A 113,803-nucleotide genomic window follows, 5' to 3' on the forward strand; every position below is an offset into this window, starting at 1 on the left:
CGAGGGTCTGTAGTTATAGGCCGACCCCCTCCCCGCGGAGTCTGGCGCTGCAGCGACACCGTCGGCCGTCCCCTCCGCAGGACACCGAGGAGCCCCACGCAATGAACGCCCCCGTTGGACGCCCCACGCCGATCACCAACGCGACGCAGTTGCAGAAGCCGTCCGGGATGCCGGTCCACAAGTACGGCGCGTACGAGGCCGTCGACATCCCCGACCGCACGTGGCCGGACCGGCGGATCACCAAAGCGCCCCGCTGGCTGTCCACCGACCTGCGCGACGGCAACCAGGCCCTGATCGACCCGATGTCCCCCGCCCGCAAGCGCGAGATGTTCGACCTGCTGGTGCGCATGGGCTACAAGGAGATCGAGGTCGGCTTCCCCTCGTCCGGCGAGACCGACTTCAACTTCGTACGCTCCATCATCGAAGAGGGCGCGATCCCCGAGGACGTGACGATCTCCGTCCTCACCCAGGCGCGCGAAGAGCTGATCGAGCGCACCGTGGAGTCGCTGGTCGGCGCCCGCCGCGCGACCGTGCACCTGTACAACGCCACCGCGCCGACCTTCCGCCGTGTCGTCTTCCGCGGCTCCAAGGAGCAGGTCAAGCAGATCGCCGTGGACGGCACGCGGCTGGTCATGGAGTACGCCGACAAGCTGCTGGGCCCGGAGACGGTCTTCGGCTACCAGTACAGCCCGGAGATCTTCACCGACACCGAGCTGGACTTCGCCCTGGAGGTCTGCGAGGCCGTCTGCGACGTGTGGCAGCCGGAGGAGGGCCGGGAGATCATCCTCAACCTGCCCGCCACCGTGGAGCGTTCGACCCCGTCCACGCACGCGGACCGCTTCGAGTGGATGTCCCGCAACCTGTCCCGGCGCGAGTACGTCTGCCTGTCCGTGCACCCGCACAACGACCGGGGCACCGCCGTCGCCGCCGCCGAGCTGGCGATCATGGCGGGCGCCGACCGCATCGAGGGCTGCCTGTTCGGGCAGGGCGAGCGCACCGGCAACGTCGACCTGGTCACCCTGGGCATGAACCTCTTCTCCCAGGGCGTCGACCCGCAGATCGACTTCTCGCAGATCGACGACATCCGCCGCACCAGCGAGTACTGCAACCAGATGGAGGTCCACCCGCGCCACCCCTACGCGGGCGACCTGGTCTACACCGCCTTCTCCGGTTCCCACCAGGACGCCATCAAGAAGGGCTTCGACGCGATGGAGGCGGAGGCGGCCGCCGCCGGCAAGACGGTCGACGAGATCGAGTGGGCCGTGCCGTACCTGCCGATCGACCCGAAGGACGTGGGGCGTTCGTACGAGGCGGTCATCCGGGTCAACTCGCAGTCCGGGAAGGGCGGTATCGCGTACGTCCTGAAGAACGACCACAAGCTGGACCTGCCGCGCCGCATGCAGATCGAGTTCTCCCGGATCATCCAGGCCAAGACGGACGCCGAGGGCGGCGAGGTCACGCCGAAGGCGATCTGGTCGGTCTTCCAGGACGAGTACCTGCCCAACCCGGAGAACGCGTGGGGCCGCGTCCAGCTGCGCTCCGGCCAGACCACCACCGACACGGACGGCCGGGACACGCTGACCGTCGAGGCGGTCGTGGACGGCGTCGACACCGTGCTGACCGGCACCGGCAACGGCCCGATCTCGGCCTTCTTCGAGGCGCTGGGCGCGGTCGGCGTGGACGCCAGGCTGCTGGACTACCAGGAGCACACGATGAGCGAGGGCGCGAGCGCCCAGGCCGCCTCGTACATCGAGTGCGCGATCGACGGCAAGGTGCTGTGGGGCATCGGCATCGACGCCAACACCACGCGCGCCTCGCTGAAGGCGGTCGTGTCGGCGGTGAACAGGGCCGCGCGCTAAGGGAGTTCCGGATCCCCGAATCCTCCGGGGGGCCGCTCCTGACCTCACGTTCTGCCCGGCCCCGCCCACCCGGACCGGTGGGCGGGGCCGTCACTTGTCGTGGCGGGGTACTGACGTGGCATCACTGATGTGGCTAACATCACGTCAAAGCGGCAGTGTTGCCGGATACGGAGGTGCGACGTGCTGCCAGTCCGAGGGCGGAAACAATACGTATGGGGCATTCGCACCGCTTGGAGCACCGTCGGCGACGGTGACTTCTTCTGCCCCGGCTGCGGCGGCGACCGCAACTACCGGCGCCGCACGGGCCGCAGGCGCCTCACCGTCCTCGGCGTCCCGCTGCTGCCGCGCGGCTACGAGGGCCCGGTCGTCGAATGTGCCGCCTGCCGCCACCACTTCAGCACCGACGCGCTCGGCCACCCCACCTCCGCCCGCCTCTCCGCGATGCTGCGCGACGCCGTCCACACCGTCGCCCTCGCCGTACTCACCGCGGGCGGCGCGTCCTCCCGCACGGCCAGGGTGACCGCCGTCGCCGCGGTGCGCGCGGCCGGCTTCGACGACTGCACCGAGGACCAGCTCACCACCCTCATCGACGCGCTCGCCGCCGACACCGGACGTCTTCCCGGGGCGTACGAGGGGACCGGCGAGCCCTGCGGCGCCGCGCTCGCCATCGAACTGCACGAGGCGCTCGGACCGCTGGCCCCGCACCTCGCGCCCGGTGGCCGCGAATCGATTCTGCTCCAGGGCGCCAGGATCGCCCTCGCCGACGGCCCGTACAGCCCGGCCGAGCACGAGGTGCTGACGATCGTGGGCGGTGCGCTGCTGATCCGCCCCGAGGACACGGTCCGGCTGCTCGCGACCGCCCGCACGCCGTCCTGAACCGTCCGCCGTTCACCGCTGCCCTGCCGCCCCCGGGGCGAGGCGGCCCGCGTACCGCCCCGGCGGCAGCGCTGTCCTCGTCCGGACGCGCGACGCATAGGCGCCATCCCGCGACGGGTCTGCCGGTGAGGGCCGGAGACCCGCCCGGGAGAGGAGGCCCGCGAAGGGGCCGGTACGCCACGTCCAGGGCCGGCGCGGCCAGGACCGGCCCGCTGGTACGCCGGCGAGGGGAGCGGGCCGTCCCCGGGCCGTGGTCGCGTTCCGGGCCGTCGCTGTCGCCGTCGCGGTGTCGCCGAGACGCTTGCCCTGAGCCCGCTCGCCGCGAAGACCCGCGTCGGCCGGATCGCGGGCAAGGCCGGGGCCCGGCCTCGGGCCCCGGCCCGTCGTCGCGTACGAGCCGGGCCGGGTCCGCCCGGCTCAGTCCTGAGCCGGGGCCTCGCTCGCCCGCAGCATCGCCTCGCGTTCGACGATCTTCACGCGCTCGCGTCCCTCGGCGGCGCCCAGCGCGCGCTCGGCGCTGTCGAGGTGGTGCCAGCCCTCCCACGTCGTGTACGCCACGCCCTTGGCCGCGAGGAAGTCCACCACGGCGTCCTCGGCGGGCGCGGCGGGCGCGGGCAGGCGGCCCGCGCCGTGATCCGCCAGCAGGTTGGCGACGGTCTCGTTGGCGTCGCCCTTGGTGTGGCCGATGAGGCCGACGGGACCGCGCTTGATCCACCCCGTGACGTACGTCGACGCAAGGTGCTCGCCCGCCTCGATGACGCGGCCGCCCTCGTGCGGGACGGTGCCGGTGGTGAAGTCGAAGGGCAGCTTGGGCAGCTCGTCGGAGAGGTACCCGACGGCCCGGTAGACGGCCTGCACGTCCCACGTCTGCGTCTCGCCGGTTCCGGTGACGTTGCCCGTGCCGTCGAGCCGCGTCCGCTCGGTGCGGAGTCCGACGACCCTGCCGTCCTCGCCGACGACCTCGACGGGCGACTCGAAGAAGTGCAGGAAGAGCTTGTGGGGACGGTCGCCGACGTCCCGGATCGCCCAGTTCTCCAGCGTCTTGGCGACCATGTCCGCCTGCTTGTTGCCGCGGCGGGTGGCGATGCTGCCCTCGTCGTAGTCGATGTCCTCGGGGTTGACGACGACTTCGATGGTGGGGGAGTGGTCGAGCTCGCGCAGCTCCATCGGGCTGAACTTCGCCTGCGCGGGGCCGCGCCGCCCGAAGACGTGGATCTCGCGCGCCCTGTTGGCGGCGAGGCCGTCGTAGACGTTCGGCGGGATCTCGGTGGGCAGCAGCTCGTCGGCGGTCTTCGCGAGGATGCGGGCCACGTCGAGCGCGACGTTGCCGACGCCGAGGACGGCCACCTTCTCGGCCTCCAGCGGCCAGGTGCGCGGGACGTCCGGGTGGCCGTCGTACCAGGAGACGAAGTCGGCTGCCCCGTAGGAGCCGTCGAGTCCGATGCCGGGGATGTCCATCGCCCGGTCGGCGCTCGCGCCGGTGGAGAAGATCACCGCGTCGTAGAACGCGCGGAGGTCGTCCAGGCCGATGTCGGACGGGTAGTCGACGTTGCCGAAGAGGCGTATCTGCGGCTTGTCGAGGACCTGGTGCAGGGCGGTGATGATGCCCTTGATGCGGGGGTGGTCGGGCGCGACGCCGTAACGGATCAGGCCGAAGGGCGCGGGCATCCGCTCGAAGAGGTCGATGGAAACACCGGGCTCGGAGGCCGCCTCGGATTTCAGCAGGGCGTCGGCGGCGTAGATCCCGGCGGGGCCGGCACCGACGATCGCTATCCGCAGGGGGCGGGGCATGAGGGTTCCCTTCGAGCGGCGACAACTGGACAACTGTCTCAAGCGTCACCCTAGGCAAGAAATTACCTGCTCAGGTACCTGACCCCCGCCTATGACCTCATAAGTCGCACTTATGACTTCTCATAGGCACCCTTGATGGTGCGGAGTGCCGCATGTGTTGGCCATGGGTTAACTCCCTTGTGGTGCCAGCGGGTTGCAGAGCATGTCGTCCTGCCGATTTCGGATGCGTGGCCTCAAGGTGGAGGGAGAAAAGGGAAAAGGGTAAGAAAGAGGCGTGCATGGTGTCAAAGGGAATGGAAGAAGGCGATTTCGTCATCGATACGCGTACCGGGCGCGTGGGATGCGTCGGGGGGAGCGGGGGGCCGCGTCTTCGGCTCCGGCCCGTCGGCGGCGGACGGGAATGGGACTGCTCTCCCGGCGACGTGCGCCCCGCCACCATCGCCGAGACGATGCGCGCCAAGGTCGCGGCGGCCAATGCCCTCAGCCGGCGTGGGCGGTGACCGGAGGAGAAGCAGGCCTGTGACATACGCCATGCGCTGCGGGGCCCGGCGAGGCGAGTGCGGTCGCGAGGTGGGCGAGAATGGACGTATGAGCCTGTTCCGCGACGACGGCATCGTGCTGCGCACCCAGAAGCTGGGCGAGGCGGACCGGATCATCACGCTGCTCACCCGCGGTCACGGCCGCGTACGCGCCGTCGCGCGCGGGGTCCGGCGGACCAAGTCGAAATTCGGGGCTCGACTGGAGCCCTTCTCGCACGTCGACGTGCAGTTCTTCTCGCGCGGCAGCGAGCTGGTCGGGCGCGGGCTGCCGCTGTGCACGCAGGGCGAGACCATCGCCCCGTACGGCGGCGGCATCGTCACGGACTACGGCCGCTACACCGCCGGTACGGCGATGCTGGAGACCGCGGAGCGGTTCACCGACCACGAGGGCGAGCCCGCCGTGCAGCAGTACCTGCTGCTCGTCGGCGCCCTGCGCACCCTCGCCCGCGGCGAGCACGCCCCCCACCTCATCCTGGACGCCTTCCTGCTGCGCTCGCTGGCCGTCAACGGCTACGCGCCCAGCTTCACCGACTGCGCGCGCTGCGGCCTCGACGGGCCGAACCGGTTCTTCTCGGTGGCGGCGGGCGGCGTCGTGTGCGGCGACTGCCGGGTGCCCGGAAGCGTCGTACCCTCGGCGGAGGCCGTCGGTCTGCTCAGCGCGCTGCTCACGGGGGACTGGGAGACCGCGGACAGCTGTGAGGCCCGGCACGTCAGGGAAGGCAGTGGGCTGGTGTCGGCCTATCTGCACTGGCACTTGGAACGCGGACTGCGTTCGCTGCGGTACGTGGAGAAGTAGAGAAGTGAATCGAGGGAGAGAAAAACTCATGGCGCGACGCGGGATTCTCGGCCGTAACCGGCGCGAATACAAGACGCCGGAACCGCACCCGTCCGGCGCGCGGCCGCCGAAGATCCCCGGCGAGCTGGTTCCGGAGCACGTGGCGATCGTCATGGACGGCAACGGCCGCTGGGCGAAGGAGCGCGGACTGCCGCGCACCGAGGGCCACAAGGTCGGCGAGGGCGTCGTGCTCGACGTGCTCAAGGGCTGCCTGGAGATGGGCGTCAAGAACCTCTCCCTGTACGCCTTCTCCACCGAGAACTGGAAGCGCTCGCCCGAGGAGGTGCGCTTCCTGATGAACTTCAACCGGGACGTCATCCGCCGCCGCCGGGACGAGATGGACGAGCTCGGCATCCGCATCCGGTGGACCGGCCGCATGCCGAAGATGTGGAAGTCCGTCGTCCAGGAGCTCCAGGTCGCCCAGGAGCAGACCAAGGACAACGACGCCATGACGCTGTACTTCTGCGTCAACTACGGCGGGCGCGCGGAGATCGCGGACGCGGCGCAGGCCGTCGCGCGCGACGTCGCGGCGGGCAGGCTCGACCCGTCGAAGGTCAACGAGAAGACCCTCGCGAAGTACATGTACTACCCGGACATGCCGGACGTCGACCTCTTCGTGCGCCCCAGCGGCGAGCAGCGCACGTCCAACTACCTGATCTGGCAGAGCGCGTACGCCGAGATGGTCTTCCAGGACGTCCTGTGGCCGGACTTCGACCGCCGCGACCTGTGGCGCGCCTGTGTCGAGTACGCCTCCCGCGACCGCCGCTTCGGCGGCGCCGTCCCGAACGAGGAGCAGCTCGCCGCGGGCAGCATGTAGGCGGCGGCGAGGGGCCGGCGGCCGGCCGAAGGGCCGCCGCCGGGATCCCGCCCCGCGGCTCACCGGGGGCGGGACGCCGACCGGGCCGCGGAGGCCGCCGAGGCGGTCTGCCGGCCGGTGCGCGGCGGCATTCCGGCGGGCGCCCGGCGTCCGGACGCGCGACGGCGTCCGGCGCCCCGCCCCGTGTCCCTACGCCGCGCCCGCGCACTCCACGCACGTGCCGAAGATCTCCACGGTGTGGGCCACGTTCACGTAGCCGTGCTGGGCGGCGATGGCCTCGGCCCACTTCTCCACCGCGGGGCCCTCGACCTCGACGGCCTTGCCGCACATCCGGCACACCAGGTGGTGGTGGTGCTCGCCGCTGGAGCAGCGCCGGTACACCGCCTCGCCCTCACTGGTGCGCAGCACGTCCACCTCGCCGGCGTCGGCGAGGGACTGAAGGGTGCGGTAGACCGTCGTCAGCCCGACCGAGTCGCCCCGGTGCTTGAGCATGTCGTGAAGCTCCTGCGCGCTGCGGAACTCGTTCACCTCGTCGAGCGCGGCCGCTACGGCGGCCCGCTGCCGGGTGGACCGGCCGCGCACCGGGGATGGGGTTCCCGCAGTCGTCACAGGTGCCTCCTCTGGTCGCCCGTACGTATGCCGGGCCATTCTGCCAGGTCGCTGCCGACCGCCGGTCAGACCTTGACGTCGTCAGTGGGGCGCCGGGTGTCCGGCAGACCGCCGGCCTCCACGCTACAGCCGCCCGCCGGTCCGGCCTCCGCCTCGCCCAGGGCCCGGCGCCTCGCCAGGGGAGCGGCCAGCGCGGTCAGTACGAAGAAGGCGGCGATGGCCAGCAGCACGATCGTCGCGCCCGGCGGCACTTCGTACTCGTACGAGGTCACCGTGCCGGCCAGCGTCACGACCGTGCCGATGACCACGGACAGGACGAACGTGACCTTGAACGACCGGGTGATCTGCTGGGCCGCCGCCACCGGCACCACCATCAGCGCGCTGACCAGCAGCAGTCCGACGACGCGCATGGCGACGGTGACCGTGACGGCCGCGGTGACCGCGATCAGCAGATTCAGGGCGCGCACCGGCAGACCGGTCACCCGCGCGAACTCCTCGTCCTGGCTGACCGCGAAGAGATGACGCCGCAGCCCGACCGTGACCAGCATCACAAAGGCGGCGAGCAGACAGATCGCCACGACGTCCGCGTCCGAGACCGTCGACAGCGAGCCGAAGAGGTACGAGGTGAGGTTGGAGTTGGAGCCGCCCGGCGCGAGGTTGATCAGCAGGACGCCGCCCGCCATGCCGCCGTAGAAGAGCATGGCCAGCGCCATGTCGCCGCGCATGCGCCCGTACCAGCGGATCAGTTCCATCGCGACGGCGCCGGCGACCGAGACGAGCGCCGCCATCCACACCGGGTTGGCGCTCAGCAGGAAGCCGAGGCCGACGCCGGTCATCGCGACATGGCCGATGCCGTCGCCCATCAGGGCCTGGCGGCGCTGCACGAGGTAGATGCCGACGGCGGGGGCGGTGATGCCGACGAGGACGGCTGCGAGCAGCGCCCGCTGCATGAAGGCCGTTTCGAGGATTTCCATCAGTCAGGTCAGCAGTCCTGTGCGGACGGGCTCGGAAGCCGCGTGCGGGTGTACGTGGTCGTGGCCGGGCAGCGCGTGCTGGCCCAGGGACTCCGGGGGCGGCCCGTCGTGCGTGACGCAGCCGTCGCGCAGGACCACCGCGCGGTCGATCAGCGGCTCCAGGGCGCCGAGCTCGTGCAGGACGAGCAGCACGGTCGTACCGGCCGCCACCTGCTCGCGCAGGGTCGTCGCGAGGATCTCCTGGCTGTTCAGGTCCACGCCCGCCATCGGCTCGTCCATGATCAGCAGTTCCGGCTCGGCGGCGAGGGCCCGCGCGATGAGCACGCGCTGGTGCTGGCCGCCGGAGAGGGCGTTCACGGAGTCCTTGGCGCGGTCCGCGAGCCCGACGAGCTCGATGGCGCGGTGCACGGCGGCGCGGTCGGCCTTCGAGGGCCAGCGCAGCTTCGCGCGGGAGAGGCGGCCGGAGGAGACGACCTCGTACACGGTCGCGGGAACGCCGCTCGCGGCCGTGGTGCGCTGCGGTACGTACCCGACGCGCGCCCAGTCGCGGAAGCGGCGCAGCGGCGTACCGAAGAGGTCGACGGTGCCGCCGGTGAGCGGCACCTGGCCGATCACGGAACGCACCGCCGTCGACTTGCCGGAGCCGTTGGCGCCGAGCAGGGAGACGACCTCACCGCGGTGCACGGTGAGATCGACGCCGCGCAGCACGGGACGTGAGCCGAGTGTGGCCGTGGCGCCGCGCAGGGATATGACGGGCTGCTCTGGCTCTGGCTTCATGGCTCTCGCCTCCGATGCTGCAGGTGATGCCGGGGTGCCGGGTTGTACGGGGGAGGCCTGCCTCACTTCGCGCCGAGGGCCTTCTCCAGCGCGGCGAGGTTGGACTCCATGACCTCGATGTAGTCAGCGCCCTTGGACTTGTCCGTGATTCCCTCCAGCGGGTCCAGGACGTCGGTCTTGAGGCCGGCGTCGCCCGCGAGGGTCCTGGCGGTCTTGTCGCTGGCGAGCGTCTCGAAGAAGACCGTGGTGACCTTGTCCTCCTCGGCGATCTTCTGGAGGTCCTTCATGCGGGACAGGCTGGGCTCGGAGTCGGGGTCGAGGCCGCTGATGCCTTCCTGCTTGAGGTCGTAACGCTCGGCGAGGTAGCCGAAGGCGGCGTGGGTGGTGATGAAGGTCCTGGTGTCGGTGTTCTTCAGACTGCTCTCGAACTTCGCGTGCAGGCCGTCGAGCTTGCCGACCAGGGCGTCGGTGTTCTTCTTGTACGCGGCGGCGTTGTCGGGGTCGGCCTTCTCCAGGGCCTTGCCGACGCCCTTGGCGACCTCGGAGTACTTCACGGGGTCCAGCCAGACGTGGGGGTCGCCGGCGGCGCCTGCGTGGTCGTGCCCGTCTTCGTCCGCGTGCTCGTCCGCGTGCTCGTCGGCGTGCTCTTCGCCCTCGTGCTCGTCGTGGCCGGCCTCGGTGCCGTGCTCTTCGAGGTGGGTGAGGCCGGCGGCGTCGACGGTGTTCTTCGCACCGGACTGCGCGACGGCCTCGTCGACGGCGGGCTGGAGGCCCTTGAGGTAGAGGACGAAGTCCGCTTCGCCGAGCCCGGCGGTCTGCTTCGGGCTGAGCTCCAGGTCGTGCGGCTCGACGCCGGGCTTCGTCAGGGTCGATACGGCGACGTGCTCGCCGCCTATCTCCTCGGCCAGGTACTGCAGGGGGTAGAACGACGCCACCACGTCGAGCTTGCCGTTGCCGTCCTTGTCGGCGGCGCCGGAGGAGGAGGAGCAGGCGCTGACGGCCATCAGGCCGAGTGCGACGGCTCCGGCGGTCGCGGCGGTGGGTATGAGGCGTCGTCGTACGTTCATGACACCCATTTTCAACAAAAGTGGAAACGATTGTCAATAATGCCGGATGTGATCCGGGTCCGGCCCCCTCAACAGGGATACCGATTTGATCCGGAGGGTGTGAGCGCCGGTAACCTGAATCATTCGCGTTCGTCGTCGTAATGAAGAGAGCACCGTGGCCGCCGACAAGATCGACACCATCGTCAGCCTGAGCAAGCGCCGTGGCTTCGTCTACCCGTGCAGTGAGATCTATGGCGGCTCCAAGGCCGCCTGGGACTACGGACCGCTGGGTGTCGAACTCAAGGAGAACATCAAGCGCCAGTGGTGGCGCTCCATGGTCATCGCGCGCGAGGACGTGGTCGGTCTCGACTCCTCCGTGATTCTGGCCCCCGAGGTCTGGGAGGCGTCCGGCCACGTCGCGACGTTCTCCGACCCGCTCACCGAGTGCACCGCCTGTCACAAGCGCCACCGCGCGGACCACCTGATCGAGGCGTACGAGGCCAAGCACAACGGCCGCGCCCCCGAGAACGGCCTGGCCGACATCAACTGCCCCAACTGCGGCACCAAGGGCCAGTTCACCGAGCCCAAGCAGTTCTCCGGCATGCTGGAGACGCACCTCGGCCCGACCCAGGACACCGGTTCGCGCGCCTACCTGCGTCCCGAGACCGCGCAGGGCATCTTCACCAACTTCGCCCAGGTCCAGCAGACTTCGCGCAAGAAGCCGCCGTTCGGCATCGCGCAGATGGGCAAGTCCTTCCGCAACGAGATCACGCCGGGCAACTTCATCTTCCGCACGCGCGAGTTCGAGCAGATGGAGATGGAGTTCTTCGTCAAGCCGGGCGAGGACGAGCAGTGGCAGGAATACTGGATGGAGCAGCGCTGGAGCTGGTACCGCGAGCTTGGTCTCCGTGAGGAGAACATGCGCTGGTTCGAGCACCCGGCGGAGAAGCTCTCCCACTATTCGAAGCGCACCGCCGACATCGAGTACCGCTTCAACTTCGGCGGCAGCGAGTTCTCCGAGCTGGAGGGTGTGGCCAACCGCACCGACTTCGACCTCAAGGCCCACTCCAAGGCCTCGGGCCAGGACCTGTCGTTCTTCGACCAGGAGGCCGGCGAGCGCTGGACCCCGTACGTCATCGAGCCGGCGGCCGGCGTGAACCGCGCCATGCTCGCCTTCATGCTCGACGCGTACATCGAGGACGAGGCCCCGAACGCCAAGGGCGTCATGGAGAAGCGCACCGTGATGCGCCTCGACCCGCGCCTGGCGCCGGTCAAGGTGGCCGTGCTGCCGCTGTCGCGCAACCCGCAGCTGTCGCCCAAGGCCAAGGGCCTGGCGACCGACCTGCGCAAGAACTGGAACATCGAGTTCGACGACGCGGGCGCCATCGGCCGCCGCTACCGCCGTCAGGACGAGATCGGTACGCCGTTCTGCGTGACCGTCGACTTCGACACCCTCGACGACAACGCGGTGACGGTGCGCGAGCGCGACACGATGAAGCAGGAGCGCGTCTCGCTGGACCAGATCCAGTCCTACCTGGGCGGCCGTCTCCTCGGCTGCTGACCCGGGCGTACGCGTACGTACGTCTCCGAGACCCCGGCTGCGCACGGCGGAGCCGGGGTCTTCGCGTCCCCCGACCGGGCCGGGCGGCGGGAAATCCGGTGACCGGCGGCGCCGGGGCCCGGTACTCTCACAAGCATGTTCTTCCAGATCTACGAGTGAGCGCGCGGCGGACCCCGTCCGCCCCCCACCAGACGAATCCGCAGATCACTTCTCATCACTTCGGGAGAACCCCGTGGCAAAGAGCCGCAACAACCTTCTCGGCGTAGGCGGGCAGCGCAAGAGGATGTCCCGCGCCGAACTCGCGGACAACGGCCCCACGCGCAACGCCGACCGCAGGACGGCCGCCGAGCAGAAGGAGGAGCTGCTGCGCAAGATGCGCGAGCGCACCACCGGGGAGGACGGCGACGAGGCGGCCGCGGAGGGCACTCAGGACGCTCAGGACGCCCAGGACGCCCAGAGCTGACCTGCTTTCCGGCACAGGCACACCAGTGGGCCCGGACCGCACACCGCGGCCCGGGCCCGCTGCCGCGTCCGGGCCGTCCTCAGCGCGCCGCGCCCGCCGGGACCCGACCGGCCTCGGCCCCCTCCAGCCGGGCCGCCGTCCGCCGCGCCGACCCCAGCGCCCACGGCCCGCTGGTCAGCGCCCCCACCAGCAGTACGCACAGTCCGCAGCCGGTGAGGATCCACCAGGCCGGCCTGCTCGCCGCCACGAAGGTGTCGTCGTACGACCGTCCGTGCACCCCGGCCGCCAGTACCGCGCCGATCACGGCGACGCCCAGCGTCTGGCCGACCTGCCTGCTGGTCGAGGCGACCGCGGCGGCGACGCCCGCCTGGGCACGCGGCATGCCGGACACGGCGGTGTTGGTGATCGGCGCGTTCACCATGCCGAAGCCCAGGCCGAAGAGGACGTAACCGGTGAACAGCAGGGGCGTGGACGTCTCGGCCTCGAAGACCGCGAACAGCACCCCGCTCGCCGCCATCGCGACCCCGGCCACCAGGAGCGGCAGCCGTGGTCCGCGGCTGCCGACGAGCCTTCCCGAGAGCGGTGCGCAGACGAACGTCAGCGCGGCCATGGGGAGCATGTAGAGGCCGGCGTGCAGAGCGGAGAACCCACGTACGTCCTGGAGGTACAGGGTGTTCATGAAGAGGAAGCCGCCGAGCGCGGCGAACGCGCACACGGCGATCACCGTCGCACCGCTGAACGGCGCACTCCGGAAGAACCGCAGGTCGACCAGTGGTTCCGCCCGCCGAGGTTCGTACACGAGGAGCCCCACGAGGGACAGCGCGGCCGTTCCCGCGAACGTCAGGATGAGCGGTGACGTCCAGCCCGCCAGGGGCGCCTCGATGATCGCGTACGTGAGCGACCCGAGCAGCGCGACGATCAGCAGCTGTCCGACGGGATCGGGGCGGCGCGCCTTCGGGGCGCGCGACTCGGGTACGTACCGGACGGTCAGCAGCAGCGCGGCGAGTCCGACCGGCAGATTGACCCAGAAGATCGCCCGCCAGCCGACCGAGTCCACCAGCAGTCCGCCGACCAGCGGGCCCGCGGCCATCGAGATGCCCACCACCCCGCCCCACACCCCGATCGCACGGGCCCGCTCGCGCGGTTCGGTGAAGGTGTTGGTGATGATCGACATCGCGACGGGGTTGAGCATCGAGCCGCCGACCGCCTGCACCATGCGGAAGGCGACGAGCGATTCGAGGTTCGGCGCGAGGGAGCAGAGCAGCGACCCGAGCGTGAAGAGCACGAGCCCGGCCTTGAAGACCTTGCGCCGCCCGATCCGGTCGGCGGTGGAGCCGGCGAGCATCAGCAGTGAGGCGAGGACGAGCGTGTACGCGTCGACCGTCCACTGCATTCCGGCGACTGACGCGCCCAGTTCCTTCCGCATGGAAGGGAGGGCGACATTGAGCGCGGTGTTGTCGAGGCTGACGATCAGCAGGCTCATGCAGCAGATCGCCAGCACCAGCGACCGCCGCCGGTGGCTGAGCTCGGGCATGAGTCGATAGTACGGCTCACTAACGACTCTCGTCGTGCGGGACAATGGGGCCATGACGACCGCCCTCCCCCTGTCCCCCACGCTGTCCATCGGCCCGCACTCCGTGCAGCCGCCGGTGGTGCTCGCCCCCATGGCCGGCATCACCAACGCCCCTTTCCGCACCTTGTGCCGCGAGTTCTCCGGCGGCAAGGGGCTGTTCGTGAGCGAGATGATCACGACGAGGGCGCTGGTCGAGCGCAACGAGAAGACCATGCACCTGATCCACTTCGACGCGGCCGAGACACCTCGGTCCATTCAGCTGTACGGGGTGGACCCGGTCACCGTCGGCAAGGCGGTCCGCATGATCGTGGACGAGGACCTGGCCGATCACATCGATCTGAACTTCGGCTGCCCGGTGCCGAAGGTGACGCGCAAGGGCGGCGGCTCGGCGCTTCCGTACAAGCGGCCGCTGCTGCGGGCGATCCTGAACGAGGCCGTGTCCAACGCGGGCGAGCTGCCCGTGACGATGAAGATGCGCAAGGGCATCAACGACGACCACCTCACCTACCTCGACGCCGGGCGCATAGCGGTCGAGGAGGGCGTCACGGCGATCGCCCTGCACGGGAGGACCGCCGCCCAGCACTACGGCGGTACGGCCGACTGGGACGCCATCGCGCGCCTCAAGGAGCACGTGCCGGAGATCCCGGTGCTCGGGAACGGCGACATCTGGTCGGCGGACGACGCGCTGCGGATGATGCGCGAGACCGGCTGCGACGGCGTGGTCGTCGGGCGCGGTTGCCTGGGGCGGCCGTGGCTGTTCGGGGACCTGGTCGCCGGGTTCGAGGGCACGGGCGCGTACGCCGCTCCGACGCTGCGCGAGGTCGCCGCGGTGATGCGCAGGCACGCGGAACTGCTCGGGGAGTGGATCGGGGACGAGGCACGCGGGGTCATTGACTTCCGTAAGCATGTCGCCTGGTACCTCAAGGGCTTCTCGGTGGGTTCGGAGATGCGTAAGAAGCTTGCAATCTCCTCATCCCTGGATGAAATGGACGCTCACTTGAGCGAGCTCAATCTGGACCAGGCGTGGCCCGAAGGGGCGGACGGGCCGCGGGGCCGTTCGTCCGGCAATGGGCGTGTTGTCCTGCCCGATGGCTGGTTGAAGGACCCGTACGACTGCTCGGGCGTGAGCGTGGAGGCCGAGCTGGACACGTCCGGAGGCTGAGATTCGGGTCTCGTTCGGGTCTCATCTGTGACGTGATTCTCGCCACGCCTGATGTGCTCATTGCTCAGATGAGCACATCAGGTGGGGCTGCACCTCTCAAAAGGTGGCACTGGGTGCCACCTCTTTTTGTTTTGATCGATCAAATCACCCGTCACTCTGTGGTGCCGATGTGCGGGAAGTTCGATGCTCTCCGTGTTGATGTGTAAGACACTTGAATGAATGGGTTGGTCGCTCCGCAGGAGTTGACCACTTTCGATCTGCTGGCGGACGAGTGGTTAAGGCCGCATGACAGTCAGGTGGACGTACCCAGGCACCTTCGATCTGGGTATGTTCCTCGCCGTCAGGGCAGCCACCGCGTCCTCGAGGAGTCGAGACCCGTGTCGGAAAACAAAGAACCCCAGGTAGCCACCGAGCCCCAGGGGCAGAAGTTCGTTTATGACTTCACCGAGGGCAACAGGGACCTCAAGGACCTGCTGGGTGGCAAGGGCGCCAACCTCGCCGAGATGACCAACCTCGGGCTGCCGGTCCCGCCGGGCTTCACCATCACCACCGAGGCCTGCAAGGTCTACCTCGACAGCGGCGAGGCGCCGGACGCCCTGCGCGACGAGGTCAGCGCGCACCTCGAAGCCCTCGAGCGGAAGATGGGCAAGAAGCTCGGCCAGGCCGACAACCCGCTGCTCGTCTCCGTCCGCTCGGGCGCCAAGTTCTCCATGCCCGGCATGATGGACACCGTCCTGAACATCGGGCTCTCCGACAAGTCGGTCACCGGCCTCGCCAAGCAGGCCGGCGGCGACGAGCGCTTCGCGTGGGACTCGTACCGCCGTCTCATCCAGATGTTCGGCAAGACCGTCCTCGGCGTCGACGGCGAGCTCTTCGAGGAGGCGCTGGAGCAGGCCAAGCACGCCAGGAAGGTCACGGTCGACACCGACCTGGAGGCGGCCGACCTCAAGAAGCTGGTCCGCAAGTTCAAGAAGATCGTCTCCGACGAGGCCGGACGCGACTTCCCGCAGGACCCGCGTGAGCAGATGGACCTCGCCATAAACGCGGTCTTCGACTCGTGGAACACCGACCGTGCCAAGCTCTACCGCCGCCAGGAGCGCATCCCCGGCGACCTCGGCACGGCCGTCAACGTGTGCTCCATGGTCTTCGGCAACCTCGGCCCCGACTCCGGCACCGGCGTCGCCTTCACCCGCGACCCCGCCAGCGGCCACCAGGGCGTCTACGGCGACTACCTGCAGAACGCGCAGGGCGAGGACGTCGTCGCCGGCATCCGCAACACCGTGCCGCTCGCCGACCTCGAGCACATCGACAAGGCGTCGTACGACCAGCTCATGCGGATCATGGAGACGCTGGAGACCCACTACAAGGATCTCTGCGACATCGAGTTCACCATCGAGCGCGGCCAGCTGTGGATGCTCCAGACCCGTGTCGGCAAGCGCACCGCCGGCGCCGCCTTCCGCATCGCGACGCAGCTCGTCGACCAGGGCCTCATCGACGAGGCCGAGGCGCTCCAGCGCGTCAACGGCGCCCAGCTCGCACAGCTGATGTTCCCGCGCTTCGACGAGGAGGCGAAGACCGAGAAGCTCGGCCGCGGCATCGCCGCCTCCCCGGGCGCGGCGGTCGGCAAGGCGGTCTTCGACTCGTACACGGCCGTCAAGTGGTCGCGTTCCGGCGAGAAGGTCATCCTCATCCGCCGTGAGACGAACCCGGACGACCTCGACGGCATGATCGCCGCCGAGGGCATCCTGACCTCGCGCGGCGGCAAGACCTCGCACGCCGCCGTCGTCGCCCGCGGCATGGGCAAGACCTGTGTCTGCGGCGCGGAGGAGATCGAGGTCGACACCAAGCGCCGCCGGATGACGGCCCCGGGCGGGATCGTCGTCGAGGAGGGCGACGTCGTATCCATCGACGGCTCCACCGGCAAGGTGTACCTCGGTGAGGTGCCCGTCGTGCCGTCCCCGGTCGTCGAGTACTTCGAGGGCCGCATGCACGCGGGCGCCGACGACGCCGACGAACTGGTCGCCGCCGTGCACCGGATCATGGCGTACGCCGACCGGGTGCGCCGTCTGCGCGTGCGCGCCAACGCCGACAACGCCGAGGACGCCCTGCGCGCCCGCCGCTTCGGGGCCCAGGGCATCGGCCTGTGCCGCACCGAGCACATGTTCCTCGGTGAGCGCCGCGAGCTCGTCGAGCGGCTGATCCTGGCCGACACGGACGACGAGCGCGAGCAGGCGCTGGACGCGCTGCTGCCGCTCCAGAAGGCCGACTTCATCGAGCTGTTCGAGTCGATGGACGGTCTGCCCGTGACGGTGCGGCTGCTCGACCCGCCGCTGCACGAGTTCCTCCCCGACATCACCGAGCTGTCGGTGCGCGTCGCCCTCGCCGAGTCCCGCAAGGACGCGAACGAGAACGACCTGCGCCTGCTCCAGGCCGTGCACAAGCTGCACGAGCAGAACCCGATGCTGGGTCTGCGCGGTGTACGGCTGGGCCTGGTCATCCCGGGTCTGTTCGCGATGCAGGTCCGCGCCATCGCCGAGGCGGCCGCCCACCGCAAGAACGCCAAGGGCGACCCGCGCGCGGAGATCATGATTCCGCTCGTCGGCACGGTCCAGGAGCTGGAGATCGTCCGCGAGGAGGCCGACCAGGTCATCGCCGAGGTCGAGGCGGCCACCGGCACGAAGCTGAAGCTGACCATCGGCACGATGATCGAGCTCCCGCGCGCCGCGCTGACCGCCGGCCAGATCGCCGAGGCCGCGCAGTTCTTCTCCTTCGGTACGAACGACCTCACCCAGACCGTGTGGGGCTTCTCCCGCGACGACGTCGAGGCGAGCTTCTTCACGGCGTACCTGGAGAAGGGCATCTTCGGGGTCTCCCCGTTCGAGACGATCGACCGGGACGGCGTCGGCTCGCTGGTGCGGTCGGCCGTCGAGGCCGGACGCGCCACGCGCCCCGACCTGAAGCTCGGCGTCTGCGGCGAGCACGGCGGTGACCCGGAGTCGGTGCACTTCTTCCACGAGGTGGGGCTGGACTACGTGTCCTGCTCGCCCTTCCGGATCCCGGTGGCGCGCCTGGAGGCGGGCCGCGCGGCGGCCCAGTCCACGGGCAGCGACTCGCGCTAGCGGGACCACCGGAGCTCCCGTCGGTCCACCCCAACCCTCGAACGGACCGGCAACGGCTCCGGCGCAACAAAGAAGCGGCGGCACCTCGTGCGGAGGTGCCGCCGCTCTGTTGTGCCGACGACGGAAAGTTCAGGAAACAACAGAAAGCAACAGCAGGTGAATTCCGCCATTCTTCGCTGAAAGCAGGGCAGGATGCGGTCGCCGGATCCCCACCCGCCGACCGCATCCTGATACCCCGCCGGACAACGAACTGCTTCCTTCGCCGACCGCCGCCAGACCCGGCGAAGCCCCCCACGGCCTTCGCTGTGCCTTTCCGGTGACTCCGGTGTCGTGCCCGACGGGGAACAGCATTTCGTTCGGCGCGGGGGGCGCGCGATGCGTTTCAACTGTGGCTGAAAGGCCGTGGTGACGGCGTGTGATGGCATGCATACTCGACTGCGGGGGCGATTGCGGATGCAACAGATGGGGCTTCGGTGCTGCGTGTTCATTTCTCCGGTGTTGACTTGTCGAGGGTTCGGCTGTCCGACCGGCCGGACGCGTTATGGGAAACAGTCCTCAGTTTTCACAGATTAAGAGACCGGCGCGGTGCCAAGGTGTTCGGAGAATGGCGCAGGGAATCGCGGACTCGGTTGAATGGTGAAACACGGATGCTGGCCTCCGTGATACCGAACAGGGGTTATTTCCCGGATTTCCTGACACCCCGTGAGGGGGTGCGCGGCATGGACGCGGGACTCGAAGCGCTACGGGCCACCGCCTCCGACCGGCTGCGCGCCGAACTGGCCCTGCTGACCGCCTCGCACCGACCGGACCGTACGGCTCCGCCAGGCCGTGCGGCATCGGCACGGCACGGCGTCGCCCCGCTCGCCGGGCGCCGGGGCGACGCCCTCGGCCGGCTCGCCGGAGCCCTGCGCGGCTACCACCGCGCCGCCGTCGAGCCGTACTGGCCGCACATCCGGGCCCGTGTGGAAGCCGACCGGGCGGCCCGGGGCCGCGCGCTGCTCGACGGCGGCGCGGACGAGCTCCTCGCCTCGCTCCCACCGATGCTGCGCTGGCGTCCGCCGGTCCTGGAGGCCGACTATCCGGTCGACCGGGACCTGCATCTGCGGGGCCGGGGTCTGCTGCTCCAGCCCTCGTTCTTCTGCCGCGGCACCCCGGTCGTCTACCGCGACCCGAACCTGCCGCCCGTCCTGGTCTACCCGGTGACCCACGCCGAGGCCCCGGCCCCTTCGGACGACCCGGGCCCGCCCCTGGGCCGCCTGGTCGGCCAGACCCGCTCGGCGGTCCTCGCGGCCATCGGCGGCGGCTGTACGACGAGCGAGCTGGCCCGCAGGGCCGGGGTGTCGCTCGCCTCGGCGAGCCAGCACGCGTGCGTCCTGCGCGAGGCGGGCCTCGTCGTCACCCTGCGCCACGGGAACGCGGTCCTGCACACCCTGACGCCACTGGGCGCCGCCCTCCTGCGGGGCGGCGCCACGGCGGAAGCACTGCGGTGACACGGGGGCCGGCCGCACGGGGGCGGCCGGCCCGTCCGGGGCCGTCAGCTGCGGAAGGGGCCCGTCACCTCGTACGTGATGCCGCCCGAGGAGCTGCCGCTGGTGCCGCGCTGGCTGGAGAAGTACAGGCGCTTGCCGTCCGGTGAGAACGCCGGGCCCGTGATCTCCGAACCCGACTGCCCGTCGATCCGCAGGAAGGGCGCGACGACGTCGTCCGGGGTGATCACGCAGATCTCCATGGTGCCGCCGTCCTCCGCGACGAACAGGTCGCCGGAGGACGTGCCGGTGACGTTGTCGACGCCCGTCAGCGGGGCGGTGCCGCTCACCAGCGAGTCGTCGTAGGCGAGCTGGATGGTCTGCGCCGCCGCGTTGTACTGCCAGACGCGGTTGTCGCCCTTGGTGGTGAACCAGCAGGTGTCGTCGGCGTAGTAGCAGCCCTCGCCGCCCGTGAAGCGCTTGGCGCCCGAGACCTGGTTGCGGGTGGCGGTCGTGGCGCCGCTCGGGTCCGGGACGGTGGCCCAGGTGACCGGTCCGGACGTGCCCGAGCCCATCTTCAGGACTTCGAGCCTGCCTGCCGACAGGTCGCCCCAGGTGGTGGGCGTGAAGCGGTAGAAGCAGCCGTCGGTGACGTCCTCGGTGAGGTAGATCGTCCTGCGTACGGGGTCGGCCGCGGCGGCCTCGTGCTTGAAGCGGCCCATCGCGTCACGGCGCACGGCGGCCTTCACGCCCCACGGGTCGGTCTCGTAGACGTACCCGCGGTCGACCTCCTCGCAGGACAGCCAGGTGTTCCACGGGGTCGTGCCGCCCGCGCAGTTCTGGCGGGTGGAGGACAGGATGCGGTACGCGCCGGTGATCGCGCCCGTCGAGGAGAAGCGGACCGCGCCCGCGCCGCCGGAGGGGTTGATCTCGGAGTTGGAGACGTAGATCCAGCCGGTGCCGTCCGCGTAGCAGGCGCCGCCGTCCGGCGCGTTGTGCCAGGTGTACGCGGTGGAACCGACCTTCTGGCCGGAGCGGGCGATGACGCGGCTGGTGAAGCCGGACGGCAGGCGCAGGCCGTTGGCGTCGGGGGAGCGCAGCGCCCCGTAGGGGCCGGTGCCGGGCTGCGCGGGGTCGGCGTACGCGGCGCCGCGCCAGAGGGTGCCGCCGAAGGCGGCGACGGAGGTGCCGATGACAGCGCCGCGCAGGAAGCTACGACGTTCCATGTGTCACTCCAGGGTGGGGTGGTACCGGGACTGTGACCTCGGAACGTAAGGCTCTCGAATTGACAGTGCATCAACAACCGGTGAGCGGGAGGTGATCAGTCGTCGGAGTCGGAGCCCGAGTCGGGGCCCGAGTCGGGGCCGGGGCCGGAGGTGCGGTCGAGGCCGTCGAAGACGCCCTGCGCCACCGCGAACGCCGAGTTCGCCGCCGGGACTCCGCAGTACACCGCCGTCTGGAGCAGGACCTCGCCGATTTCTTCCCTGGTCAGGCCGTTGGTCAGCGCGGCCCGTACATGCATCGCCAGCTCCGCCTCGTGGCCGCGGGCGACGAGTGCGGTGAGCGTGACGCAGCTGCGGGTGCGCCGGTCCAGGATATCGCTGGTCCAGATCTCGCCCCAGGCGTACCGCGTGATGAAGTCCTGGAAGCGGGCCGTGAACGGCGTCGTACGGTCGGTCGCGCGGTCCACGTGGGCCGGCCCCAGGACCGCCCTGCGGACCCGCGTGCCCGCCGCGTGGCGGGACGCGTCGGTGGCCGCGGGCGGCGGGTCCGGGGCGAAGTGGGCGAGCAGGGCGGCGGTCACCGCCTCCGGCTTCTCCACGCCCGCCAGATGGGCCGCGCCGGCGACTTCCAGCAGACTCGCCCCCGGGATCGCGTCGGCGATCTCGCGGGCGTGCGCGGGCGGCGTGGCCGGGTCGTCGCGGCCGGCGACGACCAGGGTCGGTGCGGTGACCGTGGGGAGCGCGTCGCGCAGGTCGTACGCCGCGAGGGCGTCGCAGCAGGCGGCGTAACCGGCCGGGTCGGCGGCCCGCAGGTCGTCGATGAGGGCGCGGGCGATCGGCGCCGAGGCGAAGGCGGGCGCGAACCAGGTGCCCGGGCGGCTCGCCACCATGGCCCCGGTGCCCCGGGTGCGTACGAGGCCGGCGCGTTCGTGCCACGCGGCGGGGTCGCCGAACCGCGCCGACGAACAGACCACGGCGAGGGAGGAGATCCGCTCGGGGCGGTGCGTCGCCAGGTGGAGCCCGACGGCGCCGCCGATGGAGACACCGGCGTACGCGAACGACGTCCAGCCCTGTGCGTCGGCCGCCCGCAGCACGAGCGCCGCGAGGTCGGCGACGGTCGCGGTGCCGTCCAGCGGGATCAGGCCGGCGGGGGTGGAGCCGTGGCCCGGGAGATCCCAGCGCAGGACGCGGTGGGTGCGGGCCAGGGCGGCGAGCTGGGGCTCCCAGACGGCGAGGGAGGTGCCCAGGGAGGGGCCGAGGATCAGCGGAGTGCCGGACTCCGGGCCGTCCAGGCGCAGGTGGGGAAGGGCGTGGGTGTCAGGCACGGGGGTGCTCCGGCTTTCGTTCCAGGGCGCGGTCCACCAGGGCCGCCGCGGAACCGGTGTAGTGCGTGGGGTCGGTGAGTTCGGCCGGCTGGTCCGCGGGGAGAGCGCCCGAGAGGGCCTCGGCCAGGGAGATGCCTTCCGCGGCTGTGCGCCGTGCGGCCTCGGTGAGGAGTTGCCTGGCGCGGGCCCGGCCGAGGACGGGGGCCAGGGCCGCGGCGATGCGTTCGCTGACGATCAGGCCGTGGGTGAGGCCGAGGTTCTCGCGCATGCGGCGGGGGTGGACGCGGAGGTTCTCCGTCAGTTCGGCCGCGTGGGCGGCCGCGCCGCCGGCCAGGCGCAGGAGCTCGCGCAGGGGCTGCCATTCGGCGTGCCAGGCGCCCGCGGGGCGCTCGTCCCCGGCGGACGCGAAGGAGGCGAGGATCGTGGAGACCAGGGCCGGGGCCTGCTGGGCGGCGGAGGCGATCAGGGTGGAGTGGACCGGGTTGGCCTTGTGGGGCATGGCCGAGGAGCCGCCGCCGGTGCCTTCGGAGAGCTCGGCGATTTCGGTGCGGGAGAGGGTGAGGACGTCCGTGGCCAGTTTGCCGAGGGCGGCGCAGGTGAAGGCGAGGGCGGTGGCGAGGTCGGCGACGGGGGTGCGGAGGGTGTGCCAGGGGAGGGTGGGCGCCGCGAGGTTCAGTTCGGCGGCGTAGGCGGTGAGGAGGGTCAGGGCGGGGTCGGCTCCGGGGTCGGGGACGGGCTCGGGCAGGGGGGCTTCGGGGCCGGGGAGGAGGTCGGTGGTGGGTGCGGGGGCTTCGGGGTCGGCGCCGTGCCGGGGCGTCTCCTCGGGCGCCGAACGTTCGGGCACGGGGGTTTCTTCGGGGTGGTCGCGTCCGGTGCCCTGCGGGGAGCGCCCCGGCGCGTCCCCTCCCGGCACCGTGAAGGCGTCACCGGCGGCCGTTTGGCCGAAGGCAGCCAGCGTGCCCGCCGCTCCGCCGAGTTGTGCGGGGAGGGAGAGGGCTCGCAGGCGGGCGTGTGCGTCGAGGGCGAGGCTTCGCCAGCCCGCCGCTTTCAGGCCGAAGGTGGTGGGGACCGCGTGCTGGGTCAGGGTGCGGCCCGGCATGGGGGTGTCCCGGTGTTCCGCCGCGAGGGTGGCGAGGGCCGCCGCCGTGCGGACCAGGTCGGCCGTGATGAGGGGGAGCGTGCGGGTGGCGACCAGCATCATCGCCGTGTCGACGATGTCCTGGCTCGTGGCCCCCCGGTGCACGTATGGAGCCGCTTCCGGGCCCGCCGCCGCCGTCAGGTCGGCCACCAGCGGGATCACCGGGTTGCCGCCGGACCTGGCCTGCAGTGCCAGGTCGCGTACGTCGAAACGGTCGGCCCGCGCCGCCGCCGTGACCGCCTCGCCCGCCCAGACGGGGCCCTGCGCCCGGGCCAGGGCCGCCTCCGCGTCCAGCATCGCCTGGAGGAGGGCCACGTCACCGGTCGCCGCTTCCGCCGCCGTTCCCGCTCGTACGGGGGAGAGGAGGCCGTGGTCGGGAGAGGTCTCAGCCGAAGTCAAGGAAGACCGTCTCTTCCTCGCCCTGGAGGCGGATGTCGAAGCGGTGGGTGCGGTGGCGGTCCGGTTCGGGCAGGGCGATCAGTGTCGCGCGGCGCTCGGGAGCCAGCGAGGTGAGCAGCGCGTCCGGTCCGTCCGCCAGGTACGCGCGGGTGAAGAGGTGGTGGGTCAGGCCGCGCGCGAACACGCACACGCTGATGTACGGGACGCGGGAAGGGGCGCCCGGGGGGAGGGTGTGGACGGTGTAGTGGCCGTCCGCGTCCGTCGGGACCCGGCCGAAGCCCGTGAAGTCCACGCCGTTGCGGCCGAGGAAACCGCCGGTCACCGGGTCCCGGCGCATCGATCCCGGAGCACCGGCCGACGAACCGTCCGGTCCCGCCTGCCAGAACTCGACGATCGCGTCCGGGACCGGTTCCCCGGCGCCGTCGTAGACGTACCCGTGCAGCGTCAGCGCGTCGGGATGTCCCGCGGGGGCGATGTCGCCGCCCCCCGGGAACGGCAGGGCGTATCCGTAGAAGGGGCCGACGGTGTGCGAAGGGGTGGGCGGCAGGGACGGCATCAGCGGCCTTCCTCGATCCAGGTGGCGGACGGGCCGTCGAGGACGATGTCCCAGCGGTAGCCCAGCGACTGTTCGGGGCGGGAGAGGGAGTGGTCGTACGCGGCGACGAGCCGGGCGCGCGCCGCCTCGTCCGTCACCGACTGGAGGATCGGGTCGTACGCGAAGAGCGGGTCGCCCGGGAAGTACATCTGGGTGACCAGGCGCTGCGTGAAGGCCGAGCCGAAGAGCGAGAAGTGGATGTGGGCGGGGCGCCACGCGTTCTCGTGGTTGCGCCACGGGTAGGCGCCCGGCTTGATGGTGGTGAAGCTGTACGAGCCGTCGTCGCCCGTCAGGACCCGTCCCACGCCCGTGAAGTTGGGGTCCAGGGGCGCCGGGTGCTGGTCGCGCTGGTGGGCGTACCGGCCGGAGGCGTTGGCCTGCCACAGCTCGACGAGCTGGCCGCGCACCGGCCGGCCCGTGCTGTCGAGCAGCCGCCCGGAGACGGTGATGCGCTCGCCGAGCGGCTCGCCCGCGTGCTGCCGGGTCAGGTCGTGGTCGAGTTCGGTGACGTCGGTGTGGCCGAAGACGGGGCCGGAGAGCTCGACGGTCTCGGGGTCCTTGTCGACGGCCACCAGCGGCTGCTTCGGGTGGCGCAGGAGGCTGCTGCGGTACGGGGGGAAGTCGCGCGGCGGGTGGTGCGCGGCCGGGGCCCCGGCCGCGCGGGCCTTCTCGTAACCGGCTCGGATCCCGGCGAGCTCGCCGTCGATGTCGGACTGCGTGAGAGGGGGCGGCGGTGTCATCGGGTGTCGTCCTTTCCTGCGGACTTGAGGGCGCGCAGCGCGGCCAGTTCGGCGGGTGACGGGGGCTCGGTGACCCCGACCGTGCCGGCGGTCCTCAGCTCCCAGCCGGTGGCGGCCCGTACCTGTTCGACGGTGACGCCGGGATGCAGTTCGGTGAGGACGAGCTCGGCGGTGGCCGGGTCGGGGCGCAGGACCCCGAGGTCGGTGATGACGGCGACCGGGCCCGCGCCCGGCATGCCCAGCTCCTTGCGGTCGCCGGGGCCGGAGCCGTGGCCGAGCGTGGTGACGAAGTCGAGCCTGCGCACGAAGTTGCGGGTGGAGTGGCGCAGCACCATCAGCACCTTGCCGCAGTTCGACGCGATCTCGGGTGCGCCGCCCGCGCCCGGGAGGCGGCCCTCCGGCTTGTCGGGGCCCCGGTCCACGACCGTCGTGTTGATGTTGGCGAAACGGTCGACCTGGGCCGCGCCGAGGAAACCGACGTCGATCCGGCCGCCCTGGAGCCAGTAGTTGAACATCTCGGGCACGGGCACCACCGCGTCGGCGGTCTCGGCCAGTTCGCCGTCGCCGATGGAGAGCGGCAGCCGGGTCGGCTTGGAGCCGATCGTTCCGGATTCGTAGATCAGCACGAGACCGGGGTTGACGGTGTGGCGGGCGAGGTTGGCGGCGGTGGACGGCAGTCCGATGCCGACGAAGCAGGTCCGCGCCCCGGCCAGCGCGCGGGCGGCGTTGACCTCCATCAGCTCGTCGCGGGTGAAGCCGGTGAAGTCGTCGGTCGTCGTCATCGGACGGCAGCCCCTTCGGTTCGTACGGTGTCGGTTCGCACGTGCGTGTCCAGCCACTGCGCGAACGTGTCGCGGTCCCGGGCGATCGGGTCCCACGCCTGGTAGAAGGCGTTGTCGCGCACGGTGTACCCGGTGGCGTACGACGGGTGGGCGCCGCCCGGCACCACCGCGACCGCGTCGACGACCCAGGTCGGCAGGACCACGCCGCCGGGCCGGGGCGTCAGCTCGTCGACGATCTCCTCGACCGTCACCAGCACCCGGTCGGCGGCCAGCGCCGCCTCCTTCTGCACACCGGTCAGGCCCCACAGCTGGACGTTGCCGTCGCGGTCGGCCTGCTGGGCGTGGATGACCGTGACGTCGGGGTTGAGCGCGGCGACGGCGGCCAGCTCCTCGCCGGTGAACGGGCAGGTGACGGAGGAGACCGTGTCCGTACGGGTGGCGAGGTCGGAGCCGCGGTAACCGCGCAGTACGGCGAACGGCAGGCGTGAGGCACCCGCGACGTAACGGTTGGCCATGCCGGCGTGGCTGTGCTCGTCGAGCTCCAGGGGGCGGGGCCAGCCGTTCTCGACGGCGTCGCGGAAGCGGTGCAGGGAGCCGACGCCCGGGTTGCCGCCCCAGGAGAAGATCAGCTTCTTCACCAGACCGGCGCCGATCAGCTGGTCGTAGATGACGTCCGGAGTCATCCGGGCGAGGGTCAGGTCGGTGATGCCCTGGCGGACGACCTCGTGCGCCGCGGCGTACGGGATCAGGTGGGTGAAGCCCTCCATGGCGAGGGTGTCCCCGTCGTGGATGAGGTCCGCCACGGCGTCGTGCAGGCTGCGTATGTCGGCCATCGTCACTCCGCGAGTTGTTCAGTGTACTGACTAATTTCTCGTCGAGGCCGTACAATTCCACCGAGTTGCGCCCACGTCAATGACTCAGTACACAGAGCATCACCCGCGATGGCAGGAGGCCCGCATGGCTGCGGTCGATCTGAGCACCCACCCCGGGCACCTCGCCCGGCGGCTGCAGCAGGCGCACACCCTGCTGTGGACCACGATGGTCTCGGAGGAGACCACGTCGCCGCAGTTCGCCGTGCTCAACGCGCTGGCGGAGAAGCCGGACATCGACCAGCGCACCCTGAGCGGGCATGTCCACCTCGACCGCTCGACCATCGCGGACCTGGTGGCGCGTCTCGGCCGGCGCGGCCTGCTGGAGCGGGAGCGCGACCCGCAGGACGGCCGGCGCAGCGTACTCAGGCTGACGGACGAGGGCGCGGCGGTGCACCGCAGGCTGGTCACCCGGACGACTCGGATGAACCGGGTGTTCCTCGCCCCCCTCGACGAGGGGGAGCAGGAGGCGCTGCTGCGGCTGATCGGCCGGGTCGCGGACGCGGCGGAGGAGCTCCGCGCGTAGTCCCCCGGTGCCCTCGATTCTTTTCTCTGCGATTTTCCGTTCGAGCGATGAGTTTCGCGCGGGGCCCGGGTCTACCCCTGCACATGGCAACGACGGCACCATGGCGGCGCCGCGCCGCCGACGAGAGAAGAGAGAGCACGGCTCATGCCTCAGATGATCTTTGTGAACCTGCCGGTGAAGAACCTCGACACCACGAAGTCCTTCTTCGGCAAGCTCGGGTTCTCCTTCAACCCGCAGTTCAGTGACGACCAGACCGCCTGCCTGGTGATCAGCGACACGATCTTCGTCATGCTGCTCGCCGAGCCGCGCTTCAAGGAGTTCACGAAGAAGGAGATCGCGGACACGAGCCGGACCACGGAGGTCCTGCTCGCGCTCAGCGCCGACAGCCGGGAGAAGGTCGACGAGCTGGCCGACGCGGCCCTCGCGTCCGGCGGTTCCCCTGCGAACGAGCCCCAGGACAACGGCTTCATGTACGGCCGTTCCTTCCAGGACCCCGACGGGCACACCTGGGAGGTCGTCTGGATGGACCCGTCGGCAGTCGGGGACCAGGGTTGAGCGGCGGATCGTTCGCCGCGCCGTTCGGCGCCCGGGGCCGCGGCTTCGTGGCCGCGCCCCGCTGCCGCATGCGGCCGGGAGGCCGTCAGGCAGAGGCGCCTCCGTCGATGACGAGGTCGCTTCCGACGACGGAAGCGGCGTCGGCGGAGGCCAGGTACAGCACGGCGGCGGCGACCTCGTCGGTCGACGAGACCCGGCCGAGCGGCGACTCGTCCTTCATGCGGACGGCTCGTTCCGCCTCGCTCTCGCCGGGCCGCAGCGACATGGCGGTGGCGGTGGCGCCCGGGCTGACCGCGTTGATCCGGACTCCGTCCTGGACGTGGTCGAGGGCGGCCGCGCGGGTCAGCGCGGAGACGGCGGCCTTGGAGGCGAGGTAACCGGCGACGCCGGGGATGCGCCGGTGGGCGCCGAGGTTGGAGGAGATGTTGACGATCGCGCCGCCGCCTTCCTGGGTGCGCATCACGTCGATCTCGGCCTGCATGGACAGGAGCACGCCCGTGACGTTGACGTCGAGGAGCGTGCGCCAGTCGTCCTCGGACAGCTCGGCGACGGGCCCGCCGCCCCGGAAGACGCCGGCGTTGTTGACCGCGACGTCGAGGCTGCCGAAACGCTCGACGCTCTCGCGGACGAGCGCCCTGACGTCTTCGGAGCGGCTGACGTCGGCGGTCACCGCGACCGCGCTGCCGCCTGCCTGCCGCACCAGTGCGACGGTCTTGTCGAGGGACGCGGCACCGCGCCCCGCCGCGACGACGTTCGCGCCTTCGCGGGCGAAGGCGAGCGCGAGGGAGCGGCCGATGCCCGAGCCTGCCCCGGTGACGAGGGCGGTCTTGCCGGAGAAGCGAGCAGTCATGGTCTGTCCGTCCTTTTATTGGAACGAGCGTTCTGTTATGAGGGTGTAAAAAGAGACGCCCTCAGGGGCGTCTCGAAAACGGATCGTGCGGCTCAGTCGAGAAGCGTCAGCGCCTGCTCGGCCGCGTCCCGCACCCTGGCCGGGTCGCTGGACGCCTTGCCGACCACCCGCAGCCCCTGCGTCAACACGAGCAGCATGCGGGCGAGCGCCCGCGGATCGCGGTCCTCGGGCAGCTCGCCCTGGGCCCGTGCCCGTACGAGCGCGGAGTGCAGCAGGGTCTCCAGGTGTTCCCAGTTCACCTCCACCCGGCGGGCCGCCGAGTCGTCGTGCGGGGCCAGCTCGGCGGCCGTGTTGGTGATGAAGCAGCCGGTCAACCGCTTCTCGTCGGAGGCGGACTCGCTGGCGAACCGGCGCAGCAGCGCCCGCACGGCCGGCAGTGCGGGGCCCGGCGGGGAGAGCTCGCCGAGCAGGCGCGGGTTGTGGGAGGCGGCGTACCGGTCGAGGGCCTTCAGGTAGAGCTCGTGCTTGTTGCCGAAGGTGGCGTAGAGGCTGGCGCGCCCGATGCCGAGGTGTTCGACGAGGTCCGCCATGGACGTCGCTTCGTAGCCGCGCCGCCAGAACAGCTCCAGAGCTGCCTGCAGCGCGGTGTCGGGATCGAATTCCTTGGTCCTGGCCACGTCATGGACCGTAGCTTTATTGGAACGATCGGTCAACTGGCTTGGACGCGGACGTCGAACGTCTGCACCATGACCGACTCGTCGTCCAGGCAGTGCCCCGTCTCCAGGTCGAAGCGCTGCTTGAGCAGGGGCGACGCGACGAAGGGACGGCCGTTCGCGGACCCCGTCAGGCCGCGGGACAGGACCTGGGCACCGGAGAAGGGGTCGCGGTTGTCGATGGCGTACGGGCGTCCCGCGCGGTCCGTGAACAGCGCTGCCTGACGGCCGTCGGGCAGCAGGGCCGCCACGCCGCGCCCGGGCGTGAGGGCGGACAGTTCGCAGGCGGTGAACCAGGAGTCTTCGATGCGCAGTTGCAGGGTCATCCGGCACGGGTCCCTTCGAGGGTGAGAATGGTCAGGTCCGGCTTCATCTGGTCGCGCTCGGGAACGAACCGTACGGACGGGTCCGGCGCGTCGGGCGCGTTGACGAAGGACACGAAGCGGGACAGCCGCTCGGGGTCGTTGATCGTCTCGGCCCATTCGTCGCGGTAGCCGGAGACGTGATCGGCCATCAGGGCTTCCAGCTGTTCGCAGATGCCGAGGGAGTCGTGGACGACCACGTCCCTGAGGTGGTCCAGGCCGCCCTCCAGGCGCTCCAGCCAGGTGGAGGTGCGCTCCAGGCGGTCCGCGGTGCGGATGTAGAACATCAGGAACCGGTCGATGAGGCGGACGAGTTCCGCGTCCGACAGGTCCTGGGCGAGGAGATCGGCGTGACGCGGGGTCGCGCCGCCGTTGCCGCCTACGTAGAGGTTCCAGCCGTTCGCGGTGGCGATCACACCGAAGTCCTTGGACTGCGCCTCGGCGCACTCGCGCGCGCACCCCGAGACCGCCGACTTCAGCTTGTGCGGGGCGCGCAGGCCCCGGTAGCGCAGCTCCAGGCCGATGGCCATCCGGACGCTGTCCTGGACGCCGTACCGGCACCACGTCTGTCCCACACAGGACTTCACCGTCCTGAGGGCCTTGCCGTAGGCGTGACCCGACTCGAAGCCGGCGTCGACCAGACGCGTCCAGATCAGGGGGAGCTGGTCCACGCGGGCGCCGAAGAGGTCGATGCGCTGGCCACCCGTGATCTTCGTGTAGAGACCGAAGTCGCGGGCCACCTCGCCGATCACGATCAGCTTCTCGGGGGTGACCTCGCCACCCGGGATGCGCGGCACGATCGAGTACGAGCCGTTGCGCTGCATGTTGGCGAGGAAGTGGTCGTTGGTGTCCTGGAGGGCGGCCTGTTCTCCGTCCAGGATGTAACCGCCGCTGAGGCTGGCCAGGATGGAGCCGACCGTCGGCTTGCAGATCTCGCAGCCGTCGCCGCCGCGGGCCGCCTCGCGGCCGTGCGAGTCGAGAAGCTCGGCGTACGAGGTGATCCGCAGGGTGCGGACGATCTCGTACAGCTCGGAGCGCGTGTGCGGGAAGCAGCCGCACAGGCCCTTGTCGCCGGTCTGGGGGAGCAGCTGGCCGATGAGCTTCACGCAGCTGCCGCATCCCGTGCCCGCCTTGGTGCACTTCTTCACCTCGGGGAGCGACGAGCAGGCGGTCACCGCGCCCTTGGTGACGTTGTGGCAGTTGCAGACGACCGCGTCGTCGGGGAGGGCGGACGGGCCGAGGGTGACCTGGCCGCTGCCGGCCGGCGCGATCAGCTGCTCCGGTGCGACGGGCGGTACGGAACCGGTGAGCGGCCGCAGCATCGCGTACGCGTCGGCGTCGCCGACCAGGACGCCGCCGAGGAGCGCGCCGTCCGGGCTGATCACCAGCTTCTTGTAGACGCCGGAGCGCGAGTCGGAGTACGTGACGTCCAGGCAGCCCTCCGCGTGGCCGTGCGCGTCGCCGAAGGACGCCACGTCCACGCCGAGGAGCTTGAGCTTGGTGGACATGTCCGCGCCGGTGAACGCCCTGCCCGCCTCCCCGGCCGTCGCCGCGATCGTTTCGGCGGCGGTCTCCGCCATCTCGTAACCGGGTGCCACTAGGCCGTACACCCGGCCGTCCGACGCCAGCGCGCACTCACCGATCGCGAAGACGGCGGGGTCGGACGTACGGCACTGCTCGTCGACCGCGATGCCGCCCCGCTCGCCGACCGACAGGCCGCAGTCCCTCGCGAGCTGGTCGCGCGGCCGCACGCCCGCCGAGAAGACGACGAGGTCGGTCTCCAGCGTCGAACCGTCCGAGAGGGACATGCCGTTGACGGCTCCGGTGGCGTCGGTGGTGACGGCCTGGGTGCCGACGCCCGTGTGGACCGTCAGCCCCATGTTCTCGATCGTACGGAGAAGGGCCGCGCCGCCGCCCTCGTCGACCTGGACGGGCATCAGCCGGGGGGCGAACTCCACCACGTGCGTGGCGAGTCCGAGACCGCTCAGCGCGCCCGCCGCCTCCAGGCCCAGCAGCCCGCCGCCGACGACCGCTCCCGTGTGCGCCGTTTTCGCGTACGCCTCGATCGCCAGGAGGTCCTCGATGGTGCGGTAGACGAAGCAGCCTTCCGCGTCCTTCCCGGGAACGGGCGGTACGAAGGGGTACGAACCAGTGGCGAGGACGAGCGTGTCGTACACGAAGGTCCGACCGGCGCGCGAGGTGACGGTGCGCGTCTCGCGGTCGATGGCCGTCGCCGGGTCGTCGAGGTGCAGCTCGATGCCGTGCCGGCCCACGAAGTCCGGCTCGCCGAGCGCGAGTTCGTCCGGGGTGCGGCCCGAGAAGTACGAGGTGAGCTGGACGCGGTCGTACGCGGGGCGCGGCTCTTCGCACAGGACGACGACGCGGGACCTGCCGGTCACGCCCCGCTCCGCGAGGGCTTCCAGGAAGCGCTGGCCGACCATGCCGTGGCCGACGACCACGATCGTGGGGGGTGTGGACATCTCAGGCGCCTCCAAGCAGATGGAACAACGGGGTGGAGGGGAGCGGTTCGTCGCCCTCCCAGGTACGGGCGAGCTCGCCGACGGCGCCGAGATCGCCCAGGAGGATTCCGCCGATCAGCCGGTCCCCGCGAACGACGACTTTGCGGTACGCGCCACGGGTCGCGTCGGTGAGACGGACGACGTCGTCGCCGGGGAGGGGATTGGTCTCCCCGAAGGCGGCGAGGTCGAGCGGCCCGGTGGCGGCGAAGGCGGCAGCGGCGGTGGCAGTGGCGGCGTCGGGGCCGGTGGTGCCGTTGCTGTTGCCGCTGAGGGTGAGACGGGTGAGGGCCCGGGTGCCGGTGTAGCGGGGCGGGGGACCGCCGACGGGGCCGTGGACGGAGATCGCGGGCCCGGCTGTGGCTGCCGCTGTGGCGACGGCGTGGTCGGCCGACGGGGTGGCGGGCGGTGCGGCCGGGTGGGAGGACAGCAGCAGCGCGGCCAGGATGTCGGCCTGTTCGAGGGCGGGGCCCGCGAGACCGTAGACGCGGCCGTCGTGCTCGGCGCAGTCGCCGATGGCGCGGATGCGCGGGTCCGAAGTGCGCAGCTCGTCGTCCACGACGATGCCGTGCCGCACCTCCAGGCCCGCGGCCTGCGCGAGGCCGACCCGGGGGCGTACACCGCAGGCCAGGACGACGAGGTCCGCATCGAGGGCGTAGCCGTCGGCGAGTTCGACGGCCCGCACGGTCCCGGCCTCGCAGCGCAGGCCGCGTACCCGGCACTCCGTGTGGACCTCGACGCCCAGTGCTTCCAGGTGGCCGCGCAGCAGCTCGCTCGCGGCCGGGTCGAGGTGGCGCTGCATGAGGTGTTCGCCCTGCTGGGCCAGTACGACCTGGGCGCCGCGTTCCGCGAGCGCGCGGGCCGCCGAGACGCCGAGGAGGCCGCCGCCGATGACGACGGCGCGGGTGCCGGTGCGTACGGCGGCGGCGAGTGCCAGGCAGTCGTCCAGCGTACGGAAGGGATGGACACCGTCGGGGAGCTCGGCGCCGAGGCCGCGCAACGGCGGCAGGACCGGGTTCGAGCCGGTCGCGAGGACCAGCGTGCCGTACGGGACGACGCTGCCGTCGTCGCACTGCACCACGCGCTCGGCGCGGTCGATGCGGACCACCCGCACCCCGCGCCGCACCGGAGTCCCGGGCAGCGCGATGACGTCGGGGCCGTAGCGCCCGGCGAGAACCTCGGCGAGCAGCACCCTGTTGTACGGGGCGTGGTCCTCCTCGCCGATGACGGTGACCGCCGACGCGGTCGGCACGGCTCCCCCCGCCGGTCCTGCCGGCCCGGCCGCCGGGAGTGGCCGGCGGGTCAGCTGCCGGGCCAGCCGGGCACCTGCCGTCCCGCCGCCGATCACCACGATGTCCTTGCTCATGACCGCAGCCTGCGGGGGCGGTGTTACCCGGCCGCATCCCGTCTGTTTCCCGGGGGGAACACTGCGCTCAGCACACCTCGCCCCCCGCTGTGAGGGACTGGGACTGGGACTGGAGGGCGACCGGGGACGGGGTGGACCGGAGCCTGGACTTCCGTACGGACGCCATGGAACCGTGCCTGCGCGCCCGGCTGCCCGGACGCGTGGACACCGCACAGCAGACACCGGCGGCTCCGGCCGCCCCCGGCCGGGCGCCCTCCGCCGGAACCTCGGATGCCACTCAACTCTGCGGGGGTCGACGGGCGCCGCACCCGCCCCCTCCCTTAAGGTCGCGATCATGCCCGACATATCGCTGACCACGCTTGTCGTCCTGTGTCTCGCCGCGGCCGCGGCCGGCTGGATCGACGCGGTGGTGGGCGGGGGAGGACTACTGCTCCTGCCGGCCCTGCTCCTCGGCCTGCCGCACGTACCCGCCGCGCACATCCTCGGCACCAACAAGGCGGTGGCCATCGTCGGCACATCGGGCGCGGCCGTGACGTACCTCCGCAAGACACCGGTGGAGGTGGGGACGGCGGTACGGATCGGGCTCACGGCCCTCGCCGGTTCCATGCTGGGCGCGTTCTTCGCCGCCGGGATCAGCAGCGACGTACTGCGCCCGGTCATCATGGTGGTGCTGCTCGCCGTCGCGGCCTTCGTGCTCCTGCGCCCCTCCTTCGGCCGCGCCGCCGCCGACGGGGCGAAGGCACCGGCCACCCGGGCCCGTACGGTCACCGCGATCGTCCTCGTCGGCGGCGGCATCGGCTTCTACGACGGCCTCTTCGGACCCGGCACCGGTACGTTCCTGGTGCTGGCCCTGACCGCCGTGCTCCACCTCGACCTGGTCACCGCCTCCGCCAACGCCAAGATCGTCAACGTCTGCACCAACGCCGGCGCGCTCGCGATGTTCGCGTACCAGGGGACGGTGCTGTGGCAGCTCGCCGCGCTCATGGCGCTCTTCAACCTGGCGGGTGCCATGGCGGGCGCGCGGATGGCGCTCAGGAAGGGCAGCGAGTTCGTGCGCGGGGTGCTGCTGGTGGTGGTCTTCTCGCTGGTCGCGAAGCTGGCGTTCGACCAGTGGACCTAGGGCGCTGGGAACATCGGGGACACTGGGGGCATCGGGGACATCGGCGGTGCCGGGGCGGGCTCAGCGCACCGCCGTGAGGTGCGCGTACGCCACCACGTTCCCCTCGTAGCCGGTCTCCTCCGAGAAGGCGCCGCCGCAGGTGATCACCCGCAGTTCGGCGCGCCCGGAGGCCCCGTACACCCGCTGCTCGGGGAAGTCCTCGTTGTCGTACACCTCGATGGCGTCGATCGTGAAGACGGCGGTACTCCCGTCCCTGCGGTCCACCTCGACGGTGTGGCCTTTTTTCAGCGCGCCGAGGTGGTAGAAGACGGCCGGCCCCCGCGCGTTGTCGACGTGCCCGACGACGACCGAAGCGCCCTCGGCACCCGGCGGGGTGCCGTCCTCGTACCAGCCGGCGACATTGCGGTTCGCGGCCGGTGGTACGTCGAGACTGCCGTCGGGGCCCAGACCCAGGCGCATGACGGGGGCGTCCACCCGGACGGCGGGTATCCGGATCCGTACGGGCTCGGAGGGCCGCAGCGGTTCTGCCGACGGGGCCGCGCCGCTCGCGACATGCCGGGGGGACCCGGCGGCGAACGCCTCGGCGGACGACGGCCGGGGCGGGGCCTGCCCTTCGACGCCGTTCTGGATCAGCCACAGCCCGGTGCAGACGGCGATGGCGACGAGCCCGCCCTTCGTGCGCCGGTCCGTCATCGGTGATCGCCCTCCAGTCCGAAGTCGTCGGCCCGCCGGGGCGCACGTCCCGCGTGCCCCCGCCCGGCTCGGGGTCGGGGCGGAGACACGCGGAACTCCGGCGGTACGGGCGGCAGCAGGGGCCGGCCCGTCAGCTGTCCCGCGTGCCGCTCGCCCGGCGACGCAGGAGCCAGGTACCGCCGACGGCGGTCGCGGCCAGCACGGCCGCACCCGCCGCGATCTGGGTGGTGTCCGAGCCGGCGGACCCGCCGACACCGGTCTTGACGTGGCCCTTGGGGTGGGCGGGCCGGTGGGTCGGGGGGTGTGCGGGGTGCTTGGGGTGCCCGGGGGCGGGAGTGGATCCCGCGGTCACGGTCAGGACCCCCTGGGCGGTGCTGCCGTTGTCGCAGGCCACCGCGATGTCGTAGCTTCCGGGCAGGGTGTCCGCCGGGATCTCGAACTCCCCGGTGACGACCTCTTTGTGCGTGGCGGGCCGGAGAGGGAAGTCGCCCGCCCCCAGGGCGTTGGCATCGCCCGTGCCACCGCTGTCGGAACCGCAGGCGGTGGTGTTCACCGTGATGGTGGTGCCGGGGCCCGCGCTCGCCGGATACACCTCCAGCGTGTGCTCCGGGGCGTCGTTCCCGGCGTGCGCCGGACCTGCGCCGAGGCCGGACACGGCGGCCGCCAGTGCGGTGCCGGCCAGCAGAAGTGCAGGGCGCATGGTGATCCTCCCGGACGCGTGGGTACGGCACTGCCTCCGAGATAACCGGCGGTACGCGCCCGGCGCCTGCTGACGCCGGGTCAGATCGGCTGTCCCGCCCGCGTGCCGCGTCGTGCATGCGGAGTGTTCGCCCAGGTCAGAGCCGGGACGGCGGGAGGCCGGGCGGTCCGTCCCGCGCCGCGCCCCGAACGGGTGACGGGGAGGCGGTACGCCGGTCCGTGCCCGCCGGTGCCCGCCGGCCGACCGGACCGGCCCTCAGACGCGGTCCCAGGGCGTCGCCTCGTACACCGACACGACCCTCTTCATCAGCTCCTCGTCGACCGCGAGCTCCACGTCGTCGATACGCCGCACCGGTGCGACGCCCTGGGAGTTCGTGACGAACGCGGCCCGGTAGCCGGCGAGGCCGTCCAGCGTCACCGGTCCCCGTACCGACGGCAGGCCGCCGGACTCCGGAAGACGGGTTTCGAGCAGGGCCATGGTGATGCCGTGCAGCGACGGCGCGTCGGGCCAGACGACCGAAGTGCCGTCGTAGAAGGCGATGTTGGCGATCGCGCCCTCCGCGACCACCCCGCCCGGGCCGGTCAGCAGCGCGTCGTCGAAGCCCGCGCGCCGCGCGATCCGGCCGTAGTGGGTCTGGGCGAAGCCGCCCAGGTGCTTGATGTGCGGGAAGGGACGTTCGTACGGGACGGACATCAGGGCCTGCGGTGCCGGAGGCATGGTGACGGGCGGCCGGACGGTGACCATCAGGGTGGCGGCCTCCGTCTCGGGGGCCCGGAACACGTACACCCGCACCGCGCCGTCCCGGACCCCGGCCCCGTCGAGCGCGTGCCGCACCCGCTCGCGCACCAGTTCCCCGTCGAGTCCGGCGCCGAACACCTCCCGGGTGGCGGCGTCGAGCCGCGCGAGGTGCAGGTGGAACCCGCGCACCCGGCCGTCCCTGACCTGCATCGCGGTGAAGTGCGCGTAACCGCCGTACAGGGTGGGGACGAGGAGGTCGTCCGCCGTGGTGGCCCTGCGGCCGTCGACCTCGATGTGAGGCGCGGCGGACGTGGGAGACGCGGAGGGGGTGGTGGGTGTGGTCATGTGCTCACCGTAGGGGGGTGCCCAGTCCTCGATCGGCCGGCGGGCGGCAGGATCCGTGCCCGTGTCCGTGTCCGTGCCCGGCAGGCAGGCAGGCAGGCCGCTGGAGCGGAGGTGACGCGGCGGAGCGTGCCACGGCTGTGCGGTGCTCGCGTTCCGGGCGAGCCGGAACATGGTGGCAAGAGGAGCTTGACCTCAACCCCACTTGACGTACGAGTCTTTGCGCATGGACATCACGACGCATGAATCCGCCCAGGTCAGCCCCCTCGTCGACGCCGCGGCCCCCGCCTCCGGGCAGCCGCTGCGCGTCGCCGTCATCGTGGCGAGCAACCGCGAGGGCCGCTTCGCCCCCGTCATCGCCGACTGGTTCGTCTCCCGGGCCGCCGAGCACGACGACCTCGACATCGATGTGATCGACCTGGCCGGCATCGACCTGCCGACCGCCCTCTCCCCCAACCCGTCCGACGCGACCAAGGCCGTCCTCGCCCAGGTCTCCCCGCGCCTCGCCGCCGCCGACGCCTTCGTCGTCCTCACCCCCGAGTACAACCACTCCTTCCCCGCCGCCCTCAAGAACCTCATCGACTGGCACGGCAGCGAATGGCACGCCAAGCCCGTCGGCTTCGTCTCCTACGGCGGGATGTCGGGCGGCCTGCGCGCCGTCGAGCAGCTGCGCCAGGTCTTCGCCGAGATGCACGCCACCACCATCCGCGAGACCGTCAGCTTCCACGGACCCTGGGGCCAGTTCGACGAGGACGGGCAGCACAAGGACCCGGCCGCCGCCAACACCGCCGCCAAGGCCCTGCTCAACCAGCTCACCTGGTGGGCCCACGCCCTGCGCGACGCCAAGGCCCTCCGCCCGTACACCGGCTGAGGGCACTGGCACGCCATGCTGATCCGGCTGCTGCGCGCCCAGCTGCGCCCTTACGCGCGGACCACCGCCCTGGTCGTCGTGCTCCAGCTCGTCCAGATCCCCGCCACCCTCTACCTGCCCACCCTCGACGCCGACATCATCAACAACGGCGTCCTCACCGGTGACACCGGTTACGTCCTGTCCACCGGAGGCGTCATGCTCGCCGTCACCCTCCTCCAGATCCTCGCCGCCGCGACCGCCGTCTTCTTCGGCACCCGCGTCGCATCACCCTCGACGGCACCGACATCGCCGCCATGACCCGTGAAGAACTGCGGTCCGGCATCGGCATGGTCCTCCAGGACACCTGGCTGTTCGGCGGCACGATCGCCGACAACATCGCGTACGGCGTCGCCGGAGACGTGCCGCGCGAGCGGGTCGTCGAGGCGGCGATGGCGACGTACGCCGACCGCTTCGTCCGCACCCTGCCCGACGGGTACGACACGGTGATCGACGAGGAGGGCGCGAACCTCAACGCGGGCGGGAAGCAACTCCTCACGATCGCCCGCGCGTTCCTCACCGAACCCTCCGTCCTGATCCCGGACGAGGCGACCAGCTCGGTGGACACCCGCACCGAGGTCCTCATCCAGCGCGGTGAACTCCCTACGCATGGGCCGCACCTCCTTCGTCGTCGCCCACCGGCTCTCCACGATCCGCGACGCGGACGTGATCCTGGTGATGGAGGACGGCGCGATCGTCGAGCAGGGCACGCGCGACGAGCTCCTGGCGGCGGACGGCGCGTACGCCCGGCTGCACGCCTCGCAGTCCGCGGCGGCGACGGCGGCTTGAGTGCGGGTACGGGAGCGGGGCGTACGCGTCCGTGCGTTCGGCTCAGTGCGCGCCGCCGGCGGAGGGCGCCGCCTGCCCGGCGGCCTCCGGGGGGAGGGTGCGGGCACTGAGGGCGAGGTCGTTGTTGATGGTGAAGTAGGGGCGCAGCCGCACCGTCTCCGGTCCGGGGCGGCGGGTCTCGGTGGCGGGCAGGACGTCGGTCTTCTTGCGGTGGACGGTGTCTCCGGCGATGCGGGCCAGCCGCACCGGGGGCTCGTGGTCCGCCGGGTGGAGGAAGAGGTCCCACATGGTGTGCTCGCCGGTGTGGCGGGCCAGGGCTTCGGGGTAGGGGAGCGCGCAGGCGAACCGGTCGCCGGGCAGGAGGGTGAGCGGCCGGCCGAAGCCGCCGTCCGTCGCTGTCCCGTTGCGGGGTGTGGCCACCACCGTGGCGTCCGGGCCGGCCGCGAGGCCGTGCAGTCGTCCGGTGATGTGCACGGCCTGGTCGATGACCTGGACGCTCTCCACCTCGGCGTGCCTCGCGCGCAGCCAGGTCCGGACGCTGAGGTTGCCCTCCTCGGTGGTGTAGGGGATCCACGCCGAGGCGGTGCCCTCGCGGACCCGGAGCGGCAGGGAGAGCAGCCGTGCCTGTTCGACGGTGAGGGCGGCCACGCGCCGGTCCTTGCCCCGGACCGGGGTGAGGTAGACGTCCCAGCGGCCCTCGGCGAGCGTGTGCGCGGCCCGCTCCAGGGTGGCCTCCCCGGCGGGGGACAACGGGAGCCGCACGGTGCGCTTGTCCGGGTCCTTGCGCAGCCTGAGCAGCAGCTCCGGGCGCCCCTTGGGCGCTCCGTCGAGCTCCACCCGGAAGCGGATCCCTCCGTCCGCGGTGGCCGCGGCTGCCGCGCGGGGCACCCAGGGGGCGGACCGCGGGGTGGCGCGGGGCGCCTGGCGGAGTGCCAGGCGCAGGGCCGTCACGGCGGCACGGAGCCGCTGCCCCCGCGGGCGCGCCCGGCGGTCGTCGTCGCGCAGCTCGTCGAAGAGATCGAGATAGCGGGCGCAGATCCGGTCGGGGGCGTAGCGGGCGGCCTTCTCGCGGGCGGCGTCCGCCATGGCACCGCGCCGCCCGGCATCCCGCATGAGCGAGGCGAGCGCGTGGGCGAAGGCGTCGGAGCCTTCCTCCAGCGGGACGAGCACACCGTCCCGGCCGTCGCTGATGATCTCCCCGGGACCGTGGGGGCAGTCGGTGGCCACGACCGGCACGCCGCAGTGCATGGCCTCGACGATGGTCATGCCGAAGGACTCGCCGTCGGAGGAGACGGCGGCGATCGCCCCCTTGGCCCACTCCGGCTCGATGGGGGAGACCGCCCCCATCAGCCGCACCCGGTCGTAGAGTCCCAGCTCGTCGATCCGCCTGCGCAGGAACTGCTTCTGCGCCCCGCGCCCGTAGATGCGCAGGGACCAGTCGGGGTACTGCGGGGCGACCTTGGCGAAGGCGTCCAGCAGCCGGTCGTAGCGCTTGATCCCCACCAGCCGCCCGGCCGCGACGATGGTGCGCGAGTCCCCTGTGGAGGGGGCGACACCGGGTGCGGGGACGCTGTTGGGGATGCACAGGATGCGGGTGGACACCCGGGTCAGGGCGGCGCGGTAGCGGGCGGCGTCCGCCTCCGAGACGGTCACGAAGGCGTCCAGCCCGGCGAGAGCGTCGTTCTGGTCCTCGCGCAGCTGGTCGTCGTGCATGTCGAAGGTCAGGTGCTCCTGGCCGATGCGCAGGTAGCGCGGCTCGCCGTAACGGGACAGATAGCCGTTGAGGACCGGGCGGGTGGCGATGACGACGTCGGCGTCCGTCGCCCGGAGGTACGCGGCGACACGCTCGTCGGTCAGCCGGCTGGGCGCGAGCGGGCCGTGCTGCACGCCCCGGTCGGCGAACATGACGGTGGGCTCGGCGGCCGCGGCGGACCCGCCCTCGTAGGCGGGGGTGTCCCGGCGCCAGTCGATCAGGGGCCGCAGGCGCACGCCGGGGCCCAGCCGGAGACTGGCCGTCTCCTGGGGGCGGTAGACGGAGACGACCTCCACCTCGTGGCCGGCGGCGGCCAGCGCGCCGCTGAGATTGACCGTGGAGCGGATGGTCCCGCCGATCCCGTAGGCGTTGTAGATCAGAAACGCGACCTTCACACTGTTCCCCGTCCCCTTGCGGCCGACATGCTTCCCCGTGGCCGGTACTCGGCCTGCCCGGCCGACGGCGCGGGATACAGACCAATTTGTGACTCAGATCCAGCGGGTGCCGGGATGGTTGCTCCGGGAAACCTGATTGTGCGTCACGTCACATGAGGGCCGCATGACGGGGCGTCCTGCGGAGAGGGGGCCGCTGCTCGCGCGGCCGTGCGCCGGTGACCGGGGGTGGCTGCCCCGTCGTGGCCGGGGGGACACTGCTCTGGTGCGGGCCGGGGACGCCCGGGGGAGTCCGCCTTCGCGGACCGACCGACCGGCTGCCCGGCTGCCCGACCGGCTGCCCGGCCGGCGGACCGGCCGACTGCCCGACTGCCCGGCCCGGCTCCGGCAGAGAACCGTCCATGAGGAGAACGCCCGTGACAGTGGCCGAATGGCTGAGCGTACTGACCACGACCGACAGCCGCGAGAAGGCGCTGGAGCTCGCACGTGGTGCCGTCGATGCGCGCCTGGCGGCCTGTGCGCAGGTCAGCGGGCCCGTGGCCTCCGTCTACTGGTGGGAGGGGGCCACCGAGACCGCCGAGGAGTGGCAGGTGGTCTTCAAGACGGCGGGCGCGCGGTACGCCGATCTGGAGGCGCACCTCAAGGCCGCGCACGACTACGAGACGCCCGAGATCATCGCTACGGCCGTTGTCCGCGGCAGCGCGGAGTACCTGGCCTGGGTGGGGGAGGAGACCGCTCTCCCGGACTCCGCCGACCCGGACACCGCCCTCCCGGGCTCCGCCGGCCCGTGATCAGTCCTGCGTGCGCTCGATCCGTACCGCGCACACCTTGAACTCCGGCATACGCGACGTCGGGTCCAGCGCCGGGTTCGTCAGGGTGTTGGCCCGGCCCTCGCCCGGCCAGTGGAACGGCATGAAGACCGTGTCCGAGCGGATCGAGTCCGTGATCCTGGCCGGAGCCACGGCCCGCCCGCGCCGGGACACCACCGACAGCCGGTCGCCCTCCGACACGCCCAGGCGCTGCGCGAGCCGCGGGTGCAGCTCCACGAACGGGCCGGGCGCCGCCGCGTTGAGCTCGTCGACACGGCGGGTCTGGGCGCCGGACTGGTACTGGGCGACGACCCGGCCGGTCGTGAGGAGCACCGGGTACTCGGCGTCCGGTTCCTCGGCCGCCGGCCGGTGGGTGACGGGGACGAAGCGGGCCCGCCCGTCCTCCGTCGCGAAGCGGTCGAGGAAGAGCCGGGGCGTACCGGGGTGGTCGTCACCAGGAGCCGCGGAGGACACGGAAGAGGCAGAGGACGCAGAAGACCTGGGAGACCCCGGAGCCGTGTCCGGGCAGGGCCAGAAGACGCCGTCCTCCTCGGCGATACGGCGGTACGAGATGCCGGAGTAGTCGGCCGGGCCACCCGCCGAGGCGCGGCGCAGTTCGGCGAAGACCTCCTCGGGGTCGACCGGGAAGCCCTTCTCGTGACCGAGCAGGGCGGCCAGGGAGTGCAGGACCTCCAGGTCCGTCCGTACGCCCGGCGGCGGGTCGACCGCCTTGCGGCGCAGCAGCACCCGGCCCTCCAGGTTCGTCGTCGTTCCCGTCTCCTCCGCCCACTGGGTGACCGGAAGGACGACGTCCGCGAGCGCCGCCGTCTCGGACAGGACCACGTCCGCCACCGCGAGGAAGTCCAGGGAGCGCAGGCGCTCTTCGACGTGGGCGGCGCGGGGCGCGGAGACGACCGGGTTCGAGCCCATCAGGAGAAGGGACTTGATGTCGCCGCCGAGCGCGTCGAGGAGCTCGTACGCGCTGCGGCCCGGACCCGGCAGGCTGTCGGGGTCCACGCCCCACACCCCGGCGACGTGCTCGCGCGCGGCCGGATCGGTGAGCTTGCGGTAGCCGGGCAGCTGGTCGGCCTTCTGGCCGTGCTCGCGGCCGCCCTGGCCGTTGCCCTGGCCGGTGAGGCAGCCGTAACCGGACAGGGGGCGGCCCGCACGGCCCGTGGCGAGGCACAGGTTGATCCAGGCGCCGACGGTGTCGGTGCCCTTGGACTGCTGCTCGGGACCGCGCGCGGTGAGGACCATGCCGGCCGGGGCGTCGCAGAACATCCTTACCGCGTCGCGCAGTTGGGGGACGGGGACACCGGTGATGCGTTCGACGAGCTCGGGCCAGTGCGCCATCACGGCCGCCCGCGCCTCGTCCCAGCCGGCCGTGCGGCCCTGGACGAAGTCCTCGTCCGTACGGCCTTCGGACACGACGATGTGCAGCAGCCCGAGCGCGAGCGCCAGGTCGGTGCCGGGACGGGGCGCGAGATGGAGGTCGGCCTGCTCGGCGGTGCGGGTGCGGCGCGGGTCGACGACGATGAGCGTGCCGCCGTTCTCCTTCAGCTCCGTGAGGTAGCGCAGCGCGGGCGGCATCGTCTCGGCGAGGTTCGACCCGACGAGGATCACGCAGCCGGTGCGCGGGATGTCCTCCAGCGGGAAGGGCAGGCCGCGGTCGAGGCCGAAGGCCTTCTGGTGGGCGGCGGCGGCGGACGACATGCAGAAGCGGCCGTTGTAGTCGATCTGGGACGTGGACAGGACCACGCGGGCGAACTTGCCGAGCGCGTACGCCTTCTCGTTGGTGAGCCCGCCGCCTCCGAAGACCCCGACGGCGTCCGGTCCGTACACCTCCCGGGTACGGCCGAGCCCCTCCGCGATCTTCGCCAGAGCCTCCTCCCAGGTGGCCGGCTCCAGCCTGCCGGTGGCGGGGCGTCGCACCAGGGGCCCGGTCAGGCGCACCCGGGAGGAGAGCACTGCGGGCGCCGTACGGCCCTTGCCGCACAACGCGCCCCGGTTCACGGGGAAGTCCGTGCGGTCGACGACTTCCACCCCGTCGCCGTCCCCCGCGGCGGCTCGCAGCTTCATGCCGCACTGGAGCGCGCAGTACGGGCAGTGGGTGGGGGTCGACGGCGGGGTGGCGGCCGGAGCGGGGGAGGTGCGGGGCATGCCGTCAGCATGCGACGGCGGTGTTACGGCGACGGTCGCCCAGGTGTTACGCCCCCGGTACGCCCGGCTCCGCCCGGCCCCTGCCGCCCGGTGAGGCGGCAGACCCGGCCGGCACCCGGGCGGCCGTCAGTCCGCCAGCGCTTCGGTCACACCCGGCTCCTCGCGCCCCAGGAAGCGCGGGTCGGGCTCGGTCGCGGCGTCGAGCGCCGCCTTGCCGGCCGCGAAGATCTCCCGTACGCCGCCGTAGTACCAGGTCGCGTCGCGTCGGGCGTCGACCCCGACGCCGTACGCGTCGACACCGGCGGACCGGCACAGCGCGATCGCCCGGCGGATGTGGAACCCCTGGCTCACCAGGACCGCCCGGTCCACCCCGAAGATCTTCTTGGCGCGTACGCAGGAGTCCCAGGTGTCGAAGCCCGCGAAGTCGCTGACGATGCGCTCGTCGGGCACGCCGCGCTCGGTCAGGTAGGTGCGCATGGCGTCCGGTTCGTCGTACTCCGCCCGGCTGTTGTCCCCGGTCACGAGCACGACCTTCGCCCTGCCCGTCCGGTAGAGCTCGGCCGCGGCGTCGAGGCGGTTCGCGAGGTACGGCGAAGGGCTGCCCTGTCGGAGACCGGCCCCGAAGACGACGACCACGTCGCGGGCCGGGGCGTCGGCCGTCGTCCTGACCCGGCTGTCGGCGGCGGCGTGCAGCCAGGTCGCGGGGGCGAGCGCGAGCACGGAGGCGAGCATGAGGGCCTGAACGGTACGTCGTCGGGCGCGGCGGGTGCGGGGTACGAGGCGCGGGCGCTCCAGTCGTCCGCCCGCCCACCGCTGTGCCCCGGCCCGTGCCCTGCTCCAGGAAAACCGCATGCTCTCGCCCGCCCCCGACTGGAATGATTTCGCCATGTCGAGACAATTCTGGCCCCTGTACGGTCTCCGGATCACGACTCCGCGCCTCGAACTGGCGCTGCCGGACGGCGATGTGCTCGACGAGCTGGCAGGCGTCGCGGCCGACGGCGTGCACGACGAGGCGTCCATGCCGTTCTCGGTGCCGTGGACGGACGGGTCGCCGCAGGACCGGGCGCGGGCGACCTTCCAGCACGTGCTGGGCACCGTCGCCGAGTGGCGGCCGGAGAAGTGGACGCTCAGCCTCGCCGTGCGGTGCGAGGGCCGGACCGTCGGCCGGCAGGACCTCGCGGCGGACGGCTTCCCGGTGACCAGGGAGGGACAGACCGGCTCCTGGCTGGGGCTGGTACACCAGGGGCGCGGAATCGGCACGGAGATGCGGGCGGCCGTGCTGCACCTGGCCTTCGAGGGGCTGGGGGCGCGGTATGTCACGTCGGCGGCGATGACGGACAATCCGCGTTCGCTGCGGGTGTCGGAGAAGCTCGGCTACCGGCCGGACGGCCTGCTGGTGGAGTCGGTACGGGGAGAGGCCAGGACGGTGCTGCGGCTGCGGCTGGGCCGGGAGGACTGGGAGGCGCACCGGACCGTGCCGGTGGAGGTGGCGGGCCTGGGGCCGTGCCGGGAGCTGTTCGGGGCCTGACGGCCCCGCTCCCGGCCGGCGCGGTGGGACCCCCTCCGGCTGCCGGGGCCGGAGGGGTTCTCGCGCGGGCGCCCGCATCGGCCGGAGGGACCCCCGACGGGCTGGATTCCTCGGCGGGGCGGGGGACGAGGAGGGGCCTGCCCGGCGCGGCCTCTGACACCGGCCCCGCCCGGCCGGTGAGGCCGCGGAAAACACCCGTCACCCTCACGCAACGAGGCGGCAACGTGAGCCCGGCAGTATCGGTCCATGACGGAGTCGGCAGCACACCGCGCGTCACTTCCTCTCGACAGCACGGCGCAACTGCTCGCCCGCGTCACCGCCCAGCTCGGCACGCAGCTGAGGTACGTCTCCCTGAACGGAACCCGCCGTCCGATGACCCCGCCACCGCCACCGCCACCGCACCCGCCCCGGACCTCCGCGCCGCCCACCCTCGTCGCCGTCGCCCACGGCAGCCGCGACCCCGACGCACTGCGCACCGTCACCGCGCTGCTGGAGCGCGTCCGCGAGCTGCGCCCGGGGCTCGACGTACGCCTCGGCCACATCGAACTCAACGAGCCGCTGCTGACCGGCACGCTCGCGGGCCTCCACCGCGGCCGGGGCGGCGACGCCGTGCTCGTACCGCTGCTGCTCGGCCGCGGCCACCACGTCAAGTACGACCTGCCGCAGGCCGCCGTCACCGCCCCCACCTGCGCACCCGGATCGCCGCCCCGCTCGGCCCGCACCCCCTGCTCGTCGAGGCGCTGTACGCCCGCCTCACCGAGGCTGGCTGGCAGGCGTCCGACGCCGCGCACCCGGGAAGCGGCATCGTCCTCGCCGCCGCGGGCTCCCGCGACCCCGAATCGGCCGCCGACACCCGCCGCACCGCCGCCCTGCTCAGTGAGCGCCTCGGCGGAGTCCCCGTCGTCCCCGCCTACGCGTCCGCCGCCTCGCCCACCGTCCCCGAGGCCCTGCGCGCCCTCGCCGCACGCGGCCGCCACCGCGCCGCCGTCGCCTCGTACTTCACCGCGCCCGGCCGCTTCGCCGCGCAGAGCGCCGCCGCCGCACCCTGGATCTCCGCCGCGCCGCTCGGCACCCACCCCGCCCTGGCCCGGCTCCTCCTGCTCCGCTACGACCAGGCCCTCGCCTCCCGCTCCACGACGTCCCGGCACCAACTGGCCGCCGCCTGAGCCCCGGCTGTCACTGCCTGCGTCTACTGTCGGTGCATGGAAGGCACAGCGCACGACGTCCCACACGCCGAAGACCGACCGGCCGCCGCCCCACCGCACGACGCCCCGTTCCCCCACGTCCCGCTCCACGACGCCCTCTACGACGGCGCCGCCACCGAGCGCTGGGCCGCCGAGCCCGACAAACGGCCCGGCAGGACCGCCTTCCAGCGCGACCGCGCGCGCGTGCTGCACTCCGCCTCGCTGCGCCGCCTCGCGGGAAAGACCCAGGTGGTCACCCCCAACTCCAGCAGCCAGGTCTGGGACGCCAGCCCCGCACCCGCCTCACCCACTCCCTCGAATGCGCCCAGGTCGGCCGCGAGCTGGGCGCGGCCCTCGGCTGCGACCCGGACCTCGTCGAGGCGGCCTGCCTCTCCCACGACATGGGCCACCCGCCCTTCGGGCACAACGGCGAGCAGGCACTCAACGACTTCGCCAAGGACTGCGGCGGCTTCGAGGGCAACGCCCAGTCGCTCCGCCTCCTGACCCGTCTCGAACCGAAGCGTTTCGTACGGTCGGAGCCGGGCGGCGAGATGGTCAGCGTCGGCCTCAACCTCACCCGCGCAGCCCTCGACGCCGCCACCAAGTACCCCTGGCCGCGCGGCGCCCACCCCACGGACCCCGGCTCGGTGAAGTTCGGGGTCTACGAGGACGACCTGCCCGTCTTCGCGTGGGCCCGCCAGGGCGCCCCGGCCCACCGCCAGTGCTTCGAGGCCCAGGTCATGGACTGGTCCGACGACGTGGCGTACTCGGTGCACGACTTCGAGGACAGCCTGCACGCCGGCCACCTCGACCCCAACGTCCTCTTCGCCGAGCCCGAGCGCCAGGACGTCTTCGCGGTGGCGATCGGCAGGTACGTACCGGAGGACACCAGCCCCGAGGAGCTGGCGGAGGCCCTCGACCGCCTCCTCGACCAGGAGTGGTGGCCGCACGGCTACGACGGGTCCGCCGTCGCCCAGGCCCGGCTGAAGGACGCGACCAGCCAGCTCATCGGCCGCTTCTGCCTGTCCGCCGAGGGCGCCACCCGCCAGGCGTACGGAACGGGCAGGCTCACCCGGTACGCCGCCGAGCTGGTCGTCCCGCGCGAGGTCCGCCACGAGTGCGCCGTCCTCAAGGCCGTCGCCGTCCGTTACGTCATGCAGCGCGACGAACAGGAGCGGCTCCGCGCCGACCAGCGCATCGTCGTCGCCGAGCTCACCGAGGCACTCACGGCCCGCGCCCCCGAGGGCCTCGATCCCCAGTTCCGCGCGCTGTTCACCGCCGCGCCCGACGACAGGGCCCGCAAACGCGTGATCGTCGACCAGATCGCGTGCTTCACGGACGCCGCCGCCCTGTCCCTGCACGCCCGGCTCACCGCCCGCGCACCACGCCGCGCATGACCGTGCCACCGGAACCGGTCCGCCGCCGCGCGGTCCGCCGTCGCACCTCTCCGGAGCCCCCCGCGACACGCCCGCAGCACACCCCCCTCTTCCCCCATCACGCTCCGTGCGGGACGCTCGAATACGGCGGCACAGTGTGGGGCAGGCACAGAGGAGGCACCAAGTGGTCGACGCAGATCTGACGTTCGTCATCGTCGGTGGGGGGCTGGCGGGGGCGAAAGCCGCCGAGACGCTCCGCAGCGAGGGGTTCACCGGCCGGGTGATCCTCATCGGGGACGAACGCGACCATCCCTACGAACGCCCTCCCCTGTCCAAGGGGTTCCTGACCGGCGAGAAGGAACGCGACAGCGTCTTCGTCCACGACACCGGGTGGTACGCACAGGCCGACATCGAACTGCACCTCGGCCAGTCCGTGGTCCACCTCGACCGCGCGACCAGGACGGCCGTGCTCGGTGACGGCACCGCCCTGCGCTACGACAAGCTGCTGCTCGCCACCGGCTCCGAGCCGCGCCGCCTCGACATCCCCGGCACCGGTCTCGCCGGCGTCCACCACCTGCGCCGCCTCTCCCACGCGGAGCGGCTGCGCGGCGTACTGGCCTCCCTCGGCCGCGACAACGGGCATCTCGTCATCGCCGGGGCCGGCTGGATCGGCCTGGAAGTCGCGGCCGCCGCGCGCGGTTACGGCGCCGAGGTCACCGTCGTCGAACCCGAACCGACCCCCCTCCACCAGGTCGTCGGCCCGGAGCTCGGCCAGCTCTTCACCGACCTGCACAGCGAGCACGGAGTCCGCTTCCACTTCGGCGCCCGCCTCACCGAGATCGTCGGCCAGGACGGCATGGTCCTCGCCGCCCGCACCGACGACGGCGAGGAGCACCTCGCCCACGACGTCCTCGCCGCGATCGGCGCCGCCCCGCGCGTCGCGCTCGCCGAGGCCGCGGGCCTCGACCTGGCCGACCGCGCGCACGGCGGCGGCATCGCCGTGGACGCCGGGCTGCGCACCTCCGACCCCGACATCTACGCCGCCGGCGACGTCGCCGCGGCGCACCACCCGCTCCTCTCCACCCGGCTGCGCGTCGAGCACTGGGCCAACGCGTTGAACGGTGGCCCGGCCGCCGCCCGCGCGATGCTGGGCCAGGAGGTGTCGTACGACCGCGTCCCGTACTTCTTCTCCGACCAGTACGACCTCGGGCTCGAATACTCCGGATGGGCGCCCCCGGCACGTACGACCAGGTCGTGATCCGCGGAGACGCGGGAAAGCGCGAGTTCATCGCGTTCTGGCTGAAGGACAACCGGGTCCTGGCGGGCATGAACGTGAATGTGTGGGACGTCACCGAAACCGTCCAGGCGCTGATCCGCTCCGGAGCCCCGGTGGACACCTACGCCCTCTCCGACCCGTCCGTGGACCTGGCCTCCCTGCTCGGCTGACCACCCGGCCGGCCGCTCACCGGCCGCTCGGCCGACGGAAGTGTCCGAGCGCCGCCGTACACTTCACGCGTGGCAGGCAGGATCAACGATGACGACGTGAAGGCGGTCCGGGACGCGGTCCCGATCGACGCCGTTGTTTCCGAGTACCTCCAGCTCCGCAACGCCGGCGGCGGCAATCTGAAGGGCCTGTGCCCCTTCCACGACGAGAAGTCCCCGTCCTTCCAGGTCAGCCCGAGCAAGGGTCTCTTCCACTGCTTCGGCTGCCAGGAGGGCGGCGACACGATCGCCTTCGTGATGAAGATCGACCACCTCTCGTTCTCCGAGACGGTCGAGCGCCTCGCCGCCCTGGCGGGCATCACCCTGCGCTACGAAGAAGGCGGCTACAACCCCGCGCACCAGCGCGGCGAGCGCGTCCGCCTGGTCGAGGCGCACAAGGCCGCCGCGCAGTTCTACACCGAACAGCTCGACTCCGCCGAGGCGGAGATCGGCCGGAAGTTCCTGGCCGAGCGCGGCTTCGACCAGGACGCCGCCCGGCACTTCGGCGTCGGCTACAGCCCGGCCGGCTGGGACCACCTCACCCGCCACCTGCGCGGCAAGGGCTTCTCCGACAAGGAGCTGACCCTCTCCGGCCTCTCCCAGGAGGGCCGCCGCGGTCCCATCGACCGCTTCCGCGGCCGCCTGATGTGGCCGATCCGCGACATCACGGGCGAGGTCGTCGGCTTCGGCGCGCGCAAGCTGCGCGAGGACGACAACGGGCCGAAGTACCTCAACACACCCGAGACGGCGATCTACAAGAAGTCCCAGGTCCTGTACGGCATCGACCTGGCCAAGAAGGAGATCGCCCGGACCAGCAGGGCGGTGGTCGTCGAGGGGTACACCGACGTCATGGCCTGCCACCTGGCCGGCGTCACCACCGCGATCGCCACCTGCGGCACGTCCTTCGGCGGCGACCACATCAAGATCCTCCGCCGCCTCCTCATGGACAACGCCTCGGCCGAGGTCGTCTTCACCTTCGACGGCGACGCGGCCGGCCAGAAGGCGGCGCTCCGCGCGTTCGAGGACGACCAGAAGTTCGCCGCCGAGACGTCCATCGCGATCACGCCCGGCGGCATGGACCCCTGCGACCTGCGGCTCGCCAAGGGCGACGCGGCGGTGGCGTCCCTGGTCGAGACGCGTACGCCCCTCTTCGAGTTCGCCATCCGCCACGTCGTGTCCCGGCACAACCTGGAGACCCCGGCCGGGCGGGCCGCCGCGCTCGACGAGGCCGCGCCGATCGTCGCCAACATCAAGAACATCGCGATCCAGCACGAGTCCGCGGTCCAGCTCGCGGGCATCCTCGGCATCCTCGACACCCAGTTCGTGGTCAAGCGCGTCGCGCAGCTCGCCCGCTGGGCGCGCGACCGGGGCGGCCGGGGGCCCGCCGTGCCCCAGGGCCGCCGGCCCACGCCCTCGTACGACATGGGCCCCGCCCTGCCCCCCGGCCCGTCCGGTCCCGCGCTGAATCTGCGCAGCCCCGCGCACCGCACCGAGCGCGAGCTGCTGAAGCTCGCCCTCCAGCGCCCCGAGCTGGTCTCCCCGGCGTTCGACGCGTACGGGGCGGACGAGTTCACCGCCCCGCCGTACGCCGCCGTACGCCAGGTCATCGAGGAGGCGGGCGGCGCGGAACAGGGCGCGCAGGACACCTCCGACTACCTGGCGAGGGTCCGCGAGACCGCCCCCAACGACACGGTGCGCGCGCTGGTCACGGAGCTCGCCGTCGAACCGATCATGCGCAAGGCCGTCGACGAGGTCTACGCCGGCGAGCAGCTGATCCGGGTCCGCCTGCGCGCGGTCGACCGCCGCATCCTGGACGTCCAGGGCACGCTGGCCCGCCTCGGCGGCCCGCACGCCGACCCGCAGCAGCTCGCCGCCGTGCAGAACGAGCTGTGGGTCCTCCAGCAGTACGCCCAGTCCCTGCGCAACCACGGCGCGGCCGCGCTCTGACGGCTCCTGCCGCCCGGTGACGGACCGGACCCAAAAAGTCACCGCACGCCCCTCGTGGCGGTGATGTGTCGTACCCCACACTGGGTGGCGGTGCCTGAGTCCTCGGAGCGCGGCCGACCCACGCCGAGTGGGCCCCACACCCGCGGATCCGCTCATCGTGTACGGGACGGACGGCGGCCCGGTGGCCGCTCCCGTCCCGCTGCCGCACGCCCCCCGAACCGGCAGCGATCACCTGGAGGTCGCCCCCCGTGCAGACCCAGACCCAGAGCCAGCCCCCGGCGTTGACCGACGTCATCACCACGGTCCCTCCGCGGAGCCGGGGCGAATTCCCCCCCGAAACCGACCCCGTAGATCCCGTAGATCCCGTAGATCCCGTAGATTCCGTAGATTCCGTGGAGGTCGTGGAAGCCGAAGTCCTCGTCGAGGACTCGGTGGACGCTCCCGGAACACCGGAGGCGCCCGGGCGGCGGCGCGACGGCCGCGCCGACAGCGGGGGCCCGTCCTCCGACCTCTTCCGGCAGTACCTGCGCGAGATCGGCCGCATCCCGCTGCTCACCGCGGCCGAGGAGGTGGACCTGGCCCGCAAGGTCGAAGCCGGGCTCTTCGCCGAGGAGAAACTCGGCAGCGTCCGCGACCCGGACTCCCAGCTCGCCGTCGACCTCGACAGACTCGTGGTCATGGGCCGGATGGCCAAACGCCGCCTGATCGAGGCGAACCTGCGTCTTGTCGTATCCGTCGCCAAGCGTTACGTCGGCCGCGGTCTGACCATGCTCGACCTGGTCCAGGAGGGCAACCTCGGCCTCATCCGCGCCGTCGAGAAGTTCGACTACGCCCGCGGCTACAAGTTCTCGACGTACGCGACCTGGTGGATCCGCCAGGCCATGTCCCGCGCGCTGGCCGATCAGGCCCGCACCATCCGCGTCCCGGTCCATGTCGTCGAGCTGATCAACCGTGTCATCCGCGTCCAGCGCAGGATGCTCCAGGAACGCGGCTACGAGCCCACCCCGCAGGAGGTCGCCGCCCACCTCGAACTCACCCCGGAACGGGTCGGTGAAGTACTGCGCCTCGCCCAGGAGCCGGTGTCGCTGCACGCACCCGTGGGCGAGGAGGACGAGGTGGCGCTCGGCGACCTCATCGAGGACGGCGACGCCGCGTCCCCCGTCGAGTCGGCCGCCTTCCTCCTCCTGCGCGAGCACCTGGACGCCGTGCTCTCCACGCTCGGCGAGCGCGAACGCGAGGTCGTCCAGCTCCGGTACGGCCTGGCCGACGGCAGGCCCCGCACCCTGGAGGAGATCGGGCGCCTCTTCGGCGTGACGCGCGAACGCATCCGCCAGATCGAGTCCAAGACCCTCAACAAGCTCCGCGACCACGCCTTCGCCGACCAGCTCCGCGGCTACCTGGACTGACCGCCGGCCCGCCCGGACAGCACGACGAGCACGCGCGACGGCGCCCGGCCACCGGGCCGGGCGCCGTCGTCCGCGCACTCGGGTCAGGAGCCGTCCACGGGGCCGCCCCCGTCGGCCCGGCCCCCGTCGGCCGCGTTCTTCCCGGCCCTGCGGCGCGCGTCGAACGTGGCCCCGATCCCCACACCGATGCACATGCCGCACGCGATTCCGGTCGCCAGGCTGTCGAGCAGCAGCCCGGCGGCGACGCCGACCGACATCCCGAGCGACAGTCCGACCGCGAGGCCGGACGTGTCACTGCGCGCGTTCCGGTCCGCGCTCTTCTTCTCCGTGCTCCCTGCCATGGTCGGTCAGTCCACTTCTGCCACCGCCTGAGCGAACTGCGCCGCGTACAGACGCGCGTACGCGCCCCCCGCCGCCAGCAGTCCGTCATGCGTCCCCTGTTCAACGATCGAACCGTTCTCCATCACCAGGATCACATCCGCGTCCCGGACGGTGGAGAGCCGGTGCGCGATCACGAAGCTCGTACGGCCGTGGGCCAGCCGTGCCATCGCCTTCTGGATCAGCACCTCCGTCCGGGTGTCGACCGAGCTCGTCGCCTCGTCGAGGACCAGGATCACCGGATCGGACAGGAACGCCCGCGCGATCGTGATCAGTTGCTTCTCGCCCGCGCTGACCCCCGACCCCTCGTCGTCGATCACCGTGTCGTACCCGTCCGGCAGCGTCCGTACGAACCGGTCCGCGTGGGCGGCCCGCGCCGCCTCCTCGATCTCCTCGCGCGTGACGCTGCGCGACGGCTGCGCCCCGTACGCGATGTTGTCGGCGATCGTCCCGCCGAACAGCCAGGTGTCCTGGAGGACCATCCCGATGCCCGACCGCAGGTCCTCCCGCGTCATCTTCGCGATGTCGGCACCGTCGAGAGTGATCCGGCCGCCCGTCACCTCGTAGAACCGCATCAGCAGATTCACCAGCGTCGTCTTGCCCGCCCCCGTCGGCCCGACGATCGCGACCGTCTGCCCCGGCTCGACCGCGAGCGACAGGTTCTCGATGAGCGGCTTGTCCGGCTCGTACCGGAAGGACACCTTCTCCAGCGCGACCCGGCCCTCGGGAACGGACGGCAGCTGCGCCCGCTCCGCGTCCGCCGCGTCGGGCTCCTGCTCGTCCGCGTCGAGCAGTTCGAAGACCCGCTCGGCCGAGGCGACGCCCGACTGCACCAGGTTCGCCATCGAGGCGACCTGGGTCAGCGGCATCGAGAACTGCCGCGAGTACTGGATGAACGCCTGCACGTCGCCGATCGACAGCGTGCCGGACGCGACCCGCAGCCCGCCGACCACCGCCACCAGCACGTAGTTCAGATTGCTCACGAAGAACATCAGCGGCTGCATGATCCCGCTGTTGAACTGCGCCTTGAACCCGGCCTCGTACAGCGCGTCGTTCTGCTCCCGGAACGCCTCGGCCGACTCCTCCTGCCGCCCGAAGACCTTCACCAGCGCATGACCGGTGTACATCTCCTCGATGTGCGCGTTGAGTTTGCCCGTGGTCTTCCACTGCTGCACGAACTGCGGCTGCGACCGCTTGCCGACCTTCGCCGCCACCACCACCGACAGCGGTACGGTCACCAGCGCGACCAGCGCCAGCAGCGGCGACATCCAGAACATCATCGCCAGCACACCCACGATGGTCAGCAGGGAGTTGATGAGCTGGCCCATCGTCTGCGCCATGGTCTGCGAGATGTTGTCGATGTCGTTCGTCGCCCGGCTCAGCACCTCGCCCCGCTTCTGCCGGTCGAAGTAGCTCAGCGGCAGCCGCGACAGTTTCGCCTGCACGTCCTCGCGCATCCGGAACACGGTCCGGTTGATGACCCGGATCGACAGCCGCGACGACACCAGCATCAGCAGCCCCGCACCCACGTACACCGCGAGCACCAGCAGCAGTACGTCGCCGACCGCCCCGAAGTCGATGCCCCGCCCGGGGACGAAGTCCACTCCGGAGAGCATGTCCGCGAGCCCGTCGTCGCCCTTCTCCCGCAGGCCCTCGACGGCCTGTGCCTTGCTGCCGCCGTCCGTCATCTGCCGGCCGACGACCCCCGCGAAGACCAGGTCGGTCGCCCGCCCCAGGATCTTCGGGCCGATCACCGAGAGCGCGACGCTCAGCACGCCCGCCGCCAGCATCCACCACAACGTGACCCGTTCGGGAGCGAACTGCCGCAGCAGCCGCTTCCCCGAGCCCTTGAAATCCATCGACCGCTCGGTCGGCGCGCCGCCGGCCATCATGCGTCCACCGGGCCCGCTCATGCCGCCTCAGCCTCCGTCAGCTGGGAGAGCACGATCTCCCGGTACGTCGCATTGCTCTTCATCAGCTCGTGATGGCGTCCCGTGCCGACCACCCGGCCCTCGTCCAGGACCACGATCCGGTCGGCGTCGCGGATGGTCGACACCCGCTGGGCGACGATCACCACCGTCGCCTCGGCCGTCTCCCGTGCCAGCGCGGCCCGCAGCGCCACATCGGTCGTGTAGTCCAGAGCCGAGAAGGAATCGTCGAACAAGTAGATCTCCGGTCGCCGCACCAGCGTCCGCGCGATGGCGAGCCGCTGCCGCTGCCCGCCCGACACGTTCGTGCCGCCCTGCGCGATCGGCGCGTCCAGTCCTCCGTCGAGCCGCTCCACGAACCCCCGTGCCTGCGCCACCTCCAGCGCGTTCCACAGTTCCTCGTCCGTGGCGTCCGGCTTCCCGTACCGCAGATTCGTGGCGACCGTCCCGGAGAACAGATAGGGCTTCTGCGGAACCAGCGAGACGGTCCTCGCCATCAGCGCCGGATCGAGCGTCCGTACGTCGACCCCGTCCACCAGCACCTCCCCGTCCGTGGCGTCGAACAGTCGGGGTATGAGCCCGAGCAGCGTCGACTTCCCGCTGCCCGTCGACCCGATGATCGCCGTCGTCTCACCGGGGCGGGCCACCAGACCGATGTCCCTGATCACCGGTTCCTCCGCGCCCGGATAGCGGAACTCCGCCCCGCGCAGCTCCAGTTCCCCATGCCGGCGCAGTTCCCGGACCGGACTGGCCGGCGGTACGACGCTCGACGCCGTGTCCAGGACCTCCTCGATGCGCTCGGCGCATACCTCGGCGCGCGGCACCATCATGAACATGAAGGTGGCCATCATCACGGCCATCACGATCTGCATCAGGTACGCGAGGAACGCCGTCAGCGCCCCGATCTCCATGCCGCCGCCGTCGATCCGGTGCGCGCCGAACCAGACCACCGCGACGCTGGAGACGTTCACGACCGTCATCACGATGGGGAACATCAGCGCCATCAGCCGCCCCGAGGACAGCGACACGTCCGTCAGCGCGGTGTTCGCCTCCTCGAAGCGGCCCTTCTCGTACCCGTCCCGCACGAAAGCCCTGATCACACGATTGCCGGTGATCTGCTCGCGCAGCACCTGGTTGACCGTGTCGAGCCGCTCCTGCATCGCGCGGAACAGCGGCCGCATGCGCCGCACGATCAGGCTCACGGAGATCCCGAGCACGGGCACGACCGCGAGCAGCACGCCCGACAGCGGCACGTCCTGACCGAGCGCCATGACGATGCCGCCCACGCACATGATCGGCGCCGACACCATCAGCGTGAACGCCATCAGCACCAGCGTCTGGACCTGCTGGACGTCGTTGGTCGTACGCGTGATCAGCGAGGGCGCCCCGAAGTGCCCGACCTCACGGGCCGAGAAGCTCTGCACCCGCTCGAAGACGGCCGCCCGCACGTCCCGCCCGAGCGCCGACGCGGTCTTCGCGCCGTAGTGGACGGCGCCGATGTTGCAGACCACCTGGACGAGGCTGACGGCGACCATGACGGCGCCGAACTCCAGGATGTAACCGGTGTCCCCGGTCACGACACCGTTGTCAATGATGTCCGCGTTGAGGGTGGGCAGGTAGAGGGAGGCGGAAGTCTGCAGCAGTTGCAGCACCACCAGCAGGGCGACGGGTTTCTTGTACGGGCCCAGGCGGGCCCGCAGGAGTCTTATGAGCACACGAAATCTCTCGGAGTCGGCAGGGCGGGGGATCGCCCCATCCTCCGACACCCGGCGCCGGTATTTCCAAGGGATTACCCCATCACCGGGTCAAGACTTCAGGCCCCGAACGCTCCGGGATGGATCTGGTCCCGCGTCGCGCCGTACTGCTGACGCACCGCCTGCCCCACCGCCACCTCGTCGCCCGGCTCCAGCACCTGCGCCGCCGCGCCCTGCCAGGCCGGCGGGGTGTGCGGAGCCAGGGTGCCCTGCGACACCCCGAGCGCCCACGCCGCCTGCCGGGCCGCGCCCAGCGCCGCGTACTCCGCGGGCTGCGGCACGACCACCTGCGTACCGAAGATCGCGGGCGCCGCCGCCTGCACGGCGGGCAGCTCGGCGGCGGCCCCCAGCAGGAAGACCCGCTGCACCTCCACGCCCCGTCCCCGCAGCACGTCCATGGCGTCGGCCAGCGAGCACAGCATGCCCTCGAAGGCCGCTCGCGCCAGGTGCTCGGGCTTCATCGACTCGCGCCGCAGCCCGCTCAGGCTCCCGGCGGTGTGCGGGAGTTGCGGCGTACGCTCACCTTCCAGGTACGGCAGCAGGACGAGCCCGTACGACCCGGGCGACGACTTGAGCGCCAGCTCCGAGAGCCCCTCCAGATCCGTCCCCAGCAGCTCGGCCGTGCCCCGCAGCGCCCGTACGGCATTGAGCGTGTGCACGACCGGCAGGTGCATTCCGGTGGCGTCCGCGAACGACGTGATGAGACCGCTCGGATCGACCAGCGCCTCGTGGTGCACGACCATCACCGAACCGGAGGCCCCCAGGGACACCACGGCGTCCCCGACGCCGACGCCGAGCCCGAAGGCCGCGGCCATCGTCTCGCCGGTCCCCGCGGAGATCAGCAGCCCCTCGGGCGTGGTCCCCGCGGCCTCGGAGGGACCGAGCACCTCGGGCAGCGCGGCCTGGTGCCCCAGCGCCAGCTCGACCAGGTCGGGCCGGTACGTACCGGTGGCGGCCGACCAGTAGCCGGTGCCCGAGGCCGCGCCCCGGTCGGTGGTCCTGCGGGCGGGCCGCCCGAGCAGCTGCCACACCAGCCAGTCGTGCGGCTGCATCACGGCGGCGGTGTGCTGCGCGGACTCCGGCTCGTTGCGCGCCAGCCAGCGCAGCTTCGCCAGCGGCTGCGCGGCCTGCGGCACGGACCCGACGGCCTCGGCCCAGGCCTGGCGTCCGCCGAGCGCGTCGACCAGATCGGCGGCCGCGACCTGGGCCCGCTTGTCGTTGCCGAGCAGTGCCGGACGTACCGACGTGCCGTGGGCGTCCAGCGGGATCATGCCGTGCTGCTGCGCCGATACGCCGATGGCCTGCACGCCCTCGAGCAGCCCGCCGGACGCGGCCTCGCCCAGTGACAGCAGCCACACCTGCGGATCGGCCTCGGCGGCCTTCGCCTCCACGGGGTGCGGGGCGTACCCCTGCCGCAGCACGGCACCCGTATCCGCGTCGCACACGACGATGCGCGTAGAACCAGACGAACTGTCCAAGCCGGCGACTATCCCCATGCACAAGATTCTGCCGCATGCGGGGCCGGGGCCGTGCCGCGCCCGGTGCCGGGGCTAGGTGTTGGTCGTGCCCCAGTCGTCCTCGCCGCTCTGGCCCCGCTCGCGCAGCGACCGCACCCGCTCGGACACGGAGCCGGGCACCCGGTCCCCGACCTTGTCGCTGACCGTGTGGAGCGCCTTGCCCGCGATGTCGCGGCCGTTCTGGGCGGCGGACTCGGCGGCGTTGCGCACGGCGGGGTTCTGGGCGATCTGGCGTGCGGACTTCTTCAGCTGCTCGTAGCGTTCGCGCCCGGATCGGGTCCCGAGCACGTACCCGATGGCCAGTCCGGCGATGAATGTGAGCCGGTAGCGCATGGCTGTCACCCTTCTCTTGCGTCGGCGGTCCCCTGACGCCGTGGGAGTCCCGGACCGCGGGGGGCTGTGCTGGGCGCCTACCCGGAGACGTCTGTGATCACCCCGGGAGATACCGATTGGCGGAGCACCCCCCTGCTTGCGCTAATGTATGTGTCGCAGCGAGCACACGCCCCCCGGGACGCCATCCGGTGGGTACGTTCGATGCAACGCAGCAATCCCCTGTAGCTCAATTGGCAGAGCAGCCGGCTGTTAACCGGCAGGTTACTGGTTCGAGTCCAGTCGGGGGAGCGCGATCCCCTGTAGCTCAATTGGCAGAGCATTCGGCTGTTAACCGGAGGGTTACTGGTTCGAGTCCAGTCGGGGGAGCGGCAAGGAAAAGGGCCCCCTCTGGGGTCCTTTTTCATGTCTCCTGCAACCGCGCAGGCGGCGGCGATGTCCTCATGGGCATGCGTGGTCGACCACCCGAGGCAGGAGATCGTATGAGCGGCTATGCTGCGGCAGACGGCGCGCACAAATGTGCGCGACGCGCCGTTAGGGGCGGTAGCTCAGCCGGTTAGAGCAGCGGACTCATAATCCGTCGGTCGTGGGTTCGAGTCCCACCCGCCCCACCTAGCATCCCCAGGCAGAATCGTTCTGACCTGGGGAAACGTGGATTTCGCGGCTTTTTCCGGTGCGGTACTGGCCCGCTGTCGCAGCATGTCAGCACACTTCAGATGCGTCTGACCTGGCCTTTTACGGCGATTGCCGGGGAGAGCACCGTGGAGCGGTCCCACGGCCGTCGAGGGAGGCTTTGCGCTCCGTCCACAACCCGCCACATCGCATGACGCCTTCCCGCTGTCTCTGCCGTGCCGCCCGGTCCGCCACGGGAGACCGCCTGCATCGGCGAGGCCCGGCGCGGCAGACTCTTGCTTGCCTGGGTGCGGTGCACCTGTGCACGCGGACTCGCGGTCTGCGTCCCACGCAGGGCGCAGTTGTTCTGGACGCTCGCCCGCAGCCGCTCATCGCAGGGGCGCCGAGCGTGCTGGCCTTCGTCCGGGTCAGGCTCTGCAGCTTGCGGAGCACACGCGACCGCGACATCACAGGCGACATCTCTGTCATTCAGATCCACGACACCGCACACCGGTCCTGCGGCCTGCGCTGATTCACTCCAGCCTCGTCTGAGGACCGCTGATCCCTCTACTCCTGCGTTCGCCGCCCCGGGCGCCGGCCACCACTACGCGCGCCCAACAGCCCTGCTACTCAAACAAGGCCGAATCCACGGCCTGGCGGACTCCTCCGGGGCATGTCGGTACCGAAGGCTGGCGGGCCCCTTGAGCTCTCTGCCCGCACCAGTGAAGTGTGAAAATGGCAGCTCGGCAGCGTGGAGGAGCGGAACTGGGTCGTTTTCGCCCGCACGGCGCGACCAGACCACTCCGGATGACATAGAGGGATGACCACAGGCGCGGGACCGAGTCGTGCGCCCGGTCTGCGCGGGGAACCGGCCCAGCCCCGGCTCACTTTCCGTATGCGTCCACGGTGAGTGACATCAGTTGGGAGATCAGCGGGCTCGAAGATGGGTCTCAGGTGCAGATGATGGGGTCGCCCGCGAGGATGGTCCTGCCTGCACTGCGATCGGCCGAGCCAGCGCTGTGTCGACCCAGCGCCCGCGGGGATGGGCCTTGTGCGTAACTCACGATGGCATCGGACGGATCGGAGGAAATCACGGGATCGGCGAAGGAGCCGGGCACCGTGAGTAGTTGCTTGCCGACGCTGGCCAGGAGCGGCCCGAGGTCGGCGATGTCGGAGGCGGGGCGGGTGGCGCGGTACACGCCTCCCGCCCCCTTACCCTCCGGCCCGGGGCCCGGCCACCTGCGCCGCCTCCATGGCCGCAACCTGGGACACGAAGAACGGCCGGTACTCCTCCGACCAGGCCAGGAAATGCGTCGCCCGCGCCGGGCCGCCCGGCAGGGCCCGTGCCGCGTCGACCGCTTCCAACAGCGCCTCCGTGGTCGTCTCGCGGTGGTAGCGGTCGAGCACCCACTGGCGCCCTTCGGCGCGGACCCCGTCCTCCGGACGCCGGACGAGTTCCAGGGCGCGGTCGGCCAGCAGGCCCGTGCGCAGGTCGGGGACGCGCCAGGCCGAAGGCGCGTCGAAGAGCTCCTCGCCGCCACCCAGCGGATAGCCGGTGACCAGGCAGCCGCTCGCCAGAGCCTCGGCGACGGGAAGCCCGAACCCCTCCCCTTCCGGGGAGCCGAGCGCGACGAAGACCGATGTGTCGCCCAGGACCTCGGCGACCTGTTCGTGGCTCAGCCCCCGGATCGGGCGCAGCTCGATGCCTTCGCCGCGCGGATCGTTGCGCAGCAGCCGCTCCAGCAGGAGCGACTCCGCGGGCCGGTTGCGCGGCATCCACGCGATGCTCGCCGTACGCCGCGCGGCGGGCCGGAACACCTCGCCGTCGATGGGGTTCGGTATCAGCAGGGGCGTGGGCAGATACGGGTGCGCGCGGCCGAGCACGTCGACGCTTTCCCGGGAGATCGTCCAGATTCCGGGGTCGGGCGTGAAGCCCGGATAGCGGCCCTTCGCGCCGCTGGTGAGGAAGGTCAGGAAGTGCCCCTGGTTGAAGACGACCTTGCGGGCGCCGGGCGCCGGGTCGTGTCCGGGCAGCACCGAGATCTCCGGGACGACCAGAACGTCGTCGGCCCCCAGGTCGATCTCCATGCCCGACAGGGTCGGTACGCCGCTGTCGTCGAACCACGAGTACCGGAAGCCCGGCGTCGGTGACCACCGGTAGGCGTCCACCCCCGCCTCGGAGAGCAGCTTCACATGCGCCGAGAGAACGCGCGCGCCACCCAGGGGGATGGGGTACTCGAAGTCGGCGTAGACGACACGTCCGTTCATGACACACCACTCATTTCTTCGGAGAGGAACACCGGGGGGTATCGGGAGAGGGAAGGAGCCTGTACGCCGACGTCGTCGCCTCAGCCGAACCAGGGCGGTGCGTCGTCCATCAGCGCGGGCTGAAGCGCGCCGGTCACGAGGAACGCCAGATAGGCGGCGAACGCCGGTGCGCCCGCGGTGTGCCGCCTGCGCCGCTGTGCGCGGAAGTCGAGGACGGTCCAGATGACCAGAGCGAGCGGCAGGGCCGAGACCACCAGAAAGACCGGCCGCACCCCGCCCGTGTCCGAGCCCGGGGACCCCAGGACCACCGCCGCGCGGATCACACACGCGGCGACCATGAGGGCCGCGGCCGCGCCGAGGCTCCACGCGGCGCCGGGCGCCGTCGAGTAGAACTTCTCGCCGGGCAGAGCGAACCGTGATCGCACGGTCTTGCGCGCGATCTCCCAGTGCAGATAGGCCAGTACGAAGGCGAGCACCACCAGCGCCGTCTCCGCAGCCGGCGCCCCGGCCGCGCCGGTCGTGCTCAACTGCGCGACGTAGCAGACCAGTCCGGTCTTGAGCTGGACGGTGACGAGGATGTTCCCCCACATGCTCTCGCGGAAGCGCTCGGAGACCCGCTCCAGCAGGAGCAGGAACAGGCTGTACGTCATGATCGCCGCCGCCGTCACCACGGCCGCCGTGCCGACGACCGCGCTCAGCCCCAGGGCCACGACCGCCGACCCGGCCAGATAGGTGCCTGCGGTCGCGACATCCGTCTCGCCGGTCACCAGGGGACGGTCGGGGTGGAACTCCCGGTCGTAGTCCAGGTCCTTGACCTCATCGACCGCGCGCATGAAGAAGAGGATCACGAACAGGGCCAGCGCGGCGCACCCCTGCTGCGCCGCCCCCGGCCCCACCGCCGCCCCCTCGGCACGCAAGGGGGCGAGCGTGCCCAGGACGCCGACGGGCAGCAGCACGACGTACGCCAAATAGCGCGGGGCGGGGAAGCGGCGGGAGAAGAACCGCCAGAACGCGCGCAGTGCCTTCACCGCGGGGCCTCGTCGAGGATCACGACGGTGCCGGTGCCCCCGTCGACCTCGATGAGACTGCCGTCGGGAATCTTCCGGGTCGCGTCCGGCACGCCCACGATCGTCGGTATGCCGAACTTCCTGCCCGTGATGGCGGTGTGCGACAGCAGGCTGCCGCGTTCGACGACGATGCCCTTGGCGGCGAGCATGAGGTAGAGCCAGCCGGGGTCGGTCTCGCGGGTGATGAGAATGCTGTCGGCGGGGAAGTCCCCGTCGAGACCGGGGTCCGACAGGACTCGGGCGTAGCCGCGGACCTTGCCCGGGCACGAGCCCAGACCGCGCAGCGCGAGGCCCGGGTCCGTACCGGCCGGTGACAGGGCCTCGCGCTGCGGCACCGACCCGGTCACCACGTCACCGGTGGCGAACTCGCGCAGTGGCTGCAGCGCCTTGGACTGCTCCAGGTCACGCCGTCTGACGGCGACCAGCCCCGCCAGATCACGGGTGGAGCCGGTACCGTCCACGAATCCGAAGAGTTCGTCGAGATCGAGGAAGAACACGTCATCGGGATCGCCGAGCACGCCCCGGCGGTGCAGCTCCACCCCCAGGGCGCGGATCACCTGCTTGCTGTAGCCGAACAGCTCACTGCGCATGTACCGGCCGACCTCCCTGTAGTACAGGGTGGTGCGCAGCCGGTCGAACAGAGCGAGCAGGACGGCTCGCTTCAGCCGGGCGCGGGGCAGTTTGTCGTGCAGCAGCTCCTCGCCGGCCAGCCGGGTGGTGCGTTCGACCTCCTCCATGTCCGCGACGGTCAGATCACTCGCGGCGTACTGCTGGACGAGCCGGATCAGGTCCCACGGGGTGTCGCGGAGGTTGGGCTTCTCCAGCTTCAGCTCCGCGATGCCGCGGTCGCCGTAGCGCTCGATGTGCCGGTGGACCTGATCGGTGAAGGTGCGCGGCAGGGCGCCCGCCTCCAAGCGGTCCCAGATGGGGCGCGGTTGTTCGCCGAGGAACAGATCGTGCAGTCCGGCGTCGGCGCGGACCAGCTCGGCCAGCCGCACCGCGTTCAGCGCGATCTCCGCCCCTGTGAGCTGACGGCCGCCGCAAAGGAGCTGGCTGAAGAGGGTCTCCTGCTCATCGACGCCCCAGCGGTCCATGGCCAGTTCGGTGGCTTTGTGGAACAGCACCATGAACTGGTAGTTGACCAGGGTGATGCCCCACAGCTGTCCGGCCGTCGCCCAGGTGCGCCGGTAGTCGGCGACGAGTTTGAGGGGGTGATCGGTCGTGGTCGACCCGGTGCGCACCTCGCGCAGCAGTCCACTCCACTGCTCCTGGAAGTTCTTGAAGTCGCGGGGCAGGGTGTGGTAGCCACGCACCACCCGGCCCCAGCCGGCGGCGAGCCGGACCGCCCGACGGCCGCGCGCGCGAAGGCCTGCGGGCTTGTCGGAGGTGTGGTGGTAGAAGGTGTCGAGTTCGGCGACCAGGCGTTCCCAGTCGCGCCGGACGCTGTCGAACATCGGCACGGCGGACAGCATGGTGATGAAGGAGTTGATGCTGTGGTAAAGGCGGTTGTCGAGGAATCCGATCAGCCGCGTCATCGTCTCGTGCAGATCGTGCAGTTCGCTCTCGGGGACCCCGCTGCGGCGCAGATAGTCGTAATTGAGCAGCCAATAGAAGCGCCGGGCAACCGAGTACGTCATCGGGGTCGTCGTGTTCGGGAAGCTCTCGGAGACATTGGCGCTGCTCCAGATGCGGTGCCGGTCGGCCTCGATGGTGACGGGCCGGGACTGCACCACATGCACGAGGCCGTCCTCGGTGATGGTCGCCTCGATGTCCTGCGGCTCACCGAAGATCTTCTCGATGTCCCGGCCGAGAGCGGCCAGGGAGCGGGCCTCCTCGTCGCTCAGGACGGGCAGGTCGACCCGTTCACCGGCCACGGCGGACTCGACGGTGCCGTACCCCCGCTCACGGTCGAGCGTGACCATGGTCGTCTTACGGGCCACGACGCTCTTCACGTCCCCGGTGCGCGAGTGCACGAAGTAGTGGTCGACCGGTGCCTTCTCCTGAACGACGCCCTCGCCGATGCCCCAGCTCGCGCTGATGACCGTAGTGCGCGCGTAGCTGGTGGGGTCGCAGGTGAACAGCACGAGTGATCGCTCACCGAAGACCATCTGCTGGACGCCGACGGCGACCGACAGTCCCGAGAAGGGCAGTTTCTGGCGGTGCCGGTAGAGCAGCCCCTCGGGGCTGAACGCCGATGCCCAGCACTTGAGGACCGCCTCCTTGACCCCGGAGGGCGGAACGTAGAGAAAGCTGTCGCTCATGCCCGCGAACGGGTTCTGCGCCGAGTCCTCGCCCTGGCCCCGCGCGCCGATGACGGAGGCACGCACCGCCAGCAGCGGACCGTCGGGGAAGTCGGCGGCCAGCCGGTGGTCGAGAGCCCGCTCCACCTCGGGGCCGAGCCCGACCCCGGCGATGATCTCCGCGATACGGGCGCTGGTGGCACGGACACGCTCCCAGTCGTCCAGGTCGGTCTCCCGTACCAGGGCGTCGATGCTCTCCGCGACCGGTGTCACCGCCCGGTGGAAGGCCGCACCGGTGAGGCAGAAGAGGGCCGGGACGCGAACACCCAGCTCATGGAGGGTTTTCAGGCGGGCGAACTTCCAGCCGACGCTGTCGGGGGACAGGGCGTCGCCAAGTGTCTCGATCATGAGATGTCCTGTTCGGATTCGTACGCCCGGTAGGAGCGCACCACCGTTTCCGGTGACTTCGCGGTCAGAGCGGTCCCGATCTCGCCCTCCAGGAGGCCGACATCGGCCCAGTGGGATCGGGTGACCAGGTCGAGCCGCTCGGAGAGCCGGGCGGCCCGGTGTCCGGGCAGCGCCGAGCACAGGGCCCGCACCGGGGCGGCGGGCAGCCAGCGGGTGGGGTCGGACCCCGGTGGGGAGGCCAGGAGGTCGAACAGGTCCTGGAGGGCGACGGGCCTGCGATAGGCGACATTGACCGCCGTACGGACGGGGGTGCCGCGCGCGGCCCGCTCCACCGCCCGGCGCGCGAGCTGGGCGATCACCGCTCCGTAGTCCTCGACGTCGATCACGCTGAAGTGGATCCGGTCCGAGCGCACCCGCAGAGGCAGTTGCCGGAGCCTGTTGATGCCGGGCAGGAACGAGGCGTCGTCGCGGCCGGTGATGAATCGAGGCCGCAGCAGGAAGGCCGTCCCCCCGCCGCGCCGCATAGACTCGGCCACCTCGCGTTCGGCGCCCAGCCGGGCGCGGGCCAGAGCCGTGTAGGGCTGGGGGAGCGCCCTCTCCGTCACCCGGATCTGCGCGCCTTTGCCGTAGACGGACAGGGAACTGCCGAGCAGTACGCCCTTGAGGGAGCAGGGGGCCGCGCCGAGCAGGGTGCGGGTGCCCGCCACGTTCACGGCGTGCAGGACGTCCGGATCACTGCTGCGGTTCTCGTTGGCGAGATGGACCAGGACGTCGGTGCCCGGAGGCGGGAAACCGGCGGGCAGCCGCCCCGGGAGCTCGCCCTGTACGTAGGTGACGAACGGCAGCCGGCGCGAGGGCACGTGCCGTACCAGCGCGGTGACCGGCCAGGGCGAGGGCATCCCCGACAGATGCCGCAGGAAGGCACCGCCTGCGTAACCGGTGGCCCCCGTCAGGGCGATCCTGGGCAGCGGGGCCGTCTCCCGCGCCCCCGTCACCACAGGAACGGCACGAGCCGCTTGCGGCCCGCCATGAAGTCGCGGTATCCGGCGACGGCCGACATCACCTTCTCCTCGACGGAGATCCGCCACACGACCGCGGGAACGAACGCCAGCAGCAGCAGGGCGACGCTGAGCGGGTTGAGGAAGTACGCCACCAGGCCGACGTGCGCGAGGATCATCCCCGAGTACGCCGGATGCCGCAGCAGACGGTAGGGGCCCGAGGTCGCGACGCGGTGCTCGGCGTCCTTGCGTACCCGGTGCGAGTAGAACACCCCGAGCGTACGGATCGAGACGAGCCGCAGCGCGATCCCCGCCAGCACCAGCGACAGCGGGCCCGCGGCCCACAGCGGCGCGGTGTCCGGCAGCGGCCCGTAGAGCGCGGCCACGACGGTCGCGAACCGCGACAGGCCGTAGACGATCTCCGTGCCGTGGTCATCCTCGGTGTCCTGCATCCGCGCCGTACGGAAGGTGATCCGCGCTTCCAGCAGGACCCAGCACAGATAGACGGCGATCATCACCGCGGGCATCGGGAAGGCGGGGCCGGAGCTGTCCCGCGCGGCCCGGACCAGGGCCCCCACGCCGACGAGGAACCCGGTGGCGAAGAACAGGGCCGGGAACTTCTGCGTGATCCACTGCTTCATGCCGTCGCCTTCGCGCCAGGCACCGGAGCGTGCTGCGCCGACGCTTTCCCGGCTTCCCGCATCCGCCGGTAGGCGGCCGGAGGCACGGCGCGGGCTTCGAGGTGCATATGGCCGACCCGTACCCCGTGCACCTGGACGTCGATGTCGATCCCGCCGCGGGCGCGTCCCTTGAGCGGGCTGACGCGGCAGACCAGTTCGGGGGCGGTGGGCCAGGTCCCGGTGCCGGTGAGGGTGAGGCGGATCGACATCAGGATGTACTGCCAGTCGGTGGGGATGTCCCACGCGGTGTGGGAGGTGATGGTCGCGGTCTGCCGGATCGCCTCGACGAGCACGGTCGCGGGATGCACATCGGGCCAGCGGTGGGCGGGCGGACCGATCATGGCGGTGGTGTAGGTGTGGTCGCTGGTGTGCCTCAGCGGACCGATCAGGACGTTGTCCTCGGACGTCTTGTGGACCAGTTCCGCGGGCGCGCGCCGCGGGCGGCCGGTTCGCGGGCGCTCTTCGGTGAACAGTTCCCGCCGGGGGGCCGGTTCCAGCCGCAGCGAGCCCGAGCAGACGCTCGTCCCGTCCTGGCGTACGTCCACCGTCATCGCGCGCCTGCCGGGCACGACGCCCTCCAGATGGACGTAGGCGGCGGAACTTCGCTCGCACAGCCCGTTGAACGCCAGGTCCAGGGCGCGGACCCGCAACGGACCGGCGTTGTCGGCGTCGGACCGGGCGGCGATGTCCTCCGCCTGGCGCAGGGCGGTGTCCACGAGCAGCATGCCCGGTATGTGATCGAGGGCATGGTCGAAGAAGAACGTATGGGTGTCGTCCGGGCTGATCTGGCCGATCTCGCTGATCCGGTCACGGGCCGCGGCGTATGCCGGATTCATGGCATTGGTGGTCATGGAGTGCTCCGAGGGGTTCGGGCGCGCGCCGGGACCGGCGGATGTGGCCGGGCACGGCACGGGGGAGACGGGGGCCGGTACGGTCGCGGAGGTCACCTGGTCCAGCGCACCGGCAGCCGGCGCACACCGCGGACGAGCATCCCCGGGACGTACATCAGGGGTTCGGCGGTGTCGAGGCGCAGCTCGGGGCAGCGCTCCAGCAGGGCCCGGAGCGCGACACCGGCCTCCAGCCGGGCGAGCGGGGCGCCCAGACAGAAGTGAATGCCATGGCCGAAGGAGAGGTGCCCGCGCGCGGGGCGGGTGATGTCGAAGCGGTCGGCGTCCTCGAAGCGCTCGCCGTCGCGCCCCACCGAGCCGAGCGACACCAGGACCGGATCGCCCTTCTCGAAGCGGGCGCCGCACATGTCCATGTTCTCGGTGGCGAACCGGTACGTCGTGGCCTCCACGGGGCTGTCGTAGCGCAGTGCCTCCTCGACCGCGTCGCCGGTGAGGGAGGCGTCGGCGCGCAGCAGCGCGAGCTGCTCGGGGTGACGCAACAGCGCCAGCACCGCGTTGGAAATGAGGCTGACGGTCGTCTCGTGCCCGGCCGCGAGCAGCAGGAAGGCCATGCCGACGACCTCGTCCGGGCTCAGCCGGTCGCCCTCCTCGTCGGTCGTGCGCAGCAGGGCGCTCAGCAGGTCGTCGCCCGGCTCGGCGCGCTTGTCCGCGATCAGACCCGTGAGATACGCGGTGACGGACTCCACGGCCTGGACGGTGGCCTCCGGCGAGGTGGAGGCCACGATCTCGTTGGACCACTGCCTGAACGACTCCCGGTCCAGGTCCGGCACGCCCAGCAGCTCGCACATCACCGACATGGAGAGCGGGAAGGACAGGGCGGCGACCAGATCGGCCCGACCGTCCGGGGCGGCGGTCATCGCATCGAGAAGCTCTGTGGTCAGCTCGCGCACCCTGGGGGCCAGCGCCTCGATGCGCCGTGCCGTGAACTCGCGGGTCACCAGGGAGCGCAGACGGGTGTGCTGGGGCGGATCGCTCTCCAGCATGTTCTCGTTGATCGGCAGGGCGTCGGCCGGCCAGACACCTGAGGCGCGCCAGTCCTTGCTGAAGCGTGTGTCGGAGAGGATACGGCGGCCCTCCTCGTGACGGACGACCAGCCAGAAGTCCCGCTCCTGGCCGGGCACGCGAATCCGGTGCACCGGTCCCTCCGCGCGCAGTTGCGCGTAGAGGGGGTAGGGGTTTTCGACGAATTGCGTGCCGTACGCGGCCAGGTCGACCACAGTCTCTTCTCGCGCGGTATCCGCTTCCATCGCGGCCCTGCCTTTCCAGAACGTCATCGGCTCAGGTGCGCTCCGCGGACCGTGGGCGTGCAGGACCCCTGGGCCGGATCACCACTGGGCGCCGGACCTGCCGCGAAGTGGTACCGATCCTGGAAGGTGAATGTGTCGGTCGTGGGGTGGAGGGGAGGTCGGGACCGGATCGGCTGGGGTGCGACGGTGCGTCCGTCGTGTGTCCGTACGCGGTCGGCGGTGTGTCAGCCGTCCATGGGTTTCGCCGCCGGACCGCGCGGAAGCCGGATCACGGCCACGGCGCCCCCGCCGTCCGGCGCGTTGCCGAACGTCAGCGTGGCGCCGACGACCCGGGCCTGTCCGAGCGCGATGGTCAGCCCCAGACCGTGTCCCGTACCGCGCTCACGAGCACCGGTCCGAAAACGTTGAGGGCCGTTGTCGAGCAGTCCGGGAGGAAATCCGGGACCTCTGTCGCGTACGGACACCGTGTGCACTCCGGTGTCGGCGTCCACCCCCACCGTGAGCGTCACGGGCGGACGGCCGTGCCGGTGCGCGTTGACGACGAGATTGGCGACGATGCGCTCCAGCCTGCGGGGGTCGGTCCACACCCGTACGTCCGCCCGGTCCGCCGCCCCGTGGACGAGCACCGTCGCCGCAACCTCGACCCGCTCCACGGTCTCTTCGAGCAGCGGCACCAGCGCGCAGGGCTGCGGGTCCGCGCGCTCCACGCCCGCGTCGAGCCGGGAGACCTCGAGAAGCTCCTCCACCAGCGAGCACAGCACGCGCACCCGGTCGCGCACATAACGCTCCGCCTCACCCTCGGGGAGGATCTCGGCGGCGGTGAGCAGCCCCATCAGCGGGGTGCGCAGCTCATGGGCGACATCGGCGGTGAAGCGCTGCTCACTGTGCAGCCGTGCCTGCAGGGAGGCCGCCATCGAGTCGACCGCGCCGGAGATCTCGGCGATCTCGTCGTAGGGGCGGGGCCGCGCGGAGATCCGGGCGTCCAGCTCACCGGCGGCTATCCGCCGGGCGGTGCCCGCGGCCGTCCGCAGCCCGCGGCTCATGCCACGGGCGACCAGACACACCGGCGGCAGCACGACGACGGTCGTCAGCAGGCCCGCCCGCAGAACGCTCATATTGAAGGCGGCCAGGTCACCCATCGTGGTGCTCAGCGTGAGCTGGACCGACAGGACGCGGGTGCCGGCGGGGCGCGCCGCCCACATGGTGGGGCCACCCGGTCCGTCCGAGTACTCGGTGCCGTGGCGCCCCTCGCGCACCAGCGACCGCAGCCGGCCGGGCACCCCCGGATCGTCCAGTTCGGCTCCGGTGCCGCTCACCAGACCCGAACGCGCATAGGAGACGGCGGCGCGTTCGAGCGTGAGCATGGCGACCGAACGGGACTGTTCCAACTCGAAGGCGCGTGAGGCACGGTGGACCAGTACCACCAGGACGACGACGGCCACACAGGTCGCCGCGGCCACCAGCCCCGCGATGCGCCACTGCAAGGACCGCGTGGGACGCCAGGCGGCCAGGGCCGACAGCGGGCGCGGAAGCACGTCAGCGCCGCAGCTTGTATCCGAAGCCGCGTACGGTCTCGATCCGCTCGGGATCGATCTTGGCGCGCAGCCGTTTCACATGCAGGTCGACCACCCGGGTGTCACCGTCCCAGGCGTGGTCCCACACCTTCCGCAGCAGCGTGCGGCGCTCCAGTACGACGCCGGGCGATGCGGCGAACGCCAGCAGCAGCCGCAGCTCCGTAGGGGTCAGCGACATGATCTCGCCCGCGCGCCGGACCTCCATACCGCAGGTGTCGATGGTCAGGTCCCCGAACGCGAGGACACCCCGGCCGTCCGCCGCTGCCGGCTCCTCCTCGGTGCGCGCGCCGGGCGGCGCCGCGGCGCGTGTTCGTCCGCGCTCCTCGCGCATGGACGCGAAGGAGGCGCGGCGCAGCAGCGACCGTATGCGGGCGACCAGCACCGCGCTCTCGCACGGCTTGACCACGTAGTCGTCGGCGCCCGCCTCCAGTCCGGAGATCATGTCCAGGTCGTCACCGCGCGCCGTCACCATGAGGATGGGCGCGAAACTGAACTCCCTGATCCTCCGGCACAGGCCGATGCCGTCGAGTTCTGGAAGCATGACGTCCAACAGGACCAGATCCGGGTGCGCGCTGCGGAAGAGTTCCAGTCCGGTGAGGCCGTCGGCTGCGGTGGAGACGGTGAATCCGTAGCGCTGGAGCGCGATCCGGACGGTGTCGCGGATCACCGCGTCGTCCTCCACGAACAGGATGTGCGGTTCGGCGGACTCGTCAAGGAGGGCAGGGGCGCTGGTCATGGCAATGTCCTCGCTGTTCCGGTGGGCGACGGCACGCCGTCGCTGAAGGGGTGGAGGAGAGCGGGGCGGAGGTCGGGCCCGGCGGTGGCGGCGCCGTTCGGAAGGACCAGGACATCGGCGTAGTGCGGGCATTTCCTGGGGGCGGGGGCGGGAGAACTTCGGGGCAAGGTCCCCTCCGGCCGCGGTGGCGACATCTGTGCCGACTGCGGCAGATACTCCGCCACGCCCGCGTCCCGCACCCCCGTGTCGGGCGCGTAGCCGGCCAGCGCCGCGCTCAGTACGACCGCCGCGACCGCGGTGATGGAGACGGCCCGGCCCAGCCCGCTTCCGCGCGACAGCCTGCGGCGGCCGTCGTCCCAGTGGCGCCGCGCCGCGCCCGGACGCGCGGGTCGAAAATGTGGGGAGCGCATGTGGCGGAGCGTAGTGGCAGACCGACACCTGGTTAGCACGACCTGAATTAGGGGAACGCCCAGTGATCTGGTCCCGCGAAGAAGGGGGATTCCCGCTCCTGAAGCGTGAGCCGAGCCGCTCGACCCTCCTGGTGGGCGGCGGTGTGACCACGGGCCGAGCGTGCCCGGGACGAGGTGGTGGCGCGGCTCCACGACCGGGGGCACGGATTACGGCGAGAGGATGCGGCGTCGGGTGTCGCGGGGGCGGGAACAGCAGGTCACGCCGAGCGCGCAGCCGTGGACCGCGGCGTTCCCGGGGCGGCCGTCGTCCCCGGAACTCGGGCGGACGACAGCTCGTTACGAACGCACGTACGCCACAACCGAGTCGACCCCCGACGCGCCGAGCGCCCCGAGCCGCTGAGTTCACAAACTCCCGCCCCACTCATCACGGAGGCCTGGAACACGATCCGAAACCCCCCGGACCGTCCCGTCGCACGGTCCTCGGCGGCGCTGCCGCGCTGGCCGGTATCGGCGTGACGCCCGCTTTCGCCACCCCGGCCGTGAGGTGGCCGACCGAGTTCCCGCTCCCGGACGGATTCCTCCCCGAGGGGATCACCATCGGCAGAGAGCCCGACGCCTGCATGGGCTCGCGCGCCAACGGCGCCGTCTACCGCACCGATCTGCGCACCGGCAGGGGCCGCATCGTCCACGAGGGCGCGCCCGGCACGGCAGCCATCCGCCTGAGACTCGACCACGACGGCCTGCTCTACACCGCCTGAGGCGGCGGGGGAACGACCCGGGTGATCGACGCCGGGACCGGCCGCCTCATGACGGGCCTTGGGCAAAGGCCCGTCATCCGCTCCAACCTTTTCGGTTACTGCTACGGGTCTGCTCTGGCCTGTGTCTTTGCGTCCCACCACGCCGGGCAGACCGGCAGGCTGCTACTGCTCGGCGGTGGCGCCAAAGACCTTCGGGCCGAGACCATGAGCTTCCTTCGCGACGTGCTGAGGCTGTGCGACAACGGAGACACTGAGCCTCTTTCAACCTCAGTTTGAGCAGGTGAGGTGGAGGGTGAGGACGGCCTGGATGAGGCTGGTGATGCGGGTGGTGCTGCACCGGAGCTTGCGCAGGAGCCGCCAGTTCTTGAGGGTGGCGACGGCGGGTTCGACCAGGGCACGGATCTTGGCCCGCGAGCCGTTCACGGCCTGCTGGCCTTGGAACAGGTTCTCCCGTCGACCCTGGAACGGCACGCGGACGGCCGGGCCGGCGCCCTGGTAGCCCTTGTCCGCCCAGCACGGGATGCCTGCGGAAGCGAGGGCATCGAGGATGCCGTGTTCACGGGCGGCGCGGATGTCGTGAATGGCACCGGTCAGGGCGGGTGAAGCCCACAGCAGGCGGCCGGCCGGGTCGGCGAGGATCTGGACGTTCATGCCGTGCCTCTTGTGCTTGCCTGAGTGGAACGGCCGGTCGGTGGCGGTCCGGTCGATCGGCAGCAAGGGTGCCGTCGAGCAGGACGAACGCCTTCCTTGACGCTTCGCGGACGGCTTGGCTGAGCATGGGTGCCAGGGCTGCAAGGAGGTCGACGGCTTCGGCGAGGTAGCGGTAAGCCGTGGTCGTGCCGATGCCGAACCCCGCGGCGAGCTGGGCGTAGGGGTGTCCGTTGCGCAGATGGGCGAGGGCGAGCAGGGCTTGTCGACCCGCGCTCAGCCGACGCCACCGACTGCCGATCGCACGACGGCGTTCGCGGACGCGGACAGTGAGGAACCGAAGATGCGAGCTGGACAGGTCCAGTCCGGACGGGTAGACAAACATGTGAAGCCTCTGGCGGAACGGGTGATCTTGGTCGTGAACCCGTCTACCAGGGGCTTCACTCGTCTGTCACGTCAACTGCTGGACCACCCTGGCAGGTTGGAAAAGTCTGTGTGCAGACAGCGATCTGTGCCCGGCCGTCCGGTCAGCGCAAAGGGTCGCACCTCAGCTGACGATCGTGCCGGCCTTCCCGCCGCACCGCGGTTGCCGGGGATCGAGGAGGGCGGAGCGGGACGCAGCAGGATGTTGATGTCCGCCTCTGTCGCGTTTCCACAGGTGAGAGGCGTCACCCTTTGGGTTCGAGTCCCACCCGCCCCACCCACCTTCCCCAGGCGGAAACGCTCCGACCTGGGGAAACGCGTTCTCTGGGGGTCTGTGGGCTCCGCAACAGCGCAGCGAACGTGCAGCGTTCTGCGTACTCGTGATCTTCCGGGCATCCGTGACCTGGGGTTTTGACGCCTTCTCTGTGGGATGAGTGGTCTGCGGTCCCACGGCCGTCGAGCGCGATCCTTCGCCCCGCCTCACCCGTCGGGACCCATCGATCAGCAGCGACCGTGCCGAGCAGGTTGATGCCTGCCGATGCGCGGCGGCGCCTTGTGCTACTCCTTGCCGACGTCGAGCGCCGACAGGGCGGCGTCCAGTCGACGGGTGGCTTCCTCTGCGACGGGCTCGAAGGCGTCCTGTCCTGTCAGAGTGACCATGATGTGGTGATGCGCTCGCCCTCGGATCGGACGACGACATTGCAAGGCAGCACCAGGCCGATGGAGCGGTCCGCCTCGATCGCCCGGTGTGCCAGGGGCGGTGCAGGCGCCAAGGATCAGGTAGTCCTCCATCTCCTGGCCCAGCTTCTCCTTCAAGGCGGCCTGTACGTCGATCTCGGCTGCCGGGCCAGGGTCGAGCAGGCGGGCTCGAGGCGCAGGCGGCGCGGACGCGCGCCTGATCGCCGGGGTGTGGCCTCCGGCCCTGGTGTGTGCCTTCTCCTCTGACGTCCGACGGCATGGGCACCATTGTCCTCTTCCGGGTACGAGGGAACAGCCCTCGGCGTAAGAAGCGATCGGGCGGTCCGGGACGGCCGAAGGGGTCCTCCCGCGTCTGCCCCACCTGTCTCGTCGCGCACACCGCCGGCCTCCCCGTCGACCTGCTCCGCCCGGGCGCAGGTCCTGACAGAAGCGGCGGAGCCAGTCACGGGACAGTTCGGCGTCCAGCCGACGCAAAGGCAGTCAGGCCCGGCGGGTGGGCGCCACGGCAGTGGGCGGCACGGGTGCCCTGACGGCTTCCGCCCGCCAGGCGTCGGCCAGTTCGGCGGGAAAACGTCGGCCACTGCGGGTGAGTACGACACCGGATGAGAGTTCGACCTCGTCGCCTGGACGGAAGGGACGGTCGGTCTGCGGAGGCAGCTTCTCCCAGGGGTCGAACGCACCCTGTTTACGGGCGCGGCGCATGTGGGTCCCGTAGGTGCTGATGTCACGGATCAGGACTGCGCCGCTCCGGGCGGAGACGGCCACATGCCTGCGGCTGACCTGCTGGGCGACCTGCGGGGGCAGCAGGCTGTGCAGGGCGATTCCCACCTGTCCCGGCAGTCGACCGACGTAAGCCTCGGAGCCCTCGTCAAGGGTGTACCGGGCCACGCAGGTGCCGTCGATGACGGCCTTGAGCTGGGTGGTGCCCAGGCGCGGTCCTTCATTCACCAGAGGCGTGCCGTGAAGCTCGCAGGTGGGAACACCGCGCCGCATACGGGGCAACAGGATCCGTTCGCCCCTGCGGATGTCGTAGAGGGTGCACCGAAGTTCCGGGCAGCGCCAACTCCGCATGATCACCTCCGTCAACGGTGTCCGGGAGGGACCGAGGAGACCCTGCTTCTTCAGTGCGGACAGTTCCATCCTGCGCGAGATCTCCGCCGCCGAGCGCACGCCCATGTCCATCGCCACGAGGGCGACGGACCCGTCGGGGCGGGCATCCGGTCTGAGGAACTGCCAGGTGTTGCCCTGGATCCACGGGTGCTCGAGGCGGTGGTCGACATACTGGTCGCCGGTGATGACCGGCAACGAGGTCATGCGGGCCAGTTCGAGGACGCGCTCATCGGCGTCGTCGACCTCCTCGACCAACCCGTCCGCCACCCAGCCGCGCAGTCGCCGGACCTCGGCCTGATCACCGAACTCGCGGTGCCCACCCAGCAGGCTGGTGTCGGCGACCAGGTAGACGGAGACGTCAGGATCTCGTGTGAGCTCCATCAGGGCCCTCAGCACCAGCCCCAGGCGGCGCAAGGACCGCGGGCCGTGTCCGCCGATGGAGGAGGTGTCCCGTACGACGTTGGAGAGTTCCACGAGATAGTCGGCCCGCTCCGCCGAAGCGGCCAGATGATGTTCCATGGGCACCTCGCTGTCTGACGGCAGGGGGTGTCACTTTAAGGGCGCCCGGTGACATCCGCCATCAGGACGAACTCTCGCGACCCTACGAAACTCCCCGAACTTCACCTCTTTTCCCGACTTCCGCAGAGGCCTACCAGGGGTGCGGGCTCGTCGGTACGATCACCGCAGTGACGGAGGGGGTCAGATTTTGAACAGCGCTGAGGATGTTGGGCAGTTGAGCCCGTTGGGCCCCGAAGACCCGCGAGAGGTGGCCGGTTACCGTCTGCTCGCCAGGATCGGCGAGGGCGGCATGGGATGCGTCTACCTCTCCCGTACGCGCGGCAACCAGCCGGTCGCCCTGAAGGTGATCCGCCGTGAGTACGCTCAGGACGAGGAGTTCCGCCGCCGCTTCGAGCAGGAGGCGACCTCCGCCCGCAGGGTGCAGGGCTACCACATCGTCCCCGTCGTCGACCACGACACCACAGGTCCGCAGCCGTGGCTGGCCACCGCCTACGTTCCCGGCCTCGCCCTGGACCGGCTGCTCACCGGATACGGGACGCTCCCGCTCACCACGGTGCTGCAGCTGACCGGCTGCGCGGCGGAGGCGCTGCACGCCGTGCACAAGGCCGGAGTGATCCACCGTGACATGAAGCCGAGCAACATCCTCATCGGCTCCGAAGGCCCCTGGATCATCGACTTCGGCATCGCCCGGGCCGCCGACGCCACCCAGCTCACCCGCAGCGGCGGGTTCATCGGCACCCCTCAGTTCATGTCGCCGGAACACGCCGGCGGCCAGGACCTCACACCGGCGACCGACGTCTTCTCGCTCGGCCTGATCGCCGCCGTCGCCGCGACGGGCCGCCACCCTTACGGCGATGCCGGAGCCATCACTCTGGCCGCCAAGATCGCCAACAGTGAGTCCCGGCCGCCGGACCTGACGGCGTATCCAGAACCGCTGCGTGCCGTCCTGGAACGCACGCTGGCCGCCGACGCGACCTCCCGCCCCACACCCGCCGAACTGGCGGAACTGTGTCAGGAGCTGAGCGGGCGGCCGTTGCGTGACTTCATCGGCTGGCTGCCCGAGCCCGTCGAGGCGGACATCGCCCGCCGCGAGCAACTCGCCCGGCACCGGTCCGAGGCCGGGTCCGGACCGCATCTTGGGACGGTGGCGGGTGCCGAGACCCTGCCCCCACCGCCCATGACGGGAGCCGCAGCTGTGCCTCCCGGTGCCGCAGCGGCAGCCGACACCGCACCGTCGGTCGGCGTGGCATCGGGTGGGTACACACCCACCCACGCCTCCCGACCCGGTGAGCAGCCCCACCACGGCCGGGCGCAGCCGCCGCCAGCCGGATCCCCTGCCCCGCTCCCGCAGGCAGCACCGCCCCCCAGCGGCCCCCCGTCAGCGAGCCGGAGCCGTACCCCGCTGACGGTCGGCGCGGCCGTGCTGGCCTTGGCGGTGGCGGCGGTGACCGTCTGGGTCCTCACCCAGGGCGACGACACGGACGACGCCCAGGGCAGCGGCGGACACCGTGCCTCGTCGCCGACTGCCAGTGCCCAGGCCTCCGGGGGCACCAAGCCGAGCACCGGTGCGTCGCCCACCGGGAACGCGACGCCGAACGGCTACACGGAGATCTTCAAGGACAAGCCGCTCACCTTGCGCGCCCAGTTCACCTCCAACCGCATCTCCTACACCAACGTCGACCTGGACAAGCCGAAGACCGATCCGAACGCGCTCAGCGAGGGGAAGGGAAACGAGCTGCAGTACGAGGAGTTCGGCGGCACCTACACCCTGCACTTTCTGACGACCATGGGAAAGAGTGCGGGCACCACTCCCCAGGAGTGCGCCGAGGGCGCGGCGGCCGACACGATGTCCTCCGAGCTCGACGGCGACGAACAGGGCGAACAGCTGACCCCGGGCACGGTGCTGTGCACCGTCACCGACGAAGACAATCTCGCGATGCTCACCATCAAGGACGTCGTCGTCCAAAAGGACAACGCGGGTTTCAAGGCACGCGACTACGTCACCGAACTGACTCTCTGGAAGGCGCCCTGACCCGTCCGTCGGTGAAGAAATCCTTGCCCCGTCGTACCAATTCGCCCTGCGTGGACATCGCCGTCCAGGGCTGCCTGTCGCTGAACCGACTGCACCGCAGCCGGCACTGTCACTGTGGCAGCCTGGGTGGGATGATCTTCGAGTTGGTCGTGCTGGGAAAGGGCGTCCGTGGACATCGCGCTGCCGTCGTACATAGGGGCACCGGTACCCGGGCCGAACCCGGTGGCCCCTCAGTTGTGTCAGCGGATCAGGACAGCTTCCCCGGAGCGGGGGACCACGGCTGTCCAGCCGAGTTCCCGGTCGAGCCGACCGCCCGTGGCCATACCCGCGGAGGAGACGATGACGGCCGGTCCGTCGACGCTGTTGATGTCGATGGACTCCTGGACCGTTCTGGCGGCCGGGAACGGCTCAGGGCTGAGGGCGGACGGTCCTTGCGCGAGAGTCTCGCTCCGCAATCCGGGGGAGTGGTCGCGCACGGCCTCGCGGTATACGTCGAGCGCGGCCAACGCCATGGGGCTGTCCACGAGGACCGGAACGGTAGCCGGGAGGAACCCCGGCCTTGGGTCAAGGTCCCCCTTCCTCCCGTAGCACGGTGAGTTCGTGCGGGACGACCTCGGTGCGGTCGATCGCGAAGGCCGGGATCACGATGGTCCCGCCACGGGCACAGGTGCGGCTGAGCACGTCGGCGAATGCCGAGTGTCCCACCCGCTGGTCGTGCCTGCGGTCGCCGTATGTGGATTCCATCAGCAGGATGTCTGCGCCGGAGAACGGCTCCGGCGGTAGCAGCAAGGGATGGCCGGCCCGCCCGAGGTCGCCGCTGACGGCCAGGGTGTGCCCGTCCTTCAGGGTGAGGTGCGCCCAGGCCGAACCGAGGATGTGCCCGCCGTGGTGGAGAGCCAGGCGGATGCCGGAGGTGATCTCGATCTCGTTGCTGATCGGCACGGGATCGAAGTAACTGACTGTCCTGTCGGCGTCGTACAGCGGTTTCGCCGGGCGGTGTTTCGACCAGCCGCGCGCGTTCGTGTGGCGAGCGTCTCCGTCCGCAGTCGCGCGCTGTCCCGCAGCACTACCTCTGCGGGCCGGGCCGTGGGAGCTGTAATCAGAATCGGCCACCGGAACCCGTGCCGGGCCAATCGCGACAGGTAGCCGCAATGGTCGAGGGAGGCATGAGTGACGACGACTGCCTGGATGTCTGCCGCGTCACGGCGGGAGATTCGTTACGATACGTGACTTCCAGTCGTGGGTGGGCGAATGATCGTCAAGGGAAGCTCTGTCGTGTTTGCGGGAGCGGGCTGCCGGTATGCAATGACGAGGATCCGCTCTGCTCACCCGGCGCAGGGAAGCTTCAGCTATGGGGCGAACGTGGTGCAGCGAACACTGCACCGGCACCCGTGCGAGCGGGATTGAGGGGGACGCAGCCGGATGGAAACGGGTGGCTATGCCCGTTGTGTCGGCATCGTCGCAGGTGAGAGCCGTCACTCTTATGGGTTCGAGTCCCATCCGCCCCACCCAGCATCCCCAGGCAGAATCGTTCTGGCCTGGAGAAACGCTTTTTCCGGGGGCGTTTTGCGTGCGGCGGACGCCTCACGGGGGCGCGGCGCACGCGAGTCCCCGCACATCGAAGACGAGCCCCGCACGGCTTTGACCCGGGGCTTTGTGGCGACGCCGCCGTGGGAGGGTCGTGGAACGGCCCCACGGCAGGAGCCCTCGTCGGAACCGTGGCGGCCTTCGCTGCGACCGGAACCGAGGGCAGACGGCTCTGCGGTGGCCCACGCTCGACCGCGGTGCCGGCCGGCTGGAGGCCGCGCGGCGGACCGGCGGCCGTTCCCGTGCGAGCCGTCGTCAGGTGACCGCGGCGGTCATGCGGCGTACCGCCTCTGTGATCATTTCGGGCGAGGTGGCGAGGTTCAGCCGCACGTGGCCGGCGCCGCCGGTGCCGAAGGTCTTCCCGGGGCTGAGGGCGACCCGGCCGCGTTCCAGGAAGACCTCGGCCGGGTCGTCGCCCAGGCCGAGCGGCCGGCAGTCGAGCCAGGCGAGGTACGTGCCTTCCGCGGGCCGGTAGCGCACGTCCGGCAGGTGCTCGGCCAGCAGGCCGGCGAGCAGCCGGCGGTTCGCGTCCAGCCCGGCGAGTACCGCGTCGAGCCAGTCGGCGCCGTTTCGCAGGGCGGCGGTGTGGGCGATGACGCCGAGGTGGCTGGGCCCGTGGCCCACTTCTTCGGGTATGCGGGCGAGGTCGCCGGCGGCGGCGGGACCGGCGACGGCGAGCGCGGCCTTGAGCCCGGCCAGGTTCCAGGCCTTGGACGCCGACATCAGGGAGAGGCCGCTCTCCGCCCCGGGCACGCTCAGGTACGGCACGAACGCCGTCCCGGACGCCACGACGGGGGCATGGATCTCGTCTACGACCACCCGTACCCCGTACCGGTCCGCCAGCGCGGCCACGGCGGCCAGTTCGTCGTGGGTGTGCACCGTGCCGGTCGGGTTGTGCGGGCTGCACAGCAGGTACGCCGCCCGGCCCCCGCCCGCGGTGGCCGCCCGGAACGCGTCGTCCAGACCGGCGAGGTCGATCCGCAGGTCGCTGCCGAGCGGTGCTTCGACGATCCGCCGGTCCATGTGCTCCACGAACTGGTAGAACGGTGGGTAGACGGGGCAGTTGACCACCACGGGATCGCCCGGGTCGCTGATCACCTTGAGTGCCTCGACGATGCCCAGCATCACATCGGGCACGATCGCCGTGCGCTCCGCCGCCGGTCCGCTCCAGCCCCACCGCTTCTGCGCGAACTCCGCCAGCGCCTCGGCGTAGCCGGTTCCGAACGGATAGCCGGTGTCTCCGAGCGTGACCGCGTCCGTGATCGCGCGCGCCACCGGCTCGGCGAGCGGCACGTCCATCTCCGCCACCCACAAGGGCAGTACGTCGTCCGGGTACGTGCGCCATTTCATGCTCGTACGCCGGCGCAACTCGTCGGGGGAGAGCCGGCGCAGGGGATTGGGGTCACCGGATGAGCCGTGCCGTATCACGTCCATGGTGCCGAACCTAGCGCCGGGCGGGGCGGACCGCAGGGCCTTGGCCGAGGTCTCCGCTCCGCCCGGCGCGGACCGGAGGCGGCTTCCGCTCGTTCCAGCGGTTCGGGTCCAGGAGCCCCCCGGGGGGGGTGAATGAGGGATTCCGGTAACGATCTATCCTGGGCTGTCTCGATTAAAAGGTAAACTACATGGTCCTCTCACTCCTCCGTCGCAGGCGATCGAAGGCGGCTCTCGGAGGTGGTGCCGGACTCGTACTCCCCGCGCCGGCGGGGGCGGGCACCATCAACTGCGAAGTGGTGGACCCGGTCGGGCAGCCGCTCGGCGGCGCCGAGGTCACGGTGACCGCCAAGGCCACCGGTCGCGCGATGGCCAAGGGGACCACGGACGCGTACGGCCTGTTCTGTGCGGCCATGCCGCCCGGCGAGTACAGCCTGCTGATGACGGCGGAGGGCATGCAGCCCGCCCGCTGGACCTTCGACATCGCGGCCGGCGAGACGCTGCCGATGGGCCGCGTGCAGCTCGAGGTGTCCGAGCGGCTGGAGCCGCCGTCGCCCGGCACCTGGCTCTTCGACCCGCCCCACACGGCGATCCGCTTTATCGCGCGGCACGTCGGCATGGCGAACGTCCACGGGCGCTTCGAGCGCTTCGAGGGCGGCGTGCGCGTCGCGCACAACGTCGAGGACTCGCAGGTCGAGATACGGATCGATGCGGCGAGCATCACGACGGGCAACAACACACGCGACGGCCACCTGCGGTCCGCCGACTTCCTCGACGTCGAGAACCACCCGTACATCCACTTCATCAGCGACCGCTTCGTCTACCGGGGCGGCAACAACTGGGGCATGCAGGGCTCGCTGACCATGCACGGCGTCAGCCGCTCGGTGGTCCTGGACACCACCTACCTCGGCGCGGTCAACGGCGGATACGGCGAGGAACTGCGGTGCGCCGCGCGTGCCACGGCCGAGCTGCACCGCGAGGACTACACCCTGAACTGGCGGAACATGCTCGCGCGCGGCATCGCCATCGTCGGTCCCACGGTCAAGCTGGAGCTGGACGTCCAGACGATGTTCCAGGGCCCGGACACCCCGACCCCGCCGGACTAGTCCGAACCGGCCGGCGACGGGAGCCTCCGGTCGCGCCCTCGCGGGCGCGGCCGGAGGTTTTTGCGTTCCGATGCGGTCTCGTCACACCATTCATCGGATCAATGAGCCGTTTTTGTCGGGGAATTGGCGCCCGAGGGGTGTTGAAGGGATGGCGAGGTCTGATAGATATTCGTCGCGGCCCCGGCGAGATCTGGCCGTGCTGCCCGGCGCGGCCCAGCACTTCCCTTCGTCGAGGAGTCATCCGATGACTGGCAGGACAGCGGGAACAGGACGAGAGCGGTACGCGCGGTGGCCCTGGCCGCCTGTGCCTCGCCGGCGCTCGCCGCGTGCGGCAGTACCAAGGACACCGTCGAGCACCCCGACGGGAAGGGAACTCCATCGACCCGGTGAGACCCCCGACCCGCACACGGTGTCCGAACCCGGCGGCCGGCGCCGGACCTTCGACCGACCGTGAGAGGCAGCCCCTACGTGACCGGAACAGGTCCCCGCATCACCGCCGTCGACACGTACGACATCAGATTCCCCACCTCGCGCGAGCTCGACGGCTCCGACGCCATGAATCCCGACCCCGACTACTCCGCCGCCTACCTGGTGCTGCGCACCGACGCGGCGGACGGGCACGAGGGGCACGGCTTCACCTTCACCATCGGGCGCGGCAACGACGTCCAGGTCGCGGCGGTCGAGGCCCTGCGCCCGCACCTCGTCGGCCGGCCGGTCGACGGGCTGTGCGCGGACCCCGGCACGCTCGGCCGGGACCTGACCGGGGACAGCCAGCTGCGCTGGCTCGGCCCGGAGAAGGGCGTGATGCACATGGCGATCGGGGCGGTGGTCAACGCCGCCTGGGACCTGGCCGCCAAGCGGGCGGGCAAACCGCTGTGGAAGTTCCTGGCCGACGCCGAGCCCGAATGGCTCGTCTCCCAGGTCGACTTCCGCTACATCGCCGACGTACTCAGCGCCGAGGACGCGCTGGGGCTCCTGCGGCGGGGCCGGGGCGGGCGCGGCGAGCGGGAGGCGCTGCTGCGCGCGGACGGATACCCCGGCTACACCACCTCGCCCGGCTGGCTCGGCTACTCCGACGAGAAGCTGACCCGGCTGGCGCGGGAGGCCGTCGCCGACGGCTTCACCCAGATCAAGCTGAAGGTCGGCGCGGACCTGGCGGACGACATCCGGCGGATGCGGGCCGCGCGCGCCGCCGTCGGGCCGGACATCCGCATCGCCGTCGACGCCAACCAGCGGTGGAACGTCGGCGAGGCCGTCGAGTGGACGCGGGCGCTGGCGGAGTTCGACCCGTACTGGATCGAGGAGCCGACCAGCCCCGACGACATCCTCGGACACGCCGAGATCCGCAGGGCGGTGGCGCCGGTGAGGGTCGCCACCGGCGAGCACGTACAGAACCGCATCGTCTTCAAGCAGCTCCTCCAGGCCGGGGCCGTCGACGTGCTCCAGATCGACGCGGCGCGGGTCGGCGGGGTCAACGAGAACCTGGCGATCCTGCTGCTCGCCGCGGCGTTCGAGGTGCCGGTGTGCCCGCACGCGGGCGGCGTCGGGCTGTGCGAGCTGGTGCAGCACCTGTCGATGTTCGACTACGTCGCGCTCACGGGGACCACCGAGAACCGCGTCATCGAGTACGTCGACCACCTCCACGAGCACTTCACCGACCCCGTGGTGATGCGGGGCGGACACTACGCGGCACCGGACGCGCCGGGCTTCTCGGCCATGATGCGCCCCGAGTCCATCGCCGAATTCACCTATCCGGGCGGCTCGTTCTGGGCCGCCGACCTGGCAGGCGTGACTCCTGCCACCGCTCCTGCCACTGCTCCTGACGCCGTCACCGCCACTGCCGAGGAGGCCGCCGTATGAGCGAGACCGACCCGAACCGTCTCGACGGGCTGAAGGCCCTGGTGACCGGTGGTGCCTCCGGCATCGGCCACGCCACCGCGCGGCTGCTCGCCGCACGCGGCGCCGATGTCGCCGTACTCGACCTCGAACCGGCCGGTGCGCGGGCGCCACTGCTCGGCGTCATGGCCGACGTCTCGGACGACGCGTCCGTACGGGAAGGGGTCGCCGCGGCGGTGGACCGCCTCGGCGGGCTCGACATCCTGGTCAACAACGCGGGCATCGGCGCCGTCGGCACGGTCGAGGACAACGACGACGCGCAGTGGCACCGCGTCCTGGACGTCAACGTCCTCGGCATGGTCCGCACCTCCCGTGCCGCGCTGCCGCACCTGCGGCGGTCCGCGCACGCCGCGATCGTCAACACCTGCTCGATCGCCGCGACCGCCGGGCTGCCGCAGCGCGCGCTCTACAGCGCCAGCAAGGGGGCGGTGCTGTCCCTGACCCTCGCCATGGCCGCCGATCACGTACGGGAAGGGGTACGCGTCAACTGCGTGAACCCGGGCACGGCCGACACCCCCTGGGTCGGCCGCCTCCTGGACGCCGCCGACGACCCGGAGGCCGAACGCGCCGCCCTCAACGCCCGTCAGCCCATGGGCCGCCTGGTCAGTGCCGGGGAAGTGGCCGCCGCCATCGCCTACCTGGCGAGCCCCGCCGCGGCCTCCGTCACCGGCACCGCGCTCGCGGTCGACGGGGGGATGCAGGGCCTGCGCCTGCGCCCGGCGGACCGGGCGGGCCGGTGAGTACGCCGGACACGCCGGGAACACCGGTGAATCCGGGGGACGTCGCCACGCTCGGGCGCAGCGGGGTGCCCGTCACCGCGCTGTCCTTCGGGGCGGCGGCCCTGGGCAATCTCTTCACCCCCGTCACCGACGAGGACGCCGCCTCGGCGGTCGACGCCGCCTGGGACGCGGGCATCCGTTACTTCGACACCGCACCCCACTACGGCCTCGGGCTCTCCGAGCGGCGCCTCGGCGACGCCCTGCGCGACCGCCCCCGCGACACGTACACCCTCTCCACCAAGGCGGGGCGGTTGCTGGAGGAGGCGGGCGGGGCCGACTGCTCCGGCGGGTCCGTGGGCTCGGACGCGGGCTTCGCCGTACCCGCCACGCACCGCCGCGTCTGGGACTTCAGCGGTGACGGCGTCCGGCGCTCCGTCGAGGACAGCCTTCGCCGGCTCGGCCTGGACCGGATCGACGTCGTCTACCTCCACGACCCCGACGACCACGCCGAGCAGGCGTTCCGCGAGGGTTACCCGGCCCTGGAGCGGCTGCGCGCCGAAGGGACCGTACGGGCGATCGGCGCCGGCATGAACCAGACCGGGATGCTCACCCGCTTCCTCCGCGACACCGATGTCGACGCCGTGCTGTGCGCAGGGCGCTACACCCTCCTCGACCAGCGTGCGTCCGGTGAACTGCTCCCCGAGGCCGCCGCCCGCGGCAAGAGCGTCGTCGTCGGCGGCGTCTTCAACTCCGGTCTGCTGGCCGACCCGCGCCCCGGCGCGACGTACGACTACGCCCCCGCGCCGATGAACCTCCTCGACCGTGCCCTGCGCGCCAAAACCGTCGCCGAGCGCCACGGCGTCCCGCTGCGCGCCGCCGCCCTGCGCTTCCCCTTCGGCGGGACGGCGGTGGCGAGTGTGCTGGTCGGGATGCGGTCGGCGGCCGAGGTGGCGGACGCGGCCGCCATGTTCGTGAGAGGGGTGCCCGCGCGGATGTGGGAGGAGCTGCGCGCGGAGGGCCTGCTGGGGGCGGGCGTACCGGTCCCGGCGGAAGCCGGGCGGCCGTGAGAGCCGGCCTCACCGCACGCAACCCGCACACCCCCGAAGCGCCCGAAGCGCCCGCCGTCTCCGCCCTCTCCGAGGAGCCTTGATGAGAGTCACCCTGCGCACACGGGTCCGCGCCGACCGCGTCGAGGAGTACGAGCAGGCCCACCGCGAGGTCCCGGCCGAACTGACGGCGGCCGTCCGCGCCGCCGGGGCCGGCTCGTGGACGATCTGGCGCAGCGGCACCGACCTCTTCCACCTCATCGACTGCGCCGACCGCAGTGACCTCCCCGCCCGGCCGGAGGAGCCGCCGGTCGGCCTCGCCTGGCAGACGCGGACGGGAGAACTGCTCGACGTGGTCCACGACTACTCGGCCGAGGGCGCCGGGGCCGGCCCTCCGGTCGTCCGGGAGCTGTGACCGCTGTGCGCATCGTCGACGCCCACCACCACGTCTGGGACCTGTCCGTACGTGACCAGGACTGGATCACCGGCCCCGAACTGGCCCCGCTGCGCCGCGACTTCCCCATCGGTGACTTCGCCCCGCAGGCCGCCGCCGCCGGAGTCCGGGCGACCGTACTCGTCCAGACGGTCACGGTGGCCGAGGAGACCCCGGAGTTCCTGGCGCTCGCCGCCACGAGCGACCTGGTGGCGGGCGTCGTCGGCTGGACCGACCTCACCGCGCCCGGGGTCGCCGACACGCTCGCCGGGCTCCGTGAACTGCCGGGCGGCGACCGCCTCGTGGGCATCCGTCACCAGGTGCAGGGCGAACCGGACCCCGGGTGGCTACTGCGCCGCGACGTGCACCGCGGTCTCGAAGCGGTCGCCGCCGCCGGGCTCGTCTACGACCTGGTGGTCCTGCCGGGCCAGCTCCCCGCCGCCGCGAAGGCCGCGGCGGCGCACCCCGGACTCCGCTTCGTCCTCGACCACGCGGGCAAGCCGCCGGTCGCGTCCGGCGAGCTGGAGCCGTGGGCCTCGGACGTGCGGCGCCTCGCCGCGCTGCCCAACACCGTGTGCAAGCTGTCGGGCCTGGTCACCGAGGCGGACCGGACAGCCTGGACCGTGGAGGACCTGCGCCCGTACGGCGACACGGTGCTCGACGCGTTCGGCCCGGACCGGCTGATGTTCGGCTCCGACTGGCCGGTGTGCGAGCTGGCGTCGCCGTACGCCGGTGTCCTCGCGGCGGCGCGGGAGCTGACCGCCGGGCTGGAGGAGGGGGAGCGGGTCGACGTCTTCGCCGGGACGGCCGAGCGGACGTACGGGCTCGGCCGTCAGGGCGGACGTACGGGCTCGGACGGCGGGGCGGGGCGCGGTGTGCCCTAGCCGCCGAGCTCCCGCTTCATGATCTTGCCCATGTCGTTGCGCGGCAGGGACTCCAGCAGCCGGACCGCGCGCGGCCGCTTGTGCGGGGCCAGCAGCTCCGCCACATGGGACGCCAGCTCCGCCCCGGACGGCGGCGACTGCGGATCCGCCGGCACGATCCACGCCACGATCCGCTCGCCCAGATCCTCGTCCGGCTCACCCGTGACGGCGGCCTCCGCCACCTCCGGATGCTCCAGCAGCGCGTTCTCGACCTCGCCCGCGCCGATCTTGTAGCCACCGCTCTTGATGAGGTCGGTGGCCTTGCGTCCGACGATGCGCACGTAGCCGTCGGCGTCCCTGGTCGCCATGTCGCCCGTACGGAACCACGACCCGTCGAAGGCGGCGGCCGTCGCGTCCGGGCGGTTCAGGTACTCCGTGAAGAGGTTCGGCCCGCGCACCTGGATCTCGCCGATGCCGTCCGCCTCGTCCGCCAGCCGCAGTTCGACACCGGCCAGCGGCAGTCCGACCGTGCCGGGGCGGGCCTCGCCGTCGGCCCGTACCGACGTGTTCATCAGGGTCTCGGTCATGCCGTACCGCTCGATCACCGCACGCCCCGTCGCCGCCGTGATCCGCCGGTGGTCGTGCACCGGCAGCGGCGCCGATCCCGACACCAGCAGCCGGGCCCCGGTCAGGGCCTTCACCAGCTCCCGGTCGTCGTCGAGCGCATCGGCCAGCCGGTGGTACATCGTCGGTACGCCGAAGAACATCGTCGCGCCCGCCGAAAGCTCCCGCGTGACGCCCCGTACGTCGAACCCGCCCAGGTGCCGCACCTCGCCGCCGCGCCGCAGCGGCCCGAGGACACCCAGGATCAGCCCGTGCACGTGGAACAGCGGCAGCCCGTGCACCAGCACGTCGTCGGCCGTCCACTCCCACGCGTCCTCCAACGCGTCCAGCGTGGCGGCGATCGCGCGGCGCGGCAGGACGGCGCCCTTGGGCGGCCCGGTCGTCCCCGACGTGTAGACGACCAGCGCGGGGGAGCCCGGCGGCGGCTCGTCGGGCAGCGGCCCCGGCGCACCGCCCGCCACCGGGACGTCGATACGCTCCAGCTTCCCCAGCGCCGGGGGGAGCCCGGCACCGGGCGCGGCCAGCACCACCGTCGGTGCGCTGTCCGCCACGATGTGCGCCAGCTCCCGCTCCCCGGTCCTCGGGTTGAGCGGCACCGCGGGCACCCCCGCCAGCAGCGCCGCGACCACGCCCACCGCCGTCTCCGGACTCGGCGTGGCCCAGACGGCCACCCGCCCGGCGCCCGCGATCCGGGCGGCCAGCCCGCCGGCGGCACGGGCGAGTCCGGCGTACGTCAGCGTACGGCCGCCGAACCGCAGCGCGGGCCGGTCCGAGCGCAGGTGCAGGGCGGGGAACAGCGGGGAGGGGGGAGAGGAGGCAGCCATGCGGCCGACCTTACGGCCCCCTCTCCGGCGGCGGCAGTCCGCGCGTCACAGCGGTGCCTGCCAGGTGACCGTCGTACCGCGCCGCCCGTTCTCGGCCGTCCCGTCGTCGGTCACCGTCAGCCGTACGCCGGCCCGCCCGTCCGGCATCCGCGCCTTCGCGTCGACCGTCACCCCGACCTCCGTGACCCCCGCCCGCCGGTGCGCCGCCGCGAGTGCGCCGCGCAGCGCCGTCAGCAGCTGCCGGTCCACCGGTTCGTGCACCAGGGTGTCCACCGCGCCCGTGAAGTGCACCGACGGCCGGAAACCCAGCAGTGTGGCGGCGCCGGCCGTCTCGCGCAGGACCCGGCCCCGGAAACCGGCGGGCGCGTCCGCCGGGGGCTGCTGGAGAGCGAAGATGGCGGTCCGTACCTCCTGGACGGTGGAGTCCAGCTCGTCGACGGCCGCGCCGAGCAGTCCGTCCAGGTCCGTCGGCGTGTCCGTCGCGGCGGAGGCCCGCCGCCGGGTGGATTCCAGCATCATCCCGGTGGCGAACAGCCGCTGTACGACGAGATCGTGCAGGTCGCGCGCGATCCGGTCGCGGTCCTCGAACACCGCCAGCCGCTCCCGGTCGTGCCCGCTGTCCGCCAGGACGAGCGCGAGCGCCGCCTGCGAGGCGAACTGCGAGGCGAGCAGCCGGTCGGCGGCCGTGTACGGAGGGCCGCCGCGCCGCCTCGGCAGGGCGAGCGTGCCGATCAGCCTGCCGCCGCTCTGGAGCGGCAGCATCATGCTCGGTCCGAAGCGGCCCCGTACGCGCGTGGTCATGCGCTCGTCGGTCGCCGAGTCCTCGATGAACACCGGCTCCCCACCGAGCAGTTGCTCCAGGACGGGGCTGCCGGACCCGATGACGGCGCCGAGCAGGTCGGCGGGGTCGTCGGGCGTCGAGGCCGCGACGATCTCCATGCCGCCCTCCGCGGTGGGCTGGAGGACCACGCCCGCCGAGGCGTCGGCGAGGACACGGGCCTGCTCGGCCACGGTCATCAGCGCGTCCTCGGGGCTCTCGCCGGTGAGCAGGGCGGTGGTGCAGGCGGCGGCGCCCTCGATCCAGCGCTCCCGCCGGCGGGCCGTCTCGTACAGCCGCGCGTTGCCGATCGCGATGCCCGCCTGCGAGGCGAGCACCCGCAGCAGTGCCAGGTCGTCCGCGGTGAAACCGGCCGCCCCCTGCTTCTCGGTCAGGTAGAGGTTGCCGAAGACCTCGGTGCCGACCCGGATCGGGACCCCGACGAAGGAACGCATGGCGGGATGCCCCGGTGGCAGGCCCGCCGCGCGCGGGTCGGCGGACAGGTCGGGGACGAGCAGCGGCCGCGGGTCCTGGACGAGGTGGCCGAGCAGGCCGGTGTGCCCGTCCGGCAGCCGGCCGATGCGCTCCCGCGCCTCGTCGTCGGCGCCCGAGGTGTAGAGCTCCGTGATGGTGCCGCGCTCGGGACCGACCACTCCGAGCGCGCCGTACCGCGCCCCGGCCAGCTCCGTGGCGGTGTCCACGATGTGCTGGAGCGTGGCGCGCAGATCGAGGTCGGAGCCGATGTTCAGCACGGCCTCCAGCAGCATCGGCAGCCGGGGCACCACGCGTGCGCCGCTGTCCGGGTCCATGGGTGTCCCGTACCCCCGTACTTCGTACGCGCTCAGTGCCTGATCGGCTGGAGGGTCATCGGCTGGATCCTTCCTTCGAGCATCGCCCCGAGACCGAGCACGGAGCAGACGTCGGGCCGTTCCGCGATGTGCACCGGCATGCCCGTCGCGTTCCGCAGCATCTGGTCGAGGCCCGGCAGCAGCGCGCTGCCGCCGACCATCATGATCCCGCACTCGGCCAGGTCGGCCACCAGGTCGGGCGGGCAGTCGCGCAGCACCTTCCCGAGCCCGTCGAGCACGGTGGTGAGGGGGGTGTGGATGGCCTGGCGCACGGCGGCGGTGTCGACCTGCACGGAGCGGGCGAGGCCCGTGACCACGTCCCGGCCGTGGATCTCGGTGGACGCGGGGCCCTCCGGGGTCAGACCGTTGCCCCGGAGGGCCAGGTGGAGGGGGCGTACGGACTGGCTCGGCATCATCAGCTGGTGGTTCTGACGCAGGTACTGGAGCACCGCGTGGTCGATGGCGTTGCCACCGACCGGCATGCGCTCGGCGGTGACGATCGAGCCGAGCGAGAGCACCGCGACCTGGGTGGTGGCCGCCCCGCACACCATGATCATGGTGGCTGACGGCTTCTCCACGGGCAGCCCGCAGCCGATGGCGGCGGCGATGAGGGTGTCGACCAGCTCGACGCGGCGCGCACCGAGCCCGATCAGGGTCTCGACGGTCGCGCGCTGGGCGAGCGGGTCGCTGTCGTGCGGGGTGCAGGCGGCGGCGCGCAGCCGCGGCTTGCGGCGGAGCTGGCGCCGGAGCTTGTCCCCGAGGAGGTGGCGCAGCATGCGCTGGGCCATTTCGATGTCGACGACGGTGCCGCCGGACACGGGCCGTACGACACGGATGTAGTCCGGCGTGCGGCCCGTCATCTGCTCGGCGAAGGCACCGACGGCGATGAGGGCGCTGCTCCGGGTGTTCACGGCGGCCACACTCGGCTCGTCGACGACGAGCCCGCAGCCCTTGACGTACACGCGGGTCCTGGCGGCCCCGAGGTCGACGGCGATATGGCAGCGGCGCAACTGCTCAAGACGGACGGTCACGGCAGGGTCTTCTCCCGGGAGCACTGACGGACCGGCGGGCGTCGGTCCTGCTTCGCATCGTGCGGGGGCCGGTGGCCGTGCGCGCGCTGGGATGAGCCGGTCGGGCGTACGAGCTGACGCCGTGCCAGGAGCCGGGCGGCCCGGTGTCACGGGGTGTCAGGGAACTCCACGCGCTGCAACAAACCCCAGGTGAACTCCGCGACGCACGCCTTCCCGTCGGGCAGTGTCAGCCCGAGCCGCCACCGCGTGGGCGCCGTTCCCTCCATCGGGCGGGCCGTCGGGAAGGCGCGGGCCACCTCGTCGACGGTGCACGACCAGGGGCGCAGGTCACCGACCGTGCGCAGCTCGGGTGCCGGGGCGCCGGGGGCGCGGACCAGCCACTCGTTCCCTACGGCGCCGCCCGGCGCGGTCAGCACCTCGAAGCGCAGACCGGGCCAGAGCGGCACCGGCCAGGCCAGGGCGACGCACTCCAGGTCGCCGACCCTGCGGCGTACGGACGTCTCGGGCGGCCCGAGCACCGAGCGGTAGCGCGCCACGGCGCCGCGCGTTCGCGCCGGACGGTTCTCCCCCGTGGCTCTGGGGGCGGGGGAGTGGCTCCCGCTCTGCCAGCGGCGATTGGCCTCGCGCATCTCCGCGGCCGTCGCTCCGAGCTCCCGGCGGGCGTCCTCGACCAGGCCCGGCTGGTGGTCGGCCATCCGGCGCAACAGCACCAGCTGGAAGTCGAGGGGTCCGAGGGGGTGCGTGCCCGTATGCATACGCCCATTCTGCCCCGCCCTGCCGACACGCTGCGGAACACGAAGTTCCACACAAGATCCTCACGGGTGCGGTCCCCGATGCCTCCCCTGGGACGCGTAGCCTGCGGGCGCCATGGATTACTGCTACTCCTGCCGCAGGCACCTCAACGGCGCTCTGGCCTGTGCCGGATGCGGAGCCCCCGCCGGTGGATTCGGTCACGCCGCGCCCTGGACGCCGTCGGAACACGACGCCCGTCATGGTGACGACGGCCCCCAAGGATTCACCGGGCCGGCCGGGCTTGCTGAGCCGGCCGGGCCTGCCGTGCCCGTAGCGTCGTCGAGCCCCGAGGCTTCCGAGGGTCCCGAGGGCCCTGCGGGTCCCGGCCGTGCCGCCCGGCGTACTGGTTCCCAGCGTGCCCGCAGTGCCCGCAGCGCCCGCAGGGCGCACCGGCGCCGGTGCAGCAAGATGGTCCTCGTCTGCATGGGCCTGGTGCTGGCCGGGGGCGCGCTGAGCCTGGCCGAGCTCGCCACGGAGTCCGTGGGCGGGGGCCTGGCGTCCGGGGCCGCGCAGGGCGACGGTGAGGGCGGGGGCCCGAACGGGACAGGCTCGGACGGGCAGCCGGCCCGGACCGGCGACGGCGGCGCGGGGAGCACGGGGGCGGATCCGTCGGCGGTGGCACGTACCGCCTCGGCCTCGGCCTCGGCCTCGGCCTCGGCTTCGGAAAGCGGCTCGCCGTCCGCCAAGGCGTCGGAGTCCCCCTCGGCGAAAGCCACGGACGCCGACAGCCCCAGTGCCAGTGACACCGCCACCAGCACCGGCGCCGCGACGGTTCTGGACGCGGAGACCGGTGGCGCACCGTCGGAGACCGGGAGCGGCGCGTCGTCCGCGCCCGCATCGCCCGCGTCGCCGGCTCCGCCGCCGGCGTCGTCCGCGGATCCGGGCCCCGGCTCCCCCCGGCCGACACCGGAACCCACGCCGACCGAGACCTGCGACCGGTTCCTGTGGTGGTGCACCTGATCCGGCCGGACGGCGGGTGAGGCAGAGGGGCAGGGCGCGGAGAGGGCGGGGGAGGGGGCGGAGGGCCCCGGGGTCAGCCCCCGAGCATCCGCTTCAGCAGGTCCCGCAGTGCGGTGCGCTCGTCGTTCGACAGTTCACCGAGCGGCTCGCGCGCGAAGTCCAGCGAGTCGCGCAGCAGGTCCGCGGTCCGGCGCCCGTCCTCGGTGACGGCGGCGAGCTTGACGCGTCGGTCGGCGGGGTCCGGCTTCCGTTCCACCAGGCCGCGCGTCTCCAGCCGGTCGATGATCCCGGTGACGTTCGACGGCTCGCACTTCAACTTTTTCGCGATGCGCCGCATGGGCAACGCCTCACCGGAGAGCAGAGTCAGTACGCGCGCCTGGGCGCCGGTGAGTGAGTGCTTGGCCGCCGCTTCGTCGTACTCCTCGTGGTAGCGGGCCACGACCTCGCCGATGAGCTCGACGACTTCGCGGGTCAGGTGGTCTGCACGAGGGGACATGTGCTTCATCGTACCCACTTACTTGACAACATTAAATATCCAGGAGCATTGTTGTTTCATCATCTGAAGCTTTTCTAGGAGGTCGCACCGCATGACCGCACTGCCCACGACCGGCCGTTCCTGGCACCTCGTCGCCCGCCCGCACGGCTGGCCCAAGCCCGAGGACTTCGCGCTGCGTGAAGCCCCGGTGACCGAGCCGGGCGAGGGCCGCATCCTGGTCCGCAACCTCCACTTCTCGGTCGACCCCTATATGCGCGGCCGCATGAACGACGTGAAGTCGTACGTCCCGCCGTTCAAGCTGGACCAGCCGATGGACGGCGGCGCGGTCGGCGAGGTCATCGCCTCCGCCGACGAGCGCTTCGCCGTCGGCGACCACGTCCTGCACGGTCTCGGCTGGCGCGAGTACGCCGACGTCCCCGCGAAGCACGCGACCAAGGTCGACGCCTCGCTCGCCCCGCTCTCCGCCTACCTCGGCGTCCTGGGCATGCCGGGTCTCACCGCCTACGCGGGCCTCTTCGAGGTCGCCTCCTTCAAGGAGGGCGACGCGGTCTTCGTCTCCGGCGCGGCCGGTGCCGTCGGCAGCCAGGTCGGCCAGCTGGCGAAGCTGCGGGGCGCCTCGCGCGTCATCGGCTCGGCGGGCTCCGACGAGAAGGTCAAGCACCTGGTCGAGGACCTCGGCTTCGACGCCGCCTTCAACTACAAGAACGGCCCCGTCGCGCAGCAGCTGCGCGAGGCCGCGCCCGACGGCATCGACGTCTACTTCGACAACGTCGGCGGCGACCACCTCGAAGCGGCCATCGGCTCCCTCAACGTGCACGGCCGCGCGACGATCTGCGGCATGATCGCGCAGTACAACAACACGGAGTCCACGCCGGGGCCGCGCAACATGGCGCTGATCATCGGCAAGCGGCTGCGGCTCCAGGGCGTGCTGGTCGGCGACCACGCCGCGCTCCAGCCGCAGTTCGTCCAGGACGTCTCGGCGTACATCCGCTCGGGCGAGCTCAAGTACAGCGAGACGGTCGTCGAGGGCATCGAGAACGGCTATGACGCGTTCGTCGGTCTCCTCCGGGGCGAGAACACCGGCAAGATGATCGTTTCGCTCACCCGATAAGCTCACCCCCAGCCGTCGCGGTCGTGGGCGCGAGCCGCGGCGTACACAGCAGGAGGAATGCTTCAGCATGACCATTCTCGACATAGACGTGAAGTACACCGCTGTCGCCACCGCCGAGAACGGCCGTGACGGCCGCGTGGCGTCGGACGACGGCAAGCTCGACGTCGTCGTCAACCCGCCCAAGGAGATGGGCGGCAGCGGCGCCGGCACCAACCCGGAGCAGCTCTTCGCCGCCGGCTACAGCGCCTGCTTCCAGGGTGCGCTGGGCGTCGTCGCGCGCAAGGAGAACGTGGACATCTCCGGTTCGACCGTGACCGCGAAGGTCGGCATCGGCTCGAACGGGAACGGCGGCTTCGGCCTCGAGGTCGCGCTCTCCGCGCACATCCCGACCGTGGACGAGGCCACCGCGCTGGATCTGCTGGAGAAGGCGCACCAGGTGTGCCCGTACTCGAACGCGACCCGCGGCAACATCAAGGTCGAGCTGGCCGTCGTCTGACATCCGTCGGGACGCGAAGCACCGTGTGAGCCGAAAGGCCGCACCCCGTCCGCGGGGTGCGGCCTTTCGCCGTCGCTTCAGCCGCCGGCCGCCGGCCGTCAGTAGGCAGTCGGCGGGAACGGCTTCGCGGGGACGGACGGCCTAACCCACCACGCCCGCGGCCTCCGTCGCCGCCCGCATGACCGCCGCCGACAGCCGGCCGTTCTCGGGCGCCGCGCCGCCGGGGAAGGCGAACCTGCGGCGCGTGTAGCCGTACGTGACACCGCTGCGCGGGTCGGCGAACGCCAGCGAGCCGGCGGCCCCGCTGTGCCCGAACGCGCCCGCCCCCAGGGCCGGGTAGTCGTCCGAAAGGGCCAGGAAGCCGAGGCCGAAGGCGCCGCGCGAGCGGCTCACCAGGTCGTACCCCTCCGAGTGGATCCGGCCGACCTCGGCGATCATGTCCGGCTCCAGCAGCGGAGGGCGCCCGTCCACCTCACCGACGGCCGCCGCGTACATCTTCGCCATGGCGGTCGCGTGGGCCAGACCAGCGGCGGAGGCGTTGCCCCGGGCGCGCGCGAGCCGTGTGTTGGCCCACTCCACCAGGTCCGTCGGCCTCTCCCCGTGGAGGTTGAACGCGATGCCGCCCAGGCTGTGCCGCGAGACCGCGCCGGCGTCGAGCTCCGCCCGCTGCGCCGGTGTCGGGTCCATGGGCTGGATGTCCAGGACCCGCGGTTCCAGCTCCTCGGGCAGCCCGAGGTGGAAGTCCAGGCCGTACGGCGCCCGGACCCGCTCCTCGAAGACCTCCTGGAGGGTTTTCCCCGTGGCGCGGTACACGACCTCACCGGCCAGCGCGCCGATGACCAGCCCGTGATAACCGAAGGCGGTGCCCGCCCGCCAGTACGGCCGCTGCCCCGCCAGCCGTTCCGCGATGACGCGGTCGTCCGTCAGCTCCTCGTCCGTGAACCCGGTGTCGGCGCCGACGACCCCCGCCCGGTGCGCGAGCAGTTCGCGCAGCGTGAGATCCGCCTTGCCCTCCGCCCCGAACTCCGGCCAGTAGTACGCCACTTCACGGCCCAGGTCCAGTACGCCGTCCTGCGCCAGGAGTGCGACGACCAGGTACGCCGCGCCCTTGGTGGAGGAGAAGACGTTGAGCAGCGTGGTGCCCGTGACCTCGTCCCCGCCCCACAGGTCGACGACCTGCCGGCCTCCCGTGAAAACGGCCAGCTGGGCGTCGGCGTGGCCCGGCCGCTCCTCGGCGAGTACGGCGGCGAACTCCTCCCGTACGCCCTCGAATCCCTCGGCGACCGTGCCCTGCACAGTGACCTTCTCCGGCATCGTGTGCTCCCCCCTCGAAACTGCGTGTGCGTGTGCCACGGGTGAGTGACCGGGGGATCAAGCAACGGCCGCCGGGGGATTATTCCGGGCTCAGCCCGCCGAGTGGATCAACGCCCGCCCGACCTGCGCGAAGGCGCCCTTCGGATGCGCGCGGAACAGCGGCTCCGTACCGAAGAGCACGACTTCCGCGCCCTTCGCCGACGTACCGCTGACGACGGCCGCCTGCCCGGCCGCGTCCTCGGGGCCGCCGCTGCCGTCACCGGCCGCGCGCCAGTGGCCGGAGACGAGCGGGTTCCCCGTGCCGTACGACTGCTCGACCCGCACGCCGGGGCCGAGGTCGGTGAACCACATCGGCGAGTAGACGAAGCTGTGCTCCGGCGCGCCGCCGGACACCGCGCCGTCCGCGTGGGAGACCCGGACGACGCCGTTGGCATCCCCGTTGCCCTCGACCGGCTTTGCCGCCAGCAGACCGGCTCCGGCGTTGAACGCCGCGCCCGCAGCGCCGCGGCCGACCAGGCCGCCACCGCCGGCGAGGAACGCGTCGAGTGAGCCGCGCGCGGCCGCGTCCAGCTTCCCGTACTCCAGCCCGGACGACACGAACAGCACCTCGGCCCCCGACCAGTCGAAGCCCGCGTTGAGCGCGGCCGTCGAGACCGGCAGCACCTCGAAGCCCATCTCGCGCAGCGCGAACAGCTCGCCGGGCGTGACGGCCGCAGCGACCCGGGTGCGGTGCAGCGGGGCGATGCCCCTGGCCTCGGTGGCGTGGAAGGCGACGCCGTACCGGACGGCGAGGGCGGCGGCCTTCTCGCGGGCCGAGGCGGGCACGAGCGCGCTGCCGTCGGCCGTGCGCCGCACCTTCACGCCGTCCCTCAGCAGGGAGTTGAGCGCGGCCAGCTCCCTGGGGTCGCCGAGCCGCAGCCGGAGGTCGCCGCGCGCAGCGACGTGACCGGTCGGCGTCGCGGCACGCACCGCGCGCCCCGGAACATCCACCCCACCGGGAGCCTTCTGCACCTTCTCGACGCTCGCGCCCCACAGCAGGCCGAGGCTCCAGCCCGAGATGTCGTACATCGTCGAGACGTCCGCGCTGATGTCCCGCCCCTCGTGCAGGATCACATTGGCCAGCCCGCGCTTGGGCTGACGCATGTCGACGACGTACGACCCCGCCCCGTACGACCGGCCGCCGAGCCGGAAGTCCCGCCGGGCACGCTCCACCCTCACGTCATTGGCGACGAGGTGGTCGACGAGCCGGGCCGCGGCCGTCGCGGACCGCTGGCCCCGGCCCGCCGGGACGACGTACGCCCGGGGGAAGTCCGTCGTGTAGACGTCCTCGGGGCCGATCCCCGGCACGCCCGGAACGGTCTCCTCCGACACCGGCACCTGCGCGGCACCCGCCGCGCCGCGCCGGAACGTCTCGATCTGGTCGGCGACGACCGAAGAGCGCTTCCCGGCCGTGTAGTCGAGGGTCGCGCGCATCGCCGCGCCCGCGATGTCCGTGTTGATGGCGGCCCTGCGGCGCAGCTCGGCGACCGGCAGCGTGTCGTACGACCGGTTGTTGACCTGCATCGGGAACTCGATGGTGTGCGCCGCGACCGCGCCCTGGAACGGCATGTACTGCGGCGTGAAGATCGGCGGCCAGTCGTCCCAGCCCTCCTCCTGGTCGCGGAAGGGGATGACGGCGGGCTCGACGCCGTCCTTCTCCGCCGTGTAGCCGAGGCCGTTGACGGCCCGCTCCATCCCCAGCGCGTTGGCGTAGGAGTTCTTGAGGAAGAGGTCGTACTCGTAGTTCTCGCCGTGCGGCGGGGTCGTCGGCTCGATGAGCGTGCCGTTGACGTACCCGTGCAGGTCGATCATGACGGCCGGCTGCTTGTCGATGGCGATCTGCCGGATCGCGCGCGCCTCGGGCTGGGTGGCGGTGATGAAGTCCCGGTTGAGGTCGAAGCCGTTGGAGTTGGCGCGGGTGCCCGCGATCCGCCCGTCGGGGTTGGCGGTCACATTGAGGTAGACGCGGGTCTTCGCCAGCAGATCGGCGGTCTTGCGGTCCTTCGCCTTCGCGAGCTCCTCGATGAGCTTCAGGGCGGCGTCCGTGCCCTCCCACTCATTGCCGTGGATGTTGTTGTTGATGAACACCGGCGCCTTGTAGTCCGCCTTGACGCGCCGGTCCTTGGCGGCGGCGGCCGGCGCGTTCTCGATCAGCTCCCGCATCCGCTCCTGCTCGCGGGCCTCACGGTCGCTCTCCGGCGCGGTCACGGTCACCAGGTACAGCTGGCGGCCGCCGGCGGACCGCCCGGCGATCTCGACGCTGACCCGGTCGCCCAGCTTCTGCAGCGCGTTGAGTTTCGGGGCGATGGAGTGGTACGGCGTGAGCCCCAGCCTGATGGACTTGTCGGCCGGATCCGGCGCGGGCGGGGCGAGGCGGGTACGGCGCGGATATCCGCCGTCGTGCCGCGGCCCGGAGGGCGCCCGGCCGTCGAGCGCCGCGGCGGCGGCGCCCGCCGGCGTGCGCGCCGCCTTCCCCTGGCCGCCGCCGGCCCGTTCCCGGTGAACGCCGTTCCCGTCCCCGCCGCCGTCGGCGGGAGGGCCGGGCCGGGCGGCGGCGGGGACGGAGGAGAGCAGAAGTGCGCCTGCCACGGCGGCGGTGGTGATGAGGAGAGGTCTCGGTATGCCTGTGCCCATGCGTGTCTCCGGATGCGTCGGAAGCGATCAGGGATGATCGTTACGCAGGGTCTACCTGGTGAATCCCCCCACAACAAGAGGGCGTTGCACACCCGGCGCCGGGGAGGGAGCCTCGGCGGGGCCGGCGGCCGGAGCGGCCCCCGGCCCGTGCGGGCGGACGCGGGACGGCCCCCGCCCGCGGAACTCCGCCCGGCGGATCCGGTCACCACCGGCCGTCACGGTGGCACCGCGCACGGTCCGTTCCGCCCCGCACCCGCCTGCGGGCGGAACGCGAGTGACGGGCGTGCTCACGCCTTGTACGGTCCACCCATGCCGCTCCTGCCCCCTCCCTGCGCCTGACGCGACTGCGTGACGGTCACGCCCCGGCCCTTCTCGCCTTCGAGCGGGAGAACCGCGCCTACTTCGCGCGGTCGGTGCCCGACCGGGGCGACGACTACTTCACCGGCTTCGAGGCCCGCCACGCCGCCCTCCTCGCCGAGCAGGAAGCCGGTCTGTGCCACTTCCACCTCCTCGTGGACGAGCGGGGCGCCGTCCTCGGACGCGTCAACCTGGTCGACGTCACGGACGCGACCGCCGACCTGGGCTACCGCATCGCCGAGCGGGCCACGGGCCGGGGCCCGGCGGTCGCGGCCGTGCGGGAGATCCGCACGCGCGCCGCGACCGACCACGGCTTCGAAACCCTCACCGCGGCCACCACCGCCGACAACCCCGCCTCGCGCGCCGTCCCCACCCGCAACGGCTTCGTCCCGGTCGGCGACACCGACCTGGACGGCCGGCCGGGTACGCGGTACCAGGTCCGCCCCGGGCAGTGGATAGGCTGTTCGCATGCGTGATCTCGGGGTGGGCTTCGGCTACTTGATGAAGGGCCAGCGGTGGGTCGGCCGCCACGGCAAGTCCTACGGCTTCGGGCTGCTGCCCGGCCTGGTGACCTTCGTGCTGTACGTCGGCGCCCTCATCGGGCTCGTCTACGGCGCCGACGACCTCGCGGCCTGGGCCACGCCCTTCGCCGACGACTGGGGCTCGCCCTGGCTCGGCCTCTTCCGCGGTGCGCTGACCGCCCTGCTCTTCGCCCTCGCGCTGTTCCTCGCGGTGATCACCTTCACCGCCGTGACGCTGCTCGTCGGCCAGCCCTTCTACGAGGAGCTGTCCGAGCGCGTCGACCGCTCCGTGTCCCCCGACGGCACCGCCCCCGAGTCGGATCTCCCGCTCGTCCGCGAGCTGTGGATCTCCGCCCGCGACAGCCTGCGCGTCCTGGCCCGGGTGGTGCTGTACGGCGTCCTGCTCTTCGCCTGCGGTTTCATCCCCGTCGTCGGCCAGACCGTCGTCCCCGTGCTCGGCTTCTGCGTCTCCGGCTTCTTCCTCGCGCACGAGCTGACGTCCGTGGCGCTCCAGCGGCGCGGCGTCGAGCTGAAGCAGCGCCTCACCCTGCTGCGCGGCCGCCGCCTGCTCACCCTCGGCTTCGGCGTCCCGCTCACCCTCGCGTTCCTCGTGCCGCTGGTCGCGGTCTTCCTGATGCCGGGCGCGGTGGCCGGTGCGACGCTGATGGCGCGGGACCTGCTGGAGGAGCCGTCGGCCGACGCGGACCACGCCGGCACGGCCCTGCCCCCCGCCACCGCGTAGGCGGCTACCGCGCAGGCACCTCCACCAGGACGAGGCCCGCCCCGTCCGGCGCCGCCTCGGCGAGCGCCGTACCGTCGGGGCCCCACACCGCGCTCAGCCCGCAGGCGTCGTACGGCCCCGCCCGTCCCACGTGATTGGCGAGGACGACGTACAGCCCGTGGTCCCTCGCCCGCGCCGGATAGACCGCGAGGCGCTCCCGCTCGCCGTTCCCCCTCCCGTAGAGCGAACTCGCCATGTAGACACGGCAGGCGTCGGCGGCGGCCCGCTCCGCGACGTCCGGGAAGTGGCTGTCGAAGCACGTCGCCAGCGCGAACCGCACACCGTCCAGCTCGAACCGTCCGTCGCCCGTGCCCGGTGTGAAGACGTCGTGTTCGTTCTCGTACAGATGCTGCTTGTCGTAACGGGTGAGCAGCGCGCCGTCCGGACCCAGGACGAACGACGCGATGGCGGGCCGGCCGCCGCCGTCCACGGCCGGGGCCGCGCAGTTGACCACGGCTGCCGTGGCCGTCTCGCGGCAGGCCGCCCCGACCGGTTCCAGGCGCGGGTCGCCGGGCGTGACGAGCAGCGACGGATCCCGGGCGAGCAGTTCCAGTTCGTACCCGGTCAGGGACAGTTCGGCGAAGCCGGTGACGCGGGCTCCGCGCCCGGCCGCCTCCCGGACGTACGCCGCCATCCGCTGCGCGTTCGCGTCGACGGAACCGGGCTCGGACGTGAACTGCGCGGTGGCCACGATCATGAGGTCCAGTATCCGCAAAGCGCTTGATGGCCGGACGCCCGGGCGCCGGCATCACCCCATGACCGAAGTGACCGCCGTAGCCGTCATCACCCTCCTCGCCGTCGTCAGCCCGGGCGCCGACTTCGCGATGGTCGTCCGCAACAGCTGCCTCTACGGGCGTACGACCGGCCTGTTCGCCGCCGGCGGAGTCGCCGCGGGCGTCCTCGTCCACGTGACGTACACGATGTTCGGCGTCGGACTGCTGATCGCCTCGTCGACCGGGCTCTTCACCGCGGTCAAGCTGGCGGGCGCGGCCTACCTCGTCTACGTCGGCGTCCGGACCTTCACCGCCCGCGCCGACCTCACCGTAGACCTGGAGTCGAAGCCGGAGCCGGGCCCGCTCGGCGCGCTGCGCTCCGGCTTCCTCACCAACGTCCTCAACCCGAAGACGACACTCTTCGTCGTGTCGACCTTCACCCAGGTGGTCGGGCCGGGGACGCCCGTGTGGCAGCAGGCCGGCTACGGCGTGTTCATGTCGGCCGCCCACCTCGGGTGGTTCGGTGCGGTCGCGCTCTTCTTCTCCGACTCCCGGCTGCGCGCGGCCCTGCTGCGCCGCCAGAAGGCCCTCAACCGCGCGATCGGCTCGGCACTGATCGGGCTCGGAGTCACCCTGGGCTTCGCCCGCTGACCCCGTACCCGCCGCCCGGCGGAAGCCCGCCCGCGGGCTTCCGCTACGGCGTGCCGGCCGCTTCCGCTACGGCGTGCCCGCCGCCACCGTCACGATCGCCCGCACCTGCGCGACGATGTCCAGCCGGTTGCGTACGAACGCGGGGTCGGTCACCTCGGTGGTGTTGCCCGCACCGAACCGCAGCACCGGCGTGTGCACATGCCCGCCGGGCAGCTCCTTCAGCCCGAGGCGGTCGCGCAGCAGCGTCGCCCGGTACGCGATCTCGTTGGAGAGGTAGTCGCCGCCCCCGCCCGCGCGGGCGGTCGAGCCCGCGGTCGGGCCGTCCGGGCGGACCACGGGGGCGGTGGCGCCCGCCGGGACCTCGGTCACCGACGTGTTGTCGTACACCGGGAAGCGGCCGGTGTCCGCGGCCACGATCTCCTGGTACGGGAGCGTGGTCGCCGTCCACTGCGGCTGCGAGGCGGGATCGGCCACCGGAACGGTCTCCGTGCGCGAGACGTTCTCGTTGTCCGGGAAGCCGCCGCGCCAGGCCCCGTTGAAGCGTTCGACGTCGATCCGGCCGACCCGCCCCTGGCTGACGGTGGTGAAGAGGTCGAGGTGCGGCAGGTGCGGGCGCAGGGCGCGCTCGACCGTGCCGTCCGCGAAGTCCTGCCAGCGGACCGGGAAGACGGCCGTCTCGATCCGCGCGGGGCCGGCGGCGGTCCGTACCACCGTGCCGTCCAGCGCGAGCGCCGTCGCGCCCGACGGGTTGCTGATCCGCACGTCCCGGTCCAGCGTGAACGGGTCGAAGCCGGTGACGAGCACCCGCTTCATGCCCTTGTCCGCCGCCGTCTTCGTCGCCGGGAAGCGGATCGTGTCCTGGCCGCGCGACGACCGCTCCAGCCGGTCCAGCAGTTTCGCCCGTGCCGCACCGGAGAGCCCGAACGGCGCCTGCCACTGCCGCAGTTCGCGGGTCATGCCCAGCCGCGCCCAGTACAGCGGCCGGTCGTCGTCCCGGCTCAGGGCCGCCCGCCGCCCGCCACCGTCCTTCCGGGAAAGCGCTTCACGCCCTCCGTGTTCCGCCGGGCCCCGCCCCTGCGCCCGGTCCACGGCGCGCTGCCACAGCCGTGATCCGTGCCGTACGACGGCCCGCTCGGCCGCGGCGTACGACCGCGCACCGCTCAGTGTCTTCCCGAAGTCCGCCGCCACGGTGTCGAATCCGCTGCGCCGCAGGATCTCCTGCGGCGCGGCCCGTTCCAGCCGCTGCTCCTCGACGGTGGCCGGATCCACCGCCACCGGCTCCGCCGCCGTGGCGGGCAGCGCCCCGAGGAGGGGGACGAGCGTGAGGAACGCGACGCCGAGTGCGTGGCGCCGGAGAAGTGCCGGGTGTATGGGGGACACGGGTGATCCTTCCGTCGGGTGGCGGAAGTATCCCGGTACGCCTGCGCCGTGCGCTACGGGGCGGGCTCGTGCTGCAGGAGGGAGAGGAAGTCGCGGAAGGCGGCCGGCATGTCCACCGCCTGCGGATCGAGCAGCCACTGGTACTGGAGCCCGTCCATGACCGCCACCAGAAGCGGCGCCGCCCGTTCCGGCGTCAGCCCGCCGGGCAGCCGGTCACCGTACTCGGCACGCAGGGCGGCCGCCATGTCCCCGCGGACCTGGGCGTAGCGGTGGGTGAAGAACTCCCGCGCCGGGTGGTCCTCGGTCACGCTCTCGCCCAGCAGCGCGGAGAAGGTCTGTACGACGCCGGGGCGCATCGCGTTGTACTCGACCAGTGAGTCGAGCAGGTCCGGCCGCCAGGCTCCGGCCCCGCTCCCCGGGCCGCCGGTGTCCCACTGGTCGCGCTCCTCCAGGACGGCGACGAGCAGGGCCTCCTTGGTGGGGAAGTAGTGGAGCAGTCCCTGCTGGGTCAGGCCCACGCGCTCGGCGACCGCGCTCACCGACGCTCCCCGGTAGCCGCGTTCGGCGATCACTCCGAGGGCCGCGCGGAGGATCTCCGCCCGCCGCTCCTGGCTCCTGGCCCTGGCCATCGCCCGGTTCCTTCCCCTCGTACGTGCTGGCAGGACGGTACGCCATCCCCGTGCATCCCGGAAGGGTAACGAACCCTACCGCCCTACAGGTGGACGCGTGACGATGGAGGCACCAGCAGGACTTCGACGAGGAGGTACCGCCGTGGCAGCCGAACCCCCCACCCAGGACGCCGGCCGGATGCGCGAGGAGGCCGTCGAAGCGGCCCTCGGCAAGCTCGGCCTGGACGTCAGGACCCGCCTGCTCGCCGGCCAGGACATGTGGTCGCTGCCCGCGCTCCCCGAGATCGGCCTGAAGTCCCTGGTCATGTCCGACGGCCCGGTCGGTGTCCGCGGTGTCCGCTGGACCGCCGACGACCCGTCGGTCGCGCTGCCGTCGCCGACCGCGCTCGCCGCGACCTGGGACCCGGAGCTCGCGCGCCGCGTCGGCCGCCTGCTCGCCCAGGAGGCCCGCCGCAAGGGCGTGCACGTCCTCCTCGCGCCGACCGTGAACCTGCACCGCTCGCCGCTGGGCGGCCGGCACTTCGAGTGCTACTCCGAGGACCCGTACCTCACCGGCGAGATCGGTTCGGGTTACGTGAAGGGCGTCCAGGACGGCGGCGTCGGCACGACCGTCAAGCACTTCGTCGCCAACGACGCCGAGACCGACCGCTTCACCGTCGACAACGTCATCGCGCCGCGCCCCCTGCGCGAGCTGTACCTGGCGCCCTTCGAAGCCATCGTCAAGAACGCCCGCCCGTGGGGCATCATGGCGGCGTACAACCAGGTCAACGGCGTGAGCATGACCGAGCACCGCCACCTCCAGAACGAGGTGCTGCGCGGCGAGTGGGGCTTCGACGGCTTCGTCGTCTCCGACTGGACGGCGGCCCGCTCCACCACCGGCGGTATCGAAGGCGGCCTCGACGTCGCCATGCCGGGCCCCGCCACGGTCTACGGCGAGGCGCTCGCCGGCGCGGTCAGGTCGGGCGAGGCCGACGAGTCCGCCGTCGACGGCGCCGTACGCAACGTCCTGCGGCTCGCCGCCCGCGTCGGCGCCCTGGAAGGCGCCCCGCCCGTCGTCACCGAACCGCCGGCCGCGATCGACGGGCAGGCGCTGGCCCGCGAGGTGGCCCGCCGCGCGTTCGTCCTCCTGCGCAACGAGAACCACACCCTCCCCATCGACCCCTCCAAGCTCCGCAAGCTCGCCCTCGTCGGCGCGGCGGCCCGCGACGCGCGCATCCTGGGCGGCGGCTCCGCCACCGTCTTCCCCGAGCGGGTCGTCGCCCCTCTCGACGGCCTCGCCGCCGCCCTCGTGGACTCCGCCCCGGCCTACGCCGTCGGGGCCGATCCCAGCGACGAACTCGGCCCCGCCGGCAAGGGGTTCATCCTCCGGGCCGTCTGCCGCGACGCCGCCGGCGGCATCATCGGTACGCGCTCGCTTCCCGGCGGGCAGGTGCAGTGGATCGGCGACGACCTGCCGGACGGCGTCACCCACGAGGCACTCCACAGCGTCGAGGTCAGGGGCACCTTCACCCCGCGCGAAAGCGGCGAGCACGCCTTCGGCACCCGCGGCCTCGGCGCGTTCACGCTGACCGTCGCCGGCGAGGTGCTCTACGACGGCGCCCAGGAAACGGGCGGCGAGGGCGACCCCTTCGAGGCGCTCTTCGGCGCCCCGGCCGAGCGCGGCCGCGTCCGCCTCGCCGCGGGCGAGCCGGTCGAGGTCTCCCTCGTCCACCCCGTCGCGGGGACGGCCGGCGCCCCGCTCCCGGCGGTCGTGTTCTCGTTCCTGCACGGGGCGCCGCGGCGCGACGCCGACGAACTGATCGCCCGGGCCGTCGAAGCGGCCCGTGACGCCGATGCGGCGGTCGTCGTGGTCGCCACGACCGAGCGCGTCGAGTCGGAGGGCTTCGACCGTACGGACCTGCGCCTGCCGGGCCGCCAGGACGACCTGGTCCGCGCGGTGGCCGCCGCCAACCCGAACACCGTCGTGGTCGTCAACTCCGGCTCCCCGGTGGAGATGCCGTGGCGCGAGGACGTGGCGGCGGTACTGCTCAGCTGGTTCCCCGGCCAGGAGGGCGGCGCCGCGCTCGCCGACGTGCTGCTCGGCGCCGCCGAGCCGGGCGGACGGCTGCCCACCACCTGGCCGGCCGCCCTCACCGACGCACCGGTGACGCAGGTCGTGCCGACGGAGGGCGAACTGCGCTACGAAGAGGGCCTGTTCATCGGCTACCGCGCCTGGGACAGGGCCGGCGCCGTCCCGGCGTACGCGTTCGGCCACGGCCTGGGCTACACCACCTGGGAGTACGAGTCCCTGGAGGTGACCCCCACGACGGCCAGGGTCCGGGTCCGCAACACCGGGTCACGCACCGGCCGGGAGGTCGTCCAGGTCTACCTGGCCCCGCAGGCGGACCCGGTGGAGCGTCCGGTGCGCTGGCTGGCGGGGTTCGCGGGTGTCGAGGCGGGGCCGGGCGAGTGGGCGGAGGCACGGATCGCGCTGCCGGGCCGCGCGTTCGAAGTCTGGGACGAGGAGACCGGCTCCTGGTCCTTCGTCCCCGGAACGTACGAGGTCCGGACGGGCCGTTCCCTCGCCGACATCCGCCTGACCGCGACCCTGGACATCGAGGACTGAACCCCTGCGGGGGCTTGTCCGCCCGTTCCGCCCCTTCCCGTGACCGGAGGGCAGGACCCGGCTCCGGGAAGGGCGGGCGGGGAACGGCCCCGCAGGGCATCCGGACCCGTACCCGCCGCCTATCCCCGCACCCCGAACCCGTAGACCGTCGCCGAGGCGAAGACCTCACCCGGCCGCAGGACCACCGCCGGGAACTCCGGCCGGTTCGGCGAATCGGGGAAGTGCTGGGTCTCCAGCGCGACCCCGTCGAACCCGTCCGGCGTGTACACCTGCACCCCCGGCTCGGTCGTCGCGACGGTCACCACGCGCCCCGACCCCGGGTCGTACAACTCACCCACCACCTCGGCCTCGTCCGTCACACCCTTGTCCAGCACGAAGTTGTGGTCGTACCCGTCCCCGAGCACCCGCGCCTCACGGAAGTCGAACCGCGACCCCGCCACCGGCCGGATCTCCCCGGTCGGTATCCCGCCCCCGTCCACCGGAGTCACCGCCCCGGCCGCGAGCCGCAGTTCGTACGGACCGCCGCCCCCGAGGCTCCAGTACGTGTGGTTCGTCAGGTTCACCACGGTCGGCGCGTCCGTCACCGCCCGGTAGGCGATCCGCAGCGCCCCGCCCTCCTCCAGCGTGTACGTCGCCGAGACCTCGACCCGCCCCGGAAAGCCCTCTTCGCCGTCGGGGCTGACCCGCGAGAGCCGCACCCCGTGCGGGGCCACCGCCTCCGCGTCCCACACCCGCTTGTCGAAACCGCGCTCGCCGCCGTGCAGGCTGTTGTCCGGCGCGCTGTTGCGCGCCAGGGCGTACGTCCGCCCGTCCAGCTCGAAAGCCGCGCCCGCGATCCGGTTCGCGTACCGGCCGACCAGCGCCCCGAAGTACGGCTCCGGGCGCTCCAGGTAGCCGGCGAGACGGTCGAACCCGACCGCGACAGCGCCCACCCGCCCGTCCCGGTCCGGTACTTCCACCGACTGGACGATCCCGCCGTACGTCAGGACGCGCACCACCACCCCGTCCCGTTCCAGGACCCAGCGGTGGACGGGCGTGCCGTCGTCGAGCGTGCCGAAGAGTTCCGCATTCATGATCTGGAACCCTATGCGAACGGCCTACGCCGGGGGTTCCTCGGCCGTGATGTTGCGGTACGCGATCTCCGCCAGCCGTTCCTGCCCGTTCTTGCTCGGGTGGAACCAGTCCCAGGGGCTCAACTGCGCTCCGGTGAACCGGTACTCGAAGACCGCCCCGCCGTCGTACCGGCAGCGCGCGTCCTTCCCGCACACGTCCTTCAGTACCTCGTTGTACGCGACGACCCGGTCCCGCACCGACTCCCGCCGCGCCACCGCCGCCGCGTCCATCGCGTCCGGCGAGCCCAGCATCGACTGGCAGAGGCCCAGCTCCCAGATCTGCTTTCCGAGCGGGTTCCCGCGCCCCTGGGACCACAGCCGCTTCAGATCCGGCACGCTCGACACGTACAGCTGCGACGTGGGCAACTCCTTGCGCAGCTTCTTCACCGAGGTCTCGAAGTACGTGCGGAAGTCAGCCACCGATGTCATGTGCGACACGTCGTCGCGGCACGCGTCGTTCGCGCCCACCATGACCGTCACCAGCTCCGGTTCGTCCGCGACCGCCCGCGTCATCTGCTCCGGCAGCTCGGCGATCCGCGCCCCCGACTTCGCATGGTTCCAGGTACGCGCGGCCACACCCGCCGTGCCGAGCAGCCGCAGCGCCACGCTGCGCACCGTGGCGTCCGTACCCGTCGCCCAGGACACCTCGGGGCAGTCCGCGAGCACCGCGCACGCGTCGAAACCGCGCGTGATCGAATCCCCGACGGCGGCGATGGACGCCGGGCTGCGGTCCCACACCGGAGTGGGTCGGGGGGCGGGCCGCGGCCCCGCCGACGAGCCGCCCCCGTCCGGGGCGTTCCCCGCGTCGCACCCCGCGAGCCCGCCCAGGAGGACGAGCAGTGCCGCTGTCGCGGTGGCGACGGCGGCGCGCGACCGGCGGCTGTGACGGCTCTCCCGCATCCCGTGGTCCCCTCCGTGGCGTCGTGCGGGCGCCCTGGCGAGTGAAAGCTTCGTGTTCACGGCACCCCGGACCGACAGTACGTCACCCGCCGGGTGCCGCCGCACGGTAGTTTTTCCCCGTCGAACCAGCAGCGCTTCGCCCATCCGGGGCACCGGTAAATTACATCACGTCACATACTGTCCCTTTTCAGGAGATTCACTCCCGATGCTGTTTACTGTTGACAACCTCGGGAGCCGACCGGGAAGAGGCGGTACGGGCGCGAGGCCGCTGGGGAAGGCGAACCTCGTCCCACACTGGAGGTCCCGGTGACGACACGTGGAGTTCTGTACGTTCACTCCGCACCGCGCGCGCTGTGCCCGCACGTCGAATGGGCAGTAGCGGGCGTACTCGGCGTGCGGGTCAATCTCGACTGGATCAGACAGCCGGCCTCGCCCGGCACCTGGAGAGCCGAGTTCTCCTGGCAGGCCCAGCCGGGCACGGCCTCCAGACTCGCCTCCGCCCTGCGCGGCTGGCATCTGCTGCGCTTCGAAGTGACGGCCGAACCGTCCCCCACGGCGGAGGGCGAGCGCTACAGCTCCACGCCCGGACTCGGCATCTTCCACGCCGTCACCGGGATGCACGGCGACATCCTGATCCCCGAGGACCGGCTGCGCGCCGCCCTCGCCCGTTCGGTCGGCGGCGAGACCGACCTGGAGGCCGAGGTCGCCAAGCTGCTCGGCAAGCCGTGGGACGACGAACTGGAGCCCTTCAGGTACGCGGGCGAGGGCGCCCCCGTCCGCTGGCTCCACCAGGTCGTCTGACGGGGCGACAGGGCCGCATACGGACGAAGGTCCTGCCGGGAGCTCGCGAGCTCCCGGCAGGACCTTCGTCCGTGCCGCCGTGCCGCTGTGTGCGGATCAGACCGTACGGAAGGCCAGCACCACGTTGTGGCCGCCGAAGCCGAACGAGTTGTTGATCGCGGCGATCGTTCCCTCGGGCAGTGCGCGCGGCTTGTCCCGCACGATGTCCGCGTCCACGTCGGCGTCCAGGTCGTCGACGTTGATGGTCGGCGGAGCCGTCCGGTGGTGCAGCGCCAGGACCGTCGCGACGGTCTCGATGCCGCCGGCACCACCGAGCAGGTGACCGGTCATCGACTTCGTGGCGGAGATCGCCACGTGGTCGAGGTCGTCACCGAGGACCCGGCGCAGGGCCTTGATCTCCGCGACGTCACCCTGCGGGGTCGAGGTGGCGTGCGCGTTGAGGTGCACGATCTCGGACGGCTTGAGCCCGCTGTCGTCGATCAGGTTCTGCATGGCGACGGCGATGCCGCGGCCGGTCGGCTCGGGCTGCGCGATGTGGTGGGCGTCCGCGGACAGACCCTGGCCCACCACCTCGCAGTACACCCGGGCGCCACGCGCGGCCGCGTGTTCGGCCGACTCCAGGACGACGACGCCCGCGCCCTCGCCGAGGACGAAGCCGTCCCGTCCCGTGTCGTACGGACGCGAGGCCTTCTGGGGCTCGTCGTTGCTCTTGGACATCGCCATCATGTTGGCGAAGGCGGCGATGGGCAGCGGGTGGATCGCCGCCTCCGTGCCGCCGGCGACGACCACGTCGGCGCGGCCGGTACGGATCATCTCGACGGCGTAGCCGATGGCTTCGGCGCCGGAAGCGCACGCGGAGACCGGGGTGTGCACGCCCGCCTGGGCGTTGACCTCCAGGCCGACGTTGGCGGAGGGGCCGTTCGGCATGAGCATGGGCACGGTGTGCGGGGAGACGCGGCGTACGCCCTTCTCCTTGAGCACGTCGTACTGGTCGAGCAGGGTGGTGACGCCGCCGATGCCGGAGGCGATGACCGCACCGAGACGGTTGGGCTGGACCTTGTCGTCCTCGCCCGCCTTGTCGGTGTAACCGGCGTCGGCCCACGCCTCGCGGGCCGCGATCAGCGCGAACTGCGCCGAGCGGTCCAGCTTGCGGGCCAGGGGCCGGGGCAGTACGTCGCCCGGGTCGACGGCCGCGGGGGCCGCGATGCGGACGGGAAGTTCGGCGAAGCGCTCGCCTTCCAGGGGCTTGACGCCGGAGCGCCCTGCCATCAGACCTTCCCAGGTCGATGCGGCGTCGCCACCCAGCGGTGTTGTTGCGCCGATACCGGTGACGACCACGGTGCGATTGGTCTGGCTCACAGGAATTCTTTCTCCACGTGTAGAGGGTGCTGAATTTTCACGGCGCCACCGCCGGGCGGCGACAGACGCATGTCAGGCTCAGGCCTTGGAGACCTGGTGCTGCGCGATGTAGTCGGCGGCGTCGCCGACCGTCTTGAGGTTCTTGACGTCCTCGTCCGGGATCTTGACGTCGAAGCGCTCTTCGGCGGCGACGACGACCTCGACCATGGACAGCGAGTCGACGTCCAGGTCGTCGGTGAAGGACTTGTCCAGCTGGACGTCCTCGGTGGGGATACCGGCGATCTCGTTGACGATCTCGGCGAGGCCGTCGACGATCTCTTCCTGGGTGAAGGCCATTGTGGCGCTCCTTCGTGTTGGGCTGAGGGAATGGGGTAAAGCGGCAGGCCCGGAACGGTCCGGACGTGCCTAGGGGAGGGTAACGACCGTCGCGGCGTAGACGAGACCCGCCCCGAAGCCGATGACCAGTGCGGTGTCGCCGCTCTTCGCCTGCCCGGTCGCCAGGAGCCGCTCCATCGCGAGCGGAATCGAGGCGGCCGAGGTATTGCCGGTGGTTTCGACGTCACGGGCGACCGTGACGTGCTCCGGCAGCTTCAGAGTCTTCACCATCGAGTCGATGATCCGCATGTTCGCCTGGTGCGGAATGAAGACGTCCAGGTCGTCCGCGGTGATCCCGGCCGCGTCCAGCGCCTGCTGGGCGACCTTCGCCATCTCGAAGACGGCCCAGCGGAAGACCGCCTGGCCCTCCTGCGTGATGGCCGGGAACTTCGCGACCTCACCACCGTTGCGGTAGTCCGACCACGGAACGGTCTGCTTGATGGTTTCGGACTTGTCGCCCTCGGAACCCCACACGGTCGGGCCTATGGCCGGTTCCTGCGCGGGGCCGACGACGACCGCGCCCGCACCGTCGCCGAACAGGAAGGCCGTCGCGCGGTCCTCCAGGTCGGTCAGGTCCGAGAGCCGTTCCACGCCGATGACGAGGACGTACTGCGCGCTGCCTTCGACGACCATTCCCTTGGCGAGGGTCAGGCCGTAGCCGAAGCCGGCGCATCCGGCCGAGATGTCGAAGGCGGCGGGCTTGTTCGCGCCGATCTTGTCCGCGATCTCGGTCGCGACGGCCGGGGTCTGCTTGAAGTGCGAGACGGTGGAGACGATGACGCCGTCGATCTGCTCGGCGGTGATCCCGGCGTCGGCCAGTGCCTTGCCCGCGGCCTCGATCGACATCGTGGCCACGGTCTCCTCGTCGGAGGCCCAGTGGCGGGTCACGATGCCCGAGCGGGAGCGGATCCACTCGTCGGAGGAGTCGATTGTCTCGAGGATCACCTCGTTGGGCACGACACGGGTCGGACGGTAGCCGCCGACACCCATGATCCGCGCGTACGGGGCGCCCTGACTGGGCTTGATCTTCGACATGCTCTCGGGCTCCTATCGCGCCGCGTGCTCAGCGATGAGCGCGCGGGCCGCGTCGAGGTCGTCGGGGGACTTGAGCGCGAGCGTCTTCACACCGGGCAGTGCGCGCTTGGCGAGCCCCGTCAGCGTTCCGCCGGGGCAGACCTCGATGAGCGCGGTGGTGCCCAGCTCCTTGAGGGTCTCCATGCACAGGTCCCAGCGGACCGGGTTGGAGACCTGGCTGACCAGACGTGCGACGACATCGGAGCCGGTGGAGACGGCCTTGCCGTCGGCGTTCGAGACGTACGTGAGGGCCGGGTCGGAGACGGCCAGGTCCTGCGCCGCCTTGCCCAGCTCGGTGACCGCGGGGGCCATGTGGTGCGTGTGGAACGCGCCGGCGACCTTGAGCGGTACGACGCGGCGTACGCCCTCGGGCTTGTCCGCCTCCAGCGCGGCGAGCTGCTCCAGCGTGCCGGCGGCCACGATCTGGCCCGCGCCGTTCACGTTCGCCGGGGTCAGGCCGAGCTTCTCCAGGTGCGGGGCGACGACCTCGGGGTCACCGCCGAGGAGCGCCGACATACCGGTCTCGGTGACGGCGGCGGCCTCGGCCATGCCCAGCCCGCGGGTGCGTACGAAACCGAGCGCGGCCTCCTCGGTGAGCACGCCGGCGTACGCGGCGGCGGTGATCTCACCGACGCTGTGGCCGGCGACCGCCGAGACGTCGGTACGGGCGTCCAGCGCGGCGGCCGACAGCAGGCCGGCGGCGACCAGCAGAGGCTGTGCGACGGCCGTGTCGCGGATCGCGTCCGCGTCGGCCTGCGTGCCGTAGTGGACAAGGTCGAGCCCGATGGCGTCGGACCACGCGGCGAGCCGGTCGGCGGCGCCGGGGAGGTCGAGCCAGGGAGTCAGGAAGCCGGGCGTCTGGGCGCCTTGGCCGGGAGCGACGAGTACGAGCACCCTCACACTCTCTCTTGTGGACGGCTGTGCGGGCCCGTGGGGACAGGGACCAAGAACCGTCGGGGGAATTGTTGGATTGCGACAAAAGTCTAGGGCTGTGAATCTCCGTCGGCCAGGCGCCCCAGGATGAGGGCGATCCGCAGCGTGAACGCGGAACGGACGTCGGAGGGTGACCATCCGGTGACATCCGTCACACGTCGAAGCCGGTAGCGCACGGTGTTGGGGTGCACGAAGAGCATCCGCGCCGCGCCTTCGAGGCTGCTCGCCTGCTCCAGGTACACGCTCAGTGTCTCCAGCAGCGCCGAGCCCGCTTCCTCCAGCGGTCTGTAGATCTCCTCCACCAACTGCTCCCGCGCGGCAGGATCCGACGCGATGGCCCGCTCCGGAAGGAGATCGTCCGCGAGGACCGGACGCGGGGCGTCCTGCCAGGCCTGGCACGCCTTGAGCCCGGCGGCGGCGGCCTGCGCGGACCGGGTGGCGGCGAGCAGGTCCGGGACCACGGGCCCGGCGACCACGGGGCCCGCCGCGTACGGGCCGATCAGGCCCTTCGCGACCTGGAGCGGGTTGTCGCTGCCGCCCGCGATGACG

General features: G+C 71.8%; 94 protein-coding genes, 3 tRNA genes and 8 pseudogenes (1 of these 105 only partly in view). 42 read left to right on the forward strand and 63 right to left on the reverse strand.

All coding sequences use genetic code 11. The annotated features are described in order from the left end of the window. Nucleotides 1-101 precede the first annotated feature (101 nt). Together leuA and BN1555_RS21585 are read left to right on the forward strand one after the other, a co-directional pair. Nucleotides 102-1,859 (forward strand): 2-isopropylmalate synthase, encoded by a 1,758-nt coding sequence (gene leuA, locus BN1555_RS21580; RefSeq protein WP_093800920.1) that lies wholly within the window; start codon nucleotides 102-104, stop codon nucleotides 1,857-1,859. Between the two features lie 180 nt (nucleotides 1,860-2,039). Continuing rightward, nucleotides 2,040-2,735, forward strand: a complete 696-nt coding sequence (locus BN1555_RS21585) for a TerB family tellurite resistance protein (RefSeq protein ID WP_255306116.1) — start codon at nucleotides 2,040-2,042, stop codon at nucleotides 2,733-2,735. Between the two features lie 417 nt (nucleotides 2,736-3,152). On the opposite strand, the gene BN1555_RS21590 is transcribed toward BN1555_RS21585, so the two are convergent. Beyond that, nucleotides 3,153-4,526 (reverse strand): FAD-dependent oxidoreductase, encoded by a 1,374-nt coding sequence (locus BN1555_RS21590; protein WP_093800921.1) that lies wholly within the window; start codon nucleotides 4,524-4,526, stop codon nucleotides 3,153-3,155. Nucleotides 4,527-4,819: 293 nt separating this feature from the next. Between BN1555_RS21590 and BN1555_RS40490 the strand changes: the two genes are divergently transcribed. From BN1555_RS40490 to BN1555_RS21605, 3 genes are all read left to right on the forward strand, one after another. Beyond that, nucleotides 4,820-5,026 carry a hypothetical protein gene (locus BN1555_RS40490; protein WP_093800922.1) on the forward strand — a complete coding sequence of 69 codons (207 nt, stop codon included), beginning with the start codon at nucleotides 4,820-4,822 and terminating at the stop codon, nucleotides 5,024-5,026. 88 nt (nucleotides 5,027-5,114) lie between these two features. Further along, complete coding sequence (gene recO / locus BN1555_RS21600; RefSeq protein ID WP_093800923.1) at nucleotides 5,115-5,861, forward strand: DNA repair protein RecO; 747 nt, start codon at nucleotides 5,115-5,117, stop codon at nucleotides 5,859-5,861. 28 nt (nucleotides 5,862-5,889) lie between these two features. Beyond that, nucleotides 5,890-6,717 carry an isoprenyl transferase gene (locus tag BN1555_RS21605; protein WP_093800924.1) on the forward strand — a complete coding sequence of 276 codons (828 nt, stop codon included), beginning with the start codon at nucleotides 5,890-5,892 and terminating at the stop codon, nucleotides 6,715-6,717. 189 nt (nucleotides 6,718-6,906) lie between these two features. On the opposite strand, the gene BN1555_RS21610 is transcribed toward BN1555_RS21605, so the two are convergent. The 4 genes from BN1555_RS21610 to BN1555_RS21625 form a co-directional block, all read right to left on the reverse strand. Beyond that, entirely contained in the window at nucleotides 6,907-7,326 is a 420-nt protein-coding gene (locus BN1555_RS21610) for a Fur family transcriptional regulator (RefSeq protein ID WP_093800925.1), read from the reverse strand. Nucleotides 7,327-7,391: 65 nt separating this feature from the next. Next, nucleotides 7,392-8,300, reverse strand: a complete 909-nt coding sequence (locus BN1555_RS21615; protein ID WP_093800926.1) for a metal ABC transporter permease — start codon at nucleotides 8,298-8,300, stop codon at nucleotides 7,392-7,394. Nucleotides 8,301-8,303: 3 nt separating this feature from the next. Further along, entirely contained in the window at nucleotides 8,304-9,077 is a 774-nt protein-coding gene (locus tag BN1555_RS21620) for a metal ABC transporter ATP-binding protein (RefSeq protein WP_093800927.1), read from the reverse strand. 62 nt (nucleotides 9,078-9,139) lie between these two features. Beyond that, nucleotides 9,140-10,144, reverse strand: coding sequence for a metal ABC transporter substrate-binding protein (locus BN1555_RS21625; RefSeq protein WP_093803546.1), 1,005 nt, complete (start codon nucleotides 10,142-10,144; stop codon nucleotides 9,140-9,142). 154 nt (nucleotides 10,145-10,298) lie between these two features. Between BN1555_RS21625 and BN1555_RS21630 the strand changes: the two genes are divergently transcribed. After that, nucleotides 10,299-11,684: a glycine--tRNA ligase gene (locus BN1555_RS21630; RefSeq protein WP_093800928.1), complete on the forward strand. Its 1,386-nt coding sequence runs from the start codon at nucleotides 10,299-10,301 to the stop codon at nucleotides 11,682-11,684. Between the two features lie 232 nt (nucleotides 11,685-11,916). Further along, the gene (locus BN1555_RS21635; RefSeq protein WP_093800929.1) at nucleotides 11,917-12,147 is read left to right on the forward strand and encodes a DUF6243 family protein; all 231 of its coding nucleotides are present in this window, start codon (nucleotides 11,917-11,919) and stop codon (nucleotides 12,145-12,147) included. Nucleotides 12,148-12,226: 79 nt separating this feature from the next. Here BN1555_RS21635 and BN1555_RS21640 read toward each other — a convergent pair whose 3' ends face one another. Then, nucleotides 12,227-13,681, reverse strand: coding sequence for an MFS transporter (locus BN1555_RS21640; RefSeq protein WP_093800930.1), 1,455 nt, complete (start codon nucleotides 13,679-13,681; stop codon nucleotides 12,227-12,229). A gap of 52 nt (nucleotides 13,682-13,733) precedes the next feature. Between BN1555_RS21640 and dusB the strand changes: the two genes are divergently transcribed. The 3 genes from dusB to BN1555_RS21655 all read left to right on the forward strand — a co-directional run bounded on the left by dusB (nucleotide 13,734) and on the right by BN1555_RS21655 (nucleotide 19,491). Then, nucleotides 13,734-14,882, forward strand: coding sequence for a tRNA dihydrouridine synthase DusB (gene dusB / locus BN1555_RS21645; protein ID WP_093800931.1), 1,149 nt, complete (start codon nucleotides 13,734-13,736; stop codon nucleotides 14,880-14,882). Between the two features lie 377 nt (nucleotides 14,883-15,259). Then, nucleotides 15,260-18,001 carry a pyruvate, phosphate dikinase gene (gene ppdK / locus BN1555_RS21650; RefSeq protein ID WP_093800932.1) on the forward strand — a complete coding sequence of 914 codons (2,742 nt, stop codon included), beginning with the start codon at nucleotides 15,260-15,262 and terminating at the stop codon, nucleotides 17,999-18,001. Between the two features lie 473 nt (nucleotides 18,002-18,474). Further along, a complete protein-coding gene (locus BN1555_RS21655; protein ID WP_093800933.1) occupies nucleotides 18,475-19,491 on the forward strand; it encodes an ArsR/SmtB family transcription factor in 1,017 nt (338 codons plus the stop codon). Nucleotides 19,492-19,535: 44 nt separating this feature from the next. Here BN1555_RS21655 and BN1555_RS21660 read toward each other — a convergent pair whose 3' ends face one another. From BN1555_RS21660 to BN1555_RS21690, 7 genes are all read right to left on the reverse strand, one after another. After that, nucleotides 19,536-20,693 (reverse strand): alkaline phosphatase PhoX, encoded by a 1,158-nt coding sequence (locus BN1555_RS21660; protein WP_093800934.1) that lies wholly within the window; start codon nucleotides 20,691-20,693, stop codon nucleotides 19,536-19,538. Nucleotides 20,694-20,788: 95 nt separating this feature from the next. Next, entirely contained in the window at nucleotides 20,789-22,015 is a 1,227-nt protein-coding gene (gene pcaC / locus BN1555_RS21665; RefSeq protein ID WP_093800935.1) for a bifunctional 3-oxoadipate enol-lactonase/4-carboxymuconolactone decarboxylase PcaDC, read from the reverse strand. After that, the gene (locus BN1555_RS21670; RefSeq protein ID WP_093800936.1) at nucleotides 22,008-23,552 is read right to left on the reverse strand and encodes a lyase family protein; all 1,545 of its coding nucleotides are present in this window, start codon (nucleotides 23,550-23,552) and stop codon (nucleotides 22,008-22,010) included. Before BN1555_RS21670 ends, pcaC begins: the two co-directional genes overlap by 8 nt. After that, nucleotides 23,539-24,108 carry a protocatechuate 3,4-dioxygenase subunit alpha gene (gene pcaG / locus BN1555_RS21675; RefSeq protein WP_093800937.1) on the reverse strand — a complete coding sequence of 190 codons (570 nt, stop codon included), beginning with the start codon at nucleotides 24,106-24,108 and terminating at the stop codon, nucleotides 23,539-23,541. The genes BN1555_RS21670 and pcaG overlap by 14 nt, the downstream gene beginning before the upstream one ends. After that, nucleotides 24,108-24,887 carry a protocatechuate 3,4-dioxygenase subunit beta gene (gene pcaH, locus BN1555_RS21680; protein WP_093800938.1) on the reverse strand — a complete coding sequence of 260 codons (780 nt, stop codon included), beginning with the start codon at nucleotides 24,885-24,887 and terminating at the stop codon, nucleotides 24,108-24,110. The genes pcaG and pcaH overlap by 1 nt, the downstream gene beginning before the upstream one ends. Further along, complete coding sequence (locus BN1555_RS21685; protein WP_093800939.1) at nucleotides 24,884-25,669, reverse strand: CoA-transferase subunit beta; 786 nt, start codon at nucleotides 25,667-25,669, stop codon at nucleotides 24,884-24,886. Before BN1555_RS21685 ends, pcaH begins: the two co-directional genes overlap by 4 nt. After that, on the reverse strand, nucleotides 25,666-26,502 hold the full coding sequence (locus BN1555_RS21690) for a CoA transferase subunit A (RefSeq protein WP_093800940.1): 837 nt from the start codon (nucleotides 26,500-26,502) through the stop codon (nucleotides 25,666-25,668). Before BN1555_RS21690 ends, BN1555_RS21685 begins: the two co-directional genes overlap by 4 nt. A gap of 124 nt (nucleotides 26,503-26,626) precedes the next feature. On the opposite strand from BN1555_RS21690, the gene BN1555_RS21695 reads away from it, so the two are divergent. Both BN1555_RS21695 and BN1555_RS21700 read left to right on the forward strand, forming a co-directional pair. Beyond that, entirely contained in the window at nucleotides 26,627-27,064 is a 438-nt protein-coding gene (locus BN1555_RS21695) for a MarR family winged helix-turn-helix transcriptional regulator (RefSeq protein ID WP_093800941.1), read from the forward strand. 144 nt (nucleotides 27,065-27,208) lie between these two features. After that, complete coding sequence (locus BN1555_RS21700; RefSeq protein ID WP_093800942.1) at nucleotides 27,209-27,619, forward strand: VOC family protein; 411 nt, start codon at nucleotides 27,209-27,211, stop codon at nucleotides 27,617-27,619. Between the two features lie 85 nt (nucleotides 27,620-27,704). Here the strand turns inward: BN1555_RS21700 and BN1555_RS21705 are convergent, their stop codons facing one another. The 5 genes from BN1555_RS21705 to BN1555_RS21725 all read right to left on the reverse strand — a co-directional run bounded on the left by BN1555_RS21705 (nucleotide 27,705) and on the right by BN1555_RS21725 (nucleotide 33,426). Continuing rightward, nucleotides 27,705-28,469 carry an SDR family NAD(P)-dependent oxidoreductase gene (locus tag BN1555_RS21705; protein WP_093800943.1) on the reverse strand — a complete coding sequence of 255 codons (765 nt, stop codon included), beginning with the start codon at nucleotides 28,467-28,469 and terminating at the stop codon, nucleotides 27,705-27,707. Nucleotides 28,470-28,561: 92 nt separating this feature from the next. Beyond that, nucleotides 28,562-29,146: a TetR/AcrR family transcriptional regulator gene (locus BN1555_RS21710; RefSeq protein ID WP_093800944.1), complete on the reverse strand. Its 585-nt coding sequence runs from the start codon at nucleotides 29,144-29,146 to the stop codon at nucleotides 28,562-28,564. A 32-nt stretch (nucleotides 29,147-29,178) separates the two neighbouring features. Further along, nucleotides 29,179-29,508, reverse strand: coding sequence for a nitrite reductase small subunit NirD (nirD, locus tag BN1555_RS21715; RefSeq protein WP_093800945.1), 330 nt, complete (start codon nucleotides 29,506-29,508; stop codon nucleotides 29,179-29,181). After that, nucleotides 29,505-32,024, reverse strand: coding sequence for a nitrite reductase large subunit NirB (gene nirB / locus BN1555_RS21720; RefSeq protein ID WP_093800946.1), 2,520 nt, complete (start codon nucleotides 32,022-32,024; stop codon nucleotides 29,505-29,507). The genes nirD and nirB overlap by 4 nt, the downstream gene beginning before the upstream one ends. A 1-nt stretch (nucleotide 32,025) precedes the next feature. Further along, nucleotides 32,026-33,426, reverse strand: a complete 1,401-nt coding sequence (locus BN1555_RS21725; protein ID WP_093800947.1) for an NAD(P)/FAD-dependent oxidoreductase — start codon at nucleotides 33,424-33,426, stop codon at nucleotides 32,026-32,028. Between the two features lie 334 nt (nucleotides 33,427-33,760). On the opposite strand from BN1555_RS21725, the gene BN1555_RS21730 reads away from it, so the two are divergent. Then, nucleotides 33,761-34,546, forward strand: a complete 786-nt coding sequence (locus BN1555_RS21730; RefSeq protein WP_093800948.1) for a sulfite exporter TauE/SafE family protein — start codon at nucleotides 33,761-33,763, stop codon at nucleotides 34,544-34,546. Nucleotides 34,547-34,606: 60 nt separating this feature from the next. On the opposite strand, the gene BN1555_RS21735 is transcribed toward BN1555_RS21730, so the two are convergent. The 3 genes from BN1555_RS21735 to BN1555_RS21745 form a co-directional block, all read right to left on the reverse strand. Continuing rightward, nucleotides 34,607-35,239, reverse strand: coding sequence for a class F sortase (locus BN1555_RS21735; protein WP_093800949.1), 633 nt, complete (start codon nucleotides 35,237-35,239; stop codon nucleotides 34,607-34,609). A gap of 130 nt (nucleotides 35,240-35,369) precedes the next feature. Next, entirely contained in the window at nucleotides 35,370-35,939 is a 570-nt protein-coding gene (locus BN1555_RS21740; RefSeq protein WP_093800950.1) for a hypothetical protein, read from the reverse strand. Nucleotides 35,940-36,194: 255 nt separating this feature from the next. Beyond that, nucleotides 36,195-37,022 (reverse strand): aminotransferase class IV, encoded by an 828-nt coding sequence (locus BN1555_RS21745; protein ID WP_093803547.1) that lies wholly within the window; start codon nucleotides 37,020-37,022, stop codon nucleotides 36,195-36,197. Between the two features lie 223 nt (nucleotides 37,023-37,245). On the opposite strand from BN1555_RS21745, the gene BN1555_RS21750 reads away from it, so the two are divergent. From BN1555_RS21750 to BN1555_RS21760, 3 genes and pseudogenes are all read left to right on the forward strand, one after another. Further along, nucleotides 37,246-37,890 (forward strand): NADPH-dependent FMN reductase, encoded by a 645-nt coding sequence (locus BN1555_RS21750; RefSeq protein ID WP_093800951.1) that lies wholly within the window; start codon nucleotides 37,246-37,248, stop codon nucleotides 37,888-37,890. 15 nt (nucleotides 37,891-37,905) lie between these two features. Next, on the forward strand, nucleotides 37,906-38,187 hold the full coding sequence (locus tag BN1555_RS21755) for a 6TM ABC transporter family protein (RefSeq protein ID WP_176710094.1): 282 nt from the start codon (nucleotides 37,906-37,908) through the stop codon (nucleotides 38,185-38,187). Continuing rightward, nucleotides 38,151-38,715, forward strand: a pseudogene (locus BN1555_RS21760) (ATP-binding cassette domain-containing protein); the annotation flags it as partial. The gene BN1555_RS21755 and the pseudogene BN1555_RS21760, both read left to right, overlap by 37 nt. A 42-nt stretch (nucleotides 38,716-38,757) precedes the next feature. Here the strand turns inward: BN1555_RS21760 and BN1555_RS21765 are convergent. Beyond that, on the reverse strand, nucleotides 38,758-40,863 hold the full coding sequence (locus tag BN1555_RS21765; protein WP_093800952.1) for a glycosyltransferase family 4 protein: 2,106 nt from the start codon (nucleotides 40,861-40,863) through the stop codon (nucleotides 38,758-38,760). 413 nt (nucleotides 40,864-41,276) lie between these two features. Between BN1555_RS21765 and cutA the strand changes: the two genes are divergently transcribed. After that, a complete protein-coding gene (gene cutA / locus BN1555_RS21770; protein WP_255306117.1) occupies nucleotides 41,277-41,651 on the forward strand; it encodes a divalent-cation tolerance protein CutA in 375 nt (124 codons plus the stop codon). On the opposite strand, the gene BN1555_RS21775 is transcribed toward cutA, so the two are convergent. Both BN1555_RS21775 and BN1555_RS21780 read right to left on the reverse strand, forming a co-directional pair. Continuing rightward, nucleotides 41,652-43,829, reverse strand: coding sequence for a molybdopterin oxidoreductase family protein (locus BN1555_RS21775; protein ID WP_093800954.1), 2,178 nt, complete (start codon nucleotides 43,827-43,829; stop codon nucleotides 41,652-41,654). Nucleotides 43,830-43,955: 126 nt separating this feature from the next. Beyond that, nucleotides 43,956-44,681 (reverse strand): SanA/YdcF family protein, encoded by a 726-nt coding sequence (locus BN1555_RS21780; protein ID WP_093800955.1) that lies wholly within the window; start codon nucleotides 44,679-44,681, stop codon nucleotides 43,956-43,958. A gap of 34 nt (nucleotides 44,682-44,715) precedes the next feature. On the opposite strand from BN1555_RS21780, the gene BN1555_RS21785 reads away from it, so the two are divergent. The 6 genes and pseudogenes from BN1555_RS21785 (at nucleotide 44,716) to BN1555_RS21810 (ending at nucleotide 52,752) form a co-directional block, all read left to right on the forward strand. Continuing rightward, the gene (locus tag BN1555_RS21785; protein ID WP_093803548.1) at nucleotides 44,716-45,357 is read left to right on the forward strand and encodes a GNAT family N-acetyltransferase; all 642 of its coding nucleotides are present in this window, start codon (nucleotides 44,716-44,718) and stop codon (nucleotides 45,355-45,357) included. 246 nt (nucleotides 45,358-45,603) lie between these two features. Then, nucleotides 45,604-46,523: pseudogene (locus BN1555_RS21790) on the forward strand (sirohydrochlorin chelatase). 147 nt (nucleotides 46,524-46,670) lie between these two features. Then, nucleotides 46,671-47,938: pseudogene (locus tag BN1555_RS21795) on the forward strand (deoxyguanosinetriphosphate triphosphohydrolase); the annotation flags it as partial. A gap of 163 nt (nucleotides 47,939-48,101) precedes the next feature. Further along, nucleotides 48,102-49,363, forward strand: a pseudogene (locus BN1555_RS21800) (NAD(P)/FAD-dependent oxidoreductase). Between the two features lie 69 nt (nucleotides 49,364-49,432). Continuing rightward, a complete protein-coding gene (gene dnaG, locus BN1555_RS21805) occupies nucleotides 49,433-51,346 on the forward strand; it encodes a DNA primase (RefSeq protein ID WP_093800956.1) in 1,914 nt (637 codons plus the stop codon). Between the two features lie 63 nt (nucleotides 51,347-51,409). After that, nucleotides 51,410-52,752, forward strand: a pseudogene (locus BN1555_RS21810) (RNA polymerase sigma factor). Nucleotides 52,753-52,835: 83 nt separating this feature from the next. Here BN1555_RS21810 and BN1555_RS21815 read toward each other — a convergent pair. From BN1555_RS21815 to BN1555_RS21835, 5 genes are all read right to left on the reverse strand, one after another. Then, nucleotides 52,836-53,093, reverse strand: coding sequence for a glycine zipper domain-containing protein (locus BN1555_RS21815; RefSeq protein ID WP_093800957.1), 258 nt, complete (start codon nucleotides 53,091-53,093; stop codon nucleotides 52,836-52,838). Nucleotides 53,094-53,099: 6 nt separating this feature from the next. After that, nucleotides 53,100-55,043, reverse strand: coding sequence for an ABC transporter ATP-binding protein (locus BN1555_RS21820; RefSeq protein WP_093800958.1), 1,944 nt, complete (start codon nucleotides 55,041-55,043; stop codon nucleotides 53,100-53,102). Continuing rightward, nucleotides 55,040-56,773 carry an ABC transporter ATP-binding protein gene (locus BN1555_RS21825; protein ID WP_093800959.1) on the reverse strand — a complete coding sequence of 578 codons (1,734 nt, stop codon included), beginning with the start codon at nucleotides 56,771-56,773 and terminating at the stop codon, nucleotides 55,040-55,042. Before BN1555_RS21825 ends, BN1555_RS21820 begins: the two co-directional genes overlap by 4 nt. A gap of 98 nt (nucleotides 56,774-56,871) precedes the next feature. Then, nucleotides 56,872-58,308: an FGGY family carbohydrate kinase gene (locus BN1555_RS21830; RefSeq protein ID WP_093800960.1), complete on the reverse strand. Its 1,437-nt coding sequence runs from the start codon at nucleotides 58,306-58,308 to the stop codon at nucleotides 56,872-56,874. Between the two features lie 54 nt (nucleotides 58,309-58,362). Next, nucleotides 58,363-58,662: a YtxH domain-containing protein gene (locus BN1555_RS21835; protein WP_093800961.1), complete on the reverse strand. Its 300-nt coding sequence runs from the start codon at nucleotides 58,660-58,662 to the stop codon at nucleotides 58,363-58,365. Between the two features lie 215 nt (nucleotides 58,663-58,877). Between BN1555_RS21835 and BN1555_RS21840 the strand changes: the two genes are divergently transcribed. The 3 genes from BN1555_RS21840 to BN1555_RS21850 all read left to right on the forward strand — a co-directional run bounded on the left by BN1555_RS21840 (nucleotide 58,878) and on the right by BN1555_RS21850 (nucleotide 59,270). After that, nucleotides 58,878-58,950, forward strand: a tRNA-Asn gene (locus BN1555_RS21840). A 5-nt stretch (nucleotides 58,951-58,955) separates the two neighbouring features. Continuing rightward, nucleotides 58,956-59,028 (forward strand) — tRNA-Asn (locus tag BN1555_RS21845). Between the two features lie 168 nt (nucleotides 59,029-59,196). Continuing rightward, a tRNA-Ile gene (locus tag BN1555_RS21850) sits at nucleotides 59,197-59,270 on the forward strand. Nucleotides 59,271-60,221: 951 nt separating this feature from the next. On the opposite strand, the gene BN1555_RS21855 is transcribed toward BN1555_RS21850, so the two are convergent. From BN1555_RS21855 to BN1555_RS38535, 11 genes are all read right to left on the reverse strand, one after another. Continuing rightward, the gene (locus BN1555_RS21855; protein ID WP_093800962.1) at nucleotides 60,222-60,470 is read right to left on the reverse strand and encodes a hypothetical protein; all 249 of its coding nucleotides are present in this window, start codon (nucleotides 60,468-60,470) and stop codon (nucleotides 60,222-60,224) included. A 13-nt stretch (nucleotides 60,471-60,483) separates the two neighbouring features. Next, a complete protein-coding gene (locus tag BN1555_RS21860) occupies nucleotides 60,484-61,539 on the reverse strand; it encodes a glycosyltransferase family protein (RefSeq protein ID WP_093800963.1) in 1,056 nt (351 codons plus the stop codon). Between the two features lie 80 nt (nucleotides 61,540-61,619). After that, entirely contained in the window at nucleotides 61,620-62,567 is a 948-nt protein-coding gene (locus tag BN1555_RS21865; protein ID WP_093800964.1) for a UbiA prenyltransferase family protein, read from the reverse strand. Continuing rightward, the gene (locus tag BN1555_RS21870; RefSeq protein WP_093800965.1) at nucleotides 62,564-65,254 is read right to left on the reverse strand and encodes a PEP/pyruvate-binding domain-containing protein; all 2,691 of its coding nucleotides are present in this window, start codon (nucleotides 65,252-65,254) and stop codon (nucleotides 62,564-62,566) included. Before BN1555_RS21870 ends, BN1555_RS21865 begins: the two co-directional genes overlap by 4 nt. Next, a complete protein-coding gene (locus tag BN1555_RS21875) occupies nucleotides 65,251-66,249 on the reverse strand; it encodes an NAD-dependent epimerase/dehydratase family protein (RefSeq protein ID WP_176710095.1) in 999 nt (332 codons plus the stop codon). Before BN1555_RS21875 ends, BN1555_RS21870 begins: the two co-directional genes overlap by 4 nt. Beyond that, nucleotides 66,246-66,893: a methyltransferase family protein gene (locus BN1555_RS21880; protein ID WP_093800967.1), complete on the reverse strand. Its 648-nt coding sequence runs from the start codon at nucleotides 66,891-66,893 to the stop codon at nucleotides 66,246-66,248. Before BN1555_RS21880 ends, BN1555_RS21875 begins: the two co-directional genes overlap by 4 nt. Continuing rightward, nucleotides 66,890-67,783, reverse strand: coding sequence for an AfsA-related hotdog domain-containing protein (locus BN1555_RS21885; RefSeq protein WP_141662874.1), 894 nt, complete (start codon nucleotides 67,781-67,783; stop codon nucleotides 66,890-66,892). The genes BN1555_RS21880 and BN1555_RS21885 overlap by 4 nt, the downstream gene beginning before the upstream one ends. A 92-nt stretch (nucleotides 67,784-67,875) precedes the next feature. Further along, entirely contained in the window at nucleotides 67,876-69,114 is a 1,239-nt protein-coding gene (locus BN1555_RS21890; RefSeq protein ID WP_255306119.1) for a cytochrome P450 family protein, read from the reverse strand. Between the two features lie 197 nt (nucleotides 69,115-69,311). Beyond that, complete coding sequence (locus tag BN1555_RS21895) at nucleotides 69,312-70,622, reverse strand: sensor histidine kinase (protein ID WP_255306120.1); 1,311 nt, start codon at nucleotides 70,620-70,622, stop codon at nucleotides 69,312-69,314. A gap of 1 nt (nucleotide 70,623) precedes the next feature. Beyond that, the gene (gene cseB / locus BN1555_RS21900) at nucleotides 70,624-71,397 is read right to left on the reverse strand and encodes a two-component system response regulator CseB (protein ID WP_093800969.1); all 774 of its coding nucleotides are present in this window, start codon (nucleotides 71,395-71,397) and stop codon (nucleotides 70,624-70,626) included. Further along, on the reverse strand, nucleotides 71,394-71,807 hold the full coding sequence (locus tag BN1555_RS38535; RefSeq protein ID WP_141662875.1) for a hypothetical protein: 414 nt from the start codon (nucleotides 71,805-71,807) through the stop codon (nucleotides 71,394-71,396). The genes cseB and BN1555_RS38535 overlap by 4 nt, the downstream gene beginning before the upstream one ends. A gap of 512 nt (nucleotides 71,808-72,319) precedes the next feature. Between BN1555_RS38535 and BN1555_RS21905 the strand changes: the two genes are divergently transcribed. Then, a complete protein-coding gene (locus BN1555_RS21905) occupies nucleotides 72,320-72,565 on the forward strand; it encodes a hypothetical protein (RefSeq protein ID WP_176710096.1) in 246 nt (81 codons plus the stop codon). 267 nt (nucleotides 72,566-72,832) lie between these two features. On the opposite strand, the pseudogene BN1555_RS21915 reads toward BN1555_RS21905, so the two are convergent. The 3 genes and pseudogenes from BN1555_RS21915 to BN1555_RS21925 form a co-directional block, all read right to left on the reverse strand. After that, nucleotides 72,833-73,598, reverse strand: a pseudogene (locus tag BN1555_RS21915) (transposase family protein). Between the two features lie 596 nt (nucleotides 73,599-74,194). Beyond that, a pseudogene (locus BN1555_RS21920) lies at nucleotides 74,195-74,473 on the reverse strand (DUF302 domain-containing protein); the annotation flags it as partial. A gap of 342 nt (nucleotides 74,474-74,815) precedes the next feature. Beyond that, the gene (locus BN1555_RS21925; protein ID WP_093800971.1) at nucleotides 74,816-75,964 is read right to left on the reverse strand and encodes an FHA domain-containing protein; all 1,149 of its coding nucleotides are present in this window, start codon (nucleotides 75,962-75,964) and stop codon (nucleotides 74,816-74,818) included. A 214-nt stretch (nucleotides 75,965-76,178) separates the two neighbouring features. Here BN1555_RS21925 and BN1555_RS21930 point away from each other — a divergent pair, with 214 nt between their 5' ends. Beyond that, nucleotides 76,179-77,996, forward strand: a complete 1,818-nt coding sequence (locus BN1555_RS21930) for a serine/threonine-protein kinase (protein ID WP_255306121.1) — start codon at nucleotides 76,179-76,181, stop codon at nucleotides 77,994-77,996. 239 nt (nucleotides 77,997-78,235) lie between these two features. On the opposite strand, the pseudogene BN1555_RS40495 reads toward BN1555_RS21930, so the two are convergent. The 3 genes and pseudogenes from BN1555_RS40495 to BN1555_RS21940 form a co-directional block, all read right to left on the reverse strand. Beyond that, nucleotides 78,236-78,526, reverse strand: a pseudogene (locus BN1555_RS40495) (hypothetical protein); the annotation flags it as partial. Nucleotides 78,527-78,560: 34 nt separating this feature from the next. Continuing rightward, nucleotides 78,561-78,938, reverse strand: coding sequence for an MBL fold metallo-hydrolase (locus BN1555_RS40500; RefSeq protein WP_255306122.1), 378 nt, complete (start codon nucleotides 78,936-78,938; stop codon nucleotides 78,561-78,563). A gap of 900 nt (nucleotides 78,939-79,838) precedes the next feature. Next, nucleotides 79,839-81,017, reverse strand: coding sequence for a MalY/PatB family protein (locus BN1555_RS21940; RefSeq protein WP_093800973.1), 1,179 nt, complete (start codon nucleotides 81,015-81,017; stop codon nucleotides 79,839-79,841). Nucleotides 81,018-81,205: 188 nt separating this feature from the next. Between BN1555_RS21940 and BN1555_RS21945 the strand changes: the two genes are divergently transcribed. From BN1555_RS21945 to BN1555_RS21970, 6 genes are all read left to right on the forward strand, one after another. Next, on the forward strand, nucleotides 81,206-82,120 hold the full coding sequence (locus tag BN1555_RS21945) for a YceI family protein (protein ID WP_093800974.1): 915 nt from the start codon (nucleotides 81,206-81,208) through the stop codon (nucleotides 82,118-82,120). Nucleotides 82,121-82,588: 468 nt separating this feature from the next. After that, the gene (locus tag BN1555_RS21950; RefSeq protein WP_093800975.1) at nucleotides 82,589-83,980 is read left to right on the forward strand and encodes an enolase C-terminal domain-like protein; all 1,392 of its coding nucleotides are present in this window, start codon (nucleotides 82,589-82,591) and stop codon (nucleotides 83,978-83,980) included. After that, on the forward strand, nucleotides 83,977-84,756 hold the full coding sequence (locus BN1555_RS21955; RefSeq protein WP_093800976.1) for an SDR family NAD(P)-dependent oxidoreductase: 780 nt from the start codon (nucleotides 83,977-83,979) through the stop codon (nucleotides 84,754-84,756). Before BN1555_RS21950 ends, BN1555_RS21955 begins: the two co-directional genes overlap by 4 nt. Before the next feature lie 26 nt (nucleotides 84,757-84,782). Beyond that, on the forward strand, nucleotides 84,783-85,802 hold the full coding sequence (locus BN1555_RS21960; RefSeq protein ID WP_093800977.1) for an aldo/keto reductase: 1,020 nt from the start codon (nucleotides 84,783-84,785) through the stop codon (nucleotides 85,800-85,802). 82 nt (nucleotides 85,803-85,884) lie between these two features. After that, nucleotides 85,885-86,196 carry an L-rhamnose mutarotase gene (locus BN1555_RS21965; RefSeq protein ID WP_093800978.1) on the forward strand — a complete coding sequence of 104 codons (312 nt, stop codon included), beginning with the start codon at nucleotides 85,885-85,887 and terminating at the stop codon, nucleotides 86,194-86,196. Next, the gene (locus tag BN1555_RS21970; RefSeq protein WP_093800979.1) at nucleotides 86,193-87,098 is read left to right on the forward strand and encodes an amidohydrolase family protein; all 906 of its coding nucleotides are present in this window, start codon (nucleotides 86,193-86,195) and stop codon (nucleotides 87,096-87,098) included. Before BN1555_RS21965 ends, BN1555_RS21970 begins: the two co-directional genes overlap by 4 nt. Here the strand turns inward: BN1555_RS21970 and BN1555_RS21975 are convergent. From BN1555_RS21975 to BN1555_RS21990, 4 genes are all read right to left on the reverse strand, one after another. Continuing rightward, nucleotides 87,095-88,525, reverse strand: coding sequence for an acyl-CoA synthetase (locus BN1555_RS21975; RefSeq protein ID WP_093800980.1), 1,431 nt, complete (start codon nucleotides 88,523-88,525; stop codon nucleotides 87,095-87,097). The genes BN1555_RS21970 and BN1555_RS21975 overlap by 4 nt on opposite strands. Nucleotides 88,526-88,570: 45 nt before the next feature. Then, nucleotides 88,571-90,151, reverse strand: coding sequence for a sensor histidine kinase (locus BN1555_RS21980; RefSeq protein WP_093800981.1), 1,581 nt, complete (start codon nucleotides 90,149-90,151; stop codon nucleotides 88,571-88,573). Nucleotides 90,152-90,183: 32 nt separating this feature from the next. Next, nucleotides 90,184-91,221, reverse strand: coding sequence for a rod shape-determining protein (locus BN1555_RS21985; RefSeq protein WP_093800982.1), 1,038 nt, complete (start codon nucleotides 91,219-91,221; stop codon nucleotides 90,184-90,186). A 146-nt stretch (nucleotides 91,222-91,367) separates the two neighbouring features. Further along, nucleotides 91,368-91,976, reverse strand: coding sequence for a hypothetical protein (locus BN1555_RS21990; RefSeq protein WP_093800983.1), 609 nt, complete (start codon nucleotides 91,974-91,976; stop codon nucleotides 91,368-91,370). 445 nt (nucleotides 91,977-92,421) lie between these two features. Between BN1555_RS21990 and BN1555_RS38540 the strand changes: the two genes are divergently transcribed. Continuing rightward, nucleotides 92,422-92,973: a hypothetical protein gene (locus BN1555_RS38540; RefSeq protein ID WP_093800984.1), complete on the forward strand. Its 552-nt coding sequence runs from the start codon at nucleotides 92,422-92,424 to the stop codon at nucleotides 92,971-92,973. Between the two features lie 73 nt (nucleotides 92,974-93,046). Here the strand turns inward: BN1555_RS38540 and BN1555_RS22000 are convergent, their stop codons facing one another. Further along, on the reverse strand, nucleotides 93,047-93,469 hold the full coding sequence (locus BN1555_RS22000; RefSeq protein ID WP_093800985.1) for a MarR family winged helix-turn-helix transcriptional regulator: 423 nt from the start codon (nucleotides 93,467-93,469) through the stop codon (nucleotides 93,047-93,049). A 91-nt stretch (nucleotides 93,470-93,560) separates the two neighbouring features. Here BN1555_RS22000 and BN1555_RS22005 point away from each other — a divergent pair, with 91 nt between their 5' ends. Continuing rightward, the gene (locus BN1555_RS22005) at nucleotides 93,561-94,580 is read left to right on the forward strand and encodes an NADP-dependent oxidoreductase (protein WP_093800986.1); all 1,020 of its coding nucleotides are present in this window, start codon (nucleotides 93,561-93,563) and stop codon (nucleotides 94,578-94,580) included. A 67-nt stretch (nucleotides 94,581-94,647) separates the two neighbouring features. Next, the gene (locus tag BN1555_RS22010; RefSeq protein ID WP_093800987.1) at nucleotides 94,648-95,076 is read left to right on the forward strand and encodes an organic hydroperoxide resistance protein; all 429 of its coding nucleotides are present in this window, start codon (nucleotides 94,648-94,650) and stop codon (nucleotides 95,074-95,076) included. Between the two features lie 141 nt (nucleotides 95,077-95,217). Here the strand turns inward: BN1555_RS22010 and BN1555_RS22015 are convergent, their stop codons facing one another. Next, nucleotides 95,218-96,390 carry a serine hydrolase domain-containing protein gene (locus BN1555_RS22015; protein ID WP_093800988.1) on the reverse strand — a complete coding sequence of 391 codons (1,173 nt, stop codon included), beginning with the start codon at nucleotides 96,388-96,390 and terminating at the stop codon, nucleotides 95,218-95,220. A 90-nt stretch (nucleotides 96,391-96,480) separates the two neighbouring features. Continuing rightward, the gene (locus BN1555_RS22020; RefSeq protein ID WP_093800989.1) at nucleotides 96,481-99,063 is read right to left on the reverse strand and encodes a M14 family zinc carboxypeptidase; all 2,583 of its coding nucleotides are present in this window, start codon (nucleotides 99,061-99,063) and stop codon (nucleotides 96,481-96,483) included. Between the two features lie 329 nt (nucleotides 99,064-99,392). On the opposite strand from BN1555_RS22020, the gene BN1555_RS22025 reads away from it, so the two are divergent. Both BN1555_RS22025 and BN1555_RS22030 read left to right on the forward strand, forming a co-directional pair. Next, on the forward strand, nucleotides 99,393-99,896 hold the full coding sequence (locus BN1555_RS22025) for a GNAT family N-acetyltransferase (RefSeq protein WP_093800990.1): 504 nt from the start codon (nucleotides 99,393-99,395) through the stop codon (nucleotides 99,894-99,896). Continuing rightward, nucleotides 99,889-100,683 (forward strand): EI24 domain-containing protein, encoded by a 795-nt coding sequence (locus BN1555_RS22030; protein ID WP_093800991.1) that lies wholly within the window; start codon nucleotides 99,889-99,891, stop codon nucleotides 100,681-100,683. Before BN1555_RS22025 ends, BN1555_RS22030 begins: the two co-directional genes overlap by 8 nt. Nucleotides 100,684-100,687: 4 nt before the next feature. Here BN1555_RS22030 and BN1555_RS22035 read toward each other — a convergent pair whose 3' ends face one another. Beyond that, the gene (locus BN1555_RS22035) at nucleotides 100,688-101,419 is read right to left on the reverse strand and encodes a carbon-nitrogen hydrolase family protein (RefSeq protein WP_093800992.1); all 732 of its coding nucleotides are present in this window, start codon (nucleotides 101,417-101,419) and stop codon (nucleotides 100,688-100,690) included. A gap of 58 nt (nucleotides 101,420-101,477) precedes the next feature. Here BN1555_RS22035 and BN1555_RS22040 point away from each other — a divergent pair, with 58 nt between their 5' ends. Then, the gene (locus BN1555_RS22040; RefSeq protein WP_093800993.1) at nucleotides 101,478-102,086 is read left to right on the forward strand and encodes a LysE family translocator; all 609 of its coding nucleotides are present in this window, start codon (nucleotides 101,478-101,480) and stop codon (nucleotides 102,084-102,086) included. Nucleotides 102,087-102,152: 66 nt separating this feature from the next. Here the strand turns inward: BN1555_RS22040 and BN1555_RS22045 are convergent, their stop codons facing one another. Continuing rightward, entirely contained in the window at nucleotides 102,153-103,385 is a 1,233-nt protein-coding gene (locus tag BN1555_RS22045) for a pyroglutamyl-peptidase I (RefSeq protein ID WP_093803551.1), read from the reverse strand. Between the two features lie 134 nt (nucleotides 103,386-103,519). Then, nucleotides 103,520-104,095, reverse strand: coding sequence for a TetR/AcrR family transcriptional regulator (locus BN1555_RS22050; RefSeq protein WP_093800994.1), 576 nt, complete (start codon nucleotides 104,093-104,095; stop codon nucleotides 103,520-103,522). A gap of 178 nt (nucleotides 104,096-104,273) precedes the next feature. Between BN1555_RS22050 and BN1555_RS22055 the strand changes: the two genes are divergently transcribed. Further along, the gene (locus BN1555_RS22055; protein WP_255306447.1) at nucleotides 104,274-106,700 is read left to right on the forward strand and encodes a beta-glucosidase family protein; all 2,427 of its coding nucleotides are present in this window, start codon (nucleotides 104,274-104,276) and stop codon (nucleotides 106,698-106,700) included. Nucleotides 106,701-106,819: 119 nt separating this feature from the next. Here BN1555_RS22055 and BN1555_RS22060 read toward each other — a convergent pair whose 3' ends face one another. Both BN1555_RS22060 and BN1555_RS22065 read right to left on the reverse strand, forming a co-directional pair. After that, the gene (locus tag BN1555_RS22060) at nucleotides 106,820-107,773 is read right to left on the reverse strand and encodes an aldose epimerase family protein (RefSeq protein ID WP_093800995.1); all 954 of its coding nucleotides are present in this window, start codon (nucleotides 107,771-107,773) and stop codon (nucleotides 106,820-106,822) included. Between the two features lie 24 nt (nucleotides 107,774-107,797). Beyond that, nucleotides 107,798-108,712 carry an SGNH/GDSL hydrolase family protein gene (locus BN1555_RS22065; protein WP_093800996.1) on the reverse strand — a complete coding sequence of 305 codons (915 nt, stop codon included), beginning with the start codon at nucleotides 108,710-108,712 and terminating at the stop codon, nucleotides 107,798-107,800. 306 nt (nucleotides 108,713-109,018) lie between these two features. Here BN1555_RS22065 and BN1555_RS22070 point away from each other — a divergent pair, with 306 nt between their 5' ends. Further along, on the forward strand, nucleotides 109,019-109,513 hold the full coding sequence (locus tag BN1555_RS22070) for a DUF3145 domain-containing protein (RefSeq protein WP_093800997.1): 495 nt from the start codon (nucleotides 109,019-109,021) through the stop codon (nucleotides 109,511-109,513). A gap of 96 nt (nucleotides 109,514-109,609) precedes the next feature. Here the strand turns inward: BN1555_RS22070 and fabF are convergent, their stop codons facing one another. From fabF to BN1555_RS22095, 5 genes are all read right to left on the reverse strand, one after another. Then, nucleotides 109,610-110,872, reverse strand: coding sequence for a beta-ketoacyl-ACP synthase II (gene fabF, locus BN1555_RS22075; RefSeq protein WP_093800998.1), 1,263 nt, complete (start codon nucleotides 110,870-110,872; stop codon nucleotides 109,610-109,612). A gap of 78 nt (nucleotides 110,873-110,950) precedes the next feature. After that, nucleotides 110,951-111,208: an acyl carrier protein gene (locus tag BN1555_RS22080; RefSeq protein ID WP_093800999.1), complete on the reverse strand. Its 258-nt coding sequence runs from the start codon at nucleotides 111,206-111,208 to the stop codon at nucleotides 110,951-110,953. Nucleotides 111,209-111,277: 69 nt separating this feature from the next. Beyond that, a complete protein-coding gene (locus BN1555_RS22085) occupies nucleotides 111,278-112,282 on the reverse strand; it encodes a ketoacyl-ACP synthase III (protein ID WP_093801000.1) in 1,005 nt (334 codons plus the stop codon). Between the two features lie 12 nt (nucleotides 112,283-112,294). After that, nucleotides 112,295-113,215 (reverse strand): ACP S-malonyltransferase, encoded by a 921-nt coding sequence (locus tag BN1555_RS22090; RefSeq protein ID WP_093801001.1) that lies wholly within the window; start codon nucleotides 113,213-113,215, stop codon nucleotides 112,295-112,297. Nucleotides 113,216-113,304: 89 nt separating this feature from the next. Then, a protein-coding gene (locus tag BN1555_RS22095) for a PucR family transcriptional regulator (RefSeq protein ID WP_093801002.1) crosses the window boundary here: on the reverse strand, nucleotides 113,305-113,803 show its 3' portion. 701 nt of this gene lie beyond the right edge of the window; the window shows 499 of its 1,200 coding nt (coding positions 702-1,200); its start codon lies beyond the right edge, outside the window; the stop codon is at nucleotides 113,305-113,307.

The sequence above is a fragment of the Streptomyces sp. Wb2n-11 genome (genome assembly GCF_001049855.1).
In the GTDB taxonomy this organism is placed as follows: domain Bacteria; phylum Actinomycetota; class Actinomycetes; order Streptomycetales; family Streptomycetaceae; genus Streptomyces; species Streptomyces altiplanensis.

Excerpts from the sequence above, each read along its gene's own strand:
- leuA (WP_093800920.1), top strand. The coding sequence starts at position 102 with ATGAACGCCCCCGTTGGACGCCCCACGCCGATCACCAACGCGACGCAG.
- BN1555_RS21590 (WP_093800921.1), bottom strand. The coding sequence starts at position 4,526 with ATGCCCCGCCCCCTGCGGATAGCGATCGTCGGTGCCGGCCCCGCCGGG.
- BN1555_RS40490 (WP_093800922.1), top strand. The coding sequence starts at position 4,820 with ATGGAAGAAGGCGATTTCGTCATCGATACGCGTACCGGGCGCGTGGGA.
- recO (WP_093800923.1), top strand. The coding sequence starts at position 5,115 with ATGAGCCTGTTCCGCGACGACGGCATCGTGCTGCGCACCCAGAAGCTG.
- BN1555_RS21605 (WP_093800924.1), top strand. The coding sequence starts at position 5,890 with ATGGCGCGACGCGGGATTCTCGGCCGTAACCGGCGCGAATACAAGACG.
- BN1555_RS21615 (WP_093800926.1), bottom strand. The coding sequence starts at position 8,300 with ATGGAAATCCTCGAAACGGCCTTCATGCAGCGGGCGCTGCTCGCAGCC.
- BN1555_RS21620 (WP_093800927.1), bottom strand. The coding sequence starts at position 9,077 with ATGAAGCCAGAGCCAGAGCAGCCCGTCATATCCCTGCGCGGCGCCACG.
- BN1555_RS21625 (WP_093803546.1), bottom strand. The coding sequence starts at position 10,144 with ATGAACGTACGACGACGCCTCATACCCACCGCCGCGACCGCCGGAGCC.
- BN1555_RS21640 (WP_093800930.1), bottom strand. The coding sequence starts at position 13,681 with ATGCCCGAGCTCAGCCACCGGCGGCGGTCGCTGGTGCTGGCGATCTGC.
- dusB (WP_093800931.1), top strand. The coding sequence starts at position 13,734 with ATGACGACCGCCCTCCCCCTGTCCCCCACGCTGTCCATCGGCCCGCAC.
- BN1555_RS21660 (WP_093800934.1), bottom strand. The coding sequence starts at position 20,693 with ATGGAACGTCGTAGCTTCCTGCGCGGCGCTGTCATCGGCACCTCCGTC.
- pcaG (WP_093800937.1), bottom strand. The coding sequence starts at position 24,108 with ATGCCGTCCCTGCCGCCCACCCCTTCGCACACCGTCGGCCCCTTCTAC.
- pcaH (WP_093800938.1), bottom strand. The coding sequence starts at position 24,887 with ATGACACCGCCGCCCCCTCTCACGCAGTCCGACATCGACGGCGAGCTC.
- BN1555_RS21685 (WP_093800939.1), bottom strand. The coding sequence starts at position 25,669 with ATGACGACGACCGACGACTTCACCGGCTTCACCCGCGACGAGCTGATG.
- BN1555_RS21690 (WP_093800940.1), bottom strand. The coding sequence starts at position 26,502 with ATGGCCGACATACGCAGCCTGCACGACGCCGTGGCGGACCTCATCCAC.
- BN1555_RS21695 (WP_093800941.1), top strand. The coding sequence starts at position 26,627 with ATGGCTGCGGTCGATCTGAGCACCCACCCCGGGCACCTCGCCCGGCGG.
- BN1555_RS21700 (WP_093800942.1), top strand. The coding sequence starts at position 27,209 with ATGCCTCAGATGATCTTTGTGAACCTGCCGGTGAAGAACCTCGACACC.
- BN1555_RS21705 (WP_093800943.1), bottom strand. The coding sequence starts at position 28,469 with ATGACTGCTCGCTTCTCCGGCAAGACCGCCCTCGTCACCGGGGCAGGC.
- nirD (WP_093800945.1), bottom strand. The coding sequence starts at position 29,508 with ATGACCCTGCAACTGCGCATCGAAGACTCCTGGTTCACCGCCTGCGAA.
- nirB (WP_093800946.1), bottom strand. The coding sequence starts at position 32,024 with ATGTCCACACCCCCCACGATCGTGGTCGTCGGCCACGGCATGGTCGGC.
- BN1555_RS21725 (WP_093800947.1), bottom strand. The coding sequence starts at position 33,426 with ATGAGCAAGGACATCGTGGTGATCGGCGGCGGGACGGCAGGTGCCCGG.
- BN1555_RS21730 (WP_093800948.1), top strand. The coding sequence starts at position 33,761 with ATGCCCGACATATCGCTGACCACGCTTGTCGTCCTGTGTCTCGCCGCG.
- BN1555_RS21735 (WP_093800949.1), bottom strand. The coding sequence starts at position 35,239 with ATGACGGACCGGCGCACGAAGGGCGGGCTCGTCGCCATCGCCGTCTGC.
- BN1555_RS21740 (WP_093800950.1), bottom strand. The coding sequence starts at position 35,939 with ATGCGCCCTGCACTTCTGCTGGCCGGCACCGCACTGGCGGCCGCCGTG.
- BN1555_RS21745 (WP_093803547.1), bottom strand. The coding sequence starts at position 37,022 with ATGACCACACCCACCACCCCCTCCGCGTCTCCCACGTCCGCCGCGCCT.
- BN1555_RS21750 (WP_093800951.1), top strand. The coding sequence starts at position 37,246 with ATGGACATCACGACGCATGAATCCGCCCAGGTCAGCCCCCTCGTCGAC.
- BN1555_RS21755 (WP_176710094.1), top strand. The coding sequence starts at position 37,906 with ATGCTGATCCGGCTGCTGCGCGCCCAGCTGCGCCCTTACGCGCGGACC.
- BN1555_RS21775 (WP_093800954.1), bottom strand. The coding sequence starts at position 43,829 with ATGCCCCGCACCTCCCCCGCTCCGGCCGCCACCCCGCCGTCGACCCCC.
- BN1555_RS21780 (WP_093800955.1), bottom strand. The coding sequence starts at position 44,681 with ATGCGGTTTTCCTGGAGCAGGGCACGGGCCGGGGCACAGCGGTGGGCG.
- BN1555_RS21785 (WP_093803548.1), top strand. The coding sequence starts at position 44,716 with ATGTCGAGACAATTCTGGCCCCTGTACGGTCTCCGGATCACGACTCCG.
- BN1555_RS21815 (WP_093800957.1), bottom strand. The coding sequence starts at position 53,093 with ATGGCAGGGAGCACGGAGAAGAAGAGCGCGGACCGGAACGCGCGCAGT.
- BN1555_RS21820 (WP_093800958.1), bottom strand. The coding sequence starts at position 55,043 with ATGAGCGGGCCCGGTGGACGCATGATGGCCGGCGGCGCGCCGACCGAG.
- BN1555_RS21830 (WP_093800960.1), bottom strand. The coding sequence starts at position 58,308 with ATGGGGATAGTCGCCGGCTTGGACAGTTCGTCTGGTTCTACGCGCATC.
- BN1555_RS21835 (WP_093800961.1), bottom strand. The coding sequence starts at position 58,662 with ATGCGCTACCGGCTCACATTCATCGCCGGACTGGCCATCGGGTACGTG.
- BN1555_RS21860 (WP_093800963.1), bottom strand. The coding sequence starts at position 61,539 with ATGAACGGACGTGTCGTCTACGCCGACTTCGAGTACCCCATCCCCCTG.
- BN1555_RS21870 (WP_093800965.1), bottom strand. The coding sequence starts at position 65,254 with ATGATCGAGACACTTGGCGACGCCCTGTCCCCCGACAGCGTCGGCTGG.
- BN1555_RS21880 (WP_093800967.1), bottom strand. The coding sequence starts at position 66,893 with ATGAAGCAGTGGATCACGCAGAAGTTCCCGGCCCTGTTCTTCGCCACC.
- BN1555_RS21885 (WP_141662874.1), bottom strand. The coding sequence starts at position 67,783 with ATGACCACCAATGCCATGAATCCGGCATACGCCGCGGCCCGTGACCGG.
- BN1555_RS21890 (WP_255306119.1), bottom strand. The coding sequence starts at position 69,114 with ATGACGTTCTGGAAAGGCAGGGCCGCGATGGAAGCGGATACCGCGCGA.
- cseB (WP_093800969.1), bottom strand. The coding sequence starts at position 71,397 with ATGACCAGCGCCCCTGCCCTCCTTGACGAGTCCGCCGAACCGCACATC.
- BN1555_RS38535 (WP_141662875.1), bottom strand. The coding sequence starts at position 71,807 with ATGCGCTCCCCACATTTTCGACCCGCGCGTCCGGGCGCGGCGCGGCGC.
- BN1555_RS21925 (WP_093800971.1), bottom strand. The coding sequence starts at position 75,964 with ATGGAACATCATCTGGCCGCTTCGGCGGAGCGGGCCGACTATCTCGTG.
- BN1555_RS21940 (WP_093800973.1), bottom strand. The coding sequence starts at position 81,017 with ATGGACGTGATACGGCACGGCTCATCCGGTGACCCCAATCCCCTGCGC.
- BN1555_RS21945 (WP_093800974.1), top strand. The coding sequence starts at position 81,206 with ATGGTCCTCTCACTCCTCCGTCGCAGGCGATCGAAGGCGGCTCTCGGA.
- BN1555_RS21955 (WP_093800976.1), top strand. The coding sequence starts at position 83,977 with ATGAGCGAGACCGACCCGAACCGTCTCGACGGGCTGAAGGCCCTGGTG.
- BN1555_RS21965 (WP_093800978.1), top strand. The coding sequence starts at position 85,885 with ATGAGAGTCACCCTGCGCACACGGGTCCGCGCCGACCGCGTCGAGGAG.
- BN1555_RS21975 (WP_093800980.1), bottom strand. The coding sequence starts at position 88,525 with ATGGCTGCCTCCTCTCCCCCCTCCCCGCTGTTCCCCGCCCTGCACCTG.
- BN1555_RS21980 (WP_093800981.1), bottom strand. The coding sequence starts at position 90,151 with ATGGACCCGGACAGCGGCGCACGCGTGGTGCCCCGGCTGCCGATGCTG.
- BN1555_RS21990 (WP_093800983.1), bottom strand. The coding sequence starts at position 91,976 with ATGCATACGGGCACGCACCCCCTCGGACCCCTCGACTTCCAGCTGGTG.
- BN1555_RS38540 (WP_093800984.1), top strand. The coding sequence starts at position 92,422 with ATGGTCCTCGTCTGCATGGGCCTGGTGCTGGCCGGGGGCGCGCTGAGC.
- BN1555_RS22000 (WP_093800985.1), bottom strand. The coding sequence starts at position 93,469 with ATGTCCCCTCGTGCAGACCACCTGACCCGCGAAGTCGTCGAGCTCATC.
- BN1555_RS22005 (WP_093800986.1), top strand. The coding sequence starts at position 93,561 with ATGACCGCACTGCCCACGACCGGCCGTTCCTGGCACCTCGTCGCCCGC.
- BN1555_RS22010 (WP_093800987.1), top strand. The coding sequence starts at position 94,648 with ATGACCATTCTCGACATAGACGTGAAGTACACCGCTGTCGCCACCGCC.
- BN1555_RS22015 (WP_093800988.1), bottom strand. The coding sequence starts at position 96,390 with ATGCCGGAGAAGGTCACTGTGCAGGGCACGGTCGCCGAGGGATTCGAG.
- BN1555_RS22020 (WP_093800989.1), bottom strand. The coding sequence starts at position 99,063 with ATGGGCACAGGCATACCGAGACCTCTCCTCATCACCACCGCCGCCGTG.
- BN1555_RS22030 (WP_093800991.1), top strand. The coding sequence starts at position 99,889 with ATGCGTGATCTCGGGGTGGGCTTCGGCTACTTGATGAAGGGCCAGCGG.
- BN1555_RS22035 (WP_093800992.1), bottom strand. The coding sequence starts at position 101,419 with ATGATCGTGGCCACCGCGCAGTTCACGTCCGAGCCCGGTTCCGTCGAC.
- BN1555_RS22040 (WP_093800993.1), top strand. The coding sequence starts at position 101,478 with ATGACCGAAGTGACCGCCGTAGCCGTCATCACCCTCCTCGCCGTCGTC.
- BN1555_RS22050 (WP_093800994.1), bottom strand. The coding sequence starts at position 104,095 with ATGGCCAGGGCCAGGAGCCAGGAGCGGCGGGCGGAGATCCTCCGCGCG.
- BN1555_RS22055 (WP_255306447.1), top strand. The coding sequence starts at position 104,274 with ATGCGCGAGGAGGCCGTCGAAGCGGCCCTCGGCAAGCTCGGCCTGGAC.
- BN1555_RS22060 (WP_093800995.1), bottom strand. The coding sequence starts at position 107,773 with ATGAATGCGGAACTCTTCGGCACGCTCGACGACGGCACGCCCGTCCAC.
- BN1555_RS22065 (WP_093800996.1), bottom strand. The coding sequence starts at position 108,712 with ATGCGGGAGAGCCGTCACAGCCGCCGGTCGCGCGCCGCCGTCGCCACC.
- BN1555_RS22080 (WP_093800999.1), bottom strand. The coding sequence starts at position 111,208 with ATGGCCTTCACCCAGGAAGAGATCGTCGACGGCCTCGCCGAGATCGTC.
- BN1555_RS22085 (WP_093801000.1), bottom strand. The coding sequence starts at position 112,282 with ATGTCGAAGATCAAGCCCAGTCAGGGCGCCCCGTACGCGCGGATCATG.